The sequence below is a fragment of the Halomonas urumqiensis genome (genome assembly GCF_003028575.1).
Classification (GTDB): domain Bacteria; phylum Pseudomonadota; class Gammaproteobacteria; order Pseudomonadales; family Halomonadaceae; genus Halomonas; species Halomonas urumqiensis.
This window is the reverse complement of sequence record NZ_PYUD01000004.1, coordinates 115,344-219,244: the sequence shown is the minus strand read 5'-3', so window position 1 is coordinate 219,244 and position 103,901 is coordinate 115,344. Positions and strand designations below refer to the sequence as shown.

105 protein-coding genes, 4 tRNA genes and 1 pseudogene (1 of these 110 only partly in view) are annotated in these 103,901 nt (G+C 61.1%); 54 read left to right on the top strand and 56 right to left on the bottom strand.

Annotated elements, in window-relative coordinates:
- From C6V82_RS13210 to ltnD, 6 genes and pseudogenes are all read right to left on the bottom strand, one after another.
- Positions 1-298 (bottom strand): annotated as a pseudogene (locus C6V82_RS13210) (C4-dicarboxylate ABC transporter substrate-binding protein); the annotation flags it as partial.
- A 171-nt stretch (positions 299-469) separates the two neighbouring features.
- Entirely contained in the window at positions 470-1,432 is a 963-nt protein-coding gene (gene denD, locus C6V82_RS13205) for a D-erythronate dehydrogenase (RefSeq protein WP_102586283.1), read from the bottom strand.
- A gap of 32 nt (positions 1,433-1,464) precedes the next feature.
- Complete coding sequence (otnI, locus tag C6V82_RS13200) at positions 1,465-2,265, bottom strand: 2-oxo-tetronate isomerase (RefSeq protein WP_102586284.1); 801 nt, start codon at positions 2,263-2,265, stop codon at positions 1,465-1,467.
- 34 nt (positions 2,266-2,299) lie between these two features.
- The gene (gene otnC, locus C6V82_RS13195; RefSeq protein WP_102586285.1) at positions 2,300-2,941 is read right to left on the bottom strand and encodes a 3-oxo-tetronate 4-phosphate decarboxylase; all 642 of its coding nucleotides are present in this window, start codon (positions 2,939-2,941) and stop codon (positions 2,300-2,302) included.
- Positions 2,938-4,221: a 3-oxo-tetronate kinase gene (gene otnK / locus C6V82_RS13190; protein ID WP_102586286.1), complete on the bottom strand. Its 1,284-nt coding sequence runs from the start codon at positions 4,219-4,221 to the stop codon at positions 2,938-2,940. Before otnK ends, otnC begins: the two co-directional genes overlap by 4 nt.
- A 2-nt stretch (positions 4,222-4,223) precedes the next feature.
- Positions 4,224-5,156: an L-threonate dehydrogenase gene (gene ltnD, locus C6V82_RS13185; protein WP_102586287.1), complete on the bottom strand. Its 933-nt coding sequence runs from the start codon at positions 5,154-5,156 to the stop codon at positions 4,224-4,226.
- Between the two features lie 171 nt (positions 5,157-5,327).
- On the opposite strand from ltnD, the gene C6V82_RS13180 reads away from it, so the two are divergent.
- Positions 5,328-6,362 carry a LacI family DNA-binding transcriptional regulator gene (locus C6V82_RS13180; protein WP_102586288.1) on the top strand — a complete coding sequence of 345 codons (1,035 nt, stop codon included), beginning with the start codon at positions 5,328-5,330 and terminating at the stop codon, positions 6,360-6,362.
- 168 nt (positions 6,363-6,530) lie between these two features.
- Here C6V82_RS13180 and C6V82_RS13175 read toward each other — a convergent pair.
- Positions 6,531-6,606: transfer RNA gene (locus C6V82_RS13175), tRNA-Ala, on the bottom strand.
- A gap of 207 nt (positions 6,607-6,813) precedes the next feature.
- Here C6V82_RS13175 and C6V82_RS13170 point away from each other — a divergent pair.
- From C6V82_RS13170 to nadB, 8 genes are all read left to right on the top strand, one after another.
- Positions 6,814-7,461: a response regulator gene (locus C6V82_RS13170; protein ID WP_102586289.1), complete on the top strand. Its 648-nt coding sequence runs from the start codon at positions 6,814-6,816 to the stop codon at positions 7,459-7,461.
- A complete protein-coding gene (uvrC, locus tag C6V82_RS13165; RefSeq protein WP_102586290.1) occupies positions 7,461-9,359 on the top strand; it encodes an excinuclease ABC subunit UvrC in 1,899 nt (632 codons plus the stop codon). Before C6V82_RS13170 ends, uvrC begins: the two co-directional genes overlap by 1 nt.
- Before the next feature lie 68 nt (positions 9,360-9,427).
- A complete protein-coding gene (pgsA, locus tag C6V82_RS13160) occupies positions 9,428-9,976 on the top strand; it encodes a CDP-diacylglycerol--glycerol-3-phosphate 3-phosphatidyltransferase (protein ID WP_102586471.1) in 549 nt (182 codons plus the stop codon).
- Between the two features lie 58 nt (positions 9,977-10,034).
- Positions 10,035-10,109: transfer RNA gene (locus C6V82_RS13155), tRNA-Gly, on the top strand.
- 58 nt (positions 10,110-10,167) lie between these two features.
- Positions 10,168-10,241, top strand: a tRNA-Cys gene (locus tag C6V82_RS13150).
- 32 nt (positions 10,242-10,273) lie between these two features.
- Positions 10,274-10,360 (top strand) — tRNA-Leu (locus C6V82_RS13145).
- Positions 10,361-10,413: 53 nt separating this feature from the next.
- Positions 10,414-11,571 (top strand): FUSC family protein, encoded by a 1,158-nt coding sequence (locus C6V82_RS13140; RefSeq protein WP_102586291.1) that lies wholly within the window; start codon positions 10,414-10,416, stop codon positions 11,569-11,571.
- Complete coding sequence (gene nadB, locus C6V82_RS13135; protein WP_102586292.1) at positions 11,552-13,120, top strand: L-aspartate oxidase; 1,569 nt, start codon at positions 11,552-11,554, stop codon at positions 13,118-13,120. Before C6V82_RS13140 ends, nadB begins: the two co-directional genes overlap by 20 nt.
- Here nadB and C6V82_RS13130 read toward each other — a convergent pair.
- Together C6V82_RS13130 and C6V82_RS13125 are read right to left on the bottom strand one after the other, a co-directional pair.
- Positions 13,110-13,436 (bottom strand): hypothetical protein, encoded by a 327-nt coding sequence (locus tag C6V82_RS13130; protein WP_102586293.1) that lies wholly within the window; start codon positions 13,434-13,436, stop codon positions 13,110-13,112. The two genes, nadB and C6V82_RS13130, sit on opposite strands and share 11 nt — an antisense overlap.
- 25 nt (positions 13,437-13,461) lie before the next feature.
- On the bottom strand, positions 13,462-13,755 hold the full coding sequence (locus tag C6V82_RS13125; protein WP_102586294.1) for an FAD assembly factor SdhE: 294 nt from the start codon (positions 13,753-13,755) through the stop codon (positions 13,462-13,464).
- 186 nt (positions 13,756-13,941) lie between these two features.
- Between C6V82_RS13125 and C6V82_RS13120 the strand changes: the two genes are divergently transcribed.
- From C6V82_RS13120 to lapB, 3 genes are read left to right on the top strand one after another with little or no spacing between them, the layout of a single operon-like run.
- Positions 13,942-14,277, top strand: a complete 336-nt coding sequence (locus C6V82_RS13120; RefSeq protein WP_268248463.1) for an integration host factor subunit beta — start codon at positions 13,942-13,944, stop codon at positions 14,275-14,277.
- A gap of 44 nt (positions 14,278-14,321) precedes the next feature.
- Entirely contained in the window at positions 14,322-14,627 is a 306-nt protein-coding gene (locus tag C6V82_RS13115; protein ID WP_102586296.1) for a lipopolysaccharide assembly protein LapA domain-containing protein, read from the top strand.
- Complete coding sequence (lapB, locus tag C6V82_RS13110; RefSeq protein ID WP_102586297.1) at positions 14,628-15,809, top strand: lipopolysaccharide assembly protein LapB; 1,182 nt, start codon at positions 14,628-14,630, stop codon at positions 15,807-15,809. It begins immediately after the preceding gene.
- A gap of 14 nt (positions 15,810-15,823) precedes the next feature.
- On the opposite strand, the gene pyrF is transcribed toward lapB, so the two are convergent.
- A complete protein-coding gene (gene pyrF, locus C6V82_RS13105; protein ID WP_102586298.1) occupies positions 15,824-16,519 on the bottom strand; it encodes an orotidine-5'-phosphate decarboxylase in 696 nt (231 codons plus the stop codon).
- A gap of 282 nt (positions 16,520-16,801) precedes the next feature.
- Between pyrF and C6V82_RS13100 the strand changes: the two genes are divergently transcribed.
- Complete coding sequence (locus C6V82_RS13100; protein ID WP_102586299.1) at positions 16,802-17,083, top strand: ComEA family DNA-binding protein; 282 nt, start codon at positions 16,802-16,804, stop codon at positions 17,081-17,083.
- Between the two features lie 55 nt (positions 17,084-17,138).
- On the opposite strand, the gene C6V82_RS13095 is transcribed toward C6V82_RS13100, so the two are convergent.
- The gene (locus C6V82_RS13095) at positions 17,139-17,900 is read right to left on the bottom strand and encodes an SDR family oxidoreductase (RefSeq protein WP_102586300.1); all 762 of its coding nucleotides are present in this window, start codon (positions 17,898-17,900) and stop codon (positions 17,139-17,141) included.
- 145 nt (positions 17,901-18,045) lie between these two features.
- Between C6V82_RS13095 and C6V82_RS13090 the strand changes: the two genes are divergently transcribed.
- The 5 genes from C6V82_RS13090 to C6V82_RS13070 all read left to right on the top strand — a co-directional run bounded on the left by C6V82_RS13090 (position 18,046) and on the right by C6V82_RS13070 (position 22,796).
- Positions 18,046-18,591: an FxsA family protein gene (locus C6V82_RS13090; RefSeq protein ID WP_102586301.1), complete on the top strand. Its 546-nt coding sequence runs from the start codon at positions 18,046-18,048 to the stop codon at positions 18,589-18,591.
- 205 nt (positions 18,592-18,796) lie between these two features.
- Positions 18,797-19,090, top strand: a complete 294-nt coding sequence (locus tag C6V82_RS13085; RefSeq protein ID WP_102586302.1) for a co-chaperone GroES — start codon at positions 18,797-18,799, stop codon at positions 19,088-19,090.
- Between the two features lie 74 nt (positions 19,091-19,164).
- Positions 19,165-20,808 (top strand): chaperonin GroEL, encoded by a 1,644-nt coding sequence (groL, locus tag C6V82_RS13080; protein ID WP_102586303.1) that lies wholly within the window; start codon positions 19,165-19,167, stop codon positions 20,806-20,808.
- A gap of 393 nt (positions 20,809-21,201) precedes the next feature.
- A complete protein-coding gene (locus tag C6V82_RS13075) occupies positions 21,202-21,936 on the top strand; it encodes an RNA methyltransferase (protein WP_102586304.1) in 735 nt (244 codons plus the stop codon).
- Between the two features lie 503 nt (positions 21,937-22,439).
- Positions 22,440-22,796 carry a type 1 fimbrial protein gene (locus tag C6V82_RS13070; RefSeq protein WP_102586305.1) on the top strand — a complete coding sequence of 119 codons (357 nt, stop codon included), beginning with the start codon at positions 22,440-22,442 and terminating at the stop codon, positions 22,794-22,796.
- A gap of 281 nt (positions 22,797-23,077) precedes the next feature.
- Here the strand turns inward: C6V82_RS13070 and C6V82_RS13065 are convergent, their stop codons facing one another.
- From C6V82_RS13065 to C6V82_RS13010, 12 genes are all read right to left on the bottom strand, one after another.
- A complete protein-coding gene (locus C6V82_RS13065) occupies positions 23,078-23,902 on the bottom strand; it encodes an Lnb N-terminal periplasmic domain-containing protein (protein ID WP_229843204.1) in 825 nt (274 codons plus the stop codon).
- Between the two features lie 273 nt (positions 23,903-24,175).
- Complete coding sequence (locus C6V82_RS13060) at positions 24,176-25,150, bottom strand: branched-chain amino acid transaminase (protein WP_102586307.1); 975 nt, start codon at positions 25,148-25,150, stop codon at positions 24,176-24,178.
- A 17-nt stretch (positions 25,151-25,167) separates the two neighbouring features.
- Positions 25,168-26,292, bottom strand: coding sequence for a class II histone deacetylase (locus tag C6V82_RS13055; protein WP_102586308.1), 1,125 nt, complete (start codon positions 26,290-26,292; stop codon positions 25,168-25,170).
- Entirely contained in the window at positions 26,289-27,245 is a 957-nt protein-coding gene (gene lhpI / locus C6V82_RS13050; protein ID WP_102586309.1) for a bifunctional Delta(1)-pyrroline-2-carboxylate/Delta(1)-piperideine-2-carboxylate reductase, read from the bottom strand. The genes C6V82_RS13055 and lhpI overlap by 4 nt, the downstream gene beginning before the upstream one ends.
- A 1-nt stretch (position 27,246) precedes the next feature.
- A complete protein-coding gene (locus C6V82_RS13045; RefSeq protein ID WP_102586310.1) occupies positions 27,247-27,603 on the bottom strand; it encodes a RidA family protein in 357 nt (118 codons plus the stop codon).
- 69 nt (positions 27,604-27,672) lie between these two features.
- Positions 27,673-28,707 carry a histone deacetylase family protein gene (locus C6V82_RS13040; RefSeq protein ID WP_102586311.1) on the bottom strand — a complete coding sequence of 345 codons (1,035 nt, stop codon included), beginning with the start codon at positions 28,705-28,707 and terminating at the stop codon, positions 27,673-27,675.
- A gap of 35 nt (positions 28,708-28,742) precedes the next feature.
- The gene (locus C6V82_RS13035) at positions 28,743-30,020 is read right to left on the bottom strand and encodes a TRAP transporter large permease (protein WP_102586312.1); all 1,278 of its coding nucleotides are present in this window, start codon (positions 30,018-30,020) and stop codon (positions 28,743-28,745) included.
- Positions 30,017-30,562 (bottom strand): TRAP transporter small permease, encoded by a 546-nt coding sequence (locus C6V82_RS13030; protein WP_102586313.1) that lies wholly within the window; start codon positions 30,560-30,562, stop codon positions 30,017-30,019. Before C6V82_RS13030 ends, C6V82_RS13035 begins: the two co-directional genes overlap by 4 nt.
- Positions 30,563-30,724: 162 nt before the next feature.
- Positions 30,725-31,798 (bottom strand): TRAP transporter substrate-binding protein DctP, encoded by a 1,074-nt coding sequence (gene dctP / locus C6V82_RS13025; protein WP_102586314.1) that lies wholly within the window; start codon positions 31,796-31,798, stop codon positions 30,725-30,727.
- Between the two features lie 181 nt (positions 31,799-31,979).
- Positions 31,980-32,759, bottom strand: coding sequence for a helix-turn-helix transcriptional regulator (locus C6V82_RS13020; protein WP_102586315.1), 780 nt, complete (start codon positions 32,757-32,759; stop codon positions 31,980-31,982).
- Positions 32,760-32,868: 109 nt separating this feature from the next.
- A complete protein-coding gene (locus C6V82_RS13015) occupies positions 32,869-34,209 on the bottom strand; it encodes an ArgE/DapE family deacylase (protein ID WP_229843203.1) in 1,341 nt (446 codons plus the stop codon).
- The gene (locus C6V82_RS13010) at positions 34,199-34,954 is read right to left on the bottom strand and encodes a GntR family transcriptional regulator (RefSeq protein WP_102586317.1); all 756 of its coding nucleotides are present in this window, start codon (positions 34,952-34,954) and stop codon (positions 34,199-34,201) included. The genes C6V82_RS13015 and C6V82_RS13010 overlap by 11 nt, the downstream gene beginning before the upstream one ends.
- 233 nt (positions 34,955-35,187) lie before the next feature.
- On the opposite strand from C6V82_RS13010, the gene C6V82_RS13005 reads away from it, so the two are divergent.
- From C6V82_RS13005 to C6V82_RS12975, 7 genes are all read left to right on the top strand, one after another.
- Positions 35,188-36,744 carry an ABC transporter substrate-binding protein gene (locus C6V82_RS13005; RefSeq protein ID WP_102586318.1) on the top strand — a complete coding sequence of 519 codons (1,557 nt, stop codon included), beginning with the start codon at positions 35,188-35,190 and terminating at the stop codon, positions 36,742-36,744.
- 84 nt (positions 36,745-36,828) lie between these two features.
- Positions 36,829-37,806, top strand: a complete 978-nt coding sequence (locus tag C6V82_RS13000; protein ID WP_102586319.1) for an ABC transporter permease — start codon at positions 36,829-36,831, stop codon at positions 37,804-37,806.
- Complete coding sequence (locus C6V82_RS12995; RefSeq protein WP_102586320.1) at positions 37,803-38,639, top strand: ABC transporter permease; 837 nt, start codon at positions 37,803-37,805, stop codon at positions 38,637-38,639. Before C6V82_RS13000 ends, C6V82_RS12995 begins: the two co-directional genes overlap by 4 nt.
- A gap of 3 nt (positions 38,640-38,642) precedes the next feature.
- On the top strand, positions 38,643-40,274 hold the full coding sequence (locus tag C6V82_RS12990) for an ABC transporter ATP-binding protein (RefSeq protein ID WP_102586321.1): 1,632 nt from the start codon (positions 38,643-38,645) through the stop codon (positions 40,272-40,274).
- A 60-nt stretch (positions 40,275-40,334) separates the two neighbouring features.
- A complete protein-coding gene (locus tag C6V82_RS12985) occupies positions 40,335-41,759 on the top strand; it encodes an FAD-binding oxidoreductase (protein ID WP_229843202.1) in 1,425 nt (474 codons plus the stop codon).
- Between the two features lie 10 nt (positions 41,760-41,769).
- On the top strand, positions 41,770-42,696 hold the full coding sequence (locus C6V82_RS12980; protein ID WP_102586322.1) for a DMT family transporter: 927 nt from the start codon (positions 41,770-41,772) through the stop codon (positions 42,694-42,696).
- A 12-nt stretch (positions 42,697-42,708) separates the two neighbouring features.
- Positions 42,709-43,818, top strand: a complete 1,110-nt coding sequence (locus C6V82_RS12975; protein ID WP_102586323.1) for a pyridoxal phosphate-dependent aminotransferase — start codon at positions 42,709-42,711, stop codon at positions 43,816-43,818.
- A 75-nt stretch (positions 43,819-43,893) separates the two neighbouring features.
- On the opposite strand, the gene C6V82_RS12970 is transcribed toward C6V82_RS12975, so the two are convergent.
- Positions 43,894-44,193: a hypothetical protein gene (locus C6V82_RS12970; RefSeq protein WP_229843201.1), complete on the bottom strand. Its 300-nt coding sequence runs from the start codon at positions 44,191-44,193 to the stop codon at positions 43,894-43,896.
- A gap of 195 nt (positions 44,194-44,388) precedes the next feature.
- Positions 44,389-44,586 carry a hypothetical protein gene (locus C6V82_RS12965; RefSeq protein WP_102586325.1) on the bottom strand — a complete coding sequence of 66 codons (198 nt, stop codon included), beginning with the start codon at positions 44,584-44,586 and terminating at the stop codon, positions 44,389-44,391.
- Between the two features lie 192 nt (positions 44,587-44,778).
- On the opposite strand from C6V82_RS12965, the gene C6V82_RS12960 reads away from it, so the two are divergent.
- From C6V82_RS12960 to C6V82_RS12920, 10 genes are all read left to right on the top strand, one after another.
- Positions 44,779-45,987, top strand: coding sequence for an MFS transporter (locus C6V82_RS12960; protein WP_102586326.1), 1,209 nt, complete (start codon positions 44,779-44,781; stop codon positions 45,985-45,987).
- Entirely contained in the window at positions 45,984-46,109 is a 126-nt protein-coding gene (locus tag C6V82_RS18355; RefSeq protein WP_268248461.1) for a hypothetical protein, read from the top strand. Before C6V82_RS12960 ends, C6V82_RS18355 begins: the two co-directional genes overlap by 4 nt.
- A 186-nt stretch (positions 46,110-46,295) precedes the next feature.
- Positions 46,296-49,091 carry a monovalent cation/H+ antiporter subunit A gene (locus tag C6V82_RS12955; protein ID WP_102586327.1) on the top strand — a complete coding sequence of 932 codons (2,796 nt, stop codon included), beginning with the start codon at positions 46,296-46,298 and terminating at the stop codon, positions 49,089-49,091.
- Positions 49,091-49,429: a Na+/H+ antiporter subunit C gene (locus C6V82_RS12950; RefSeq protein WP_102586328.1), complete on the top strand. Its 339-nt coding sequence runs from the start codon at positions 49,091-49,093 to the stop codon at positions 49,427-49,429. The genes C6V82_RS12955 and C6V82_RS12950 overlap by 1 nt, the downstream gene beginning before the upstream one ends.
- Positions 49,426-50,949 (top strand): monovalent cation/H+ antiporter subunit D, encoded by a 1,524-nt coding sequence (locus C6V82_RS12945; protein WP_102586329.1) that lies wholly within the window; start codon positions 49,426-49,428, stop codon positions 50,947-50,949. Before C6V82_RS12950 ends, C6V82_RS12945 begins: the two co-directional genes overlap by 4 nt.
- Complete coding sequence (locus tag C6V82_RS12940; protein ID WP_229843199.1) at positions 50,946-51,452, top strand: Na+/H+ antiporter subunit E; 507 nt, start codon at positions 50,946-50,948, stop codon at positions 51,450-51,452. Before C6V82_RS12945 ends, C6V82_RS12940 begins: the two co-directional genes overlap by 4 nt.
- On the top strand, positions 51,449-51,718 hold the full coding sequence (locus C6V82_RS12935; RefSeq protein WP_102586330.1) for a K+/H+ antiporter subunit F: 270 nt from the start codon (positions 51,449-51,451) through the stop codon (positions 51,716-51,718). Before C6V82_RS12940 ends, C6V82_RS12935 begins: the two co-directional genes overlap by 4 nt.
- The gene (locus tag C6V82_RS12930) at positions 51,715-52,059 is read left to right on the top strand and encodes a Na+/H+ antiporter subunit G (protein WP_229843198.1); all 345 of its coding nucleotides are present in this window, start codon (positions 51,715-51,717) and stop codon (positions 52,057-52,059) included. The genes C6V82_RS12935 and C6V82_RS12930 overlap by 4 nt, the downstream gene beginning before the upstream one ends.
- Before the next feature lie 40 nt (positions 52,060-52,099).
- The gene (locus C6V82_RS12925; RefSeq protein ID WP_308430833.1) at positions 52,100-53,392 is read left to right on the top strand and encodes a glycerophosphodiester phosphodiesterase family protein; all 1,293 of its coding nucleotides are present in this window, start codon (positions 52,100-52,102) and stop codon (positions 53,390-53,392) included.
- 72 nt (positions 53,393-53,464) lie between these two features.
- On the top strand, positions 53,465-54,655 hold the full coding sequence (locus C6V82_RS12920) for an alpha/beta hydrolase family protein (RefSeq protein WP_146009651.1): 1,191 nt from the start codon (positions 53,465-53,467) through the stop codon (positions 54,653-54,655).
- Between the two features lie 99 nt (positions 54,656-54,754).
- Here C6V82_RS12920 and C6V82_RS12915 read toward each other — a convergent pair whose 3' ends face one another.
- Positions 54,755-55,684, bottom strand: a complete 930-nt coding sequence (locus C6V82_RS12915; protein ID WP_102586333.1) for a helix-turn-helix transcriptional regulator — start codon at positions 55,682-55,684, stop codon at positions 54,755-54,757.
- 130 nt (positions 55,685-55,814) lie between these two features.
- Between C6V82_RS12915 and C6V82_RS12910 the strand changes: the two genes are divergently transcribed.
- The 3 genes from C6V82_RS12910 (at position 55,815) to C6V82_RS12900 (ending at position 58,166) form a co-directional block, all read left to right on the top strand.
- Positions 55,815-56,519: an ABC transporter permease gene (locus tag C6V82_RS12910; protein ID WP_102586334.1), complete on the top strand. Its 705-nt coding sequence runs from the start codon at positions 55,815-55,817 to the stop codon at positions 56,517-56,519.
- Positions 56,516-57,247, top strand: a complete 732-nt coding sequence (locus tag C6V82_RS12905) for an ATP-binding cassette domain-containing protein (protein WP_102586335.1) — start codon at positions 56,516-56,518, stop codon at positions 57,245-57,247. The genes C6V82_RS12910 and C6V82_RS12905 overlap by 4 nt, the downstream gene beginning before the upstream one ends.
- 97 nt (positions 57,248-57,344) lie before the next feature.
- Positions 57,345-58,166 carry an ABC transporter substrate-binding protein gene (locus tag C6V82_RS12900; RefSeq protein WP_102586336.1) on the top strand — a complete coding sequence of 274 codons (822 nt, stop codon included), beginning with the start codon at positions 57,345-57,347 and terminating at the stop codon, positions 58,164-58,166.
- 22 nt (positions 58,167-58,188) lie between these two features.
- Here the strand turns inward: C6V82_RS12900 and C6V82_RS12895 are convergent, their stop codons facing one another.
- Entirely contained in the window at positions 58,189-59,154 is a 966-nt protein-coding gene (locus C6V82_RS12895) for a LysR family transcriptional regulator (protein WP_102586337.1), read from the bottom strand.
- A 126-nt stretch (positions 59,155-59,280) separates the two neighbouring features.
- Between C6V82_RS12895 and C6V82_RS12890 the strand changes: the two genes are divergently transcribed.
- From C6V82_RS12890 to C6V82_RS12865, 6 genes are all read left to right on the top strand, one after another.
- Positions 59,281-60,219, top strand: a complete 939-nt coding sequence (locus C6V82_RS12890; RefSeq protein ID WP_102586338.1) for a sodium-dependent bicarbonate transport family permease — start codon at positions 59,281-59,283, stop codon at positions 60,217-60,219.
- Between the two features lie 157 nt (positions 60,220-60,376).
- Complete coding sequence (locus C6V82_RS12885) at positions 60,377-61,546, top strand: isovaleryl-CoA dehydrogenase (RefSeq protein ID WP_102586339.1); 1,170 nt, start codon at positions 60,377-60,379, stop codon at positions 61,544-61,546.
- Positions 61,547-61,557: 11 nt separating this feature from the next.
- Positions 61,558-63,165: a carboxyl transferase domain-containing protein gene (locus C6V82_RS12880; RefSeq protein WP_102586340.1), complete on the top strand. Its 1,608-nt coding sequence runs from the start codon at positions 61,558-61,560 to the stop codon at positions 63,163-63,165.
- A 7-nt stretch (positions 63,166-63,172) separates the two neighbouring features.
- Complete coding sequence (locus C6V82_RS12875) at positions 63,173-64,000, top strand: enoyl-CoA hydratase/isomerase family protein (protein ID WP_102586341.1); 828 nt, start codon at positions 63,173-63,175, stop codon at positions 63,998-64,000.
- A complete protein-coding gene (locus tag C6V82_RS12870; protein WP_102586342.1) occupies positions 63,997-66,060 on the top strand; it encodes an acetyl/propionyl/methylcrotonyl-CoA carboxylase subunit alpha in 2,064 nt (687 codons plus the stop codon). Before C6V82_RS12875 ends, C6V82_RS12870 begins: the two co-directional genes overlap by 4 nt.
- Before the next feature lie 4 nt (positions 66,061-66,064).
- Positions 66,065-66,964, top strand: a complete 900-nt coding sequence (locus C6V82_RS12865) for a hydroxymethylglutaryl-CoA lyase (RefSeq protein WP_102586343.1) — start codon at positions 66,065-66,067, stop codon at positions 66,962-66,964.
- A 167-nt stretch (positions 66,965-67,131) separates the two neighbouring features.
- Here C6V82_RS12865 and C6V82_RS12860 read toward each other — a convergent pair whose 3' ends face one another.
- The 6 genes from C6V82_RS12860 to C6V82_RS12840 all read right to left on the bottom strand — a co-directional run bounded on the left by C6V82_RS12860 (position 67,132) and on the right by C6V82_RS12840 (position 73,572).
- On the bottom strand, positions 67,132-68,028 hold the full coding sequence (locus C6V82_RS12860; RefSeq protein ID WP_219724460.1) for a hypothetical protein: 897 nt from the start codon (positions 68,026-68,028) through the stop codon (positions 67,132-67,134).
- 480 nt (positions 68,029-68,508) lie between these two features.
- Positions 68,509-70,203 carry an ATP-dependent nuclease gene (locus C6V82_RS12855; protein ID WP_102586344.1) on the bottom strand — a complete coding sequence of 565 codons (1,695 nt, stop codon included), beginning with the start codon at positions 70,201-70,203 and terminating at the stop codon, positions 68,509-68,511.
- Positions 70,204-70,485: 282 nt separating this feature from the next.
- Entirely contained in the window at positions 70,486-71,064 is a 579-nt protein-coding gene (locus tag C6V82_RS18040) for a hypothetical protein (RefSeq protein ID WP_146009652.1), read from the bottom strand.
- Between the two features lie 103 nt (positions 71,065-71,167).
- Positions 71,168-72,022: a DUF2971 domain-containing protein gene (locus C6V82_RS12850; protein WP_102586345.1), complete on the bottom strand. Its 855-nt coding sequence runs from the start codon at positions 72,020-72,022 to the stop codon at positions 71,168-71,170.
- Between the two features lie 542 nt (positions 72,023-72,564).
- Positions 72,565-73,035, bottom strand: coding sequence for an AAC(3)-I family aminoglycoside N-acetyltransferase (locus C6V82_RS12845; RefSeq protein WP_102586346.1), 471 nt, complete (start codon positions 73,033-73,035; stop codon positions 72,565-72,567).
- A gap of 168 nt (positions 73,036-73,203) precedes the next feature.
- On the bottom strand, positions 73,204-73,572 hold the full coding sequence (locus C6V82_RS12840; protein ID WP_102586347.1) for a truncated hemoglobin: 369 nt from the start codon (positions 73,570-73,572) through the stop codon (positions 73,204-73,206).
- A 101-nt stretch (positions 73,573-73,673) separates the two neighbouring features.
- On the opposite strand from C6V82_RS12840, the gene C6V82_RS12835 reads away from it, so the two are divergent.
- Entirely contained in the window at positions 73,674-75,734 is a 2,061-nt protein-coding gene (locus tag C6V82_RS12835) for a tetratricopeptide repeat protein (RefSeq protein WP_102586348.1), read from the top strand.
- Positions 75,735-75,840: 106 nt separating this feature from the next.
- On the opposite strand, the gene C6V82_RS12830 is transcribed toward C6V82_RS12835, so the two are convergent.
- The 7 genes from C6V82_RS12830 to C6V82_RS12800 all read right to left on the bottom strand — a co-directional run bounded on the left by C6V82_RS12830 (position 75,841) and on the right by C6V82_RS12800 (position 80,486).
- The gene (locus tag C6V82_RS12830) at positions 75,841-76,599 is read right to left on the bottom strand and encodes a carbon-nitrogen hydrolase family protein (protein WP_102586349.1); all 759 of its coding nucleotides are present in this window, start codon (positions 76,597-76,599) and stop codon (positions 75,841-75,843) included.
- 111 nt (positions 76,600-76,710) lie between these two features.
- Complete coding sequence (locus C6V82_RS12825) at positions 76,711-77,052, bottom strand: cupin domain-containing protein (RefSeq protein WP_219724461.1); 342 nt, start codon at positions 77,050-77,052, stop codon at positions 76,711-76,713.
- Positions 77,049-77,528, bottom strand: a complete 480-nt coding sequence (locus C6V82_RS12820) for a cupin domain-containing protein (RefSeq protein WP_102586351.1) — start codon at positions 77,526-77,528, stop codon at positions 77,049-77,051. Before C6V82_RS12820 ends, C6V82_RS12825 begins: the two co-directional genes overlap by 4 nt.
- Before the next feature lie 180 nt (positions 77,529-77,708).
- Entirely contained in the window at positions 77,709-78,275 is a 567-nt protein-coding gene (locus C6V82_RS12815; protein ID WP_102586352.1) for a DUF1993 domain-containing protein, read from the bottom strand.
- Between the two features lie 117 nt (positions 78,276-78,392).
- On the bottom strand, positions 78,393-78,752 hold the full coding sequence (locus C6V82_RS12810) for a DUF1801 domain-containing protein (protein WP_102586353.1): 360 nt from the start codon (positions 78,750-78,752) through the stop codon (positions 78,393-78,395).
- A 159-nt stretch (positions 78,753-78,911) separates the two neighbouring features.
- The gene (locus tag C6V82_RS18350) at positions 78,912-79,526 is read right to left on the bottom strand and encodes a DUF1294 domain-containing protein (protein ID WP_102586354.1); all 615 of its coding nucleotides are present in this window, start codon (positions 79,524-79,526) and stop codon (positions 78,912-78,914) included.
- 300 nt (positions 79,527-79,826) lie between these two features.
- Positions 79,827-80,486: a TetR/AcrR family transcriptional regulator gene (locus C6V82_RS12800; protein WP_102586355.1), complete on the bottom strand. Its 660-nt coding sequence runs from the start codon at positions 80,484-80,486 to the stop codon at positions 79,827-79,829.
- A gap of 92 nt (positions 80,487-80,578) precedes the next feature.
- Between C6V82_RS12800 and fabF the strand changes: the two genes are divergently transcribed.
- The gene (gene fabF / locus C6V82_RS12795) at positions 80,579-81,844 is read left to right on the top strand and encodes a beta-ketoacyl-ACP synthase II (RefSeq protein ID WP_102586356.1); all 1,266 of its coding nucleotides are present in this window, start codon (positions 80,579-80,581) and stop codon (positions 81,842-81,844) included.
- A gap of 91 nt (positions 81,845-81,935) precedes the next feature.
- Here the strand turns inward: fabF and C6V82_RS12790 are convergent, their stop codons facing one another.
- From C6V82_RS12790 to C6V82_RS12775, 4 genes are all read right to left on the bottom strand, one after another.
- On the bottom strand, positions 81,936-82,235 hold the full coding sequence (locus C6V82_RS12790; RefSeq protein ID WP_102586357.1) for a type II toxin-antitoxin system RelE/ParE family toxin: 300 nt from the start codon (positions 82,233-82,235) through the stop codon (positions 81,936-81,938).
- Positions 82,236-82,505, bottom strand: coding sequence for a type II toxin-antitoxin system Phd/YefM family antitoxin (locus tag C6V82_RS12785; protein WP_102586358.1), 270 nt, complete (start codon positions 82,503-82,505; stop codon positions 82,236-82,238). It abuts the gene before it with no gap.
- Positions 82,506-82,577: 72 nt separating this feature from the next.
- Entirely contained in the window at positions 82,578-83,519 is a 942-nt protein-coding gene (locus C6V82_RS12780) for a LysR family transcriptional regulator (RefSeq protein ID WP_102586359.1), read from the bottom strand.
- Between the two features lie 180 nt (positions 83,520-83,699).
- On the bottom strand, positions 83,700-84,149 hold the full coding sequence (locus C6V82_RS12775) for an OsmC family protein (protein WP_102586360.1): 450 nt from the start codon (positions 84,147-84,149) through the stop codon (positions 83,700-83,702).
- Between the two features lie 213 nt (positions 84,150-84,362).
- Here C6V82_RS12775 and C6V82_RS12770 point away from each other — a divergent pair, with 213 nt between their 5' ends.
- The 5 genes from C6V82_RS12770 (at position 84,363) to purU (ending at position 88,615) form a co-directional block, all read left to right on the top strand.
- Positions 84,363-84,848, top strand: coding sequence for an Lrp/AsnC family transcriptional regulator (locus tag C6V82_RS12770; RefSeq protein WP_102586361.1), 486 nt, complete (start codon positions 84,363-84,365; stop codon positions 84,846-84,848).
- A gap of 205 nt (positions 84,849-85,053) precedes the next feature.
- On the top strand, positions 85,054-86,232 hold the full coding sequence (locus C6V82_RS12765) for a glycine cleavage T C-terminal barrel domain-containing protein (RefSeq protein ID WP_102586362.1): 1,179 nt from the start codon (positions 85,054-85,056) through the stop codon (positions 86,230-86,232).
- 21 nt (positions 86,233-86,253) lie between these two features.
- The gene (locus tag C6V82_RS12760; RefSeq protein WP_102586363.1) at positions 86,254-86,724 is read left to right on the top strand and encodes a methylenetetrahydrofolate reductase C-terminal domain-containing protein; all 471 of its coding nucleotides are present in this window, start codon (positions 86,254-86,256) and stop codon (positions 86,722-86,724) included.
- Positions 86,717-87,745, top strand: coding sequence for a methylenetetrahydrofolate reductase (locus tag C6V82_RS12755; RefSeq protein ID WP_229843196.1), 1,029 nt, complete (start codon positions 86,717-86,719; stop codon positions 87,743-87,745). The genes C6V82_RS12760 and C6V82_RS12755 overlap by 8 nt, the downstream gene beginning before the upstream one ends.
- 3 nt (positions 87,746-87,748) lie before the next feature.
- Complete coding sequence (purU, locus tag C6V82_RS12750; RefSeq protein WP_102586365.1) at positions 87,749-88,615, top strand: formyltetrahydrofolate deformylase; 867 nt, start codon at positions 87,749-87,751, stop codon at positions 88,613-88,615.
- Positions 88,616-88,723: 108 nt separating this feature from the next.
- On the opposite strand, the gene C6V82_RS12745 is transcribed toward purU, so the two are convergent.
- From C6V82_RS12745 to C6V82_RS12735, 3 genes are all read right to left on the bottom strand, one after another.
- The gene (locus tag C6V82_RS12745) at positions 88,724-88,996 is read right to left on the bottom strand and encodes a CopG family antitoxin (protein WP_102586366.1); all 273 of its coding nucleotides are present in this window, start codon (positions 88,994-88,996) and stop codon (positions 88,724-88,726) included.
- Positions 88,997-89,161: 165 nt separating this feature from the next.
- Positions 89,162-89,800: a glutathione S-transferase family protein gene (locus C6V82_RS12740; RefSeq protein ID WP_102586367.1), complete on the bottom strand. Its 639-nt coding sequence runs from the start codon at positions 89,798-89,800 to the stop codon at positions 89,162-89,164.
- A gap of 247 nt (positions 89,801-90,047) precedes the next feature.
- Positions 90,048-90,764 carry a ZIP family metal transporter gene (locus tag C6V82_RS12735; protein WP_102586368.1) on the bottom strand — a complete coding sequence of 239 codons (717 nt, stop codon included), beginning with the start codon at positions 90,762-90,764 and terminating at the stop codon, positions 90,048-90,050.
- Between the two features lie 131 nt (positions 90,765-90,895).
- Between C6V82_RS12735 and C6V82_RS12730 the strand changes: the two genes are divergently transcribed.
- Complete coding sequence (locus C6V82_RS12730) at positions 90,896-92,425, top strand: GGDEF domain-containing protein (protein WP_102586369.1); 1,530 nt, start codon at positions 90,896-90,898, stop codon at positions 92,423-92,425.
- 10 nt (positions 92,426-92,435) lie between these two features.
- On the opposite strand, the gene C6V82_RS12725 is transcribed toward C6V82_RS12730, so the two are convergent.
- The 9 genes from C6V82_RS12725 to C6V82_RS12685 all read right to left on the bottom strand — a co-directional run bounded on the left by C6V82_RS12725 (position 92,436) and on the right by C6V82_RS12685 (position 102,069).
- Positions 92,436-92,906, bottom strand: coding sequence for a GFA family protein (locus C6V82_RS12725; RefSeq protein ID WP_102586370.1), 471 nt, complete (start codon positions 92,904-92,906; stop codon positions 92,436-92,438).
- A gap of 65 nt (positions 92,907-92,971) precedes the next feature.
- Positions 92,972-93,466, bottom strand: a complete 495-nt coding sequence (locus tag C6V82_RS12720) for a GNAT family N-acetyltransferase (RefSeq protein WP_102586371.1) — start codon at positions 93,464-93,466, stop codon at positions 92,972-92,974.
- 78 nt (positions 93,467-93,544) lie between these two features.
- Positions 93,545-95,167, bottom strand: a complete 1,623-nt coding sequence (locus tag C6V82_RS12715; RefSeq protein WP_102586372.1) for a sensor histidine kinase — start codon at positions 95,165-95,167, stop codon at positions 93,545-93,547.
- Positions 95,168-95,194: 27 nt separating this feature from the next.
- Positions 95,195-95,986, bottom strand: a complete 792-nt coding sequence (locus tag C6V82_RS12710; protein WP_102586373.1) for a substrate-binding periplasmic protein — start codon at positions 95,984-95,986, stop codon at positions 95,195-95,197.
- Between the two features lie 79 nt (positions 95,987-96,065).
- Complete coding sequence (locus tag C6V82_RS12705) at positions 96,066-97,613, bottom strand: DUF3369 domain-containing protein (RefSeq protein ID WP_102586374.1); 1,548 nt, start codon at positions 97,611-97,613, stop codon at positions 96,066-96,068.
- Positions 97,614-97,949: 336 nt separating this feature from the next.
- Positions 97,950-98,456 (bottom strand): GNAT family N-acetyltransferase, encoded by a 507-nt coding sequence (locus C6V82_RS12700; RefSeq protein ID WP_102586375.1) that lies wholly within the window; start codon positions 98,454-98,456, stop codon positions 97,950-97,952.
- A gap of 14 nt (positions 98,457-98,470) precedes the next feature.
- A complete protein-coding gene (locus tag C6V82_RS12695; RefSeq protein ID WP_102586376.1) occupies positions 98,471-100,666 on the bottom strand; it encodes an OsmC domain/YcaO domain-containing protein in 2,196 nt (731 codons plus the stop codon).
- A 235-nt stretch (positions 100,667-100,901) separates the two neighbouring features.
- Complete coding sequence (locus tag C6V82_RS12690; protein WP_102586377.1) at positions 100,902-101,324, bottom strand: GFA family protein; 423 nt, start codon at positions 101,322-101,324, stop codon at positions 100,902-100,904.
- 19 nt (positions 101,325-101,343) lie between these two features.
- Positions 101,344-102,069: an aspartate/glutamate racemase family protein gene (locus C6V82_RS12685; protein ID WP_102586475.1), complete on the bottom strand. Its 726-nt coding sequence runs from the start codon at positions 102,067-102,069 to the stop codon at positions 101,344-101,346.
- A gap of 151 nt (positions 102,070-102,220) precedes the next feature.
- Between C6V82_RS12685 and C6V82_RS12680 the strand changes: the two genes are divergently transcribed.
- Positions 102,221-102,661, top strand: coding sequence for a DCC1-like thiol-disulfide oxidoreductase family protein (locus C6V82_RS12680; protein ID WP_102586378.1), 441 nt, complete (start codon positions 102,221-102,223; stop codon positions 102,659-102,661).
- 178 nt (positions 102,662-102,839) lie between these two features.
- Positions 102,840-103,901 carry the 5' portion of a BCCT family transporter gene (locus C6V82_RS12675; RefSeq protein WP_102586379.1) on the top strand. Its footprint extends 528 nt past the window's final position, so 1,062 of the gene's 1,590 nt are visible here — the first part of the coding sequence; it begins with the start codon at positions 102,840-102,842; its stop codon lies beyond the right edge, outside the window.

The following is a 103,901-nucleotide window of genomic DNA, read 5'->3' as shown; positions in this document are numbered from 1 at the left end:
TGACCATGTCGACGGTGCCGATCTGCAGGCCCTCGATCATCGCCCGCTCGCCGCCCAGCGCACCGCTGGGGTGGTCGGTGACGGTGAACTCGCCATCGGAGAGGCGCTCGAGGGTCTCCTTGAAGGCACGCGAGCCCTCGCCGTAGTGGGAGTTGCTGGAGATGGCGTAGCCGACGCTGATCTCGGTGGCGGCCTGGGCCTGCAGGGCGACGCCGGCCAGGGCCAGGGTGGCCAGGCTACCGACGGCAGTGGCCAGGGTACGGCGGGCGAAACGGGGTTGGGTGGTACGTGAACTCATGTGGCGTTCCTCGTTCTTGTCCCGATGCTTGAAGGGACGGTTGTTGTGGTGAGGGTGTAGTGGTGTGGGTGTTGAAATCGCTCTGCTATCGAACGTGCGCGGCGATGCCTGGCATCGCGGCGACCGGGGACAGACCCCGATCGATCGGCTGGCGCACAACAGCCGAATACGTCAGCGGGACTCACTGATATAGGCGTCGATGATCTCCTTGAAGTCGCGATCACCGGTGAAGCCAAGTTCGCGGGACTTCTCGGTGTCGAAGCGTGCCGGCCAGCCGGAGACGATGGCCTGGATCCGCGGATCGGCTTCGTGACGCACGCGGGCCACGGCTTCGTCACCCGCTGCCTCGCGCAATGCTTCGAGCATCTCGCTGACACTGACGGTGATGCCCGGCAACATCAGGGCACGGAAGGCTCCGATCGATTCGCCGAGCACTTCAGCGGCATGCACCAGGGCATCGATGACCTTGGCGGGGGACATCACGAACAGCTCCTGCTCCACCGGCACCGGGCAGATGGCCTGCTCACCGGCCAACGGTTCCCGCAGGATGCTCGAAGCGAAGCTCGACGCCGCTGCATTCGGGCGCCCCGGGCGAATCACGATGGTCGGCAGGCGCAGCACACGGCCATCGACCAGGCCGCGACGGCTGTAGTCGTTGATCAGCAGTTCGCACATCGCTTTCTGGGTGCCGTAGGAGTTCTGCGGATGCAGCGCGGTCATGTCGTCGAGCACCACCGGCATATCGCCGCCATAGGCGGCCACCGAGCTGGCCATCACCAGGCGTGTCCCGGAGAGTTCGCGCTGGCGACAGCCCTCGAGCAGTTCACGGGTGGCATCGAAATTGACCGCCATGCCGAGGTCCAGGTCGGCTTCCGCCGCCGAACTGACCACCGCCGCCAGGTGATAGATCACTGCCGGACGCTCGTCGAGCACCGGGTCAAGGGCACCTGGCGAGGTGATGTCGAGCGCCAGGCATTCGACCTCGACCCCTTTCACGTCGGGCTTGGGTGCCTCGACCTGATCGATCAGGGTGAGACGGGTGATGGCTTCGCCGTCGAGCTGACCCCGCGCCAGCAGTTGATTAACGAGACGCTGGCCGAGAAAGCCGGCCGCACCGGTAATGGCAATATGCATGGTGAATCAATCCTGTCGTAAAAAAGTCATTGTCAGTGGGTCGCGGCAAGGCCGTACTCGCGTCCCCAGCCGAGACCGTCACGGGTCGCCCCTGCCGGACGGTATTCGCAGCCGATCCAGCCGCCATAGCCCAGCGCTTCGAGCCGCTGGAATAGCGCCGGAAAGTGAACCTCGCCGCTATCGGGTTCATGACGCTCGGGCACTCCGGCGATCTGCACATGGCCGATGGCCGGAAACTGCCGCTCCATATGACGGATCAGATCGCCGTCCATGATCTGGCAGTGATAGAGGTCGAACTGCAGGCGCAGGTTATCGGCTCCCACCGCTTCCAGCACCGCCATGGCGTGGGCCTGGCGTGAAAGGAAGAACCCCGGCATGTCGCGGGTGTTGATCGGTTCGATCAGTACGTCGCGGCCCACCTTGGCGGCTTCAGCAGCGGCGAAGCGCAGGTTGTCAATGTAGGTGGCCTGGTGAGCGGCATGGGTCTGGGCATCGGCACCGTCCGGCAAGAGGCCCGCCATGGCATGCACCCGTGGGCAGCCAAGCACCTCGGCATAGCGCAACGCTTCCACCACCGAGTCACGAAATTCCGATTCTCGCCCGGGGAGACTTGCGATACCCCGCTCCCCCGCTTCCCAATCGCCGGGAGGCAGGTTGAACAACACTTGCTCGAGGCCAGACTCCTCAAGGGCAGCTCGCAGGGTCTCGGGGGAGTAGGCATAGGGGAACAGGTACTCCACCCCCTTGAATCCTGCTTGGCGCGCGGCAGCGAAGCGGTCTAGGAAGTCATGCTCGTTGAACAGCATGCTGAGATTGGCGGCCAGTTTTGTCATCGGATTTCCTGGGAATGGATGGTTTGACGAGCGATCAGTCGCGGGGAAAGCGAGCTTCGAGTTCGGCGACCTGTTCAGGCGTCAGAGCGCGTGGATTCTCGCCGCGCAGCAGCAGATAAAGCTTCGCGGTCTCCTCCAGTTCCTCCGTGGCGTAGACCGCGGCTTCAAGAGATTTTCCAGCAACCACCGGGCCGTGATTGGCCAGCAATACGGCGCTGTGCTTGCCGGCCAGGCCACGTACCGCATCGCCAAGGCTTGGGTCGCCGGGTATGTGATACGGCACCAGGGGCAACTTGCCGACTCGCATCACGTAATAGGCGGTCAATGGCGGAATGCAGTCGCAGGGGTCGACTTCCGGGAGGCACGACACCGCCACCGAATGCGTCGAGTGCAAATGCACGATGGCACCCGATTGAGGGCGCTCCTCGTACATGGCCGTGTGCAGGAAATGTTCCTTGGTCGGCTTGTCACCCGCCAGCAACCGCCCTTCGCGGTCGAGCCGGGAGATGCGTGCCGGATCCAGCCGCCCGAGACAGGCATTGGTGGGCGTCATCAACCAGCCACCGTCATCGAGCCGCACGCTGATATTGCCGCTCGAGCCCATCGTCAGGCCGCGGTCGAACAGCGACTTGCCAAGGATGCTGATCTGTTCGCGTAGACCGTTCTCGTCACTCACGACAGCACCTCGAAGGCACGGGTGAAGAAATCCCGACCGCCAAAGTTTCCGGATTTCAGCGCCAGCGACAGGGGCGCCTCCCGGCCTGCCAAGGTCGCCTGGGTCCACGGCACCCCAGGATCGATCTGCTCGCCGATACGCATCATCTCGATGCCAAGCGCCGACACCACGGCACCGGAGCTTTCGCCACCGGCCACCAACAGGCGGCCAACACCCTCGGATACCAGCGTAATGGCCAGCGTGCCCAGTGACGCCTCCACGAGCTGGCCGGCGCGCTCGACCCCGAGCGCCGCCTGGGCGGCCTTGACACGCTCGGGGTCGGCGGAGGCATAGACCAGCACCGGGCCGCCTTGCGCCAGTTGCTCGCGGGAAAAGGCCAGTGCCTCGGCCAGGTGACCCTCGCCTTCGGCAAGCAGCAGTGGGTCCAGGGCGAAACCGGGGTGGTGTTCGAGGAAATGATCGACCTGGCCGAGGGTCGCCCGCGAGCAGCTGCCCGACAGCACCAGGGCACTGCCCGATGAAGGTGCGAGACGGCCAGGTTCAGCAACCTTCTCGAGCCAACCCAGCCGGCGATACTGTGCCGGCAGTGCCAGGCCAAGGCCTGAGCCCCCGGTCACCAGCGGCCATTCGGCGGTGGCTTCCGCCAGGACCTCAAGATCCTGCTCGTCAAGGGTGTCGCAGATCACATGTCGCACACCCTGCTCGGCCAGCACCTGAAAATGCTGGTCTGTCGCCTCGGCGCCCTGAGTGAGCGTGGCGCGTGAAGCAAGACCGACCCTGTGTGAAGTCTGGCTCGACAACACCCTCACCAGGTCGGCATCGGTCATGGGAGTGAGCGGGTGATACTGCATGCCGCTGTCATTGAGCAGCCGGTCACCCACGAACAGGTGGCCCTGATAGACCGTACGGCCGTTGACCGGAAACGCGGGGACCATCACGGTCTGGCCAGCGCCGAGACGATCGAGCAGCGCATCGCTGACTGGGCCGATATTACCCTCGGCGGTGGAATCGAAGGTCGAGCAGTACTTGAAGAATATCTGCCTGGCGCCCTGGGCCTGCAGCCAATCCAGCGCTGCCACGGATTCCTTCACGGCTTCCTTGACCGGGCATGAGCGAGATTTCAGCGCGACAACCACGGCATCGACCTCATCCAGGGCGAGCTCCGGGTCGTCGGGCACGCCAATCACCTGGACGCAGCGCATCCCGGCACGTACCAGGTTATTGGCAAGATCGGTGGCGCCAGTGAAGTCATCGGCGATGGCGCCGAGCACAATGGTCATGATCAAGCTCCCATGTCATCGTTGGCGGCCTCGGGTAGCGAGATTCCCGACAGGCGCTGGTAGACCTTGATCACCGCGGAGTCGTCTTCGCGGCCGAAACCCGCCCCCTTGGCTGCCGTGAACTGTTGCAGGGCCGATGCCGCAACCGGTGTCGGCATGGCAAGCTCGCGACCCGTCTCGTGGACGATATTGAGATCCTTGACGAAGATGTCGACCGCCGAGAGCGGGGTATAGTCGCCCTTGAGGACATGTGGCATGCGATTCTCGAACATCCACGAATTGCCCGCCGAATGCGTTATCACTTCATAGACGGTGTCAGGGTCCAGCCCCATGCGGATGCCCAGCGCCATGGCTTCCGCGGCGGTGGCGATATGCACGCCAGCCAGCAGCTGGTTGACAAGCTTCATGCTCGAACCGACTCCCGGGGCATCGCCCAGGCGGTAGACCGTGGCCGCCATGGCGTCGAGCACCGGCTGCGCCTGGTCGAACGCTGTCGCACCACCCGAGGCCATTACCGACAGCTCGCCACTGCGTGCCTTGGCGGCACCGCCACTGATCGGCGCATCCAGCATCCTGATGCCGCTCTCACCGAGCCGCTCTCCCAGGCTTCTCGCCTGGCTTGGCGCAACCGTGGCACACTGGACAATCAGGCTGCCAGCAGACAGGTGCCCTGCCACGCCATGGTCACCAAACAACACCTGTTCGACCTGCTCGCCGTTCACAACGACCACCAGCACGATGTCACGGTCGCCAAGGGCCGATGGGAATTGCACCGCCTTGCCACCGCACTCGACAAACGCATCACATGCACCCGCGGAGATATCGCAACCCATGACATCCAGGCCCTGCTCGAGAAGTGCCGTCGCCGTACCCATGCCCATGGCCCCAAGGCCGATGACGCCTACGCGTGGCGCCTGCTTGCTGCTCTCGCTCACCTGCCGACCTCCTGGTGGTCGTGTCAACGATCACGCCGGAACGTGCATCGTGGGATATCGTATGAAACGCACTTGGGAATCACTTGCCTGTTAGCGCCAACATGTTAGCGCTAACATATGTCTATATGATTGATTTCTCGCTCGCAAGGAAAGAGGCCGGAGACTCGACCAATGTCTAGCAATGATCAGGGCGCCACACGACGCCGGCGTGGTTCGGAACAGGTCACCCTCAAGCAGGTGGCACAAGCCGCCGGGGTCTCGGCCATCACCGCATCACGCGCCCTGAACACCCCGGAGCGAGTCAACGAGACGACCCGCGCTCGCGTCCTCGATGCCGTGGAAACCCTGGGTTATGTCCCCAACCTGGTGGCCGGCAGCCTGGCATCGGCCCGCTCGCGCTTCATCGCCGTGATCGTACCTTCGCTTGCCAATGCGGTGTTCATCGAGGTGATTCGCGGCCTCCAGGAGACCTTCGAGGCACGCGGCTACCAGATTCTGCTGGGCAATACCGATTACGACCTCGATCGCGAGTACCAGTTGGTACGCACCTTCCTTGGCTGGTCATGTTCGGCGCTTGTCACAGCCGGTCTGCGCCACAACCAGGCATGCCATACCTTGCTTGCCAATTGGGACAAGCCCATTGTCGAGGTCATGGAACTCGGTGAGGCGTTGGATATCAATGTCGGCCTCGACCATCTTGACGCAGGGCGCTGCATGGCACGCCACCTGCGCTCGCGGCACTATCAGGAGATCGTCTACGTCGGGGCGAGAATGTCGCAGGATTATCGCGCCGAGATGCGCTACGCGGGGCATCGCGAGATACTGGCCGAGGACGGGCTTGATGCACCGCTGATCGAGCTCGACCAGCTAGGCAGCCTCGAGGCTGGCGCGACGGGACTGGACAACGTGCTTGCCGCCTACCCTCGCGCCGAAGCGATCCATTTTGCCAATGACGACCTCGCCGCCGGCGCCCTGTTGCACGCCCGTCGTCGCGGCCTGGCGGTTCCCGGCGATATCGCCATCGCCGGCTTCAATGGCCTGCCGCTGGGACAGCACATCACCCCGCGTCTGACCACCATCCAGTCGCCCCGTGATGCCATGGGTCGCCTGGCAGCGCGTGAGGTATTGCGCAAGCTCGATGGCGAGCCAGGCGCGTTGCAACAGCACGATGTCGGCTTCAGCCTGCTGCAGGGAGAAAGCACGTGAGCGCCGGCAATGTCCACGTCCTGTTTCCCCCTACCCACGCGGGATGTGCCAAAACATCAAGTCATGCGAGATGACAAGAAAAGCACAGTAAAAAAGAGTTTTCTAATGTTTACGGGCAAACCAAAAAGCCACATGGCATACTATGCCATGTGGCTGCGATAAAGGTTTTGGTGGAGCCTAGCGGGATCGAACCGCTGACCTCAACACTGCCAGTGTTGCGCTCTCCCAGCTGAGCTAAGGCCCCACATATTCTCGCTCGGCGAGAACGGGAAGCATGTTACGAAGATGCGCAATGGACGTCAAGCCACCTCGAAAAACATTCCGGCGCCTGATCGATGATTCCCCCCGGTGTCGAGTTATGACACTCTTTAACGATTGATCCGATGATTCAAATTGGGAAGCCCTCCCGGCACCCGTCCTTCACCACCATTGATGCTCAGGAGGCGCAGCCTTGATCCGGGTACTGATTGCCGACGATCACCACCTGGTAAGAACCAGCATCGCCCACTTGCTGAATGCCGAAGCGGATATCAGCGTGGTGGGCGAAGTGTCCTGCGGGGAAGACGCCATCGCCGAAACACGTCGACTGCAGCCGGACGTGGTGTTGATGGATATACGCATGCCAGGTATTGGTGGCCTCGAAGCCACACGCAAGATTCACCGCATCGCACTCGATACCCGAATTCTAGTGCTCAGTGCCTGGCTCGAAGATAGTCTGGCACAACGTTTCCTCGATGCCGGGGCGTACGGTTTTATCGGCAAGGGCGCCCAGCACGACGAAATGGTAGCGGCCATTCGTGGCGTATTCGGTGGCCATCGCTATGTCAGCGCCGAGATCGCTCAGCGATTGGTGCTCGCGCGCATGGACGCCCCGGAGAACCCTTTCGAACATCTCTCGCAGCGGGAAATGCAGGTAGCCATCATGATCATCAACTGCCACAAGGTGGCCGAGATCTCCGACCGCCTGTTTCTCAGCCCCAAGACCGTCAACACCTACCGCTATCGGATCTTCGAGAAACTCGGCGTTCACACCGACGTGGAACTGACCCATCTAGGCCTGCGTCATGGCCTGGTGGAAGGCTATGCCAGCATTCAGTGATGCCTGATTTCGACCACCGTCAGTTCCTTGCCAATGTCAGTGAATCGCCTGGTATCTATCGCATGTTCGATAGCCACGGCGACACGCTGTACATCGGCAAGGCGCGCCGCCTCAAACCGCGCCTGGCCAGCTACTTTCGTGGCACCCTGAACACCAAGACCCAGGCACTTGTCGGGCGCATCGCCGATATTCAGGTCACGGTCACCAACAGCGAAATCGAAGCACTGCTGCTGGAGCAGACCCTGATCAAGGAGCTGCGTCCGCCCTACAATATCCTGTTGCGTGACGACAAGTCGTACCCATTCGTATTCGTCACCGACCGCCATCCATACCCGGCACTGGAGTACAAGCGTGCGCGTGCCCGGCGTGACGACGGTCGCTACCTTGGCCCGTACCCGAGCAGTGGCGCGGTTCGCGAGAGCCTGTCGCTGATGCAGAAGATATTTCGCATTCGCAACTGCGAAGACAGCGTTTTCGCCCATCGCACTCGTCCCTGCCTGCAATATCAGATCCAGCGTTGCAGCGCACCTTGTGTCGGCTATATCAGCGAGCCGGACTATCGCCGTGATCTCGAGCATGCCGTGCAGTGCCTGGAAGGCAAGAGCGACCAGGTCACCCAGGAACTGACCCGCGACATGGAGGCCGCCAGCCAGGCACTGGCCTTCGAGGAAGCGGGACGATTGCGTGATCAGATCCAGCAACTGCGAAAGCTCCAGCAGCGCCAGTTCGTCGACACTGCCGGTGGAGATGCCGATGTATTCGCCCTGGCAAGCCAACCCGGCGCACTATGCATTTCGGTACTTACCGTGCGCCAGGGCCGACTGCTAGGCGCACGACACCATACCCCCACCAACGGGCTCGACCTGGAACCCGAAGCGCTCCTAGGCGATTTCATCAGTCAGTTCTACCTCGGCCAGTCCCGCGAGATTCCCCATGAGGTGATTACCAGCCACCCTGTGTCGGACGCCGGGCTGATAGCCGACGCACTGGCACAGCGAAGCGCCAGGCGCGTACGGATGACCAGCCAGGTACGCGGCCATCGCGCCCAGTGGCGCGAGCTTGCCCGCACCAACGCCGAGCAGCAACTGGCCGGGCAACTGGCCAACCAGAGCCAGCTTGCCAAGCGCTTCGAGGCACTGCGCGAAACGCTGGGGCTCGCTGAGACGCCCAAGCGGCTGGAATGCTTCGATATCAGCCATAGCCACGGAGAAGCCACCGTGGCCTCCTGCGTGGTATTCGACGCCAACGGGCCACGCAAGTCGGATTACCGGCGCTTCAACATCGAGGGCGTGGCCGCCGGCGACGACTACGCCGCCATGCAACAGGCACTGACCCGGCGCTTCCGTCGCCTTGCACAGGAGCAACAGACCGATACACAGGCAAAGACTCAGGGCGAAACCGCCCAACACGGCAATACCGCCAGGAGCAAAGATTCAACTCACCTAGGTGAGCGCCCGGACGTGCTGATCGTCGACGGTGGCAAGGGACAGCTGAACATGGCACGTGAGGTCCTGGAGAGACTTGGCATCACCGACATCCTCCTGCTCGGTGTGGCCAAGGGCACCACCCGCAAGGCAGGGCTCGAGACACTGTTCGTCGAAACCGTCGATCGCGCCCTGGACCTGGATGGCAACTCTCCCGCGCTGCACCTCGTCCAGCACATTCGTGACGAATCCCACCGATTCGCGATCACCGGGCACCGTACCCGACGCGACAAGACAAGACGCACCTCGACCCTCGAAGGGATCCCCGGCGTCGGCCCCCGCCGTCGCCGCGAACTGTTGCGCTTTTTCGGTGGCCTGCAGGGGGTAAAGCAAGCCAATCGTGAAGAACTGGCACGCGTTCCAGGCATCAGCGCCACCATGGCCGAGACGATTCATCGCGCCCTGCATGGATGAAGTGTCACAAGCGGGATAGAATGGATCGCCTATCGGCCCCGCCCATCAGCAAGGGACAGCTCGTCGCAATGAACATCCCCAACATCCTGACTCTGGCACGCATCGCCTTTATTCCACTGCTGGTTGTGCTGTTCTACCTGCCCTACTCATGGAGCATGCCGCTGGCTGCGACCTTTTTCGCAATGGCCTCGGTGACGGATTGGCTGGACGGTTACCTGGCCCGGCGCTGGAACCAGTCGACCCCGTTCGGCGCCTTTCTCGATCCGGTAGCCGACAAACTGATGGTAGCGGTTGCCCTGGCCCTGCTGATCGAACGCTATGAAGTGCTGTGGCTGACGCTACCGGCCCTGGTCATCATCGGTCGCGAAATCGTGATTTCGGCACTGCGCGAGTGGATGGCGGAGATGGGCAAACGAGGTCAGGTGGCGGTTTCATGGATCGGCAAGGTGAAGACCACGCTGCAGATGGTCTCGATACTGCTACTGCTGGGTTTCGCCCCAGGCAGCTCCATTGCGCTGCTGGCAGTCGCCACATTATATGTTGCCGCTGCATTGACACTGTGGTCGATGTTCCTTTACTTGCGTGCCGCCTGGCCGCACCTCAGCAGCTCCATGTGAGCGACTCAAAAGCGTTTGACAGTCACCGACTTATCCGTATAATTCGCTCTCGAGTCAGGCGGGAATAGCTCAGTGGTAGAGCACAACCTTGCCAAGGTTGGGGTCGCGAGTTCGAATCTCGTTTCCCGCTCCATTTCTGTCAGGCGATCCTCGGATAATCCCAGGTCACCGAACAGGAAAAGACTCGATGAGGCTGGATGGCAGAGTGGTTATGCAGCGGACTGCAACTCCGTGTACGCCGGTTCGATTCCGACTCCAGCCTCCATCTCCCCCGTATTTTCTGCTCTACACCGTGCCGCCCGGATGGCGAAATTGGTAGACGCAAGGGACTTAAAATCCCTCGGTGGCAACACCGTGTCGGTTCGAGTCCGACTCCGGGCACCATGCCTCCTGGACGTCGTCTGCCATACAGCCGACCATGATCGGGGCTCTGCATCATGACCCTGCCGCCCCTGCGCGACCCCTACTACACCTATCGTTACCGCCGCAGGCTGCATGTCTTTCGCGTGCTGCTGGCCCTGATGATCACCTACACCATCATCACTCTGTTCGCCATTCCGCACTCCGGGTGGGCACTCGTCAGTACCGTCATGGTCATGGGCAACCTACCGCATATCGGCGGGGTGCTCGACAAGGGGCGGCAACGCCTGCTCGGCACGTTACTGGGGGCTGGCCTGGGCCTGACGCTGATCATGCTGCCACTCGGCCTGCCGGCCCTGGTGCCACTCGGCGCACTGGCCGGCATCGGTGTCGCGACCTGGGTGACCTTCAGCGGCCGCCATGGCTACAGTGGCCTGATGTTTGCCATCAGCCTGCTGCTGGTGATCGGTGACGGCAGCCATGATCTGGCTATCGGCCTGTGGCGCGCCTTCGATGTACTGCTCGGCACACTGATCGGTATCGGTGTCACCGTGCTGGTGCTGCCACAGAAAGCCACCGACATGATGCGTTTCATGCTGGCCGACAACCTCGACCGCATGGCCCGGCTCTACCATGTCCATACCACCTCGACCTCGTCGACGGATGTCGACACCCGAGCACTTCTCAAGGCCACCAGCAGCCTGCTGATCAAGCAGCGCAACCTGGTCGATGCCATCCACCGCGAAGGACGCCTGGACCGGGATGAACTCGACGATCTGATTTCGCTGCAGCGCCGGATGCTGTCCACCATCGAGCTGCTGCTCGAGAGCCACTGGACGACCCGCGACGGCCACGATCGCATCGAAGCCATGGAAGGGCTGCGCCACGAGCAGCATCGATTGGCCCGGGAACTTGGCAGCCTGGCCTTCCAGGTGAGAACCGGGCAAACCATCGATGTCGTGGTCAGCCAGTTCGACTTGCAACGTCACGCCGAACTGGCGGGCAACGCCCGTGGCAGCGATGACCGCATGCTGTTCAGTCCAAGCGGCTACTTGTGGTTGAACCGTGAGCTGGCCCGATTGACCGGCTCGCTGGTCTCCCGTCTCGGCGGCCTGACCCGCCTTCCCAGCAAGCGGCTGCGACGCGCCTCGGGACGCAAGTGGGCCCCATCCAGCACCACGCTCGACCACCGCCCTTCACCTTCCGGGAAGCAAGATGACACAAACCCACCATGATGTATTGATCATCGGCGGCGGTGTCGCCGGCCTGGTCCTGGCGCTGGAAGTGGCCGCGCACCGCAAGGTTACCCTGCTGCGTCCGGCGAGTGACGATCATGGCGCAAGCCGCTGGGCACAGGGTGGCATCGCAGCAGTGCTTTCGCCTGCCGATGATGTCGAGGCTCACATCGCCGATACCCTGGTAGCTGGCGACGGATTGTGCGACGAGCGGGCGGTTCGCTTCACCGTGGAGCAAGGGCCAGCCGCCATCGAGTGGCTACTGTCCCTTGGCGTTCCCTTCACCCGCGACCCCAACCCCGAGGCCAGCTACCCCTACCACTTGACCCGCGAAGGTGGTCATGGCGCGCGCCGTATCATCCACGCCGCCGATGCCACCGGCCGCGCGGTGATGGACACGCTCAAGGCCCACGTCGACGCACATCCCGCCATCACCCTGTGCAGCGAGCTCACTGCCATCTCGCTGATTGGCGACACTGCCGGCCACTGCCGTGGCGCACGCTGCCTGGACCCGCAGGGGCAGTTGCATGAACTGCTGGCAGACGACACCGTACTCGCCACAGGAGGGGCCAGCGGTCTGTATCGCCACACCACCAGCCCGCAACCGGCGAGCGGCGAAGGCATGCTGATGGCGGCGGAACTGGGTGCCGAGCTGATGAACCTGGAGTTTCAGCAGTTCCACCCGACCTGTCTCTATGACCCGGGAGGCACGCCTTTCCTGATCAGCGAAGCGGTACGTGGCGAAGGCGGGCAACTGCTTAACGTGCATGGCGAACGCTTCATGCCCGCACTGGACCCGCGTGCCGAGCTTGCGCCCCGCGACATCGTCGCCCGCGCCATCGACGCCGAAATGCAACGCACGGCTAGCGACCATGTCCTGCTCGACATTCGCCATCTGGGGGTTGACGCGATCCATCACCACTTCCCCACCATCCAGGCGCATTGTGCGGGCCGTGGACTGGATATCACTTGCGAGCCGATACCGGTGGTGCCGGCGGCACACTACAGCTGTGGCGGCGTCGCCACGGACCTCGACGGTGCCACCAGCGTGCCAAGGCTATACGCCATCGGCGAAGTCGCCTGCACTGGGCTCCATGGGGCCAATCGCATGGCCAGCAATTCGCTGCTGGAATGCCTGGTATTTGCACGCAGTTGCGCAAAGCGGCTGTTACATGCGCAAAGCCCGTCAAATGCCACACTGGTGGCAACCGTGACAGGTTCGGAACCGGTACCGCCCGACCTGGTGGTGGAGCTCCGCCAATCGCTGCGTCAGGTAATGAGTTCAAGCGTGGCGATCGTGCGACATGACCGCGGCCTTGAACAGGCCGCCGCGCAACTGGCACTGTCAGAATCCAGACTCGCGCCATTCATCGCAAGATGCACGCCCACTGTCACGCTTTCAGGCCTCTGGCATGCGCTACGCCTGGCTCGGCTGACGGTGGCAAGTGCCAGGCAGCGCCGTGAATCCCGCGGTCTGCATTTCAACCCCGACTGCCCACACCATGGCGACCCGACACCGCAGCCATCGCGGTGTCATCTCACGACTTGAGCAGTCGACGCAACTGTCTGAGCGAGTCTGGATCGCTGCTGTCGGGCCACAGCCACAGTTTGCGACCATCCACTCTCAAGCCGATCAACCAGGGGCCGAGGTAATCACAGCGCAGGCTGATATCGCGCCACTCCTGCTCGGAATACTCACGCCAGCGCCATACCGGTTTACCCGAAGGTTCATGCACCACCAGCAACTCACCGCTGGGCTGCCCGTGCGCCATCAGGTAGATGGTCACGGCAAGCACCGGCAGCGAGGTGAGGCTCACCGACAATGGCGCCATGATGACAACAAGCGCAAAGATCGCAAGCGCCATCAGCAGATGGGCCAGCAGGGCCAGCCTAGATGGGACGATGCGAGAGACTATCGCTGCTCTCGGCATGTTCGATGATCTGCTTCACGATATTGCGGCGTACCGGATCCTCCGGCCACTCACGACGCATCAGCCAAAGAAACAAGTCCTGATCCTCCTCGTCGATCAATGCCCTGAACGCCGCCTGGTCATCGGCGCTCAAGGTGTCATAGCACTGTTCGAGAAAAGGCACCAGCAACAGGTCCAGCTCCCACATGCCGCGCCGGGAGTGCCAGTACAGGCGTTTGCGCTGAGCGATGTCAGCGGGCGATTGTTCGTTCAACGTAAACCTCGCCAATCAATGGAAATGAATGATCCAGTATACCCGAGCGCCCATCCCCGCGGCAGCCAGGCGGCAAGATTCCATCGCGTCTATCGGGCTTGCGATGTGCCTGTCTCCACCAAAAGGCGTAGCTCGTTGTTTTATCTCGGTTTGCACAGTATGCTTTGAAAAAACAAGAGCGCGAGCATTACCTTTCCGGTTGCGCGCAGCCTACGGAGACAGTCGATGACCAAGTCCGAGTTGATCGAGCAGATCGCGATGCGACAGCCAGAGCTGTCGATCAAGGAAGTCGAAGCGGCCGTGCGGCTGATCCTCGACGACATCACCGACACTCTCTCGGAAGGGGGACGAGTGGAGATTCGTGGCTTCGGCAGCTTCTCGCTGCATTACCGTGAACCACGCGTAGGACGAAACCCCAAGACAGGTGACCCTGTCGCGCTGGAGGGCAAGTTCGTGCCACACTTCAAACCTGGCAAGGAGCTGCGCGAGCAGGTGGACGCCAGCCGTGCCCTCGGTTACTGAGCATACTCACCACCATTACGACACTCTCAACAGGGGACACACGCATGCGTTGGCTCAAAGGCCTGATCCTGGCCATTATCCTGCTGGCCGTACTCTTGGTCGGTATCCTGTTCGCTGTGAACAACCAACAGACACTACCGCTCAACCTGATCTGGATCGAGTTGCCTGCCGCATCGCTGTCCGTCTGGCTGTTGGCTTCGCTGGCCATGGGTGTGCTGATGGGCATGCTGGCAATGAGTGGTGTCTACCTTCGCTTGCGCACCCTGCTGACACGTGCTCAGCGTCACAACCAGCAGCAACGCAAGGAGCTCGATCGACTGCGCGTCCAGGAGCTGAAGGAACTTCCGTAGATGCCCGATGCCCTGCTGCTGACACTGTTGTTGGCAGCGGTCGCCATCGGCTGGTGGCTCGGCCGTCGCGATCGCAGGACGCCTGACGATCCGGGAGCCCAGACTGAGTTGGCTCGGGATTATTTCGTCGGGCTCAACTATCTGCTGAATGACCAGCAGGACATGGCCATCGAGACCTTCGTCGCCGCCCTCGAGGTCAACAGCGAGACGATCGAGACCCATATCACCCTGGGCAACCTGTTCCGTACCCGTGGAGAGGCCGATCGTGCCGTCAAGATCCACCAGAACCTGCTTGCCCGTCCCACCCTGACGCCCCCCCAGAGCGAGCGTGTGCAGCTCGAACTGTCACGTGACTTCCTCAAGCTCGGCCTGCTCGACAGAGCCGAGCGTTTGCTGCAAGGGCTTGTGCGCGACACTCATGATGACGAAATCCGCCGATCCGCCAAGCAGCTACTGGTGGATCTGCTGGAGCGCGAGGGGGAGTGGCAAGCGGCATTCAACGTGGCGCATCCTCATCTGATACGCCAGCACGATGAAACCCGCCGGGCGGCCGCCCACTGGCTGTGCCAACTCGCCGAACAGGAACGCGGCAATGCCAGCCCCGGGCTTGCCCGCAAGCATCTACGCCAAGCCCTCAACATTGACGCAAAATGCGTGCGGGCCAATCTGCTGCTTGCCGGGCTTGAGCACGATACCGGCCACTATCGCCAGGAGATACGCCTGCTTGCCAGAGTCCCGGATCAAGACACGGCGTTTACCGCGACCATTCTCGAGCCTCTCGCCAATGCCTATCGCCTTCTCGACGACGAGGACGGCTTGATCAAGCACCTGCAGTCCCTGCTCGAGCGCACTCCGCATACCAGCCTGATCATCCTGTTCGCCGAAACCTTGCGTCAACGGGAAGGCGCATCAGCCGCCATTGCGCTTGTCAGCGACCAGCTCGACAGGGAATCGAGCCTCGGGGCGCTCGACTACCTGATCGGGCTCTACCGGCAGGATGCCAGGGGCGAGCCACAGGAACGGCTCGCCCTCTTGCAGCGTCACACCCAGACCCTCTGGCATGCCCTACCCCGACACCGCTGTCGACGCTGTGGATTCGCTGGCGAGCATCTCCATTGGCAGTGCCCGCGTTGCCGCAGTTGGGGCACTACCAAGCCGATCACCGGTATCGAAGGCGAATAGACTCAGGCGACTCGCTACGCCAACTCCGACTCGATGGCAGCAAGAGCCGCCATGGGGTCGGCAGCCTGAGTCACCGGGCGCCCGACCACCAGGTGCGTGCTTCCTGCCGCCATCGCCTTGGCTGGCGTCATGATGCGACGTTGATCGAAAGCGTCGGCAAAGCTCGGGCGAATCCCCGGCGTCACCTTCAGGAAGTCATCGCCGCAACGGGTTCGTAGTGCCGCGGCTTCCTGCGCTGAACAGACCACCCCATCCATACCGCTGTCGAAGGCAAGCTGGGCCAGGCGCTCCACCTGTTCGGCGGGAGACGCGTTCACTCCCACCTCAGCCAGATCGTCAGCCTCCATGCTGGTCAACACGGTGACCGCGATCAGGTGAGTGACCAGGCCATGGGTGTCAAGCCGCGAGCGTGCCGCCTCCATCATCCGGCGACCACCAGCGGCGTGCACATTGACCATCCACACCCCCTGCTCCGCCGCCGCTTGCACGGCACCCGCCACCGTTGCGGGAATGTCATGAAACTTGAGATCAAGAAATACCTCGAAACCGCGTCCATGCAGCGCATCAAGCACATCGGGACCACTGCGGGTGAATAGCTCCTTGCCGACCTTGAGCCTGCAGCGTGAGGGGTCCAGCCGATCGGCCATGCAAAGTGCGGCATCCAGGGAGGCGTAGTCGAGGGCGATGATCAGGGGTGAAGCGGTGGACACGGGCCGGTCTCCTGGCGGTAACGAAGGAAAGGACATCGCTGGGCATTATATCAGCCCAAGTCGACAAGCGATGTCGGCCATTGCCTCAGGAAGTATCACTGATGACGACTGGCACGAAAGCCATGGCGACGCGTGCATGTCCTGGCGTGCTGACACCATCTTCACGTCTTGGATGACGGGAACAATGGCGTTGTCCAACTAGCTTGAAAGAGCGCCTGGCAGGTCATGCTGGCCTGGATGGCGACAGCAAACGGAATCGATAAACGACTGGAGGGAATACCCATGACCAACGCAATCCAGGGGCGACTGGCCATCCTGCTGCTTGGCCTGATGCTGGGAATGGCGCCACTGACAGTTTCGGCGCAGGAGGTGGCGCCCATCAACGTCAACACCGCCGATGCCGAGCTGCTCACCGAACTTCCGGGAGTTGGCCCAAGCCGTGCCGAGGCGATCATCGAGGAACGAGAAGCCAATGGCCTTTTCGAAAGCGCCGACGACCTGACGCGAGTCAGCGGCATCGGAGAAACCACCGTCGCAGGACTTGAGGATCAGGTGACCTTCTGAGCAGGGGATCTGACCCGCCCACGGCCGATGGCAAGCGCCATCGGCCGCAGTAGGGTTACAACCTCAAGCCACCGTCACATTCGATGACTCTGCCCGTGAAGTAGTCATTCTCGAAAATGAAGGCAACGCTCCGGGCGATGTGTTCGGGTTGGCCAAGTCGGCGCAGCGGCACGCCAGCGGTCAACTTGTCCAGCATGTCCTGGCGCATCGAGGCGGTCATGTCGGTCTCGATGAACCCCGGCGCCACAGCACCCACGCGAATGCCATGACGCGCAAGCTCGCCAGCCCAGGTAGAGGTCAGCGCCACCACGGCTGCCTTCGCCGCGGAATAGTTGCTCTGTCCGATGTTTCCCGCCCGCGAGATGCTCGAGATATTAACGATCACACCGTGGTTGCCCGCCTCGATCATCTGCGCGGCGGCTTCACGACCACACAGGAAGACACCTGTCAGGTTGACGTCGATCACCTGCTGCCATTGGCTCAGCGACATGGTCTTCTCGACCTTGCCATCCCTGGCCTTGACCAGCAGGCCGTCGCGCAGGATGCCGGCATTGTTGACCAGCCCATTGACAGGCCCGATCGATGCGGCGATATCGCCAAAAGCCTGCACAACAGAGGCTTCGTCGGCCACATTCGCAACGAAGCCATGCGCCTCGATTCCCGCCTCATGCAGTTCGCTGACCGCCAGGTCAATCCCATCGGCGGAAGTATCGAGCAGTGCCAGCCTCGCACCACATTCACCCAGCAACTGGGCCATGGCCAAGCCAAGCCCTCGCGCCCCTCCGGTGATGGCGATCACCGAGTTTTCCAGCCTCATTGTCATCCTCCAGGGGAATGTTCATAGCGTTATGCCTTGGGAACATATTCGATCTGGCCTCTGCTGACGAGGCCCGGCGAGTTCAACGCTTGAATTTCCTTTGCTCGCCCCCATCCTCGGATGATCGGTCATCCATGGAGTCATCATGCCGTTTCTACTCGCATTTACCGTCTTTGCCCTGCTCGACTTCGTCGTGCTGTTTTCGGTAGGCAGCCACATTGGCCTGCTGACCACACTGTTGATGGTGCTCGCCACTGGCTTCATTGGCCTGCATCTCATCCGCCGCGAGGGGGTCGCCACCTTCGCCCGTGCCCAGGAGCGCATGGCCAAGGGCGAGATTCCCACGGGCGAGCTGTTCACCGGTGCCGCGCTGATATTCGGCGGAGCGCTGCTGATGGCGCCGGGTTTCATCTCGGACACCCTGGGCTTTCTGTGCCTGATCCCTGATGCACGACGCCTGCTCGGTAAACTATTGGCACGCCTCGGCGTGCGGGCACAAGGGATTCACGTCCATGCTCACGGCCGGACTGATGGGAAAAGGGACTGGAGCTCGACATCACAGGCCAACGGTACCGATCAAGAGTGGCAACAGGCTGATGCGCAACGCTCCGACGAGAAACATTCAGACGCACATCAACCCAATGACCCCATCGAGGGTGAGTACATCTCGGGTGATGAACGTCGACGCTGAGTCGAAAAAAATTTCATCACCACCCCTTGAAAGGCTATGCCCAGCCCCCACTTCTCGGTCAGCAACAGGCTTCGGTGCAGAGCGGGCTCTGCACCATCAACAAGGAAGGTGCCCGGCGCCTTCACCTGGAAGGATGCCTTCCGGGAAATGATGAAACCGCCGAGGCGCTTGCCCGGCACAACAGACCATCAGGAGAACGTGAGCAATGAACATCCGTCCCTTGCACGATCGCGTCGTCATCCGTCGCGTTGAGGAAGAACAGAAGACCGCAGGCGGCATCGTGCTTCCAGGCAACGCCCAGGAAAAACCGACACGTGGCGAGGTTCTCGCCGTCGGTAATGGTCGGATCCTCGAAAACGGCGATGTTCGCCCACTGGACGTCAAGGTTGGCGACAGCGTGATCTTCAAGGATGGTTTCGGCGTCGAGAAACAGAAAATCGACGGCGAAGAAGTCCTGATCATGAGCGAGTCAGACATCCTCGCGGTCGTGGAAGGCTGAAGCCTCCGCAAATTCTGACGCTCTAATACTTACGTTCAAGTCCGACGTTAACGACTGACAGGAAGATAGCGAAAATGGCAGCGAAACAAGTCAAGTTCTCCGATGATGCGCGCAAGCGCATGGCGCGTGGTGTTGATCTCCTGGCCAACGCCGTGAAGACCACCCTGGGCCCGAAGGGTCGCAACGTGGTGATCGAGAAGTCCTTCGGTGCACCTACCGTCACCAAGGACGGCGTGTCCGTAGCCAAGGAAATCGAACTGAAGGACAAGTTCGAGAACATGGGCGCCCAGATGGTCAAGGAAGTCGCTTCCAAGACCTCCGATGTCGCCGGTGACGGCACCACCACCGCCACCGTGCTGGCCCAGTCCATCGTCAATGAAGGCCTGAAGGGCGTCATTGCCGGCATGAACCCGATGGACCTCAAGCGCGGCATCGATCAGGCGGTGATTGCCGCGGTCAAGGAAATCGAAAATCTCGCCGTGCCGTGCACCGACTCCAAGGCCATCGCCCAGGTCGGCACCATCTCCGCCAACGGCGACAAGCGCATCGGTGAAATCATCGCCGAAGCCATGCAGAAGGTTGGCAAGGAAGGCGTCATCACCGTCGATGAAGGTCGTGGTTTTGAAGACGAGCTGGAAGTCGTCGAAGGCATGCAGTTCGACCGCGGCTACCTCTCGCCATACTTCGTGACCAACCAGGACACCATGCAGGTCGAACTCGAAGACCCGTATATCCTGCTGGTCGACAAGAAGATTTCCAACATCCGCGAGCTGCTCCCGGTGCTGGAAGCCGTCGCCAAGGCCGGCAAACCGCTGGCGATCATCGCCGAAGACATCGAAGGCGAAGCGCTGGCGACCCTGGTGGTCAACACCATGCGCGGTATCGTCAAGGTAGCGGCTGCCAAGGCACCTGGCTTCGGTGATCGTCGCAAGGCCATGCTGCAGGATATCGCCATCCTGACCAATGGCACCGTGATCTCCGAGGAAGTCGGCCTGACCCTCGAACAGGCCAACCTGGATCACCTGGGCACCGCCAAGCGCGTGACCATGTCCAAGGAAAACACCACGATCATCGATGGCGCCGGCAATGAAGGCGATATCGAAGCACGCGTCAGCCAGATCCGTGCGCAGATCGAGGACACCTCCTCCGATTACGACCGTGAGAAGCTCCAGGAGCGCGTCGCCAAACTCGCCGGTGGTGTGGCGGTAATTCGCGTCGGTGCCGCTACCGAAGTGGAGATGAAAGAGAAGAAGGCGCGTGTCGAAGACGCCCTGCACTCCACGCGTGCCGCCGTCGAGGAAGGCGTCGTGCCTGGCGGTGGTACCGCCCTGGTGCGTGTCCTGACCAAGATCAAGGACCTCAAGGGTGACAACGAAGACCAGACCCACGGTATCGCCATCGCCCTGCGCGCCATGGAGGCTCCGCTGCGTCAGATCGTGACCAACGCCGGTCAGGAAGCGTCCGTTATCCTCAACCAGGTCAAGGCCGGTGAGGGTAACTTCGGCTACAACGCCCAGACAGGTGAGTTCGGCGACCTGTTCGAGATGGGTGTTCTCGACCCGGCCAAGGTGACTCGCAGCGCGCTGCAGTCAGCCGGCTCCGTGGCTGGCCTGATGGTCACCACCGAGTGCATGATCGCCGATGACCCGGACGAGAAGGACTCCGCTCCGGACATGGGCGGCATGGGTGGAATGGGTGGCATGGGCGGCATGATGTGATCACCGCCTGATCCCCGGACACCTCGTCCGCGATCAACCCCTGTCGGGAAACCGGCAGGGGTTTTTGTTTTACGGGTGACGCGTGAAAAGAGAGCGCTTCGCTTGTGGGTCGTCAGTGGCGCAGGGGACAGGGCGTAGCGGACATCTTTTCCAGGGGTGAGGAGCATTGCTCCGAACGGGCTGGCCATGGATGGCCAGCACCGGTCCTGCAAGCGAAGCAGGATGCGAGAGCGAAGCAGGAAAAAGCTAGTGTCCAGGGACGGATTCACAGCGTGTCCGCTAAAGGCCTGTCGCCGACGAGCCACGGACATGATGTATCCAGCTCCGGGCTTACAGCCTTTCTTACAATCGGTACACTACGCGCTTATCTCGCAGTGAGCCGACCCGCGACCCATGCTGACCAATATCCGTATCGTCCTCGTCCAGACCTACCACCCGGGTAATATCGGTGCCTCCGCGCGTGCCATGAAGACCATGGGCATCGATGACCTGGTGCTGGTCACACCTCGTCGGTTTCCCGACCCTGAGGCAACGAGATTGGCCGCGGGCGCTCAAGATCTCGTAGAAGGCGCTCGGGTCGTGGAGTCGCTGACCGAGGCGGTGGCGGATTGCGTGATGGTTGTTGGCGCTAGCGCCCGGTTACGTAGCCTGCCACTTCCCCACTTCGATGAACCCGAGGTGATGGCGCGTGAGCTCGTGTCACACGCGGGGCATGATCGGGTCGCGCTGGTGTTCGGGCGCGAGCGGTTTGGACTCACCAATGACGAAATCCGCTGCTGCAGCCACCAGGTGAGCATCCCCGCCAACCCGGATTACGGCATCCTCAACCTGTCACAGGCGGTTCAGGTGCTTGCCTACGAGACGTTCAAGGCATGGCGCCAGCGACCTCAGAGCGGAGACAGCCCCATCTCGCCAGCCGCTGAGCGAATGCCGACTCGTCAACAAATCGATCATTTCCATGCCCACCTTGGCCGCGTGATGCGCCAAAGTGGGTTTCTCACCCAACCACACGCTCGCACTGAAGCACACCTGCACGCGTTGTTCGCCCGCGCTCAACCCAGCAGACGTGAGCTATCGCTGCTGCGCGGCCTACTGGCGTCACTGGAGCGCGATTCAACCGCACAGTGATCGCACAGCAAGTCACAGCATCCCGGAAATGATTAGCCACCAGCCATGACACGTGGCGGCCGATCGATGCCAGCTCAATCCCCACCACCCGATTGCCAGGCCATGCTGTTCACACTGTGCCGGTGACACTCTGCCGCGCATATCCAGTCGTTTTCGCTCAGGTGTTAATGCTCAGGTGTTAACGCTCGGCCACGGACGCACGACGTCAATGGCCATGTTCCCATCGCTCTACGCTGCTCTAGCACAATTCATCGGTCTATTGTGCCCAAGCGGCTTCCCATGACGAATTTCCGGTCTTTATCTCTGCACTGAAACTCTCGTCGTCTACAGTAATGTTAAAAATCATGTCATGTTAAATTTCATGACATATGAACTCCATGAAATATGAACAAAGGTGTCACAATCACTCACTCAAACGGGGGGCTGCTTATGCATGAGACCAATCATCAACTGCCCTGCCATCTCGGTAGTGGCATGCAATTTCTGAACAGGGAGGGTCCGTCATGAGGATCACCCAAAAAGCAGCGCTGTGCAGTATCGCCCTTATGGCAAGCGCCCTGACAGCGGCGTATAGCCAGGCCAACGGGGGCACGATCCGCTTCCAGGGTGGTGTCGCCAACCCGACCTGCGAACTGTCGGTCAGCAGCACGTCGGCAACCCAAATTCAGCGTCATGGCTGTCCCGACGTGGCGGAGACCAGCGCTCGGTCAGCGGAAAGCCTACAGAGAACCACGCATGACGGCTTTCACCCCAACGGGGTCTGGCTGAGAACCGATGGTTCAATCATCCATGGCGGGCAGCGTGAGCTTCAGGCCCACCTGACAACCCAACCGGCCATCTACAAGATCGACTACCGTTGAGGCTGGCCGCGTCGTGACACCCAGTCGTGACATCCAGTCTTGACACCCAGTCTTGACACCCAGTCGCCATCAGAGCGACATCACTTCGTCATCCACGACAAGCAATAATGCCGGGAGCTCGCATGAGCACCGCAATGGACACTGCTCCTACCCGCCAGGGACGCGACCTCACAGGACGTGAGGCAAGGAGGGCATCAAGCCCGGCAACCGGACGTTGCCCAGGGAGGATCTCACCCAGCCACGACGCAGTGCGTCGTGGCTTTTTCGTATTCTTCAACGTGTCAAACGTGGGGTCGGGACGTCCAGCCCGGCACACCACGGCGAATGCACCGGGAGAAGTCGTCGATCGAATGGGCTGCCTGGGCCCGTGAGGTGATATCACCATGGCGCTTGAGCTCGGCCAATGTCACGCCAGGCACCAGTCCACCATGGTCACGCACATACTCCGGTAGATGGGCGGTCAACAGCAGGCGATGATCCACGGAAAGCCCTTCGATGATCCGTCGCATCATCGAGAACACGATGGTCGAGCAGTTGGCGGTGATGGTGTGGTAAAAGCGCGGCGTGCTGTCAAGATCATTTGCTTCATCGACGAGCGCCACCAGCAACTCACGTCGATCCTTGGCACTCAGCATGACCCGATACAGCGTGACTTTCTCGCCACGCACATTGCTGCGAAGCCGCACTGCATCACGCTCATCGGCGGCAATCACCGCCAGTTCATACTGCTTGAAGAACCCCCCAAGTTCCGAGAAACGCTCATGCTTCTCACGGCGAACCTCCACCGAAATGGCGACGAATTCCGTGTCGTCCAATTCAGCGCCGGCACGGGGTGAAAAGCCGAACGAAAGGAGCACATGGGCAATACCGGGACGCCCCCAACCCGACACGAACATGTCCAGCGAGCTGAGTTGCGAGAGCGAGTAATGGCGAGTTTCCCAGGCCACATCGGCCTCGTCACGAGTTCGCCAGCCAAAGCAGCGCACGTGATCGAGGGTCAAGCGATCCCCATCCACCCGTCCGGTGGCCAGATGTGCCACATCCGGTGCCCAGTCGAGGTCGGCCGCCGGTTGCAACTGTCGCCACCAGATCAGCAATATCGACATTTGCAGCGCCATACCAGCGACCGGCGCGAGGCGCGCACCAACCCACAGCATGCCTAACCATAACGCGGTGGCGAGAAGCCACGTCCCAACCAACAGACGCCTTCTCATCGCCTGCCCTTTACAGCGCCAAGCCAGTGCCATGGCACCCCATGACGCAGGCACAACGATCCCTATCAGCAAGGTGACAAGCAGTACGTCGTCCATCGAATCCTCAGCCCGCGACACAACCGCAGGCTAGCACGCCGATGCAGCCAGAGAATCAACGCGGATCTTCTAGCCGGTCGAAGGGGTCAGCCAGGCCCGATAGCGTTCGAGCTCGCCGTCCAGGTCACCGCGAGTCACACGATGGTAAAGCTGCTGGAGTTGCGCGGTAACCGAGGTCGAGCTGATCGGCTGACCTGGCGCGGGCGCCCCGGCGCGGGCACCGATGTGGCGACCATCGAGCTCACGCAGCGGCAGAATCTCGGCGGCGGTACCAGTGACGAAGGCCTCGTCGGCGGTGTAGAGCTCATCGCGGGTGATACGACGTTCTCGGACCTCGACGCCGAGCACGTCGCGCGCCAGGGCGATCACGCTGTCACGAGTGATGCCTTGCAGGCAGGAGGTGACTTCCGGAGTATGCAGCACGCCATCACGGATCAGAAAGACATTGGCAGCCGAGGCCTCGGCGACATAGCCCTCCGGGTCGAGCATGATGGCTTCGTCAAAGCCTGCCTTCACCGCGGTATTGAGTGCCAGCATTGAATTGACGTAATGACCGTTGGTCTTGGCACGGCACAAGCTGATATTGACGTGATGGCGCGCCCAGGAAGAGGTCAGCGCTCGCAAGCCGATGGCCCGAGCTTCGGCTGAGATATAGTCGCCTAGATCCCAGGCCGCGATCATGACATGCGTGGTAAGCCCCTTGGCGCGCAGGCCAAGCCCTTCGGCACCCAGGAAAATCGTGGGCTTGAGATAGGCATTGGACAGCGAATTCTTGACCAGGCACTGGCGCTGCGCTTCGATCAGATCGTGCTCGCTGAACGGCAAATCGATGTCCAGCGCGTGGGCGCTGTCGGCCAGGCGGCGGGTGTGCTCGGCAACCCGAAACAGGTTGGCCGCCGCCGCTCCCGCATAAGCGCGCACGCCTTCGAAGCAGCCCATGCCGTAGTGCAGGGTATGGGTCAGCACATGCACCTGGGCGTCGCGCCAGGGAATCCATTCACCATCGTGCCAGATCCAACCATCGCGATCATGCAGTGGAATCATGCGGTACTCCTTGGTGATTATCGAGCGACCCCTGGCCAGGCCTCGCGCCAACCATCGATCAGCTGGCGCTGGTGCGGCTGCAGATCCTGGTAGGCCCAGGCAGCGATTTCGTCATTCTGAGGGTCGGGTACGGCAAGTGCGCTTCCGGCAAGGGTCTGGATCACGGCATGACCACACAGCGGCACATAGCCTTCCGAGTATCCACCCTCATGCACCATCACCAGTCGCCCTTGGCAGGTTCGCTGCGCCACCTCCATCAGTTCGCGCGTCATCCGCGCGAAGGCCGAGCTGTTGAGCAGCATCTTGCCGAGCGGGTCCTTGGCACAGGCGTCATAGCCGCAGGCCACCACGATCAATTCCGGCGCGAAGGCCTCGATGGCCGGCAATACCAGCTCGGTCATGGCGTAATCGTAGGCGCCCAGGCCGCAACCGGGGGGTAGCGGTAGATTGAGATCCACGCCCTGCCCCGCACCTGTGCCCTGTTCTTCGAAGAAGCCGGTATCCAACGGGTAGTTGCCTGCCTGGTGCAACGAGACGGTCAACACCTCGGGGTCTTCCTCGAACGCCACTTGCTGACCATTACCGTGGTGGACATCCCAGTCGAGAATCGCCACCCGGCCCACCAGCCCTAGCGCCCGTGCGCGCATCACCGCCACCGGAATATTGCCCAGCAGGCAGAACCCTCGTCCTCGATCCGGTTCGGCATGGTGGCCAGGCGGGCGACACAATGCATAAGCATTGGTCAACTCGCCCCTGGCTACGGCCTCGACGGCGGCAATGGCAAGCCCCGCCGAGTGGCGTGCCGCCAAGAGGCTGCCCGGGAGGTAGGGCGCGCAATCTCCGCCATCGCCACCGCGTGTGCGATCACCCTCCTCCAGGGCATCGAGGTAGCGTGGCGTGTGGAAGCGCTCGAGATCCTCGCGACTGGCCGGTGCCGGCTTGTAAACCGCCAGTTCGTCGATCAGCCCGGAGACCTCGAGCAGGTTCTTCAACCGCCGCTTGCTTTCTGGGCTTTCAGAGGCGGGTTGCGGCTGCAGGAATTCACCACGAGAAGAGAACACGCCGATGGCACCGGGGTCGTGCCAGAAACAGCGCTCATGCCAGAAGAGCCCGGTATCGCGAGGCGCTTGGCTTGCGCTCATTCACGCGTTCCTTCGCCACTCGGGGGCTGACGCTCCCACACCTCAATGGCCGCGGCAAGATCTTCGAGCGACGCCCCCACCGATTTGAACAGGGTGATCGCCTCATCGCTGCTGCGTCCCGGCTTTTCGCCCTTGAGCAACTCGGCAAGGTCGGCACGGATCGCGTCGAACGCGAAGGCGCCCTCATCGATCGCCTGAAGGATATCACCCGCTTCGCCCTGTGCGCCGGCGTAGGTATCGACGAACACCTCGCTGCGCGAAAGGCAGCTGGCGTCGGTCTCGCGCATCGATGGACGAAAGGCACCGATCAGATCGAGATGGCTCCCAGGGCTCAGCCATTCGCCACGTATCAAGGGCTCGGTGGAAAGCGTCACGCAACTGATCACGTCCGCCTCACGAGTGGCTGCCTCAAGCTCGCTTACCGCCGAGGTATCGAAACGCTCGGCATATTGCTCGGCGAGCGCACTGGCCTTGTCGTGATTGCGCCCCCATATGCGTACACGCTTGATCGGGCGTACCGCGGCATGGGCCTCGATGACCATCGGCGCAAGCTTGCCGGTTCCCACCACCAGCAGGGTCTCGGCATCGGCCCTTGCCAGTTCGCGGGCCGCCAGCGCCGACGCCGCCGCCGTGCGCCTGCGCGTCAACTCGCTGCCGTCGATACAGGCCAGTGGTCGACCGTGGTCGCCTTCGCTGAGCAAATAGACGCCGGCAATCGCGGGCAGGCCATGATCGGCATTTTGTGGAAAGACATTGACCATCTTTACGCCGATATAGCCACTCTCTTCCCAGGCCGGCATCAGCAGCATGGTGGCCTCGCCATCGGGGCGATGCATCGCATGGTGATGGCGCGGCGGTGACTCCACACCCTCGCGAAAGGTCGTCGCCAGACGCTCGACCAGTGGTGACCAGGCAAGTGTCGAGGCAACCTCCTGCGCTGTGATGATGCGCATGTCAGGCCTCCGGTAGCGCCGCGGTGACCATGATCTCGACCTTCCATTCAGGTTTGGCGAGCTTGGCCTCGACAGCCGCGCGCACCGGCGGACGGCCGGGCACTACCCAGGCGTCCCAGGCAGCGTTCATCTGATCGAACTCGGCCATGCTGGTTACCCATATCTGTGCTGACACCAGGTGCTGCTTAGTGGTACCGGCCTTGGCCAGCAACTCGTCGATACGTGCCAATACCTGCTCGGTCTGGCCGCGCATGTCGGCGGTGGCATCGCTTGGCACCTGACCGGACAGGAATACCGTGCCGTTATGCACGGTAATCTGGCTCATGCGGGCGTTGCTGTCGAAATAGGTCACGCTCATGGTATGTCTCCTCTGAAGGTTCAACGCTTGAACCCGTTGTTAAATCCATTCTTGAACTCAATGCTGCGATCAGGCAGCGCTATAACCGCTCATGAAAGCGGCGAGATTATCGCCCAGATGCTCGGTGGGGTACCCCCCTTCCTGCACGAGCACCGTGGGCAAGTCGATGGCCGCAAGCCTTCGACCGATCGCCGTGAAGTCCTCGGTCTCAAGGGTCAAGCCCGCCAGCGGATCGTCCTTGTGAGCATCCAGGCCCAGTGCCACCACCAGGGCATCGGGCTTGAAGGATTCCAGCCGCTCGATCAGTCGCTCCAGGGTCTCGATGAAAAGCGCTCCACCACTCCCCAGGGGCAGCGGGAAGTTGACGTTGGCGCCACTGCCCTCACCTTCGCCGTGCTCGTCGGCCCCGCCCCAGAAGAAAGGATAGAAATCCGCGGTATCGGCATGCAGCGAACCCGTCCACACATCACCGCGGTCGTAGAAGATATCCTGGGTCCCGTTGCCGTGGTGCAGGTCGACATCGAGAATCGCCACCTTCGAGAAGCGCTCCCGCAACACGCTGGCGGCAAGTCCAGAATTGTTCAGGAAGCAGAAGCCTCCCGCGCGCTCCTGCCCGGCGTGGTGGCCAGGCGGTCGACACAGTGCATAGGCCGATGATTCACCGTTCAAGACCACATCCGCCGCGGCTTCGGCACTGGCGGCACTGGCGAGGATGCCAGTGAAGCTCGTCGCGGTCATCGGGCAGGCCATGTCATGCATATGCCAGCCGACCTGTCCCACCGGATGCCGGGGATAGTGATGCCCGCCACCACAGGGATGAACATTGGGTGCGACGATATCGGCGGCATTGGGTAGGGCCCGCCAGCGAGCATGAATGGTTTCCAGGAATTCCAGGTAGCGTTGGGTGTGAATACACGCCAGGCGCTTTCTGAGAAGCTCGCTGTCGGTCAGCGTGGGCGCCGTCAGCGACAGACCGATGGAGGCAAGTCCCGCCGACAGCAGCTCGGCACGCACCGGCCCTTCCGGCGAGTCCACCGGCCGCCCGCGAAGCAGGAAAGTCGGGGGGGCATGATGCTCCTGATCGGGGTGGTAGAAGAGCTTCATCGAAAAGGTTCCTCGTGAGGTTGTTCGCCTGGTTGCTACCCCAGCAACGAGGGAATCCATGTGGAAAGCGCCGGTATCGCGGCCAGCAAAACGATCACCACGATATAGGCGGTGTAGAACGGCAACGATGCGATGATCGCCCGTTCATAGGGTACCTCGGCAATTCGCGCCGCCGTCATCAATGTCATCCCCACGGGTGGCGTGACGTTGGAGATATTGAGCACCACGATCATCAGAATGGCGAAGTGCAGAGGATCAAAGCCCAGCTGAATCATCGCCGGCACCAGCACCGGGGCCACCACCACCAGCGCCGGCAACACATCCATCACCGTACCAATCAGCAGCAGCAGCACGCACACCATCATCAGCTGCAAGAACGCCGAATCACTGAGCGTGGTGATGATGCTGGCGGCGTCCCGGGCAATCCCCGAACGCGTCACGAACCAGCCAAGCACCGCCGAGGTGGCAAGCAGGAAGAACACCACCCCGGAGAAGCGCACGGTCACCACCAGCGAATGCCAGATCTTGCGCCAAGTCAGATTGCGGTAGAAAACCACGCCGATAGCGATGGCATATACCGCGGCAAAGCCTGATGCTTCGGTGATGGTAGTAAGGCCCGAGAGAATACCCCCAAGAATGATCAGCGGCACGACCATTGCCGGAAGAGCGACCAGAAAGGACTTGACGGCCATCTTGAAAGGCGTGGGGGCTTGCTTGGGATAACCGCGCTTCCAGGCCAGGAAGAAGCTGACGCCCAACAGTGCCAGTGCCATCAGAAGCCCGGGGATGATGCCGCCAGCAAACAAATCGATCACCGAAATATCACGCAGTAGTGTCGCGTAGACCACCATCACCACGCTTGGCGGGATGATCGGCCCGATGATCGACGAACAGGCCGTGATGGCCGCCGCATATTCGGCATCGTAGCCTTGGCGCTTCATCTCCGGAATCATGATCTTGCCGATGGCCACGGTATCGGTGATCGCAGCCCCGGTCAGCCCGGCGAAAAACACCGAGACCGAGATATTGACGTGCGACAGCGCCCCACGCACGCGTCCAAACAGCGCGTTGTTGAAGGCGATCAACTTGTGGGTCAATCCTCCCTGGTTCATCAACTCGGCGGTGAAGATGAAGTACGGCACGGCGATCAGCAGGAAACCCGAGACACCGGAAAACATGCGGTCGGCGATGATCCCGAGCATGCGTTCGCCACCCAGCGCAAAGCCACCCGCCAGGCCCGACATGGCCATCACCACGGCGACCGGCGCCCCGATCAGCAACAGCACGACAAATGCAATGATCGCAGGGGTCATGAGCGGTTCTCCGCGTCGTTGGATTCGATGAGCTCGCCGATCATCGAATCATCATCGATGAAATGTTCGAGCAGCGAAAAACCATGCACCAGATGCAGCAGGATGATCACGCCGCTGAGCGGTACCACGATGGCCGTGAACTTGCTGGGAATCTGGATCTGGGCGGACACCATGTAGACCTGGGTAGCGCCCTGGAAATAGCCCCAGCCATACCACACCAGCATCGCCGCAAACAGCGCCAACACACCAAGGCACAAGCCTGCCGCGATTTTGATCATGACTCTTGGCAGGCTGCGCACGAACAGTGTCATCGCCACATGCTCGCCGTAGCGCAGCGAGATGGTCATCGACAGGAAGCCGATCCAGGGCAGAAACAATCGGGCCAGTGAATAGGTCCAGCTCAAGGAGCTGCCAGTGATCAGCTTGTAGAGAAAGGCGGTGAAGGAGATGCCCAGCATGGCAAGGATGCAGCCCACGCTGAGCACGATCGCCACCTGATTGACGGCGTCGCTCAGGCGGCGCAGTGGCACGAGGAGATTCATGTTCACGACTCCGGGGACGTTCGGGTCGAAAGCGGGGCACCGGCCATATGCCAGCACCCCGCCCTACCTATCCATGGTGCTATGGGCTTGGCCATCCTTGGACGAAGGATGGCCTTGCCGGCCGTGTCAACGACAGTGTTCACAACGGCCGTGGGCCATCAGTTACTGGCCATAGATGCGGAAGTCCTCATCGGCGACCTCGTTACCGACCCGCTCGACCTCTTCCAGCAGCCCCTCGACACGCGCCTGGTCCATGCCGAAGTCGTCGACGATCCACTCCTGCCATGCGGGACGCGCGATCTCGGCCATGCGCTGACGCTCTTCCTCGGGCATCAGGTAGCACTCCTCGAAACGCTCGCAGGACTCGACCCAACTGGCGGTCGACAGCGCACCGGACATGCCGTGGCTGATCTCGATGGCCTCGCGAGCCGAGGTGATCACGACCTGCTGATACTCCTCGGGCAATTCCTGATACCAGCTCTCGCTGACCACCCAGGGGGCGCTGTTGTACACGTGACCGGTCAACGTGGTGTAGTCGGTCACCGCATCGAAATTGAAGGTAGTGTTGAGCACCGGTGCGTTGAACTGGCCATCTGCCAGGCCAGTTTCAAGCGCGGTGATCAGCTCGCCCCACGGCAACGGCGTGGCTGAAGCTCCCAGGGATTGCATGATCGCCACATGCGCCGGGTTCTCCTCGGTGCGAATATTGAGGCCTTCGAGATCCTCGACCGTACGTATCAAACGCTGGTTGTTGGTAAAGGCCACGAAGCCGCCGCCATCGTCGAAAGTGCCCAGGTAACGCATGCTGGCGGCGTCGATGGTGCCGGACATGAAGTCGGCGAACCACTCGCCATCGAAGAATGCCCAGGCCTGGCGCCAGTTGGTAAACAAAAACGGCGCGGTCACCATCTGATAGTCCTCGTAGAAGGAGGACATGGCACCGGCGGACATGATGGTAGATTGCAGCGTACGACCACCCTGCACTTCCGAGCCATTCTCGACCTCGGAACCCAACTGGCCGCCGCCAAAGATATTCACGGCCAGGTCGCCGTCGGTACGCGCCTCGACCAGATTCTTGAAATGCACCAGCGCCGGGTAGATCTCGTTGTTGCTCATGTCTTCCGGCAACTGGGTGGCGATGACCATTTCGTAGGACTGGGCCTGAACATTGGTACTGGCAATCGCCAGCGGCAGGGCGGCAAGGGCCACCAGGCGGGGAAGCATCGTGTTGTTCATCATCCATTCCTCTTGGCTTGTGATTGTTGGTCTTGTCATCAAGGTCGCCGAGCACGGCATGATCAACGTGACCACGGGCCACTGAAAATCGACGAGTCACTATGAGCCTAGAACGCTGTCTCAAGGGATGCTTGCCCGAGGATGGGGAATTCTTGCCCCGAACTGCGGCAACCGCTTCTTTTCAGGCGTCGCGACGCGCTACGGAAGGGGCCGCATCGAAACGCCGGCGATAGGCACGGGAGAAGCTTCCCTGGTCGCGGAACCCCACCAATGAGGCGATATGCCCTAGGCTCAGGTCGCTGTGGCACACCAGGGTGCGGGCATGATCGAGGCGTCGCTGCTGAACATAGGCCTGGGGCGTGACGCCCATCACCTGGCGAAAGCGGCTATGGAAATGCCCCACGCTGAGTGCGCATAGCGCAGCGAGCTGTTCGACGCGAATCTCGTCGGCAAGATGGCGGTCGATCCAGGTATCGAGCCGAGCCAGATCGAGCCGTTCGCAAGGCCGGTGTGCCAGGGGGTAGTCCAGATCGGCGGCCAGCGGCTCGCTCTCGAAGTGCAGGTAGATGGCGCGCAACAACAACGCGGCGATCTCGCTGTGCAGTGCCGGGCACTGCTCCAGTTGCAGCATCAGGCTACCCGCCAACTGGTGAAGCTGAGGCGGAATGGTGAAGAAACGCGGGCGCTCGAACATACGCGCGATGCTGTCGGCATTGCGCAGCGAGGAAAGGCTCTGCAGCGGAATATCCAGCACCAGCGTGCGATTGCGGCCATCGCCTTCGTACTCATGCCGGCTCGCCGTGGGGATCAGACAACCTCGACTGGCCGTCACCCGCTCCTCGCGTCCCTCAACGGCGAGCTCGGTCACACCACAGGTCGCAAGGATCAGCTGATGAAAGTCATGAGCATGAGCGACATGGACTTGATCGAGTGTGGTGGCTCGCAGATCGAGGTATGCCATGGCACTGTCTTCACCAGGGTCAACAGGGACTTTCAACATGCCTTCGCGCGCGATTGAGCGCAAGCCGGGGGGCTTGACACTCGGCTGTATCGGCACACTCGCAGTGGCTTCATTCCGTGGGCGACTTATCATGCCACTCTTCATGCCACACTTTATGCCACTCTGGCGATTGCTCGCCCCAGCGGCAAAGGAACAACGCATAGGCCTTGAGGGTATGGCGAATCGACGCGATATCGACGCGCTCATCGACCCCGTGGATACGCTCGGCCACTGGCCCGTAGCATGAGCCCGACACCCCCGCGACATTGAAGGCACACAGGTCGGTGGTACAGGTCAGCGGGGCGGCGGTGATCGGCTCGTCGAGCAGCGCCTGGTGGCAATCCCCCAGCAAACGGATGCCAGGGTGGTGAAGATCCACACGATGACCATTGGAGCGAAAGCCATGAAACTCGATGCGCAGGTTCGATACGCCTTCACCGAGGGATTCACGTGCCCCCTCGATGCACGTCTGAACCCAACGCATGGCCTCCTCCACCGGCATCCCGGGCGGAAACCCCATGCGGCCCTCGAGCACCGCATGGGACGGGACACTAGAGGCCCAGTTGCCGCCGTCGAGACGCCCGATACTCAGGTTGAACGGGTGATCCAGGGTGTCGTAGGGCGCCTCTCGAGGTAGTGCATTGACCTGTGCCTCCAGCGCTTTCAATGCCGGCAGCAGCCGGGTCATCGCTTCGATGGCATTGCTGCCGGCACCAGTGTCGAGCACATGGGCAGGCACGCCATCAAGCTGGACCCGAAACCACAGCACGCCGACCTGACCACTGGTCAGCGTCGCACCGAACGGCTCGGGAATCAGTACGAAGTCACCGCCCATGCCCTGCTGGATACACGCCAGGGCTCCGTTGCCGGTGCACTCCTCCTCGATCACCGTTTGCAGGGTCAGCGGGAAGGTGATCGGCACTCCAGCACGCTGAACGGCCACAACCGCAGTCACCATTGCGGCAATCCCCGCCTTCATGTCGCCGGCTCCACGGCCATACAACCAGCCATACGCCCGCCAGGGTTCCCAGGGTGGGCGGGTCCACATCCCCACAGGTTCGGCGGGCACCACATCCAGATGGCCGTTGAACACGAGGTGCGGGCCGTCGGCATCGGGGTTCAATCTCGCCACGACGTTGTCACGGCCATCGCGATCCTGTGACACGTCGGGAGCACTGGCAGCAAGCGGCACACGCTCAGCCGCCAGACCCAACCGCTGATACCAGCCTTCCATCACCGCTACCACACCCTGCTCGTGGCCCAGCACGCTGTATTCGCGCACCAGGTCCTCGGCAAGGGACAGGGTGTCGTCGAAGATCGCATCACACGCCTCGAGAACTCGCTGTTCACGCGCCGTCATTCGCGTGTTGGCACTCGGGACGTCGCCGATTCCAGGCCGTTCAATCGACACGCAGCACTTCTCCCTCGGGTGACACGCCAGGCGCGGCACCGCTGATGGCAGCACCGTTTTTGTCAAGACTGCTGTTGTCAAGACTGCGGACCACATAATCGCGTGCCACGCCGATGTGATAATCGATGGCCTCCCGGCACTGACCAACGTCTCCACTTGCCAGCGCATCGAGAAGCAGGCGGTGACTTCCGGCGATGCTTTCCGGCGACTCATGGGTCTTGGCGATCAATGCAATGCACAGGCGCAGTTCGTGGGTCAGGTCATTGAAGGCCTTGAGCAGCCGTCGGTTACCGCCCAGCGTGATCATCAAGCGATGAAACTTGAGATCCTCCTCGATACGCCGACTGCCGCCGGCGTCGTCGGCAAGCGAACAGAGCACCTCTACCTGATGCTCGAGCGCTGCACGGTCCGCCTCGCCGTAATTCAGCGCCAGGCGCTCGATGGCGTGGCGCTCCAGGCACAGACGCAGGTCGAAGACATCTTCCAGCTCGGCGGCATCCAGCGCGCGCACGAAAAAACCCCTCCGCGGCTGGGAGACCACCAGGCCACGGCTTTCAAGCAGCCTGGCGGCTTCGCGTACCGGGGCTCGACTGACCCCCAGCGAGCGTGCCAGGGCCATCTCGGAAAGCCGCTCACCCGGCTGGTAATGACCGGCGATGATCGCCTCAGTGAGGTGGTCGGCCACCTGTTCCACCAGGTTGGTCGAGCGTATCGCCCTGACATCCTCACTGTTCGACTGAGACATCCAACGGCTCCAAGAAAACAGGATCATCCGATGAATCAGTATGGACAAGCCAAGCCGTTTGTCGACTGTCGATTGCCGACTGTCGACAGTTTATGGGGCCGCTGCTACGTTCAATAGGCAGGTTTGGTTCTATCTCACCAACAACAATTCGCCAACAACAAGCCCGCACTGTCATGTGCAGCAAACTGGCATGGTCTACAACCTGTCATGAACAACAAAGAGGGAACAACACCATGAAGACACCACTGGCGGCGGCCATTGCCGCGGCGGCAATGTTCGGCACCACGGCGGTTATCGCCGAGGAACCCAAGAGCGGCGGCACCATCGACACCATCATTCAGCCAGAGCCCCCTGGCCTGGTGCTCGGCATGATCCAGAATGCCCCGACGCGTACGGTGGCGGGCAATATCTACGAGGGGCTTCTACGCTATACCACCGAGTTGGAACCTCAACCACAGTTGGCCGAGTCCTGGGACGTCAGCGATGACGGCCGCACCTGGACCTTCCACCTGCGCGAAGGCGTCACCTGGCACGATGGCGAGCCGTTCACCGCCGAGGACGTGGTGTTTTCGGCCGATGTCTTCCACCGCGAGCTCAACCCAAGCGCCCGTGCGGTACTGCAACACATCGAGTCCATCGAGGCGGTCGACGAGCACACCGTCGAGTTCACCCTTTCCGAACCCTTCGGTCCGTTCCTGATCTCCTTCGAGGCAGGCACCTTCACCATGGTGCCCAAGCACATCTACGAAGGTACCGATTTCCGCGACAACGAAGCCAACAACCATCCCATCGGCACCGGCCCGTTCAAGTTCGACAACTGGGACCGCGGCACCGTCATCCAACTGGTCAAGAACGAAGACTACTACGAGGAAGGTCTGCCCTATCTCGATGGCATCAACTGGCACATCATCCCGGATGGCGCATCGCGCGCCGTGGCCTATGAAAACGGCACCATGGACGTGCTGCCCTACGGCACTGTCGAGAACTTCGACATTCCGCGCCTCACCGAGATGGACAATACCTGTGTGACCGAAGCGGGCCACGAGTATTTCAGCCCGTTCGCCATGCTGTGGATGAACAACCGCGAAGGCCCCACCGCCGACAAGCGCTTCCGCCAGGCGGTGATGTACGCCATGGATCGCGAGTTCGCGCGTGACGTGCTGTGGAATGGACTCGGCAACGTGCCGCTGTCGGCGTTCGGCTCCAACGCCCGCTTTCAGAACGACGATCTCGAGCCCTACGACCACGACCCGGAGCGTGCCCGGGAACTGCTCGACGAGATGGGCTACGACGACGAGGAAGTGCGCCTGCTGCCACTTCCCTATGGCGAGACCTGGACTCGCTGGGCCGAGGCGGTGCAGCAGAACCTGCGCGAAGTGGGCATCAACGTCACCACCGAAGCCACTGACGTGGGCGGTTGGAACCAGCGCCTCGGCGACTGGGACTACGACATGGCGTTCACCTACCTGTACCAGTACGGGGATCCGGCGCTTGGCATATCGCGCACCTATCTTTCAAGTAACATCGAGCGTGGCTCGCCCTGGAACAACGTCGAGGGCTACGAGAACGAGCGCGTCGACGAGCTCTTCAACGAAGCGGCCACCGCCTTCCCGGACGAGGAGCGCGAAGCGCTCTATCGCGAGGTCCAGGAAATCCTGCACGAGGATGTGCCGGTGGGGTGGCTACTGGAACTCGGCTTCCCGACCATCTACCGCTGCGACGTCAAGGACCTGGTGACCTCCGGGGTCGGCGTCAACGATGGCTTCAAGGACGCCTGGCTCGACCGCTGAGCCCACTGTGGCCGGTCATGAGGTTGCCAACCTGGCTCTCGCCAGGCACTGACCGGCCACGCCACCGCCCGCCGAGGGACACCCATGCTCTACGCCAGATTGATCACGATGCGGCTTTTCAAGGCCGTGATCGTGCTATTCATGATCGTGATCTTCAATTTCTGCCTGATCCAGCTCGCACCGGGAGACCCCGCCGCGATCCTGGCCGGCGAGGCCGGGGCCACCGACGAGGAATTCCTGCGCCAGCTGCGTGAACGCTTCGGCCTCGATCAACCCGTCTACGTGCAGCTGTGGCGGTACATCTCAGGCATCGCCACGTTGGATTTCGGCTACTCCTACCGCCAGCAGGTCCCGGTACTCGACCTGATCATGGCACGCATGCCGGCTACCCTGTTGCTCACCGGTACCGCCTTTGTGCTGTCGCTTGCCCTGGGCATCGTCGCCGGCGCCATGGCCGCAGCCAGGGTCAAGAAGCCTTCCGGCTCGCTGATAATGGCACTCGCGCTGGTGTTCTATGCCACGCCGCTGTTCTGGGTCGCGCTGATGGCCGTGGTGCTGTTCTCGGTCACGCTTGGCTGGCTACCGGCCTACGGCATGTACACGGTGGGCGCCGGCCACACCGGCCTGGCGCTGGCCCTCGATGTGGGCAAGCACCTGGTACTGCCCGCTACCACCCTGGCGCTGTTCTTCATGGCCATCTACACCCGCATGACGCGGGCCTCGATGCTCGAGGCCAGCCAGCAGGATTACGTGAAGACCGCGCGTGCCAAGGGCTTGGCACCCCGGGTCATCCAGCGACGCCACATCCTGCGCAACGCCCTGTTGCCGATCATCACCCTGGCCGGCCTGCAGGCCGGGCAGATGGTCGGCGGCGCCATCCTCACCGAGACAGTGTTCGCCTGGCCCGGCATCGGCCGCCTGATGTACGAAGCCCTCCAGCAGCGAGACTACAACCTGCTGCTTGGCATCTTCTTCTTCTCGGCCGCCCTGGTCATCGTCTTCAATATCATTACCGACCTGGTCTATCGGCTGGCCGACCCGCGCATCAAGGAGGGCTCATGAGCTTCTTCGCCCGCTTTGCCCAGAACCGTGGCGCCCTGGTGGGGTTGATCATCCTGCTTGCCATCATCCTGATGGCGATACTGGCGCCACTGGTGTTTCCCGAATCGCCATGGCGCATGGTGCAGCGCCCCTTCCTGTCGCCCATGGAGGTCGATGGCTTCTGGCTCGGCACCGACACCATGGGCCGCAATGTCGCCGCTGGGCTGATGCACGGCGCCTGGGTCTCGCTGTTGATCGGCCTCGTCTCCACGGTGGTCGCGCTGGCCATCGGCGTGCCACTCGGCGCCATCGCCGGCTACTATGGCGGCCTTGTCGACGACGCCTTGATGCGTTTCACCGAGTTCTTCCAGACCATCCCCAACTTCGCCCTGGCCATCGTGCTGGTGGCGATCATGCAGCCCAGCGTGACCTCCATCGTGCTGGCCATCGCCATCGTCAGCTGGCCACCGGTGGCACGCCTGGTGCGCGCCGAGTTCATGTCGCTGCGCCACCGGGAATATGTCGAGGCAGCGCGCCTGGTCGGCCAGAGCAACACCACCATCATCCTCAAGCAGATCCTGCCCAATACCCTGTCACCGATCATCGTGCTCGCCTCGTTGATGGTGGCCACCGCCATCCTGCTGGAATCCGCGCTCTCGTTCCTGGGGCTTGGTGATCCCAACGTGATGTCCTGGGGCTACATGATCGGCGCCGCGCGCACGGTCATTCGCCAGGCCTGGTGGCTGAGCTTCTTCCCCGGGGTCGCCATCCTGCTGACGGTGCTGGCCTTGAACCTGGTGGGCGAAGGGCTCGATGACGCCCTCAACCCCAAACTCGCCCGCGAGCGTTCGTGAGAGATGACCATGACAAGCACAACCGATGACCCGGTACTGAGCATTCGCGGATTGACCATCGCCCTGCCCAAGGGCGCCGATCGCGACTTCGCCGTCGAGGATGTCAGCTACGACGTGGCGCGCGGCGAGATCATGTGCGTGGTCGGCGAATCCGGCTCCGGCAAGTCGATGGCCGCCAACGCCATCATGGGCCTGCTGCCAAAGGGCGTACGCGCGGTGGCGGGCGAGGTAATGTTCGACGGCCAGGACCTGCTGACCCTCACCGAAAAGCAGCACCGCAAGCTGCGTGGCCTGCGCATCGGCATGATCTTCCAGGAGCCGATGACCGCGTTGAACCCGTTGATGCGGGTGGGCGCCCAGATCAGCGAGGTGTTCGAGGCCCATGGCCAGTTCACGCCACGCGAGCGCCAGGAAAAGGCCCTGGCGCTGCTCGAGGAGGTTGGCATCCCCCAGCCGGAAAAGGCCATTCGTGCTTATCCCTTTCAGCTCTCCGGTGGCCAACGACAGCGCGTGATGATCGCCATGGCGCTGGCCCTGGCACCGGAAGTGCTGATCGCCGACGAACCCACCACGGCACTCGATGTGACCACCCAGGCGCAGATCCTCGAGCTGATCCGTGACCTGCAGCAGCGCCGGGGCATGTCGGTGATGTTCATCACCCACGACTTCGGGGTGGTGGCCGAGATCGCCAACCGGGTCTGCGTGATGCGCCATGGGCGCATCGTCGAGCTGGGCGAAGCCGAACACGTGCTCAAGCACCCCCAGGACCCCTATACCCGTGCGCTGATCGAGGCAATCCCCAGCGACGTGATTCCCGAAGCCCGGGGTGCAGAAACCGATACCCCGCTGCTCGAAGTCGCCCATCTCGACAAGGTGTTCCGCTCGCGGGGCGGCCTTTTCAAGCCATCCCGCGAGGTACGAGCACTGGACGATGTCAGCTTTGTGTTGCTCAAGGGCGAGACGGTCGGCATCGTCGGCGAATCCGGCTCCGGCAAGTCGACCCTGGGGCGCTGCGTGGTGCGTCTGGAGCGCCCGGATCACGGCACACTGAGCCTCTCGGGCATTGATTTCTCGGCGCTCAAGGGCGAAACATTGCGCCGACAGCGTCATCGCGTGCAGATGATCTTCCAGGACCCCTACGCCTCGTTGAACCCGCGTACCCGCGTCGGCATGGCCATTGCCCAGGGGCCGATCGCCAACGATGTACCACGTGAAAAAGCACTCGCACAGGCCGACGAACTACTCGAGCTGGTGGGCCTTGGCGGCACCGCTGATCGCTTTCCGCATGAGTTCTCCGGTGGCCAGCGCCAGCGCATCGGCATCGCCCGTGCCCTGGCGCTGAATCCCGAGCTGATCGTTGCCGATGAGGCGGTCTCGGCGCTTGATGTGTCGATCCAGGCACAAATCCTCGAGCTGCTGGAGGACCTCAAGCAGAAGCTCTCGCTGGCGCTTTTGTTCATTACCCACGACCTGCGCGTGGCCGCGCAGATCTGTGACCGCATCATCGTCATGCAGCATGGCCGAATCGTCGAACAGGGACCGGCGCGAGATGTCTTCCTGACGCCCAGGGAAGCCTACACGCGCGAGCTGCTCGAGGCGATTCCCGGCCGCGAGCATGAGCTGGCCGAAGCGTGACCTCAAAATGGCGTGTTCACTAAATGGGTGATCACTGAATAACCAGGAGGGCCGCAGTCAATGGATGGCTTGTTGAAGGATGACGTGTCGAAGGATGGCTTGTTGATGCAGATCGCCGCGATCGTCGGTGGTGGCAACGTGCTCACCGGCGACGACGTCAGCGCACGCAGTGTCGACTGGCTGAGCGCTGCTGGGTGCCGTGCCGGTGCCATCGTACGCCCGGCCAGTACCGATGAGCTCGCCGCTGTGATGCGTGCCTGCCACGGCGCCCATCAACCGGTGGTCACCCATGGCGGCCTGACGGGGCTGGTGCATGGCGCCGAGGCAGAACCAAGCGAAGTGGTCATCTCGCTGGAGCGCATGACCACCATCGAGGACATCGACCCGATCGGCAACACCCTGACCGTGCAGGCTGGTGCCCCGTTGCAGAAGGTGCAGGAAGCCGCCGAAGGCGCCGGGCGGCAATTCGCCCTGGACCTGGGGGCCCGCGGAAGTTGTACCATCGGTGGCAATATCGCCACCAACGCCGGCGGTATCCGCGTGATTCGCTACGGCATGATGCGCCAGCAGGTACTCGGGCTAGAGGCGGTGCTCGCCGATGGCACGGTGGTCAGCTCGATGAACCGCATGCTCAAGAACAACGCCGGCTTCGACCTGAAGCAGCTGTTCATTGGCAGTGAAGGCACGCTGGGCATCGTCACGCGCGCCGTGCTCCAGCTCCGGCCACCCACCAGCGACGTGCAGACCGCACTTGTGGCCTGCCCGAGCTTCGAGGCCGTGACCGGGCTGCTCGCCCACATGGGCCAGGCGCTGGGGGGTAACCTGGCCGCCTTCGAGGCCATGTGGCAAAGCCACTACCGGCTGCTCACCGAGCAGAGCGGGCGCCACACGCCGCCACTTGCCACCGACGCGCCCTTCTACGTGATTCTCGAATCGCTGGGCACCGATGCCGAGAGCCATGCCGCGCTGTTCTCGAAGGCCCTCGAAGCGGCGCTGGAACAGCAACTGATCGAGGACGCGGTGGTCGCCCACTCGGCCAGCCAGCGCCAAGGCATCTGGGACATCCGCGAGGACATCGAGGGACTCATTCAAACGCTGGCCCCGCTGTTCACCTTCGATGTCAGCCTGCCGATTGCCGAGATGGAGCGCTACGTGGCCAAGGTGGAGGCCGCTATCACCCATGACTGGCCGGATGGCCGCATGGTGACCTTCGGTCATCTCGGCGACGGCAACCTGCACCTGTCGGTCAGCGTCGGCAGCCACGCGGACGAGACCCGCCACGCGGTGGAAGCGCATGTCTATTCGCCACTCGCCGAGCTTGGCGGCTCGGTCTCCGCTGAGCACGGCATCGGGCTCGAGAAGCGGGCTTACCTTTCAATCTCGCGCACGCCCGAAGAAATCGCCCTGATGCACACGCTCAAGCAGGCCATGGATCCGTTGGGGCTGCTCAATCGCCACAAGGTGCTGGCCCCAGCGGCCGGCTGAGAGCTCTCGAATGCGCCTGTTCGCCCAACGGCTGCGTCTGGCCGCCGATTCCCGCCCCCTGCTCGGCTCGCTCGTGTTGATCGCCGCCATCGGGCTGCTCTGGGGCGGCAACTGGCCGGCGGTGCGCTTCATCCTGATGGACCTGCCCCCGCTGACCCTGCGCGCCATCGGCTTCACCACCGGTGCCGTGGTGCTGCTTGGCTGGGCGCGCATTCGCGGCATGCCGCTTCGCGTATCGCGTGGCGAGTGGCCTTGGCTTGCCATCACCGGCGTGTTCACCATCCTCGTCTTCAACCTGGGTACGGCCTTCGCCCAGTTGCGCATGCCCACGTCCCAGGCGGCGATCATCGCCTTCACCATGCCCTGCTGGGCAGTGCTGCTGGCCTGGTGGATGCTCGGCGAGCGCATCACCCCGCGCCAGTGGCTGGGGCTGGCCTGTGGCCAGTTGGGGCTCGCCGTACTGTTCGGCCCGGCCGCCCTGGCCGCGGGTGCCGCCGGGCTCGGCGGGCCGCTGCTGGTGCTTGGGGCGGCACTCTCCTGGGCGCTGGGCACGGTGCTGATCAAGATGCGTGGCGCCTGGCAGAGCCCGACGGTGGTAATCACCGGCTGGCAGTTCGCCCTCTGCGCGGTGCCGATGGTGGTAATGACGATGGTGCTGGAAACGCCGCCACCACCCGATCAATGGCGCCCCAGCACCTGGCTGGCGCTGGGCTACCACCTGGTGTTCTCGATCTGCATTGCCCAGATGCTGTGGTTCCTGAACATCAACCGCCTGAGCATCGGCCAGGCCACCATCAGCACGCTGATCATCCCGGTAGTGGGCGTGGCCGGCGCCATCGTCCTGCTTGGCGAGCCGCTATCGCTCAAGGTGATCATCGCGCTTGCCTTGATACTCGGTGCGATCGCCATCGTCATGCTCAACCGTCCTGCTACTTGACTGGAGTCCATCATGTCCCGTTTTCCCGCTCACCTCACCGGCGACGGCCCCCACAACCCCTTCCCCGGCGTGCGTGTCCTGGAGCGCCGCCTCGGCCGCAAGATTCCCGACCAGCTGGGCTCGAACGAAGGCCTGGACATGCCCCACCGGGCGCTGCGCGAGCACTTCGGCGATGCCATGGCACAGCATGTCTACAGCTACGGCGACGCCGAAGCGCTAGGCATCCGCCAACGCCTGACCGAACGCCATGGCATTCCGCTGGATGCCATGCTGGTGGATGCCGGTGCCGACAGCCTGATCGCCCTGGCCCTGCGTGCCACCGCCGAGCCGGGGGCCTGCGTGGTCGGCACCGCCGGCACCTACCCCACCTTCGGCTATTTCGCCCGCGGGCAGGGCTGCCAGCTGGTAGAAGTGCCCTACGACGAAGGCCCGGGCCGCCTGGCGCCAGACCTCGAGGCACTGCTGCGCGCGGCCCACGACAACACCGCGCGGCTGGTCTACCTGGCCAACCCCGACAACCCCAGTGGCCACCTGCACGACGACGACGCCATCCTGGCCCTGCGGCGCGACCTGCCCGACGACTGCTGGCTGCTGCTCGACGAGGCCTACCATGACTTTCGCGACGACGCCGACGACGAGTTCGGACGCCGCGTGCTGCCCGGTGTGATTCGCCTTCGCACCCTCTCCAAGGCCCATGGCCTGGCCGGCCTGCGCGTCGGCTATGCCATCGCCGAGCCGGACACTCTGGCGGTGATGATGAAGGTGCGCATTCATTACGCCGTCTCGACACTGACCCAGGCCGCCGCCGAAGTGGTGCTCGACGCGCCTGACGAGACCCGCGCCCATGTGGCGGCGGTGCGCGAGCGTCGTGCCCGGCTTGCCCAGCACTTCAAGGCCATGGGGGCCGATGTGCTGCCCAGTGCCACCAACTTCATCGGCCTGCGGCTGCCCGATGCCGAGCTCGCCGCGCAAGTGCATCGTGAGCTGCTGGCACAGGGCAAGCTGATCGCCCGGCCCGCCGACCCGGCGCTCGGCCACGTGCTGCGGATCACCGCGGTGGAGAACGCCCTGGTACCGGGGCAACTGGCGATTCTGGAAGACGCGCTCAAGGCTGGCCGCTAGGTCCTGGGCGCCACCCCTGGCCCATGAACGAGACTGCCCGCTCATGGCGGGCAGTCTCGTACACGATCACCGCGATCAGCAGCGGCCCTGCATCCTCAGTCCTGGCGGACAGAACCGGCCACCGCGATGGCCACGGCGGCCATCGCGATAATCGTAATCGCGGCCGCCTCGATAGTCGTGATGACGCGCCTTGCGGTGATGCCGATAACGATCACGGTGATGGCGGTCATCGTCGCGGTAGTAGCGGTGGCTGCTGTAACCGTCGATTTCCAGGAGCGGCTGGGTCTGCAGGCGTGCGGGGCTATAGCTGCACCCCGCCAGCATCAGGGTCGACACCACCAGGGAAAGCAACAACAGGCGCATGGGGGTCCTCATGGCGATTACCTCGCAGGGCGAACAATGGAAGAGTTCCCTGGCTGGGGTCACCTTTATCCACATGCATGATGGGATGCGCCTCTAGGGGGCATGGCGACTCGAACACTGTTTCTTCAACTTACTCGCTGTGGCCAGGCAATGGCCAGCCAACAGCGAGGAAAGATCGTGCAAGCGAATCGCGCAGCCGTGGCTTTCTCAGCAACGCCCCTTCTTGGCCTGACCCGGTGGGCAGAAATCGCCGCCGCGAGAGTGTCCGGAACGCGAATGGCCACCGCGTTCGTCATCGATCACGATCAGTGGCTCGGAATTGACCCGCGCGGGTGTGTAGCTGCACCCGGCGAACATCACCGTGGCAAGCAACAGCAATACAACGAGGCTCGAACGTCTGGTCATGGAATTTCCTCAGGGCAGATTCAAATATCACGATGTATGGATACGTGACCATTCTAGACTAGCGAGCTCAGGCGTCACCTGTGGCGAAACACCGACACAAGCGTCTGCAAGTTGCGACAGTAGCCAGCGTCACAAGAACACGCGATAGTGCCATCATTCCGACTTTAAAGTTAGCCTGCAAACGGGAACACCATGGACAGCCTACGCCGCCACTCCCTACTCATCATCGTGCTCAGTGGCCTGGTGGTCACCCTGGCCATGGGCCTGCGTCATGGCTTCGGGTTGTTCATGGAACCCTTGAGCAGTGACCTGGGCTGGGGGCGCGGCGTGTTTGCCTTCGCACTGGCCATTCAGAACCTGCTGTGGGGCCTTGCCCAGCCGTTCACCGGCGCCCTGGCCGACCGCTTCGGTGCCGCCAGGGTGGTGGTCACCGGTGGCGCGCTCTATGCGCTTGGGCTGCTGTTCATGGGTATCTCCGAGACCCCGCTAGGCATGACGATGTCAGCCGGGGTGCTGATCGGACTCGGGTTGTCGTGTTGCACCTTCTCGGTGGTGCTGGGTGCGGTGGGGCGTGCGGTGACACCCGAGAAACGCAGCATGGCCATGGGCATCGTCAGCGCTGCGGGTTCCTTTGGCCAGTTCGCCATGCTGCCCGGCACGCTGGGCCTTCTGGAATGGCTCGGCTGGTCGGCGGCACTGCTGGTGATGGGCGGCATCGCCGCACTGATACTGCCGCTCGGGGCGATGCTGCGCGACCGCCCTTCCCCGCGCACCGGCAGCGATATCTCGCTGCGTGCCGCGCTGGACGAAGCCGCCGGCCATCGGGGTTTCTGGTTGCTCTGCCTGGGCTTCTTCGTGTGTGGCTTCCAGGTCGTGTTCATCGGCGTGCATCTGCCGGGGTATCTGTTCGACAACGGCGTGGCCGTGCAGGTCGGTAGCACCGTGCTGGCGCTGGTGGGGCTGTTCAACATCTTCGGCACCTATGCCGCCGGCTGGCTGGGCGGCATCTATTCCAAGCCGCGCCTGCTCAGCTGGCTCTACCTGGTGCGTGGCGTGGTGATCACCCTGTTCATCGTCTTCCCGCTGAGCCCGGCCAGCTGCTATCTGTTCGGGATCGCCATCGGTCTGTTGTGGCTTTCCACCGTGCCGCTGACCAATGGCATCGTCGCCTCGGTATTCGGCGTGCGGCACCTGTCGATGCTCGGCGGCATCGTGTTCCTGTTTCACCAGCTTGGCTCGTTCATGGGCGTATGGCTGGGGGGCTACCTCTACGACCTCACCGGCAACTATGATGTGGTATGGAAACTCGCCATCCTGCTCTCGGTGGTGGCCGCCGCCCTTCACTGGTTCATCAATGAACGCCCCATCGAGCGCCCCACCCAACGGGAGGCCAGCGCATGACCCGACGCACGTGGATGCCATTGACCGCGACGCTGCTCGCCGCCGTCGTGCTGGCCCTGGCCTGGTGGGGCTGGCAGTCCGCTGACGCCAGCCTCCTGCTGCTCGGCAGCAGGCTCTGCTGAGTGGCGCTATACGCCGCGACACAGGTAATCTCTTGATACCATCTCGACAAGTGGACAACGACGTCATCCCCGTGTGATGTCAATCATGTTTTTCCTCGCCACCCCGATAGGAAAAGCAGGTAACCTCAAGCACTAACTTCAAGCACTGACCTCAAGCACTCGATGCTGGACAGGGAGATATGTCCCATGCCGCTTGCGCTGATCATCCTTCTACCGCTCACGGGCGCCTGCTTGCCTGCCTTGATGCGGGGTCGATCTTCGCTTCTGCTGGCCTCGGTCTCGGCGATTCCCGCCCTCTTGAGCCTCCTTCTACTGCTGAGCTGGTTGCCACACGTCATGCACGGCGGCGAGGCCATAGTGCAGCAGCTGACCTGGTTGCCGTCGCTGGGCCTCAATGTGTCCTTTCGTCTCGATGGACTGGGGCTGCTGTTCGCCTTGTTGATCACCGGTATCGGCTGTTTGATCCTGCTGTATGCGCGCTACTACTTCGAGGGCAACGACGCCTCCGCGCGGTTCTTCACTCTGATGCTGCTGTTCATGTCGGCCATGCTGGGCATCGTGCTCTCCGAGAACTTGCTGTTCCTGCTGGTATTCTGGGAACTGACCAGCCTGATCTCCTTCCTGCTGATCGGCTTCAATACCGACCGCCATGCGGCAAGGCTTGGCGCACGAATGTCCCTGGTGATCACCGGCGGTGGAGGGCTGGCACTGCTCGGCGGCGTGGTGCTGCTTGGCCAGGCGGCCGGCAGCTATGAGCTCTCGGCGGTGCTGGCGGCGGGCGATCGAATCCGCGCTCACGAGCACTATGGGCTGATGCTCAACCTGATCCTGCTGGGCGCCTTCACCAAGTCGGCGCAGTTCCCCTTTCACCTCTGGCTACCCCATGCCATGTCGGCGCCGACCCCGGTCTCCGCCTATCTGCACAGCGCCACCATGGTCAAGGCGGGACTGTTTCTGCTCGCCCGGCTGCACCCAGCGCTGGGCGATACCTCGGCGTGGTTCCACCTGGTGACCCTGACCGGCATGCTGACGCTGATGCTGGGCGCCTTCGTGGCCATGTTCATGCATGACATGAAGGGGCTGCTGGCCTACTCCACGGTCTCCCACCTGGGGCTTGTCATGCTACTGATTGGCCTGGGCACCCCCATGGCACTGGCAGCGGCGCTCTTCCACCTGGTGTGCCATGCGCTGTTCAAGGCCCCGCTGTTCATGATGGCGGGCTTCGTGGATCGCGCCACCGGCACCCGCGACATGCGCCGGATCAACGGCATGTGGCGCTTCATGCCGGCAATGATGGTGCTGTCCGGTATCTGCGCCGCCGCCATGGCCGGCCTGCCGCTGATGAGCGGCTACCTGAGCAAGAAGATGCTGTTCACCGAAAGCCTGCTGGTAACGGCACCCGACTGGGCGGTCGTGGTAATTCCCGCCTGGGTGACCCTTGCCGCGCTGTTCTCGGTGGCCTATTCGATCCGTATCTTCCACAACGTCTTCTTCAACGGCCGGCCCATCAACCTGCCCATCTGGCCCCCTCGGGGCCCACGCCCGGCAGCCCTGTCGCCCATCGCGCTGCTGGCCCTGGCCACGCTACTGGTGGGGCTGGCGCCGGCACCCGTCTATTCCGCCCTGGTCCAGCCAGCCTTCGTCGCCGCGCATCAGGCGCTTGTCGATTCCTACGATTTCTCGACGTTGGGTGGCGGCGTGCCCATGGCCATGAGCATTGTCGCCCTGATCGGCGGCGCGCTCTTCTACCACATGCGCGACCCGCTGTTTCGTCTGCACGCTCGCCTGCCGGAAGTGGACGCCAAGGAGATCTTCGACTGGATCATGCGTAGCGCTATCGCCCTGTCCCAGCGTCGTGTCTTCCAGCTGGAGAACGGCTCGCTGCAGCGCTACCTGGCGTTCATCCTGCTCACCGTCCTGGTGCTGGTCGGCCTGGAACTGATGGGCGTGGACCATTGGGACGGGGGCGTGGCGCTGGCGCCACTTGATCCCTTGACCGTGATGGCCGCCATTCTGCTCTGCCTGGCGGCGATCGGCGTGGCGATCTACCACCATCATCGTCTGCCGGCCCTGCTGCTGCTCGGCGTGACCGGACTCTTCGTCACCGTCACCTTTGCCCGCTTCTCGGCGCCGGACCTCGCCCTGACCCAGCTGATGGTGGAGGTGATGGCGGTGGTGATCATGATGCTGGCGCTCTCCTTCCTGCCCCAGAAATCGCCCAAGGAATCATCCCGATCCCGGTTCTATCGCGACCTCACCATCGCCGTGCTGATGGGCATCGGGGTCACCGCCTTCAGCTTCGCCATCCTCACCCGCCCGCAGGAGACAATCTCCGACTTCTTTCTCGCCAACAGCGTGCCCGGCGGCGGCGGCACCAACGTGGTCAACGTCATCCTGGTGGATTTCCGCGGCTTCGATACCCTGGGCGAGATCACCGTACTGGGCATTGCCGCCGTGGCGGTGTTCGCCTTCACCCGTGACCTGCATCTCAAGGAGCGGGTAGTCGACACCATTCCCGGTCACTGGGTCGCCGAGCCACATCCGATCATGCTCAGCACCGTGGCCCGTCTGGTACTGCCGATCGCCCTGATGGTCTCGGCCTACATCTTCCTGCGCGGCCACAACCTGCCCGGCGGCGGCTTCATCGCCGGGCTGATCACCGCGGTTGCGCTGACCCTGCAGTACATGGCGGGTGGGTTGGTCTGGGCCCAGGAACGCATGCTGACGCCCTTCCGGCCGCTGATCGGCGCCGGCATTCTGATCGCGGTATTCACGGGCCTTGGCAGTTGGCTGTTCGGCTACCCCTTCCTCACCTCGGCCCACGGTCATGTGCGGCTTCCGTTGATCGGTGAGTTCGAACTGGCCACCGCCATGCTTTTTGATCTCGGGGTCTATGCCACCGTCGTCGGCGCCACGCTGCTGGTACTGGCCAACCTCGGCAAGCTGATGACCGTGGCCGGCCCCGGCAAGGAGATCGGTTGATGGAACTGCTGTATGCGATCACGCTCGGCGTGCTGACCACCTGCGGCATCTACCTGCTGCTGCGGGCACGCACCTTTACGGTCATCCTGGGGCTCACCCTGCTCTCCCATGCGGTGAATCTCTACCTGTTCGCCTCGGGACGCCTGGTCGCCGGGGGGCCGGCCATCATCGGCCTCACCGAGCGCTCGGCGGACCCGCTGCCCCAGGCTCTGGTACTTACCGCCATCGTCATCGGCTTCGCGATGACCGCCTTCGTCGTGGTGCTGGCCCTCAAGGCCGCGGTAGAGCTGCGCAACGACCACGTGGATGGTGAAAACCCCGACGAGGATCGCGCATGAATCACGCCCTGATCCTGCCGATATTGCTGCCGCTGGTCACTGGCGCCGGGCAGTTGCTGTTTTACCAGGCACCCTTCGCCCTGCAACGCCTGCTGGGCTTTGCCAGCACCTTCTGGCTGTTGCTGCTGGGGATCTGGTGCCTGCAGATCGCCGGTACCGGCGAGCATATTCTCTACCACGCCGGCGACTGGCCGGCGCCGTTCGGTATCGTACTGGTCCTCGATCGGCTCTCGGCCATCATGCTGGCGCTGACCGCCGTGCTGGGTGTCTGCTGCCTGCTCTACGCCAGCAACGGCAGCGACAAACGGGGAGCTCACTTTCATGCGCTCTTCCAGTTCCAGCTGGCCGGCCTCAACGGCGCCTTCCTCACCGGCGACCTGTTCAACCTCTTCGTGTTCTTCGAGATCCTGCTGATCGCCTCCTATGCCTTGCTGCTGCACGGGGGTGGCCGCGCCCGCAGCCGTGCCGGGCTGCACTACGTGATCATCAACCTGACGGGCTCCGCACTGTTTCTTATCGCCCTGGGCACCCTCTATGGCCTCACCGGCACCCTCAACATGGCCGACCTCGCCTTGAGGGTGGCGGATGCACCACCGCAAGATGTGCCGCTGCTCGCCGCCGCCAGCCTGATTCTGCTGGTGGTGTTCGGCATCAAGGCCGCCATCCTGCCGCTGCTTTTCTGGCTACCGCGCGCCTACTCGGCCGCCAGCGCCCCCATCGCCGCACTCTTCGCCATCATGACCAAGGTCGGCATCTACGCCATCCTGCGAGTCTTCCTGCTGGTCTTCGCGCTGGGCGAGGAACCGATCGGCGAGACCGCCTGGGGCTGGCTATGGCCGCTGGCACTGCTGACCCTGGCGCTGGGTGGTGTCGGCGTGCTGGGCTCGGACAGTCTGCGCACCCTGACCGCCTACCTGGTGATTCTCTCGGTCGGTACCCTGTTGGCCACCATCAGCTTCGCCACCGAGGCAAGTCTCGGCGCCGCCCTCTTCTACCTGATCCACAGCACCGGCATGGCCGCCGTCTTCTTCCTGCTGGCCGACCTGCTCGGCCAGCAGCGCGAGGAGGGCTACGACCGCTTCTCGGCGACCGGCCCCATCGGGCATCGCTGGTTGTTGGGTAGCCTGTTCTTCATCGCCGCCATCGCCATGATCGGCCTGCCCCCCTTCAGCGGTTTCGTCAGCAAGGCGTGGATCCTGCAGGCGAGCGCGCAGGAACCCCAGGGACTCTGGCTATGGGGCGTGCTGCTGGCCGCCGCGCTGCTGACCCTTATCGCCGTCAGCCGCACCGGCAGCAGTTGGTTCTGGCGCCCCGGTGACATGGCCAACCCCTACCCGCTCGAGCGCGGCCCGCTGACGCTGGTGGCCATCATGGTCGGCCTCAACGGGCTCCTGGCCGTGTTCGGCGACCCGGTGGTGGGCTACCTCGAGTTGACCGCACAGCAGTTGCTCGACCCGCACGCCTACATCGCCGCCGTGCTGCCAGACGCCAGCGCGGCTGCCCAGGAGATATCACCATGACGTCGTCGTTGCTCTCCCGGAAGTTCTGGTTGCCGCGTCCGCTGTTCTCGCTGTTCCTGGCTTTGCTCTGGTTGCTTCTGGTCAACGACTTCAGCGTGGCTCATACCCTGTTGGGGCTGGCCTTGGGCGTGGCCATTCCCGCCGTGACCCACGCCTTCTGGCCTGAGGAGGCAAGGATCAAGCGCCCCCTTCCGCTGCTGCGCTACGTGCTGGTGCTGCTGGTGGATATACTGCGCTCCAACCTGGTGGTGGCCCTGCGCATCCTGCGCCCCGCCCGACACCTGCAGCCGGGCTTCTTCCTGTACCCACTGACGCTGGACGACGACTTCGCCATCACCATCCTCGCCAGCACCATCTCGCTGACACCCGGCACCGTTTCGCTCCACTACGATGCGAAGGCCCAAACCCTGCTGGTGCACGCCCTGCACCTGGAGGATGAGGCAGACACCATCGCCACCATTCGTGAGCGCTACGAGCAGCCTCTCAAGGAGATCTTCCGATGATTGCCGTCGTCATACCGATCGCCATGGCGCTGTTTACCGCCGCCGCCCTGCTCAACCTCTACCGCCTGGCCATCGGCCCGGATATCGTCGACCGGATCCTGGCGCTGGACACCCTGATGATCAACAGCATCGCGCTGATCGTACTCTCGAACATCTGGATGGGACTCAGCGTGCTGTTCGAGCTGGCCCTGCTGATCGCCCTGATGGGCTTCGTCAGCACCGTGGCCATGAGCAAATACCTGCTGCGGGGGGACGTCATCGAATGAACAGCATCGACATGCCATGGTTCCTGCAACTCATCGTCGTCGCCTTCCTGCTGTTTGGCGCGCTGGTAGCGCTGATCGGTTCATGGGGCCTGGCCAAGCTGCCCGACTTCTACATGCGCCTTCACGGCCCCACCAAGGCCAGCACCCTGGGCGTCGGCTGCACGCTGATCGGCTCGCTGCTCTACTTCAGCCTCCAGCAGGACGGCGTCTCGGTTCAGGAGGCTCTGGTGACGATGTTCCTGTTCGCCACCGCCCCGGTCAGTGCTCACATGATGGGCAAGGCGGCCCTGCGCCGGCGTCTCAAGGGCGTGCCGCGAACCCGCAACATGCCTGACCGGTAGCGGCGCTTCCTATCCACTCAATAAGAAAAGCGAGGCCCACGTGAAGACTTCCTCCTCGATGCTCACGCTCGTCGGCCTGACGATGCTGCTGATCACCCCCGCCACCGTCAGCGCGCAGGACGAGATCGCTGCCGCCAGTCACGTCACCCTCGGCCCCCGTCCGCTCTTCCTGGTTCAGGACATGGACGAGGAGACCCAGCGATCACGCGAGCTCAAGGCCGAGCTGATGCGCTGCGCAGCCAGCACTAATGACTGGCAGCGCAGCGACTTCACCATCAGCCACCGCGGCGCGCCCATGCAGTTCCCGGAGCACACCCGCGAGTCCTACCTGGCCGGCGCCCAGATGGGTGCCGGTATCCTCGAGTGCGACGTCACCTTCACCGCCGACCAGGAACTCGTCTGCCGCCACTCGCAGTGCGATCTCCACTCCACCACCAACATCGTCGCCACCGAGCTGGCACAGAAATGCAGCGTGCCACCGGCCTTCAACGAGGCGGGCAAGCTGACCAATGCCGCGGACGTCCAGTGCTGCACCAGCGACATCAGCCTGGCGGAATATCGTACGCTGCAGGGCAAGATGGAAGGTGCCAACACCGAGGCCAGCAGCATCGAGGAGTACCTCGCCGCTACCCCCGGCTGGCGCACGGTTCTCTACAACTCGCGTGGCACGCTGATGACCCACGCCGAAAGCATCGAACTGTTCAAGTCGCTGGGCGTCAAGATGACCCCGGAGCTCAAGGCGCCGAGCGTCGAGATGCCCTTCGAGGGCATGAGCCAGGAAGACTATGCCCAGAAGATGATCGACGCGTACAAGGCCGCCGATGTACCGGCGAGCGACGTCTACGCCCAGTCGTTCAACCTGGATGACGTGCGCTACTGGATCGACAACGAACCCGAGTTCGGTAACCAGGCCGTCTACCTAGACAACCGCTACAGCCTCGACGACTTCGACCACACCGACCCGGCCACCTGGTCACCGACCATGGAGGAGCTGGTCGAGATGGACGTGAGGATCCTCGCCCCGCCGATGTGGATGCTGCTGGCGTCCAATCCCGACGGGGGAGACGACGAGAGCCGCATCGTGCCCTCCGTGTACGCCGAGCGCGCCAAGCAGGCCGGGCTCGATCTCATCGCCTGGACCTTCGAACGCTCCGGCCCACTGGCCAACGACGGAGAGTGGTATCACAGCACCACGGATGACGTGATCGACAACGACGGCGACAAGCTGCTCACCCTCGACGTGCTGGCCCGCGACGTCGGCATCATCGGCCTGTTCAGCGACTGGCCCGCCACCGTCACCTTCTACGACAACTGCATCAACGCCAAAAGCTGAGTCTCCCACCGGCCCCCAAAAAAACAGCACGCCGCCGATGGTCGATGACTCACTGTCAGGCGAGAGAGGAGGATGCGTTTGCGTACGGGCAATGAAAAGCGTTCCCGATGCCGCGGGACAGGACCGACCCGGCGGCGCGGGATACTCCTGCTGCTCCCGTGCCTGTTGTTCGGCCTGCTGCTGTCGGGCTGCAGCTCTCTGGAACGACGGCACGACGCCCTGCTGGTGCTTGGCGACCTGGCCGCCGGCGAGGCGCCGAGCCGACTGAAGCATCGGACCCAAACGCCCGAACGCGAGGGACTCGCCTACGCGGTGGAGGATCGCGACTATGTGGCGGACGTCTACCACCCGTCGGTGTCTCGTCGCGGAGCGTTGATCCTGGTCCATGGCCTCACCGAGGCGGGCCGGCGCGATCCGCGCCTGGTCGACTTCGCCCGCACCCTGGCGCGTGCAGGCTTCACGGTGATGGTGCCGGAGTTGGAGGGCTTGCGAGACTTCTCGGTCGGTACCCGCGAGGTGCAAGGCATCGCTGATGCCATTCGCCACGCCACGGCCGAGTTACCGGCGGCCGACAAGGGCACCGGGCTTGCCGCCATCAGCTTCGCGACCGGACCGGCGTTGCTTGCCGCCATGCAACCGGATACCGCGCACCGGGTCCGTTTCGTGGTCGCCGTGGGCGGCTATTACGACCTGACCGACATGCTGCGCTACGTCACCACCGGGGAAGATCGCGGGGGTGCCGGGCGGCAGGCCCGCCCACCGCGGCGCGAGGTACGCTGGGTATTGTTGCGAAGCCAGCTGCACCGCCTGGACGATGCCGAGGATCGGGAACGACTGGACGCCATCGCTCGACGCCGCCTGGCGGGCGACGAAGGGCCAGACCCTCGGATCTCGCGCCTGGGGCCACAGGGAAGCGCGCTCTACACGTTGGTGACCAACCGGGATCCCGCCCGGGTGGAGCCGCTGCTCGAGGCCCTGCCACCGCCGCTGCTCACCCAGTTCGAGGCCCTGGATCTCGCGTCTCGCCATCTCGATGCGCTCGAGGCCCGGCTGGTACTGGTTCACGGCCCGGACGACCGGGTGATCCCGATCAGTCACTCGCGGCGGCTGCGTGACGCGCTACCGTCCGGCCAGGCTCGCCTGTTCGAAGCCGCCGGGCTCGGCCACGTGGAAGTCTCCATGGACTGGCGAGACGGCTGGACACTGTGGCGGGCGATCGATCATGTGCTGCGGCTGGGAGAAACCGAGGAGACGCCCCGATGACAAGGGCTTCGCGTGCCTTGGAGCGCCTAGCTTGCGCTTGTCGAATCGCGGCCAAAGGCCACTGGCGCAATCGACACCAGGCGCTGACGAAGCAAGCCCTCAGGCGTTATGCAAGACCCGCCCCAGTTCATCCAGGCCATAGCCACCCAGGGCCTGGGCCCGTTCGGCAAAGCGCGGTTGCCGGGTGAAAGCCAGCAGCCGCTGCAGGGGCGGTTCGAAATAGCTGCGGCGCCGCATGGCCAGGTCGAAACACTCCTCGTGCAGCGGCAGGAAGGTCAGGTCCTGGCGGTGCGCCGCCGCTTCCACCCCGAGCCCGACATCCGCCTCGCCCTGCCGGATGGAGAGCGCCAGATCGTCCTCGCTGAGCGACGGATGGGCGGTGAACTCGAGACTGTCGGCATCGACTCCCGCCCGGGCCAGTAGCCACAGCAGCAGCCGATGGGCGCCGGCATCGGCCTGGCGATGGGCGACCCTCACCGGCGCGCGCGCCAGGTCGACGAGGGAGTCGATACCCAGCGGATTGCCGGGTGCCAACAGCAACCCCTGGCGCCGGGTCGCCCAGCGCACGATCACCAGATCGCGCATGCCGGAAAGCCCCAGTGCATCGGGCCGGTTGTAGCCACCCCGCTCTTCGTCCAGCAGGTGCAGCCCAGCCAGCATCGCCTCCCCCGAAAGCAAGCGCCGCACGCCATCGCCGCTACCGTGGCAGAGCAGCGCCAGGCCCGAGCCGCTCTCGCGCACCGCCCACTCCAGCAGCGGGTCCTGGCTGCCCACCAGTACGCAGGGCACGGGCTGCCGGCTGGCGCGGTCACCCTCCAGATGGTTCATCAACCACAAGTCGATGCTCTGGCGCGGAAACAGCAGCTTGCCGGTAACCCGCACGCAGGGAATCTCGCCCTGGCGGACCAGGTCGTACACCTTGCGCTCCTTCAGGCGCAGGTACTCCGCCACTTCGGCGGTGGTCAGGTACGTCCTGGCCAGATAGGCGTCACCCTTCGCCACACCAGCATCCCCCCTTGCAACCGTCATCGATTCCGCTCCCCGGGATAGCCCGCTCGCCTTCCTCAGCATAATGCTGTTTCAAGCTGCATGAATTCCAGCGTTGGATGCAGTGTGCGCTTCCAACGCACATGATGCATGGAAACGACGGGAGGCAAGCATGACCGGCGACCCCAATGCCTTTCACATCGCCCTGGCCCTGGTGCTCAACCTGGATGCGGCGCTGTTCGACATCGTCGGGCTGTCGCTGCGCGTGTCATTGACCGCGGTGACCCTTGCCGCACTGATCGGGCTGCCCATGGGGGCAGCGCTGGTACTGTGGGCCTTCCCCGGGCGCGGGGGTGTCATCGTGTTGCTCAATGCATTGATGGGCCTGCCGCCGGTGGTCGCCGGGCTTGGCGTTTACCTGCTGCTGTCGCGTGCCGGCCCGCTCGGCCAGTTCGGCCTGCTGTTCACCCCCTCGGCCATGGTGGTGGCGCAGATGCTGCTGATTCTGCCGATCATCGCGGCCCTCACCCGCCAACAGGTCGAGGAGCTGCACGGCGAATATCGCGACCAGTTGCAATCGCTCGGCGTCAGCCGGCTGCGGATGATGCCGACCCTGCTGTGGGATGCCCGCTTCGGGCTGATCACCGTCCTGCTGGCGGGCTTCGGCAGGGCCAGTGCCGAAGTGGGCGCGGTGATGATCGTCGGCGGCAACATCGAGGGCGTGACCCGGGTGATGACCACCGCCATCGTGCTCGAGACCAGCAAGGGCAACCTGCCCCTGGCGCTCGGTCTCGGCCTGGTGCTGCTTGGCCTGGTCACGCTGATCAATGCCGGCGCCTACCTGGTGGGCGAATTCGCGCGCAGGAGGCTGGGATGAATCAACCTTGCCCGTTGCCCACCACCGCACGCGACATCGCGCCGCTGGCCCTGGTGTCGGTGAGTGTCGAGCACCGTGGCCAGCGCCTGCTCAGCGACCTGACCCTGCGCATCGAAGGCTGCCAACGCACCGTGGTGATGGGCCCCAACGGCGCGGGCAAGAGCCTGCTGATGCGGCTCGCCCACGGCCTGCTCGCCCCCAGCAGCGGCAGCGTCGCCTGGCTGGGCGCCACGCCGCGCCAGGCCATGGTCTTCCAGCGGCCCGTACTGCTGCGCCGCTCGGCGCTGGACAACCTCACCTATGCGCTGGCGGTCAAGGGCACGCCAAGGCACCGGCGCCGTGGGCTGGCCTTGGCCGCGCTCGACCACTTCGGCCTGGCCAACCTGGCGAAGCGCCCGGCCAGGGTGCTCTCGGGTGGCGAGCAACAACGCCTGGCGTTGGCCCGGGCCTGGCTGCTGGAACCCGAGGTGCTGTTTCTCGACGAGCCCACCTCGGCCCTCGACCCGGCCGCCATCAAGGCGGTCGAGGAAGCGGTGATCGACTTCCATCGCCGCGGCACCCGCATCGTGATGACCAGCCACGACCTCCACCAGGCGCGGCGCCTGGCCGACGACGTGGTGCTGTTGAATGCTGGACGGCTGATCGAACACACCGCAGCCAAAACCTTCTTCCAGGCACCGCGCACTGCCGAGGCGCGCGCCTTCCTGAAGGGGGAGCGGGTCTGGTGAGGCCGCCCACCGGCAACGACCTTTGACCTGCAACGATCCGCCACCCGCAGCGATCGTTCGTCAGGCATCGACCATCCCCATCACGAGGAGCATCGCCATGCACGCCCGCGTCAGACCGTTCGCCCCCCTGCCCGCCCTGTGCCTGCTGAGCCTGGCACTGCCCCCCCTGGCGGCCGCCGATGACAGCATCACCCTGGCCTCGACCACCTCCACCGAGAATTCGGGGCTGTTCGGCGAGCTGCTGCCGGCCTTCAAGGCAGCCACCGGCATCCAGGTCAACGTGGTGGCGGTGGGCACCGGGCAGGCCTTCGAGCTCGCCCGGCGTGGCGACGCCGACAGCCTGCTGGTCCACGACACCGCCGGTGAAGAGGCCTTCGTGGCCGAGGGCTACGGCACCGAACGGGCGGATGTGATGACCAACGACTTCGTGATCATCGGCCCCGGCACCGACCCCGCTCGCATCCGCGACGCCGGGACGGTGGCCGATGCCCTGTCGCGAATCGCCGAGGCCGAGGCGCCATTCGCCTCTCGCGGGGATGACAGCGGCACCCACCGCGCCGAGCAGCGGCTATGGGAAAGCGCCGGCGTCATGCCGGGGGGCGAATGGTATCGCGAGCTCGGCAGCGGCATGGGCCCGACACTGAACACCGCCGCCGCCATGGACGCCTACACCCTGGCCGACCGCGCCACCTGGGTGGCCTTCGAGAACCCCCAGAACCTCGAGTTGCTGTTCGAAGGCGACGAGGCGCTGTTCAACCAGTACGGCAGCATTCTGATCTCCGCCGAGCGCCACCCGCATCTCCAGCATGACCTCGCCGAACAGTGGCACGCCTGGCTGATCTCCGAAGCGGGCCAGCAAGCCATCGCCGATTACACGGTGAACGGCCAACAACTGTTCTTTCCCAACGCGGCAGAGTAGACGACGATGTTGAACGTCGTGGTCACGAGTTGGCGGCCACCCCCACCCCTTCCAACAACCCTGCCAGTTCGTTGCACAGGAAGTGAGGCTCCACACACTCGTGAAGGTGCGCCTCGGCGAAGCGCAGCAACCCCAGCGACGCATGCGAAAGCCGCCGGTCACGGCGCACGATGAACTGCCAGTGGCTCTCGATCGGCAGCCCCGCCACCGGCAGGATCACCAGATCCGGGTGCTCGGGTGGCAGCACATGTTCGGAAAGCACGGCAAGCCCCAGCCCCGAGGCGACCCCGACCCGGATCGCCTCGTTGCTGGCCATCTGCAGGGTCGGCCCGAGCGTCAGGCCCTGCTCCTGTAGCCAGCTCTCGAACAGCATGCGGGTGGCCGACCCCGGCTCACGCAGCAGAAACCGCTCGGCCAGCAGCTCGCTCATCGCCACCTGTCGGCGTCCCGCCAGCGGGTGGCCCCGGGGCGCCACGGCCACCAGGGGGTTGCGCAGAAAGCGACCGGCGCGGGCATGGGCAAGCGAAGGCGGATGACTGAACACATAGAGGTCGTCATCCTGGCGCTCGAAGCGGGTCAGCACCTGACGACGGTTACCGATATGCAGGGTGACATCCACCTCGGGAAAGGCCCGGCTGTATGGGCCGAGCAGGCGCGGCAGCACGTACTGGGCAGTATTGACCAGGGCGATGGAGCAGCGTCCGCGCGCCCCGCCGCGCAGCGAAGCCAGGTAGTCCTCGAAGTCATCGAAACGCCCCAGCACCTCACGGCTGGCGCGGTAGAGCTCGCCACCCGCTTCGGTGGGCACCAGCCGCCCGTGCCGGCTCTCGAGCAGCGGTTCGCCCACCGTCTCGGCCAGGCGTTTGAGCTGCTGGGAGACCGTGGGCTGGGTGAGGTGCAGCCGGCGCGCGGCCTCGCTTACCGAGCCCGCATGGACCACGACGGCATAGACCTGCAGCAGACGAAAGGTGAGATGTCGGATGTTCATTGCCGGAGTGCCTCGGCCTCATATAGATAGTTATCTATAGTGCAATGCCGAAGACTTTATTGGAATCAATGTGCTGAACTTCGCAGAATGCGTGGCGTTTTTCCCTAGCCACCAGAGACCCCTTCCATGCCCGATATCGTAGTGATGTTCTTCCTGCTCGGCCTGCTGGCCGGGCTGGTGAAATCCGACCTGGCCATCCCCAAGGCCGCCTACGACACCCTGAGCCTGCTGCTTATGCTGACCATCGGCCTCAAGGGCGGCATGGCGCTTTACGGCAACCTGGGCTGGTCGCTGGTGCCGGAACTGCTGGCCGTGGCCGCACTCGGCGCACTGATCCCGCTGGTGCTGATGCCAGTGCTGCGCCGGCTGGTGCGCCTCTCGCCCGCCGACAGCGCCAGCCTCGCCGCTCACTACGGCTCGGTGAGCGCTGGCACCTTCGCCGTGGCCCTGGCCTTCGCCGATGGGCGCGACCTGCCCATCGGCGCCGAGGTCACCCTCTACCTGGTGATGATGGAACTGCCGGCGATCATGGTGGCCATCGCCCTCTATCGCCGCTACAAGGGCAGCGACTCCGGCGAGGCCTTGCAGGGCATCTGGCACGAGACCCTGACCAACCGCGGGGTGATCCTGCTGGCGGGCGGCGCGGTGATCGGCGCCATGTACGGCCCCATGGAAGGCGCCAACGTCACCGACCTGCTCACCGCCGCCTTTCATGCCGTGCTCGCGCTCTTCCTGCTGCAGATGGGGTTGACCGCCGCCGAGACCCTGCGACCCATCCCCTGGTACCACTGGCGTCTGCTCACTTTCGCCCTGATCACCCCATTGGTGCTGTCGCTGGCCGGCTTGACCGTGGGCCTGGTCCTGGGGCTGCCGACCGGGTCGCTGCTGATCCTCACTGCACTCGCCGCCAGTGCCTCGTACATTGCCGCGCCGGCCGCCATGCGCACCGCCATCCCGGAGGCCAACATCGGGCTGGCCATGCTCGCCGCGCTGGGCGTCACCTTCCCGCTCAACGTGATGCTTGGCATCCCCCTCTACCACTGGCTGATCACCGGACTTGCCTGACCCCCTTCGACATTCGTCGAAGCCGCTAAAAGCTGCACTTTACGTTAACGTCAACCTCGCCTAGTCTTGTCCCATCTGCCATTTTGATGACATCTGTTTGCCTGTGGCGCCGCCGCCCATGCGTTCGGCGCTTCACCTGACAAGACGGGAGCACGCCATGCACACGCCCTACCAGCCCCTCGATTTCGGCCTCGCCGACGAGCTGAACATGCTGCGCGATCATGTCAGCGCCTTCGCGCGCGACGAGATCGCTCCACGCGCCGCCGAGATCGACGAGAAGAACGAGTTCCCCAACGACCTGTGGCAGAAGTTCGGCGACATGGGCCTGCTGGGCATTACTGTCTCCGAAGAGGACGGCGGCAGCGGCATGGGCTACCTGGCGCACTGCATCGCCATGGAAGAGATCTCCCGGGCCAGCGCCTCGGTGGGCCTCTCCTACGGCGCGCACTCCAACCTGTGCGTGAACCAGTTGAAGATCAACGCCAATGCCGAACAGAAGGCCAAGTACCTGCCCAAGCTGATCAGCGGCGAGCACGTCGGCGCACTGGCGATGTCCGAGCCGGGCGCCGGTTCCGACGTGGTCTCCATGAAGCTGCGCGCGCGTCACGAAGGCGACCACTACGTGCTCAACGGCAACAAGATGTGGATCACCAACGGCCCCGACGCCGACGTGCTGGTGGTGTACGCCAAGACCGACCCGGAAGCCGGCTCCAAGGGCATCACCGCCTTCATCATCGAGAAGGACATGCCCGGCTTCTCCACCGCCCAGAAGCTCGACAAGCTCGGCATGCGCGGCTCCAACACCTGCGAGCTGGTGTTCCAGGACTGCGAAGTGCCCATCGAGAACGTGCTCGGCGAAGAGGGCCGTGGCGCCAAGGTGCTGATGAGCGGGCTGGATTACGAACGCACCGTGCTGGCGGCGGGCCCCATCGGCATCATGCAGGCGGCCATGGATGTGGTGGTGCCTTACATCCACGAGCGCAAGCAGTTCAACCAGTCGATCGGCGAATTCCAGCTGGTGCAGGGCAAGATCGCCGACATGTACACCACCCTGAACGCCTGCCGCGCCTACCTCTACGCGGTGGCCGCCGGTTGCGACCGTGGCCAGACCTCGCGCAAGGACGCCGCCGGCGTGATCCTCTACTGCGCCGAGAAGGCCACCCAGGTGGCCCTGGACGCCATCCAACTGCTCGGCGGCAACGGCTACATCAACGAATACCCGACCGGGCGCCTGCTGCGCGACGCCAAGCTCTACGAAATCGGCGCCGGCACCAGCGAGATCCGCCGGATGCTGATCGGTCGTGAACTCTTCAACGAGTCCAAGTAAGGGAGCCGGCAATGGCGATTCTGAACACCCAAGTCAATCCGCGCAGCGAGGGCTTCCAGGCCAACGAGGCGTCCATGCGCCGCGAGGTCGACAAGCTGCGCGAGCTGACCGCCGCCATTCGCCAGGGCGGCGGCGAGAAGGCCCGTGTGCGCCACGAATCTCGCGGCAAGCTGTTCGTGCGCGACCGCATCGACCACCTGATCGACGAGGGCTCGCCGTTCCTCGAGTTCTCGCCGCTGGCCGCCCATGAGGTCTACGACAGCGACGTGCCCGCCGCCGGCGTGGTCACCGGCATCGGCCGTGTCTCGGGCGTGGAGTGCGTGATCGTCGCCAACGACGCCACGGTCAAGGGCGGCACCTACTACCCGCTCACCGTTAAGAAGCACCTGCGCGCCCAGGAGATCGCCCGCAAGCATCGCCTGCCGTGCATCTACCTGGTCGATTCGGGCGGCGCCTTCCTGCCCCGCCAGGACGAGGTGTTCCCGGACCGCGACCACTTCGGGCGCATCTTCTACAACCAGGCCACCCTCTCCGCCGAGGGCATCCCGCAGATCGCCGTGGTGATGGGCTCGTGCACCGCCGGCGGCGCCTACGTGCCGGCCATGGCCGATGAATCGATCATCGTGCGCGAACAGGGCACCATCTTCCTGGGCGGCCCGCCGCTGGTGAAGGCCGCCACCGGCGAGACCATCAGCGCCGAGGACCTGGGCGGCGCCGAGGTGCACGCCAAGAAGAGCGGCGTGGCCGACCACTACGCCGAGAACGACGCCCACGCCCTGCAACTGGCCCGCGCCTGCGTGTCGCGACTCAACTGGCAGAAGCGCGGCCAGCTTGCCATGCAGGCGCCCAAGCCGCCGCGGCTCGACCCCAGCGAGCTCTACGGCATCGTCGGCACCGACCTCAAGAAGCCCTACGACGTGCGCGAGGTGATCGGGCGCATCGTCGACGACTCCGATTTCGACGAGTTCAAGCGCTACTATGGCGACACCCTGGTGACCGGCTTCGCGCACATCCACGGCTACCCGGTCGGCATCGTCGCCAACAACGGCGTGCTGTTCTCGGAATCCGCCGTCAAGGGCGCGCACTTCATCGAGCTGTGCGCCCAGCGCAAGATTCCGCTGGTGTTTTTGCAGAACATCACCGGCTTCATGGTGGGCTCGAAGTACGAGCACGAAGGCATCGCCAAGCACGGCGCCAAGCTGGTGACCGCCGTGGCCTGCGCCCGGGTGCCCAAGTTCACCGTGCTGATCGGCGGCAGTTTCGGCGCCGGCAACTACGGCATGTGCGGCCGCGCCTTCGAGCCCAACCTGATGTTCATGTGGCCCAACGCCCGCATCTCGGTGATGGGCGGCGAACAGGCCGCCGGCGTGCTGGCCCAGGTCAAGCGCGAGCAGCACGAGCGCGAAGGCCGCGAATGGTCGAAGGAGGAGGAAGAGGCCTTCAAGCAGCCGACCCGCGAACAGTACGAGCACCAGGGCCACCCCAACTACGCCAGCGCCCGGCTGTGGGACGACGGCGTGATCGACCCCGCCCAGACCCGAGACGTGCTGGGCCTGTCGCTCGCCGCCGCCATGAATGCCGAGGTTCAGGAAACGAAATTCGGCGTGTTCCGGATGTGAGGTCGTGATGACACAGACATATTCCCAGCTGACCATCGACGAGCGCGGGGTCGCCTGGCTGACGCTGGAGCGCCCCGAGGTCCACAACGCCTTCGACGACAGCCTGATCGCCGAGCTCAACACCCACCTGGAACGCCTGCACGTGGCCGCCGAACGGGGCGAGATTCGCCTGGTGGTGCTGGGCTCCGAGGGCAAGAGCTTCTCCGCCGGGGCGGATCTGGGCTGGATGCAGCGCATGGTCGAATACGATTTCCAGGGCAACCTGGCGGATTCGCGCAAGCTCTCGGCCCTGATGCATGGCCTGGACACCCTGCCCTGCCCCACCGTGTGCCGCGTTCAGGGCGCGGCCTTCGGTGGCGCCGTGGGCCTGGCCGCCTGCTGCGATATCGTGATTGCTTCCGAGAAGGCGCGGTTCTGCCTCTCGGAGGTCAAGATCGGCCTCTCGCCGGCGGTGATCAGCCCCTATGTGCAGCGGGCCCTGGGGGCGCGGCAGATGCGCCGCTATGCGCTCTCCGCCGAGGTCATCGATGCTCCCACCGCGCTGTCACTAGGCCTGGTGCACCAGGTGGTCGCACCCGAGGCCCTCGATGACGCCGTGGCCGCCATGCTCGAGACCCTGCTTGCCGGCTCGCCCCAGGCCCAGCGCGCCACCAAGGCGCTGCTCTTCGAGGTGGCCCGCGAGCCCGACAGCAAGGCCACCCGCGAACGCACCTGCCAGGTGATCGCTGAGCTGCGGGTAAGCGCCGAAGGCCAGGAGGGCCTGGCCAGCTTCTTCGAGAAGCGCCGCCCGAACTGGACACCGACTGACAAGACCGCCACGGAGCGAGACGCATGAGCCTCTCCCCAGTTTCACCCCGCCCCACGTTCGATACCCTGCTGGTCGCCAACCGTGGCGAAATTGCCTGCCGGGTGATGCGCACGGCGCGCGCCATGGGCCTGCGCACCATCGCCGTCTACTCCGACGCCGATGCCAACGCCCGCCATGTGCGCGAAGCCGATGAGGCCGTGCGCCTCGGCCCCGCCGCCGCCCGCGAAAGTTACCTCAAGGTCGAGGCCGTGGTGGAAGCCGCCCTGCGCGTTGGCGCCGGCGCCATTCACCCCGGCTACGGCTTTCTCTCCGAGAACGGCGCCTTCGTCGAAGCGCTGGACGAGGCCGGCATCACCTTCGTCGGCCCGCCCGCCTCGGCGATTGCCGCCATGGGCGACAAGTCCGCCGCCAAGGCGCGCATGGCCAACGCCGGCGTGCCGCTGGTGCCCGGCTACCACGGCGACGACCAGGACGACGCCCTGCTGCGCGCCGAAGCCGGCAAGATCGGCTACCCGGTGCTGCTCAAGGCCAGCGCCGGGGGCGGCGGCAAGGGCATGCGCGTGGTGGAGTCCGACGCCGGCTTCCAGGCCGCGCTGGATGGCTGCCGCCGCGAATCCCGCGCCGCCTTCGGCGACGACCGCATGCTCATCGAAAAGTACCTGACCCAGCCGCGCCATGTGGAAGTCCAGGTGTTTTGCGACACCCACGGCAACGGGGTCTACCTGTTCGAGCGCGACTGCTCCGTGCAGCGCCGCCACCAGAAGGTGCTCGAAGAAGCCCCCGCCCCGGGCATGACCGACGCCCTGCGCCGCGAGATGGGCGAGGCCGCCGTGCGCGCCGCCAAGGAGATCGGCTACGTGGGCGCCGGCACCGTCGAGTTCCTGCTGGACGCCGACGGTTCGTTCTTCTTCATGGAGATGAACACCCGCCTGCAGGTGGAGCACCCGGTCACCGAGATGATCACCGGCCAGGACCTGGTCGAATGGCAGTTGCGCGTGGCCATGGGCGAGCCGCTGCCGCTGGCCCAGCACGAACTGACCATCACCGGCCACAGCTTCGAGGCGCGGCTCTACGCCGAAGACCCCGAGCAGGACTTCCTGCCCGCCACCGGCACCCTGACCCGCTTCGCCATGGACCTGGAAGGCGCGTGCCTCGATCCGGCCAAGGTACGCCTGGACAGCGGCGTGGAAACCGGCGATGTGGTCTCGATGCACTACGACCCGATGCTCGCCAAGCTGATCGTGCATGGCGGCGACCGTGTGCAGGCGCTGGCCACCCTCAACCGCGCGCTGGCCGCGCTGGACGTGCAGGGCGTGGTCACCAACCGCGCCTTCCTGCAGCGCCTGGCCACCCACCCGGCCTTCAAGGCGTGCGAGCTCGACACGCGCTTCATCGAACGCCACGAAGACACCCTGTTCGCCCCCGCCGAGGTCGACCTGGCCGCCTACGCCGGTGCCGCGCTGATCGGCTTGAACCAGCTCTCCCGCGAGTGCGAAAGCGACTCCCCCTGGGACCGCCACGACGGCTTCCGGCTCAACGCACCGCACACCATCCGCATCGCCCTGTGCCCCACCGGCCACAACCTGGCCAACGCCCAGGCGCCGGATGCCGACGGCGTGCTGGTCGTGGAAGGCACCCGCGAGACCGACGACGACCCCTGGCACCTGACCATTCGCGGCGAAACCCTCACCGCCCGCCTGCAGCACCTGGAAGGCGACGCCGTGGCGGTGACGCTCAACGGCCACCGCCGCCGCCTGCAGGCCCGCCTGGAAGACAGCGGCCTGGTGGTGATGGCCGACCCGCGCGGCGAAACCCGGCTGTTCTGGCGGCGCATCGACGCCATCGACCACGGCCAGCACGAAACCGAAGCGACCCTCACCGCGCCGATGAACGGCACCGTGGTGGCGCTGCTGGTGGAACCCGGCCAGCGGGTCGAGAAAGGCATCCCGCTGATGGTCATGGAAGCCATGAAGATGGAGCACACCATGGCCGCCCCCGCCGACGGCCACGTGGCCAGCTTCCACTTCAACGCCGGCGACACCGTCAACCAGGGCGATGTGCTGCTCGAGTTCGCCCCGGAGGAATGAGCCCATGACATTTCCCAAGCAGGTGCGTCTGGTGGAGGTCGGCCCCCGCGACGGGCTGCAGAACGAAGCCGAGCCCATCGACACGGCCACCAAGCTCGAACTGATCGACCGGCTTGGCGCCGCCGGCATCCGCACCATCGAAGCGGCCAGCTTCGTCTCACCCAAGTGGGTGCCGCAGATGGCCGACCACCGGGAGGTGATGACCGGCCTCGCCCGCCGCGACGGCGTCACCTACACCGCGCTCACCCCCAACCTCAAGGGGCTGGAGGCCGCGCTGGAGTGCGGCGTGGAGGAAGTCGCGGTATTCGGCGCGGCCAGTGAGGCCTTCTCGCAGAAGAACATCAACTGCTCGGTGGCGGAATCGCTCACCCGCTTCGAGCCGGTGCTGGCACGCGCCCGTGACGCCGGCGTGCGTGTGCGCGGCTATGTCTCCTGCGTGCTGGGCTGCCCCTACGAAGGCGAGATCGCCCCGGTCAAGGTGGCCGATGTCTCCCGGGCGCTGTACGAGATGGGCTGCTACGAAATCTCGCTCGGCGACACCATCGGCACCGGCACCCCGCTCAAGGCCAAGCGCATGATCGACGCCGTGGCCCGCGACATCCCCATGGTCAAGCTTGCCGCCCACTTCCACGACACCTACGGCCAGGCGCTGGCCAACCTGTACGCCGTACTGGAGCAAGGCATCGGCGTGGTCGACAGCTCCGTGGCGGGCCTGGGCGGCTGCCCCTACGCCAAGGGCGCCTCCGGCAACGTCGCCAGCGAAGATGTCGTCTACCTGCTCAACGGCCTGGGCATCGACACCGGCATCGACCTCGACGCCCTCGCCGCCACCGGCACCTGGATCACCCAGACCATCGGCCGGCCCAACCGATCCAAGGTCGGCGTGGCGCTCGCGGCCAAATAACCCAACGGCCAGAACGACAAAGCCCCAAACCATGGTGAATGGCTTGGGGCTTTGGGTGGATCGTTGAGCTAGAGTTTAAGGTGGGCAGTTAACATGGTGCGAAGCGGGCCCTTGTATTGGGGCGGAGCAGCAATGGAAAAGACGTCGTCATGCATACGACTGTTATGTTACTGATTGAAAAGATCGTAATTTTCGCCCCCTTTTATTTCTTCCAGATCACGAAAAATCAGCTTAGGCCTCCTTGCGTTAAGCTGCCCCTTTTCATCCAAACGACTTACTCGCCCATAAAGCCGACATTCAGAAAATATAAGATGTTTATACTGAACAATACTGCCAATTTCAGGATAGGAGGTTAGAATATGATTATTATATTTGAAGCCCATCGAGTTTGAGGTCTTGTTCTCCCTCGTTATTTCACCTTCAAGAACAACCTCAGCACCATGCTCAAGCTCAGGAAAAAGAATTTCGTCTTCCTCCTCTTTATCATCCTGGCAGAATATGTGCTTTTCACTACTATCTATCGTAACTTCATCCAGAGCATCTTCTACAAAAGAGCCAATAACTAAACACCTACCATCGGCAATATTAGCTGCAATATTTTCTAGAATAGTGGTGGGACATTGACTATAAATTTCTAACACGTGCTTCGGCACGTACAGAACCTCTCCCTGAGAATTCACTATGCCTATCAAGCTACTGGAACTATCAAACTCGACGTCAGAAAATTTACGAATCGAAACATCACCCATGTGTTTACCAATACGGGCGAACCATTTTATTCCATCAATAGATGCGCGAAAAACATCTTTAAATCCGAATTCGGAAAAATCCTTTTCGGCCATCTTCTGCGCTGCTTTGGTTAAGTAGGCTGTTGCAACAACACCTAGGCCTGCCTGTGCCCAACCGGCTACTGTTTCAGGTATCAAGGCTTCCCAAGAGCCCTTCTTAATACGTACTGGTATCTCAAAGTCCAAGCTTTGGAGCTCTGGTGCCAGCTTACCAATAAAGTAACGGAGGGCGGAATCAAACCCCACTAATGCTTGGGCCTGTTTTCGCCCATCCATCAACCCATCTTAGACAAGAGGGCCATCATACTTGATGTAACCCAAATATTTTTCTTCTTCCATGGTGCCCTCGTATTAGATAAGACTTAACGGTAAGCTGAGCTGGGGACTTGGAGCGTAAAGCCCGTCCGGCGCGGGCTCGGTAGGCCCAGAGCGAACTCGAGCGACTTGTTGGGCATTTTTACCATCGATATGGTCACGGTGTGGACTTTAATTTTGGGACACCAAAATCTGCGAAGCCTGATCAATCTGTTCCAATTGAGGTCTGTCCGCGATTTCCTCTCTTCCCAGCGTAAAGTAACTCACTGGAAACAATTGGCGTTTGTCTCGAATTTATTACCACAACTTTCGTATTTATATTATGACCCTGCTAGCAGTTCCGTCATTCATGGTACTTGATGTATATTCCTCGACGTCTAAAACCTTGCTCACCGGTCAATTAGGAGCATAGCGAGTAACTGATCCGTGTGCAGTAAACTGTTAGCTTTCAACCATTCTCTCCAGACTTCTAACCACTGCATCTATAGAGCTTCGCTTGTGGCTATTCAACGAATTTTCTGGGTCGCTTTTGACACAATTTGCAACAACATGCTTTACTCTCGCCTCAACTACAGTACTCCAGGGCTTTCCTTGCGAAAGAAAGGCCTGCTTAACTCTGTCGCTCCATTTTTTATTACTTCTAAATTCCGCACAATCCAAGTCGACGCCATATTCATCATAAACTCGACCGTTATAGAGATCAGAATTCAAACAGTCTTCAAACTCCGAGTTCGGAGACCCATTGCAGTTTATGAATGTATTTGACTTTATATCTATAAGACCTTCTCTTTCGGAATCATTATAAGACTTTCTTCCAGCCTCATCGTTATCAAGCATGGTATGGAACACGCAAAGAGAATTCTTTAACAACGTTAGTTTATAGGGTAGATTTCCTGCTCCACCAATGGACTCAACAATAAGCATATGACTGTCAATCATCTGCCTCAACTTTGTGCTTAAGTGCCTAAGCAATGCTTTCATAGACAGCACATCATCTTCGCCCTCAACAACAAGGACAAAGCCAGCATTCGTTAGATTATCTGAGGCTTTAATGCCTAAAAGGTCACGTATTTGCTTTACATTCTTTGCTGGTGATGCCGAGCCACTATCAATGATAACGTTCGTCTTAATTTCGTGACGATCGACGAATAAGGGGTTATGAGTTGACAAGATAACCTGATTTTCTTCAGATAATTTGTTTATAACCTCCAAGAGTTGGTGAATAGCAGCAGGATGTAAGTGTAACTCTGGCTCTTCGATCGCAATTATTGAAGCGCCATATGAACTTAAACGATCTTTTAGAAGACTTAAAGCAGCCAAGCTCTTAACTCCGTCACCCTTGAAAGCAAGGCTGGTTGGGGTGCCATCATCCACAATGATTTCAAAATCTCGACGAAGCGAGCTTCTTCTTGTATCATTTGGTATTTCAATACTCACCCCTTTTATGCCGGGCAGAAACTGCTCTAACGGTTCCTTAATTCTGTCGCTCAAAGAGTCAAGTATTGGCTGCTGTAGATCTCTAATCGTTTGCAACGCCTTAATATAATTATCATCATCCTCAAGCACTCTCAACCTTTGAGACAACATTCTTCCAACAACTTCGATTGCCTCCTGATCAGTCCTAACAGCTGGTATATAGTTGAATATTATCTTATCTGCAACAAACTTCGCTATCTGACCGGATTTATCGTTTAAAGCCTTTGACCCTTTTCCACTCTTAGAAACCTCAATACTTGGCACGCTATCTTTCCCGATTTTAATAACAATCGGCAACGCCCCGTTCAAGTTTGACTTGATTGTTTCTTTAAACTCAGCAATTTCACCTTCATCAAGTTGAAATTCTATCCTAATTATTGTTTGGGTTCCTGACTTTCTTCCTTGGAGATTTATAGGAAAATCACGCTCCCAAAAATATGTTCGCTCATCCCTTCGCGATATAGGTCTCGCAGTTCTTCTTCCAAACCTATGGTCTATTGCGTGTCTCTGAAGTGATGTCATTGCAACGTCTAGAGCTCTTAAGAGGTTTGATTTTCCTTCATTATTACGTCCTATCAATACAGTAGTATATGACACTGATACCTTGTGAGCTTTTGTGATGCTTCTGTAGTTTGTTACAGAAAAATTTACCAATTCCATAAAGTTCCCACACGTGTACTCATAGAGTTAACAGTTAAGCAATGTTACCTAGCTTGCTTTCTTCACTGTAAACCATTGTTGTTTATTAAGGATAATAATAATCAGGCAGCTTATGCAGAATTCGCGCTCTTGCGTTTATTGTAGGGGGCCAATAATACGGGATGCATATCTAACAGAGCAGGTAGCGCAGGATATGAACGAGTGATCTGACTGCCAAAGCAGATGGTTCGCCGTCAAAACAAATTACGGTCAAGAACAAATTCGGGGCTGTACCCGATTTCTCTATTCCACGTTGTCTGCCGGAAATATCTCTATCATAATTGAATTATCAGGAGCGTTTGAAACGCTGAACTTCCTACCAGCCACACCAAAAGTCTGCAAGGTACATACCTCTATTTTGTTGAAGCCCATACGCTTCAGGACGGGATAAAGTTGCTTTGCCAAGTTCGTTGTCTCTTTGCATCCAGGATAGCCTAGCGTAATGTGAGATCGGTTAATTCTGCCCGCATATCTTTTTGAGAATTCCTCAATCTCTTGAGTCAGATACTGAACATCTTCTTGTGTAACTTCACGTTGCTTGAGTCCAGTGTATTTGTCGCCAATCTCTCCATAGTTTTGTCCCGTATTGACATTCTTACCAGTGATACTAGGTTGAGGAGCTTCTTGTTTTTCTATAGCCGACTGAGGTGGAGGCACAGCATTAACCTCAAACCATAGGAACTTAGCGTGTCGTCCTTTAGCCCTATCGATATTGTATTGAACAAACAAAATCAAAAGCATAGTTGCAGCTAGCAACAACACACCAAGCACTGCCCATTGAAGAGCTTGGTTGGTTAGCAGTAATTCGATAACTCTATCCATATTTCTCTCTATCTGACTGCCAAGCAACTAACGCCACGCATAACGGGCCGATTTGTGGAGCGACCAGCGGAACAAAGCGGTCCCGTTGATGCGCTTGTTAACTCTAGCGGACTTTGCCTGAAAGATTGCTGGCTTCTGTTTTAGCTGATGGGTTGTATTTATCCACTAGCGAACTAACTATCATTTTCTCAGCTTCATCCATCTTTGGGCCCAGCACTATTTCCATTTTTGAAAAGGCGTCATCAGAAATATCTAGATAGAAATACTCCCTTGACACGCCCTCCCCAATACTTCTTAGCCTATTTATCATCAATTCGTAGTACTCCTCTTCAGACATTTTGCCCGCCAAGCTTCGAGGAGCCGCATTAAAACAGTTAATCCGGAACCGCCATTCTTTTTGAAACGACCATACCGTGCTCTTGTACTTTGCAATCTCATTAGTGGAAATCTTGGTGTTATTGCTTTCCTTATCATACTCTAGATATGCGCGGCTCAATACACTTTCATCATCAGTATAGATAACCGAAAAAGGCCAAACATCTTCATTAAAAGAAGTCGGCATTACAAAATAGTCCTCCCCATGAAGTTCTTCATAAGGCAGATAGCAGTAGAGCTTGATTTTTGCACCTGCAGGCGCTGAACCTGTATCTGCTAGCTCTAAAAAAGAGGGAACATCCTCTTTACTGAAAGAGTGTTTTTTGAACATTTCGGTTGGCAATTTTATTCTTACGCCGCACATCTCTTTAGTGTACATATGCCACAAAGGTATTGATTCCTTCGGGTCAGACGTCCAGCAACTGACAAAATAGTACTTCCTCCAATCAACCGGATCGGTGGAGCTCCCTTCTGTCATATCATCTAATAGATCCAACCTCGAGAACCGGATCTTTCTCGATGACAAGATGTGAGTAAGTCCCTCTAGGCTCGTGTAGTGATATAGTGCTTCAGGTTTATCCATATTTCTCTTTTGAGTTAACAGGTATTAGATAGCACGCTCGTTCATTATCTAGCCCGCCCTTCTCACTGTAACCCATTGATATTTCTTGAGCCTAAGAATAGATGGGCAACCTATGCAGAATCCACGCTTTTACGCGTTTTGTCCGAGTCAATAATCCAGGGTGCATATACGGCAAAAGAGGTGGTGCAGGATATGGACGAGTGATGAGAGTACCAAAGCAGATGGTTCGCCGTCATACGGAAAAGCGCTGGAGCCCACGAACCCAGAAAACCTAAGCTCTCGGCACGCTACCGCCCCTACCTAGGCATGTGGCGATGACCTGTTGCCATCCATGCGGCAGTCCCTGTGTACGTCTTGGTCACGTAAGCCATCTTTGCAGCCTTTTGCTTACCGTAACCAACCGTTGCACAGGGGGCAACGCCAACTAAAGAATGAGTCGGATATTGGCTTGGGGATGGAGTTCGTCTACGTTGCGTTGCGAGATCGCCTCGGCATGGCTGAGGGAGGATTTCTCTTCGATGGGGGTTGGCGATGAGCGCCGCTCAGCCTGGGTTCACGGGGATGTCGAAATGCAGGACTTCCTCCTTGATGCCCAGCTTCGAATACAGGGCGATGGCGGCCTCGTCTTCCGGCGCCGTATCGGCCTGGACGATGATGACGTAAGCCCCGCGGCTTGCGGCAATCTTCTTCAGCGCATCAATCAAGGCAGTGGCAATGCCCTGCCGTCTGTATTCGTCTGCCACCGCCAGGTCGTAGAGATAGACCTCACTACGCGCCTGCTCGAACTTTCTCAGTTCGTACGCTGCCAGGCCGGCCACTACGGTTTCGTCCCGAAGTGCGACGAGGGCAATGAAGTCGTCACGGGAAAGCAGCCGCCTCATGTAATCCGCCGAGGGCCGGTTGCCGGTATAGGTTGCCATGTCACCGAAGACCCGCCCAAACTGCTCCAGCAGGGCATCCATGCGGCCCAGGTCGTGACTGCCAAGTCGTTGTATGTCTCGTTCAAGGTTCATCGGAAGGATTGTCCTCGCGTTCCCTTAACTGGCACTCATTGCGATGTGGGTAGACCGATATCGACCTGCGGCAAGCGGGCCGATACCGGTTGTGTGAGTATTGGACACCCGGCCCGGCGGCCGGCGCCATCGGCCGCGGGCGGGCATGACCAAACGGCATGACCTCGCTCATCGGTGGATGATTTCCCCCTTGAGCGAATAGGCAATGCCCAGCACTTCGTCGCAGACCGGTCGTGGATACTCCATTTCATCCATGGCTTGCATGATGTCGTCGACCACGGCCACGTATTCGGCCGCGCTGACGTTCATCCCGGTGTGGGTTTCGATCATCGAGCGCCCGGTGTACTCCACCGGCCCGCCGGAACCGGCCCCGATGAACTCCTTGACCTTGGTGCGGGCCCGATCCAGCGCTTCCTGGTCGAGGGCTTGGTAGCGTGGGCCGGCGACGTTGTTCTGCAGGTGGAGATCGACGATCCGGTCGCAGAGCTTGTCAATACCGTCGTGACCACCGAGTCTGTCATAGAGAGTGTCGTTCATGTCGAGATGCTCCTTTCCGAAATTCGGTTCCAAGTAGGTGCCTGGGCACCTACCTAAAGGGCGTAACAATCCTTGTTACAACCGCAACAAAGGCAACTGAGATGACGGAAGTGGACCTATCGTCGATTCGTACCGCCCTCGAGGAAGGCGACTTCGCCCATGCCCAGCAACTGCTCGACGGGCTGTCGATGCCGCCTTCAGCTGAGCTGTGGGCCTTGCGGGCCCAGGCGGCTTACGGCACGGGCGACCTAGAAGGCACGCTGGCCGCCTATGGCGAGCTCTACCACCTGCACCTGGAAGCGGGCTGCCTCCATGAGGCTGCCTTTGCCGCTGTCATGGTCGGCATGTACCTGATGATGGATACGGGCCTGATGGCCACCGTACGCGCATGGCTGTCGCGGGCGGAGCGCCTGGTGGAGGATGCCCCTGACAGCCCCGTCTGGGCGTGGCTTGCCGCCGTGCGTACCTATGAGCGCCTGATGTGCGGTGACATGCCGGGCACGGGGCAATGGGCGCAAAGGGCCATGGACGGCGGCCAACGGCACGGCCTGGCCGCGCCATCGATCATCGGTCAGGTGGCCATGGCGCGGGTCCGCATCCATGACGGCGACCTCGAACAGGGGCTGAGTGCGCTGGACGACGTGGCGGTGGAGCTGAGCTCCGGCCATCTCGATCCCCTCACCACGGGGCAGATGTGGTGCGAGGTGATCTGCGCCATGCAGTGGATCGGCCAGCACGATCGCGCCGAGGAGTGGACCGAGGCGATGGAACGCTGGCGACATGGGGCGGCGTTCGGTGGGCTGAATGGCCGCTGCCGGGTGCACCGTGCGGAGATCATGCGCCTGCGCGGGCCTTGCGACGCCGCCGAGCAAGAGGCATTGCTGGCCTGCGAAGAGCTGCGCCCATGGATGCGGCGGGAGTACGGCTGGCCGTTGACCGAGCTCGGCAACGCACGGCTGCGCAAGGGCGACTTCACCGGTGCCGAGGAGGCGTTTCTGGCCGCGCATGAGAACGCCTGGCTGCCCCAACCGGGCCTCGCGCTGCTGCGATTGGCCCAGGGCCGAGTCGAGGAAGCGCTTTCCATGATCACCACCTCGCTCGATCATCCGTTCGATATCCCCTCGAAGGAGCGCCCGCCTTCGGGGGGCCTGCAGCGGGCCCCCTTGCGCGATGCTCAGGTCCTCATCGCGCTGGCGGCCAGAGACGGTGACACGGCCCGCGTCGCCGCAGACGATCTCGCGGAGATTGCCCGGAAGTACCAGAGCCGCACACTGCAGAACTCGGCGCTCGCCGCGCAGGGGCGCCTGGCGCTGTTCGACGGTCAGGTGAGCGATGCGATACGGCTGCTGAGCCAGGCCGTGATGGAATGGGTTGCGCTACGAATGCCGTTCGAGGCGGCGCAACTGCGCGTCGAGCTCGCGAAAGCGCACCGTGCGGCGGGTGACGACAAGACGGCAGACATGGAACTCGAGGCGGCGTGTCGCGCGTTCGAGTCGCTCCACGCCCTGCCCTGGGCGGAACTGGCACGCGAACACCTACCGGTCACCCCCTCGCGGCAGGCGGCTGAACCCGAGCAGTGCGTCTTCCATTGCGAGGGAGACATGCGCACGGTGGCTTTCGACGGCATCACCCTCCACCTGAAGGATCTGAAGGGCATGCACTTCCTGGAACGCCTGCTGACAGAGCCCGGTCGGGAGTTCCATGTGCTCGACCTGGTGGCGGTGGAGCGTGGCGCACTCCCTTTCGGTGACGCTTCCGATGGAACCGGGCGCGATGCCCATACCGGATTGGGCCAGCCGGGGTTGGAAGTGTTCGACTCGAAGGCCCGCGAGGCTTACCGGCAGCGGCTCGCCGAGACCGAAGAAGACATCGAGGAGGCCGAGGCCAACAATGACTTCCACCGCTCTGAGCTTGCACGCGCCGACCGCCAGTTTCTGATCGACGAGCTTCGCCGCGGCGTCGGCCTGAACGATCGGGCCCGAACCGTGGGTGACGGCCTGGAACGCGCCCGCACCAGTGCCACCCGTTCACTGCGCTACGCCCTCAAGCGCATCCGGCAGCATCATCCGAGCCTGGCCGAGCACCTGGAGCGCACGATTCGCACCGGCTCCTATTTCGCCTACGAGCCCGACCCTCGCGCACCGGTGCACTGGAAGACCTGACAGCTCCCGACGACCAGAACGACAAAGCCCCAAGCCATGGTGAGTGGCTTGGGGCTGGTGGGTGAGGCGGGGGTTGGTGTTTCTAAGAAAGACGTTAACGCCGCCATCACGCCCCTGTCGCGTGCATTGCTTGGTTATCAAGCTTCTTCACACTAGCACTTCCGCTATGGGTGTCTAGAACAACCACACCCTCAGACTCTGCATCTATCTGAGCAAGAAGCTCCCCTCGAATGTTCCAGGCTGCCGACTGACCGACGCTAATAAAGTCATCGCTCGGCCCGACACAGTTAGCCATTATTACAAAAATATTGTGACTTCGAGCAACAATGGGATAGTGCTTCATTGCTTTGGCTACACCTCCAACAGATTTTGCGACACTGGCAAGATACATATCAGAAAACAAGGCGGCTGCTTCGTTAGCATGATCCATCTTAAGTGACTCATAACAGATGGCAGGCGTTAATTTGAAACCCTGTCTCTCTAGCAGAAGCTGCTCACGCCCCGGAACGAAGTAGGGATGTTCATCAGGGTGCAGTTGTTGTTTAGCGTATAGGCGTCGAGCCTCACCAGGCGCAAACCATACCATTCCGATATACACATCAGAATCAGCAATGATCGGCATGCCGACACCTATAATTAGGTTGTGTTTATCGCTGTACTTTTGAAAAGGATCAAGTCGGTGGTCGCTAACTTCGATTGCAAGGGAGTCAGCCAGTCGTGGTTCGAAACCTGTGAGCGAAAGTTCCGGGAAGAACAACACATCTGCTCCTTGGGTAACGGCCAGCTCAATAAGCTCAAGATGCTTAGCACGGTTAGTTTCGAAATCGCCTGCTATTGGTCGAAATTGAGCGGCACACACCTTCATGATCGAGCTCCTATCCAATCTGGCTCTGTTTCAAAGACTTCCTGATGCCCGCTTTTGCGGCTGCTTTGTAGCGCAGCGGAAAACCAGTCAGACAACATACGATTGTTATACCTAGGACTCGCCACCTTCAGGGCCGTAAAAAACCACCCAAACCGAAAACCCTACAGTGAAGTTCAGGAATCGATATTCTGTGCCTGCAGGCACAAATATGAAAGAGCCTTCTTTAATTTCCAAAGTCTCTTGGCCATCAAAGAACTGCCCTGATCCCTTTGCGACGATATAAATTTCATCTCGCGAATGAGGCGTCTGTGGATCGCTTCCTTCTGGGGTATAAAGCTCCGTAACCATAGTGCCATGACTAAATATGGGAATAGCCAAATTACCAGGAGGTGCTGGACCCAAATTGATTGCGTCCTCCAGTGTTGAATGCACAGCCCTCTTTGCCATATTCATTTCCCTCCCGCAGTTGGTGTTTCTATCTGACTGATGTCCACCAAGTTCCAGGCCATTCCCTTATTTCGATAAATTCTTTTATTGAGCTTTGGGTAATCTCCGACATCATGATCCAACCGTTGTCCGACAACTATGCACTTCAAAACTGTTGCGCCATTGTTATAGATCATGTGAGCTTCGCCACCAGCGCGGTAATCTAAAAAGTCCCCTGCCTTCACCTCGAATTTCTGATCACCAACAAGAGCTTCCGCTGTACCTTCAAGGATATAGACGCACTCATCTTCATGATAGTGTTTATGAAACTCAGTTGATTCGTGGCCAGGCTGTATCTCAATCAGATGAAAGCCAAACCCCGTTAACCCTGTCAAATCACCTAGAGATTTATTATCTCGCCTGGCATTATCATTAAGAAAATGAACTTTTGACGTGCCTTCAAATCCTTCTATTTCTTCTCTGGTTATAAGGTATTTATCCAATGTCTGATCCTCCAGAGATAACGCCAGCGCATAACGGCACCCTTGTAATGGAGGCGCAACCGCAATGAAAAAGGCGTCCGGCGGCTATCTGCCGCGCGGTGAGAAATCGGGGTTGAGAAATCGGGGTCAGACCCCAATTTTCCAATTTTCACCGAACGTCCCTGCGCCATAACTAAGCTGTTAAACTTTTGGTATCGTTTCAGGACGGATATATGAAAACATATGCGCTACGTAGTCAGCTTTTCCAAGTTCTATCTTCTCGCTACGCAATATTGAATAAGCGGTCATGAGATGGAAGTAAAACTGGGGTAGTGTCCAATCGCGGGCATATTGCTCAGCGGTAAAATCGAGAATCATACCGTTCGGAAGTTCGTGCACGAGTGGCTTATCCGCGTTTGAATCCAGGGCGCCTGGGGCAAGGCCGTCTAGTAACGTGATAGTTTCATCAATCCGGGTTTGAGCATCCGCGAGAGAACCGGGTCGCTCGCCTGCATTTCGCCCTTCTTCTAGCAGTTCATCGATAGATTTTGGGAAAGGCTCTCCTTTAAGCCGGAATATTGCCTCCTGAGCCTGCACGCAAGCAAATCGAATCTGCGTCGATAGAGGAAACATATCCGGCGCTAGACGTGCTGATAACAGCGCTTCCGCATCTGTTTTCGGTATTTGTTCCTGTGCTTTCTTCAGCCAACCTGAGAGCGTTCGAAGCATTTGCGTATACGTTGGGACGAGTAGACTCGTTATTGACATTAATGTCCTTCCTTATAAATTGATGGCTGTATATTATCCGCTATGAGTGAGCACACGAAATTAATATATTAATTGGAAACTAAATTCGAATTCTAGCCCGCCCCCTCCGCCCCCTTGCTACGCTTTGCTAACCGCAGAGTAAGCTGCACCGAGATAGATATGCACATATTTTTCCTCGATGTCAGAAACCGATTTCAATTTTATGTGGCGGCGATATTTTCCGCCACCTTCTAACACCCCGTAAGGGTCAGGCAAACGTGCCCCTTCACTCAGTTCAAGTGAGACATGTCGAGCATAGGAAAACACTCCGCAGAATGGTGAACCCAAAGAGAATAGAATGCCGCCATATTTGACCTCCTCAGATACATTCGAGCCAGCTGATAAAGCCAGCTCCCTCAGTTTCTGGATAATGTTGTAACGCTCCTCACTCAGATCGCGAATATCCGCCAGAAGGTTATCGACGCGTGTCATCTTCATATCCACTTCCTTATCGCTATGAGCAAACATGGCACTCGCTGCAGCCTAACGCTGCGCGCCTCGGCTAATTGTAGGGTCCCGGATTCTCCAAAACGGACCTCAAAAGCCGATGCACTGGGAGGTAACAAGGCGTGTTAATTGCTACATCCTGGGTAACTGTTAACCGATCCCTAAACTAGCCCAGACGATCGCAGCCTCTCCTGTATAAAGAAGCCACCCAAGCACCGCACAGTTCACCAACACCCCACACCAAAATATCGCCTGAAACGGCTGTTTCCTGGTTTTGTGCCGAAATACCCGCTGTGCTATCAGGGCACCTGGCCAGCCACCTACCAAGCCTGCAAACAGAAGCGTAGCTTCTGGTGTGCGCCTTCTGCCCTTCCCCGCTGCGGCTTTGTCGATGCCATACATGATGAAGGTGATCACGCTCAGCAGCGCGTATGCTGCTACGAGCTGCAATGGGATGTGATCTGCAACGCTCAAGACTGATAGGAGTGCGAAGAACGCAGCGGCGACACTGAATACCACCATCAGCCCTCTGGAGCGTGGAGAAACGTGGCGTGCGGCTTTCGGGTAACTCGCCTCCTGCGCCCTAGGCCTGTTCTGGCTGTCTTGTGTCAGATGATAGGTAATCGGCTCATTGACTGTTGGCCGGCGCCCATCGCGGGGAAATGCGCTGATGTGGACGAATACACGCGGACCACCTGCTGTCGGTGAGATGAAGCCGAAGCCCTTGTCGTCATTCCACTGAGTGAGCTTACCTTCTTGCCGCATCGGGTTCTCTCAGGCTAAGCAGTGGTTTAACTGACCGTCTACACGACCGAGTCAACCTCAGGTTTTATATCGCTAGGGTTTGTAGGTAAGGCTGGCTTTTCCGGCGGGGGAAATTGGGAGTCGGGGCACGCTACCGCCACTACCTGGGCATGTGGCGATGACCTGTTGCCATCCATGCGGAAGTCCCTGTGCAGTTCCTGGTCACGCAAGCCATCTTCGGTTCCCTTTTGGATACCGTAACCAACCGTTGCACAGGGGGCAACGCCAACTGAATAAGTCGGATAGTGGCTTGGGGCTGGATCATGCGGGGTTTGGCTGCCCGGCTTCGCCCAGCATGCCGTCCAGCTCGCTTTCGTCGACGCCGAGCATTAGCAGGATATTGCGCTGGGCGGCGTTGAGAATGTTCTGGCGCTCCTGCTCGCCGGGCAGGCTCTTGGCGATGGCCACGGCGCCCACCAGGGAGGCGAGAATGACGCGGGATTTATCGGCAATGACTTCTCGGTCAGGTTCGAAGGGCAGCTTCTTGAGGCGGCTCAGCGCGATAAGGCGGGTTTCCAGCATTTTCTTCATGCGCAGGTACGAGGCTTCGAACAATGTGCGGATCTCGGCGTTTTCGTTGCCGATCTCGTTGAACAGCACCGTTTCCGGGCCCGGCTTGCGCTTGCGTTCGAGCTCCTGGAGGTTCCAGCAATTAGCGACCAGCTCGGTCAGGTGCTTCACTGACAAGGGTCCCTTGACCAGCCTGGCTGCGCGGCTGCTCTCCAGGGTTTCGCGCACCGACGCGTAATAGAGCGCTTCCTTCGAGGTGAAGTGCGCGTAGAAGGCGCCGTGGGTCAGCTTGGCCAGCTTCATGATCTGGCCGATGGAGACCTTCTCGAAGCCTTTGCGGCTGAACAGCTCGATCGCGGAATTGAGGATACGCTCCCGCGATTGGGTCTTGTGGTTCGTCGAGTACGGCATGGCGACTTCACCCTTCCACGCAGAATATTATCTTGATCATATCAAGCCCGGTGCTAGCGTGGCCCAACACACCCGCTGTTCAGGACACCATCATGCAATCACCGCTCGTCATTACCGGCATGGGCATGGTCAGCCCACTTGGTTGCGGCGTCAAGGCAGGCTGGGAGCGCCTTCTGGCCGGCCGGTCCGGCATCTCTTCGATCTCCCGCTTCGATACCGGCGTGCTGCCGATCAAGGTCGCGGGTTCGGTGCCCGGTATCGCCGATGACACGCGAGCCGGCTTCGACCCGGACCGCGTGGCCGACCCCAAGGAACGCCGCAAAATGGAGCTGTTCAGCCTCTACGCCATGGCCGCCGCCGAAGAGGCGCTGACCCAGGCCAACTGGTTCCCCGAAAGCGATGCCGAGCGGCTGGCCACGGCGACCATCGTGGGCTCCGGCATCGGCGGCTTCCCTACCATCACCCAGGCGCAGAACACCCTGACCACACGCGGCTACCGCCGGCTCTCCCCTTTCACCGTGCCGGCCTTCCTGGCCAATCTGGCGGCGGGTAACGTGACCATTCGCTATGGCTTCCGGGGGCCGCTAGGTTGCCCGGTCACCGCCTGCGCGGCCGGCGTGCAAGCGATTGGCGATGGCATGCGCATGATACGCAGCGGCGAGGCCGATGTGGCCCTGGTGGGCGGTGCCGAAGCCTGTATCGACCCGCTCTCGCTGGCGAGCTTCCACGCCATGAAGGCACTTTCCACCGAGCAGGACGCCCCCGCCAGGGCATCGCGCCCCTTCGACCAGGCACGCAACGGCTTCGTCATGGGCGAAGGCGCGGGGCTGCTGGTGATCGAAACCCTGGCCCACGCCGAGGCACGCGGGGCAACGCCCCTGGCCGTGCTGAGCGGCTATGGCACCAGCGCCGATGCCTACCACATCACCGCTGGGCCGGAGGATGGCGCCGGGGCCGCGGCGGCCATTCGCGCCGCGCTGAGAATGGCGGGCCTGGCGCCCGAAGCGATCGACCATATCAATGCCCATGCCACCTCGACACCGGTTGGCGACCGGGCCGAGATCGCTTCGCTGCGCAACGCCTTCGGCGATGCCCTTGCCGGCATTCCGATCTCCGCCACCAAATCGGCCACCGGCCATCTGCTGGGTGCCGCTGGCGGTGTGGAGAGCATCTTCTCCGCCCTGGCGGTGATGCACGAGCGCCTGCCCCCTACCCTGAACCTGGAGCACGCCGACGACGACATGCAGGATCTCGATTTCGTCTCGGGCACGGCACGCGAGCATCGCAGCCAGCACGTGCTGTGCAACGGTTTCGGGTTCGGCGGGGTGAATGCGGCGCTGATCGTCAGCAAGATGTAGGAGCGGGAATCAATTGGGGTCTGTCCCCGAATTCTCCGGGGGTCTGTCCCCGAATTCTGCCGAACTCTGGGGCATCCGGTGCATGGCCTGGTTATGTTTCGCTTTCCGGTAATTCGAGCTGCCTCTCACTCCGCCAGACTCGTATGAGTACAACCTCTTTAGCCTGCCTGAGGTAGACAACCCGGAATGGCGCGTGAATCAATTCGCGAATATGATCCAGGTTGAATTCAGGAACAATTCGGCCTGCATCAGGGTGGACTTGAAGCATTCCGCAATGCTCCAAGATAGCAGCCACGAAATCATCACCGATGAGTGGCACATTCTGCTCTCTGTAATACTCCTGAATAGCCTGTAAGTCCTCAAGAGCGGACTGTGCAATGCGTAATTCCATTTACTTGATGCCCAACGCTTTCTTGGTGTCCTCCAATGATATGGTGTTGCCCTCGCGAACATCCATAAGCCCCTGCGCCACCGCCTTTACAAACCGCAACTCCTCTGCGGTTCTCTCATAATCCTCTAGCCCCTGAACAACAGCTACGCCACGGCCACGACTGGTAAGCAGGATTGGGCGATGCGTATCCTGCGCTCGACCAACCACCTTGCCGGGATTGATCTTCAGGTCTGATAGAGGAATGACATCCTCGGAAAATTTCACTTGCATAGTGATTACCTAGACTCCAATCTGGTGCCATCAATAGCACCAGTTAACAGGTGCGGTCAAGAAAAAATAGAATCAACTGGGGTCTGTTCGCGAATTCCCGGCTTCGTCCAGCAGCCATTCGCGGAACTGCCGAGCGATGGGGCGTTCCAGGCCCGTGCCGGCGCTGACGACGTAATAGGCTTGCTCGCAGTGAAGCGGACGCTCGGTTGCGACCACGAGCTTGCCGGCGCTCAATTCCGCCTGGTGGAGGTCTCTGCTGCCGAGCAGTATGCCCTGGCCGGCGAGAGCCGCTTCCAGGGCGAGCAGTCCGTTGCCGAATCGCAGTTCGCGCAGCGTTACGGCTTCACGCCCCTGCTGCCGGAACCACGCCTTCCACCCGCAGGGCTCGTCGAAACGCGTGTGGGTGCTGTCGCACAGCAGTGGCTGCCGGGAAATGTGGTCGACAACGTCCGCTTTGGCGGCTAGCGACTCCGTGCCGATGGGCACCAATTCCAGCCCCATGAGCCGCTGCGGTTCGATATCGGTGTAGTGGCCGTAGCCGAGGCGCACGGAGACATCGACGCCGGCACGTTTGAGCTCGGCGACGCCGAAATTGTCCTGGCGGCTACGGTCTACCGTGTTCAGGCTCGCCTGAAGCCGCACTTCGGCCTCCGGGCAACGCGCGTAGAAACGGTGCAGGCGCGGCACGATCCACTTGGTGGCGAAAAGCGGCTCGGCACACACGGTCACGATCAGGCGCTCTTCGCCGTAGGCGCGGATCTTGTCCACCGCGCGCCCTAGTGTCTCGAACCCTTCCTGCAGTTCCGGAAGGGCCATGCGTGCGGCTGGGGTCAGGCTGACCCGGCGGTGGTGGCGGACGAACAGGTCGACGCCGAGATATTCTTCCAGCGCCTTGACCTGATGACTGATGGCCGCCGGCGTGACGTTCAGCTCCTTGGCCGCCACGGCGAAGCTCTTGGTTCGGGCGGCGACTTCGAAGTAGGAGAGTGCGATCAGCGGTGGGCGTCGTGACATGACCAATACTCACAGGGATGGCGGTGGCGCCAGGCGATCCAGCGACATACTCGACGGCCACTATAGTCGCTGGTCATGTAAAAGGAAGACCGACCTTGAAGTGGTAGATGGCATGCATGGTCAACCCCCTGTGGTTGTCATCGTTGTTTGTCATGCTGGCTGATGTCCCGCGATGACCGGTTACAAGTGATTGATGGTCACCTCGGCAGTGATCGAATTGCGGATGAAACAGTTCTTGTGAGCGTTGGCGTGAATTCGTGATATCGCCTTCTGATCGGGCTGCTTTTCGCCACTAAAGGTGATGCGCGGAGACAGCACGATCCGGGTGATCTCCATCCCCTTGCGTTCGTTGCTCTCGAGATGGCCGACCGGGTCGTCCTCATAACATTCGACCTGATACCCCTGATATTCGGCGATCGCCAGGAAGAACAGCATATGACAGCTGGATACCGCACTGACCAGCATCTGCTCCGGGTCGGCACAGTGCGGATCGCCCTTGAATTCGACCGATGCGGACACGTCGACCCGCTGGCCACCATTAAGGGTGACGCCGTGATTGCGCGAATAGGTGTTGGCCTCGGTTTCGTGCGGATGGTGTTGCCAACGGATGGCGGATTCATGGACGGACATAGACAGCCTCCTCGGTTGAGGCTTCGAGAGTATGAATCCCCGAACAGGCTGTAAAACGACAATGGCTAACCCATGGGGTTAGTTTTCTTCATTCGAGCCACCATCGACACCTTGGCACGAGCGCCGCACAATGCTCTCACGGTAGGCTCAGGGCGCATTCCCCCATAGGAGGCCTATCTGCCTATCCCACCAGCCAGGGAGGGTAGTGAAACCATGCCAAAAACCAAGGTGGATGCCACGGATATCCGTATCCTGCGCGCCGTGCAGCAGCATGGCCAAGTCAGCAAGTCGCGGCTTTCGGAGTTGGTCAACCTGTCGCCGACCCCGTGCTGGATCCGCTTTACGCGGCTCAAGAAGGCGGGATTGATTCGGGGTTACCACGCTGACATTGCCCTCGACAGAATCCTGGACGTCACCAAAGTGGTCGTTATGGTATCGCTGAAAGAGCATCAAAAACGAGACTTCGAGCGGTTCGAGGCCTTTGTCGAGAGTATCGATGAGATTGTCGAGTGCATGGCCACAGGGGGTGGAATGGACTACGTCATCCGGGTCGTGACCCGAAGCCTCCCCGATTTCCAGAATGTCATGGAGAAACTCCTGGCCGCCAACCTCGGCATCGATCGCTATACCACCTATATCGGCACCCGTGAAACGAAGACATCCCAGGTCAACATCGCCCGGTTGTTGATGGAGGAATGAGGGGTCTATCAGGGTCGGTGCCCCCTCTCATATCAGGCACTTGCGGAAACTGGTCCAATTGGGCTGCGAACACGACATAAAAAAGCCCATCCATGCCAAATTCACCGGTTATTTAGGCCCAGCATTCGCGGAGGTCGGCGCTATAGTGAGCGCGTCACAAGCGATACCCACACTATTACAAGCGTAAAGCGCCAAGGTGGTTTCGATGAGCAACGTCACCTCACTCCAGAGTGCCTCCGGCCAGGCTGTCCACGACTCCTTCGGTTTCGGCACCCAGATTCGCAAGTCACCCTACTTCGCCGCCACCGTGCGTTGGGGCGCCACGGCTTTCTCCGTCTACAACCACATGTATATCCCGCGCGAGTTCACCGGCCCGGAAGACAACTTCTGGAACCTGGTGAATACCGCCATTCTCTGTGACGTCGCGGCCGAGCGTCAGGTGGAGGTCACCGGCCCCGATGCGGCGACGTTCGTCCAGTACCTCACCCCGCGTGACCTCTCGCAAATGGCCGTGGGTCAATGCAAGTACATTCTGATCACCGCCGAAGATGGCGGCATCCTCAATGACCCCATCCTTCTCAAGCTGGCGGAGAATCACTTCTGGATCTCCCTGGCCGACAGCGACATTCTGCTGTGGGCCAAGGGCGTGGCCATCCACTCGGGTCTGGATGTCGACCTCCGCGAACCGGACGTCTCGCCCCTCCAGCTCCAGGGGCCGCAGTCTGGCGAAATCATGCAGGCGCTCTTCGGCGAGACCATCAAGGACCTGCGTTACTACTGGTGGCGTGAGCTGGAGCTCAATGGCATCCCGCTGATCGTCTCGCGCACGGGGTGGTCCAGCGAACTGGGTTATGAGCTCTATCTGCGCGATGGCGCGCGTGGGGATGAGCTCTGGGAGACCATCATGGCCGCGGGCCTGCCCTTCGGATTGCAGCCCGGCCATACCTCCACGATTCGCCGCATCGAGGGCGGCATGCTCTCCTATCATGCCGACGCCGACATGCACACCAATCCCTTTCAGTTGGGCATGGATCGTCTGGTCAACCCGGACATGGAGGCCGACTTCATCGGCAAGAGCGCTTTGCAGCGCATCCGCCAGGAAGGTGTGCACCGCAAGCAGGTGGGGCTGGAAATCGAAGGCCCTGCCCTGACGGGTCCGAACACCTCCTTCTGGTCGCTCACCTACGGCAGCACCAATGTTGGCAAGGTCACCTCGGCGGTCTACTCCCCCAGGCTCGAGAAGAATATCGCCCTGGCCATGGTCATCACGCCCTGCAGCGACATCGGCACCCAGTTCGACGTCCACACACCGGATGGCGTGGCCCTGGCGACCGTGGTCGAAAAGCCCTTTTTCGACCCGCGCAAGCAACTCGCCACCCGCTGATCCCGCCCAGGAGAAACGCTCATGTATTCCGTTCGACTATGGGCTGCGAAACATGCGCGCTTGTTCGAGGTGGCGTACAACGCCTTTCACCCGGTACTGACCGGGTTGCAGCCGGTCTGGAAGGCGCTGGGAGATGAGCGCTCTGAAAGGGTCGTCGGTACGGTCGAAAGGCTGAGCAAGGAGTGGCTCTTCGACTGTCGGATGTGCGGCCAGTGCATTCTGAGCTCGACCGGCATGTCATGCCCGATGAATTGCCCGAAAAGCATGCGCAATGGCCCCTGCGGCGGCGTGATGCAGGACGGTCATTGCGAGGTGAAACCCGACATGCGATGCGTGTGGGTCGAAGCCTGGGAAGGCAGTCGGAAAATGCGGCACGGCGACCTGATCGGGGTGGTACAAGCCCCTGTCGACCATCGCTTGAAGGGGGCGTCCTCCTGGCTGAGGGAGGCAAGTCGCACCACACGGGACCAGGAGCAAGACCGCCATGACTAGCATGACTCAGCAGACTCAAAAAGGGTGCGACCAGCAGGCCAGGGGCTTCGCCGCCAAGGACCCGAGTGGCCGGCTGGAACAAGTGCTCAGGGCGGGCAACTTCGCCATCACCACCGAAATCGCCCCACCCGACTCGGCCAACCCGCAGGATGTCTTCGACCGGGCCGCGGTCTTCAGGGGCTTCGTCGACAGCATGAACGCCACGGATGGCTCAGGCGCCAACTGCCACATGTCCAGCTCCGCCATGTGCGCCCTGCTCAGCCGAGCCGGCTTTGAAACCGTCATGCAGATCTCCTGCCGGGACCGCAACCGCATTGCCATTCAGGGAGATGTGCTTGGCGCATCGGCACTCGGCATCAACAATATCCTGTGCCTGACCGGCGATGGTGTGCAGGCCGGGGATCACCCTCAAGCCAAGCCGGTCTTCGACCTGGACTCGATGTCGCTGCTGGAGACCATCATCAGCCTGCGCGACAAGCACCAATTCCTCAGCGGGCGCCGTATCAGCGATGCCCCGAACGTTTTCCTGGGCGCCGCCGAGAACCCCTTCGCTCCCCCCTTCGGCATGAGGGCGATGAGGCTGGCCAAGAAGGTGGCCGCCGGTGCGCAGTTCATTCAGACCCAGTACTGCTTCGACCTGCCGCGCATGCGCACCTTCATGCACCAGTGCCGTGACCTGGGCCTGCTAGAGAAGTGCTTCATCCTGCCCGGCGTGGGGCCTCTGGCCTCGGCGCGGGCAGCCAGATGGATGCGCCAGAATGTGCCCGGAGTACACATTCCCGATGCCATCATCGAGCGACTCGAAGGCGCCCTCGACCAACAGGCCGAGGGGCGTAATATCTGCATCGAGATGATACAGGCGCTACAGGAGATCGAAGGGGTCAGCGGTGTGCACATCATGGCGCATCGACAGGAGTCGAGTGTGCCGTCGATTGTGCAGGCCTCGGGGGCGCTGCGGGGCCGTACTCCCTGGACACCGGCGCTGAACCCTCTGGACCAGACGCAAACAGCCGAGGCCTGAACCATGGACACGTCCGACAACCAGTACGTCCTGAAAGTCAGTTGCAGAACCGGCACCGGCATCGTGGCGGGCATCACCAGTTATTTGTCGGAACGTGGATGCAACATCACGGAACTGGCCCAGTTCGATGACAATATCTCGGGGCAGTTCTTCATGCGTTGTGTACTCAGCATGCTGGACGATAGCGAGCACACTCTGGAGAGCCTTCATGCCGGCTTTGCGCATGTGGCCGAACGGTTCGACCTCGAGTGGAGCGCGCACGACCTGCAATCTCCGCCCCGGGTGCTGATCATGGTCTCACGCTTCGACCACTGCCTTGTGGACCTGCTGTATCGCCACTATAAGGGCGAGCTGAACATCGAGATTACCGCCGTGGTGTCCAACCACCCGGATCTGCAGCAGATTGTCGAGCGCGAAGGCATTTCGTTCATTCACCTTCCCGTCAGCGCGGACACCAAGCCAGAGCAGGAGGCGAGACTGCTCGACATCATCGAGGAAACGCGGTCGGAGCTGGTGGTGCTGGCCCGCTACATGCAGGTGCTCTCGGATGACCTCTGCCGGACACTACACGGTCGAGCGATCAATATTCATCACTCCTTCCTGCCGGGATTCAAGGGCGCCAAGCCCTATCACCAGGCGTTCGAGCGAGGCGTCAAGATCATCGGCGCCACGGCCCACTATGTCACGGCCGACCTGGACGAGGGCCCGATCATCGAGCAGTCCGTCCAGCCAGTGAATCATGCCTACTACCCCGATGAACTGGTAGCGCTTGGGCGCAATACCGAGACCATGGCCTTGGCAAGAGCGGTGAAACTGCATACCGAGCACCGCATCTTTCTGTCGGGCAACAAGACCATCATCTTTCATTGACACGACAGGCTGCGGTTGTTCTTCATCGAACACTTCCTAATCACTTCCATGATTAGAGTGAATTTTAGTGATTCGTCCCTGATTGATAGCCAATGCATACCTGGACCGCTACCGATCCTCATGCAAGCGTCCTTCCACGTACTTATGGAGAATACTGGCCACAAGCGTTTGGTAGGGAATACCTTCAGCGAGAGCTTTCTTCTGAAGCCCTCGAAGATCCTTGGAGGAAAGCCTGATGTTGATACGGGCATCTTTTTTGAACATGGCTTCCGCGTACTGCTGATGCCGTGCTTTCCGATCGTCAACATCTGGTGCTCTCTGCAACTCTCCAGCATCAAATGCATCCAGAATCTCTTGCTCTTCTTTATCCGACCTGCTCATTTCGGACCTCTCAAATACAACTTTGTCGCTTTTCGACTCGGAATGATCGTTTTAAGAAAAACTTCATCTTCCGATTCTATAAAGGGTACCAGGTAAGCGTACCCCTCTATATCAATCACGTGGGGGCATACGGTGCTAATCGCAAGGAGCCGTGGCGAGCACCGATCAGTCCGCCGCGGCGAAGTGTGCCATCTGATCGGCGTGGGCCTTCACGAAGGACGGGCGAGCCGTGGCCCGCGCAATGTAGTCGCGGCATGCCGGATGCTCCGTCAGCCCATCGAACCTGTCCACCAGGCGCAGTGCATCCGCCATGGCGATGTCGGCGATGGAAAAGCTCCCCGCCAGCCATTCACGCTCGGCCAGGATGGGCGCCAGGTGCTGAAGCCGGGACGCCAGGAAGCTGTCCAGCGTTTGCCTGCCTGGGGTGGCTTCGGTGTCGCCGCTGAATTTGAACAGCGCCCAGGGAAGGACCGCCATCTCGACGGAGTTGAGTGCCGCGAACAGCCATGCAATGGCGTCGCTGCGCCTGCGCGGCTCGGCCGGCATCAGCGCGTCACTGCGCTCGCCCAGGTGCAGCAGGATGGCGCCTGTCTCGAAAATCGAGAGGTCGCCATCGGTCAACCACGGCACCTGGCCGAAAGGTTGGTGCCGGAAATGCTCGGCACCGCGTGATTGAAACGGCACGCTTTCCACGCGATAGGTAAACCCGGCCTCTTCCAACGCCCAGCGCACACGCAGGTCGCGCACGAAGCCCCGGGGCATCTCGGGCACCCAATCGAAGGTGGTGAGAATCAGCTCGTTCATTCAGGCACTCCTCTTGAGGACGATATGCGTCACCGTTGCGCAAGCCACGCGTAGTTGACTCATGATGATCTCCACAGGTCACAGGGAATATTCAGGAGTCGGTCAGGCGCCCGGGATTTCGACACGCAGTAGATGAAAAATATGCGCACCTGCACATGCAGCTCAGCGATGTGGGCTTAGGCAGGGTCAATCTGGTTCGGCGAGCACGGGGCCTATTGAAGCTGGCTAAGGTCATTCAAGACGTTCGCTATGCGCCCGTCGCGACATGGCCCATTACCCCCAGCAAGAAACCACCAACAGCACCCAGCGGGGGCGCCCAATGTTTCTTCAATTTGGCCTGAGGAGCAATGTCCTGGAAAATCAGGTAAAGAATACCGCCCGCGGCAAATAGCATGATACCGCCCACCGCTTGCGGATATCCCGAGAGCACGAAGTAACCGAAGAACCCCGCCACCGGCCCCAACAAGGCCATCAGAACGAAGGCCCCAATGATCTTTTGTGGCCGGTAATCTGTCGATGATTTGAGTTCCCTGAAGGCATTGAAGCCTTCCGGCAGATTCTGCAGAGCAATGATGCCTGCCAGTAGTAGCCCGGCACTTTTAGAGAAGGCGAAGGTCGCACCCAGCGCCAACGCCTCCGGCACGAAGTCCGCAAGCATGGCAACTAACTGGCTAATAGGCGTATCGTTGGCGGCTAAACGCCTGTCGAGCATCATGAACACGACTCCCCCACCGGCGAAGCAGGCAGCGATCATCGGCGGGGAGAGACTTCGTACCCCTTCCGGCACAAGAACCAGCGCAACCGCTGCCAGCAGCGCACCACCCCCAAAGGCGATGACGCTGTGGCGAAATTCGTTTTCCAGCCAACGCGGATGGATATTCTCGACCGCGGCCATCGAGGCCCCGATTGGCATTGCCAGGCCCGCCATTAACGTCAGGGCAACAATTTGAAATAACTCACTCATAATGATTCACAAAAACGCTTTAAAGTAGAAATTAGTTTAGCTGCTTACATTCTAGAGGCACGATACGGCTGACGCACCGGGTGAACCAACGTCTCCTTGCCCAATGGGCACAAACAGGAGACCCTGGCGTCATGAGCGTTACCAAGCCATCTCCAATTCGGGCGGGGCGTCCGTTCAAGCGCCCCCACCGTCTCGCCCTGGCAACGCTGCCTCCGCGGGCCTTCGCCTTCTGCCATACCTTCGGGCTTACGGTGTGGATCGCGATGCTGGAGGGCAGCGGTTGGTCGCTGGTTCTGCCCGCGCTGCTGTTGCTGGTATGGCCAGCGGTGGCTTACGCCCATGCCGCCCTGGCGCAGGACTCCAAGCGCGCCGAGTTCAGGAACCTGTATTTCGATAGCCTGTTGTTTGGTGTCTGGTGCGGGGTACTGGAGTATTACTTCTGGGCCACGATGTTCATCGGCCTTGCCTGCTTGATGAACAACATGGTCGTCGGTGGCGTGCGCCGCATGGCGGGTTCGATGGCGCTGTTCCTCGGTGGTGCGTTGGGCTGGGGCGCGTTGACGGGATTCGAATTTCGCCCGTACGTAAGCGTCGAGGTCGACATCTATCAGGTAGCCGGCGCCGTGGTGTATTTCCTGGCGATTGCCAATGTGATGTTCGGCCAGAATCGCAAGATCGGGCGCAGCATCACCGAAATCGCATACAAGAACCGGGTCTTTCACGCCCTTCTCGACCTCGGTGTGGTGGCCAACCGTGCCCCTGACATCAACACCCTGCTCGATGACTCCTTGATGCATCTGCGCGCCGACTTCCCGCAGTACGGGTTCGCCGTGTTCCTCCAGGAGCGGCAACGCCCCGAGGTGACGCGCTATGCAGCGGTCGCAGGCCTTCGCATCAATGATGAGCATGGTCTGGGGCGCAGGTTGGCAGCGCTGCATGATCAGGATGCCGGCACCATCAAGCTGAGCGATAGCATGGACGGCGAGCAACTCTATGCCACCTCCATGGGAGGGAGGCTCAGCATGTACGATGGCTGGCTGGTGATACGCGCGCCCGGGCTAGATCCGGCCCTGGAGCGTGTGCTGACGCTGTTCGTCGATCAACTTGCGGCGGCTACCGAGAACAAGTTGCTGCATCTTGCGCTGAAGAAGGCGGCGGAACGCGATGGATTGACTGGCCTGTACAATCGCGGCTACCTCGAGTTGGCGCTACAACAGAGCATCAAGGGCAAGTTACAGCCACCCGGGTTGGATTTCGCCGTACTGATGATGGATGTCGACGGGCTCAAGGAGGTCAACGACCGGCACGGCCACGTGGTCGGCGACCAGTTCATCGCCATCGTCGCTGAACACCTGATGACACACTGCCGGGAGGGAGATACCCTCGCGCGCTATGGAGGGGACGAATTCGTCATCCTGTTTCCTTCCGCGGATCTGTCGGCAGCGGAACGTATCGCTGCCTTGATAAGGACACACATGGAAGGCAAGCGCTGCATGCTCATCGCCACCCAGGGCGAGCAGGTCGAGGTGACGCTTCGTCTGAGCCTGGGAAGCGCAAGCTCCAGGGAAGCGCCCGCGCAGGAAGTGCTTACCCTGGCGGACACCCGCATGTACGAAGACAAGTCCCGGCGCCGCAAACGCTCGGTACTGGGCCAAGAGTGATCGCCAAGGGTCACGCCTCCAGGCCCAGCCTTTGATGCCATTCGGCAATGCTCTCCTCCGGGTACCCGGCGAAGCACTTGTCCTGCTTCCGAGCCTCGACTTCCACCCAGTTAGCCTTGCTATCCAGCAGCAGGTGAACCCGCTCGGGCGGGATCGGCAACTCGCTGTCGATGGCCGAGGCGAAGGGGTGCACCAGCTCGGGCCAGCGCGGGTCGAACACCCAGAGCGCCGAGGCGCAGCGCCGGCAGAAGTGGCGCTCGCCGGGACTGGTTTCGCCATCGATCACCGCCTGGTAGACACCCTTGTGTTCGGCGCCTTCGATCTCGAGGGTCTCGGCATGCCCGCTCAGGTTGATGGCGTAGCCGCCGCCTCCGGCCGTCTTGCGACAGATGGAGCAGTAGCAGCGCTGGTAGGGATAGGGATGCGGGGAGTCCACGCGGAAGTACACCGCGCCGCAGTGGCAAGAGCCTTCGAGTCGCATGATCGTCTCTCCTGTTGCACACGTGTGCCTTCCAGTCTAGCGGCGAATCGGTGGCAATTTTTGAACTACCCCGCTGGTGTATTCGGTATCGCGAATTCCCGGCACATGATGGTCACTGCCTCGCCGCGATAGACGCGCTCTTCCAAGTCGCGCCAGCCCAGTCGCCGGTAGAGGGGCTGCTGATCCGGCGTGTAGAGATAGAAATGGCCGTGCCCCTGGGTGCGTGCTTCTTCTTCCACCCGCTGAACCAGCCGCGAGGCAATGCCCCTGCCGCGCCACGCCGGCAGCACGAACACCGACGCCAGCCAGGGAGTCAGGTCGAGGCGGTCGCTCATGTCGTCGGACACCAGGCTCGCCGTCCCCACTGGAGTGTTACCCGCAAGGGCGGCGAACACCGAGGGCACCCCGGCCGGGCCGCACTCCCCCCGAAGCAACTCGATGGCGGTCTCCACGTCCCTGCCGGGATGCAGATGCCCCCAGGCGTCGTGGGTCCATGCGGCCAGCGTGGCCACATGGGGCGAGTCGCCTGTCATGCGAACGATGCGAATCCTTTCTTCCATCGGATAATTGTTCCTCATTCTCTTCTAAGCTTGAAAGACATCGGGCGGATGAGCGTGCGCGAGGGGATCAGGTGTGCCCTATTTGGAGACCGGTTCATAGGGAATGGACTGAGGTAGCTTCAATATAAAGTCGACTCCACTGCCGGGCTCTGAATGAAACTCCAGACTTCCAAGAAGCTTCCCAGTGACGAGATTGTAAACGATGTTCAGGCCCAACCCGGAACCGCCATCACCACGCTTGGTGGTGAAAAAGGGTTCGAAAATCCTGCTTTGATGCTCTGTCGGGATGCCGTTGCCATTGTCTCGGTAATGAAGCATCACGGTGCCATCCTGCTCTTCGATGCGGATATGAATGCATGGAGAGTCGATATCTGAAAAGGCATGGCGAAGGCTGTTGAGTGTCAGGTTGGTGATGACTTGCGTGAGCACCCCTGGGAGACTCTTCATGGTGAGGTCTGCGGGGCAATCGATGGTCGGCTCCACGCCTTGCTTCGATGTCTCCGGGTGAAGGCTGGCCATGAGAGACTCCATCACCTCGCGTACGCGAAACTCTTCGCGTGCTTCCGACACCTGGTCCACAGCCGTGCGTTTGAAATCCTTGATGAGCCGAGCCGCCCTGTCCAGGTTTTTCACGATGAGCGTCTGACCGTCGTCCAGTGTGTCCAATAGCTCTTCCAGGCGCTCGCTTGTCAACGTGCGGTTCCTGAACTCCGTATTCAAATCAGCCAGGGTTTCCGTCATCAGCGATGCTGTGGTTACCGCAATTCCCAGCGGCGTATTCACCTCGTGTGACACCCCGGCGACAAGCCCACCGAGTGCGGCAAGCTTTTCTGATTCAATCAGCTGATTCTGTGCAGACTTCAATCGTTCCAGGCTCTCTGTGAGATCCTGAGTTCTTTCTGCGACGATTTTCTCTAGATTCTCGGAATAATCCTTCAGCTCTTCTTCAGCCCGCTTGATTTTGTGAAAGTTCTTGTCGATAGTGTCAAGATGATCATTCGTCACCTCGACCAACAGGCCGATTTCATCGTTCGAATGACCGACAAGACCTTTTATGCGCAACTCTTCAGGGGAATTGACATCGAACCGCAAAATTGAATTGATAACCGTGTTCAATGGATGAATGACCTTGGCCAACACCAGGCCAAGCAAACCCAGACAAATAAGCAGAGCGTAGACCAGCGTAGAAAATACCGCGGTAATCGAGCGACGCAGGAATGTCTTTCCATATTGTTGGGGATTCAGGTTAATATCCAGCTCTCCCAAAGACTCAACGCCAATGGAAAGTTCCGTTGTCAATTCCCATGAATAACGCTTGTTAGTATCGAAGAGCAAGTCGAGCAATAAATTGCCATCCTCAGCGCTTACCGGGCTTTCACTATGGGCAAGTACCTCGCCGTTCGGCAACAAAATTTGGGCTTCGATGACAGCAGGATGTTGCAACGCCCCGCCTACAAGCTCCTGGGCAGTCGAAGGATCCAGGTTAAATGCCACTTTGGTGGCAGGATCTCTGAGTAGCCCGATGAGCGTTCTGGCATCTTCATCGGGCAATTCGCGCGTTTCGAAATAGTCTATCGAAATCTGAATGGCGCTGATGACGATGCCCATGCAAAGGGCGACGAGAGATACCGCGCGCGTGAGCTTCCAGGACAGGCTTCGATCAACGGTGCGACCCGCCGCTTCCGGTTTGGCATTGATCATGATGCCACTGGCTCCCTTGCAATCACGCTATGGCGCTCCGGTTGCGTAGCCTATTTCTTCATAAAACTTTTCCAATAGCGCCTGGTATCCGCCATTATTCTCAAACTCCTGAAGACCGCTTTCGAACAGTTCCGCAAGTCTCTGGCCATCGGAGTTCTCCCTGGAAAAAGCCAACCAGAACCCGTCCAGACTTATTTGACCAACTCGATGGATATTACCTCTCATTTCCTCATCGGCATTTATCCTCAGATAAGCTGGCATGGTATTGACAATTGCATAGTCCAACCGGTCGATGAGCAGCAACTTCAGTTGCTGCTCATCAGAGTTGACGGGGAGGTGTTGTATATCGCTATCTTCCATGAGCGCGGTCGGGTAGGTATATCCAATGGTGGTTCCCACCACAGATCCTTTGAGATCCTCGGCTGATACGTCATCCTTGCGGCGGTCACTCAATGCGAAAATGGCCAGCTCTTCGTTGAACATCGGGCTGTTGTGCCAATAGTAATCGTCACGGTTGCCTTCGGTGATGGTGGCATTGAAGCAAGCATCCGTGCGACCGGTCTTGGCATAATGCAAACATCTGGAAAAAGGCACGGTAATAAACTCGACATCGATGCCTTTTAACGCGAAGCTGGCCTCGACAATTTGTGGAGACAGACCTGAAAGCTTCCCCTCATCGTCCACCCAAGAGTACGGAGCCCAGTCATTCTCCGCGGCAATCAGCAGCGACTCCGCCCAGGTAACTCGTGGACACACCATCAGCATGATGGCGCTCAGTACAGGAATGTTTCTCTTGCAGATCCCTATGGAATCGAGCATGATCAGGCTCCTTCGAATTATTCTTTGTTACCTGCATGTTCTTTGTTACCTGCATGATACTTACGTTATATTTCGTTCGTTATATTTCGTTCACGTTGTCAGGATGCTTATCACGGACCGCGAAGAATTCCTTGTGATGCTCCAAGAAAAGATCCACTAGAGTAGGATCGAAATGCTTGCCTCGCTCTGACTTGAGGAGCTCAAGGATTTTCTCTTCGGGCCACGGCTCCTTGTAAGAGCGCTTCGACCCCAAGGCATCCACCACATCCGCCACTGCAGTGATCCGCCCTTCTATTGGAATTTCCTCGCCGGCGATACCATTCGGATATCCGCTGCCATCCCACTTCTCATGATGATAGCCGGCGATCAACGCCCCCATTCTCATGACTTCACGAGAAGACTTTTTAAGAATATCAACGCCATACTCCACATGCTTTTCCATTAAGGTCCATTCTTCAGCGGTCAGCTTTCCGGGTTTGTGAAGTATTGAATCCGGTATCGCCACCTTACCGATGTCATGCAGCGGTGACGCCAGTTTCATCAACATGCATTGCCTTTCCGGAAGCCCATACAGCTGCGCCAGCCGTTCGCTCACCAATGCCACTCGAATGACGTGTGCTCCTGTTTCTCGGCTACGCGCTTCAACAGCATTGGCTAACGTATAGACCAGTTCGCTTGAGGTTTCCTGAAAACTCTCGAACAGGCTGATGCTTTCAAATGTAATCGCCACATTGCTGACATAGAGCTCAAGTAACTGCAAATCCAGATCATTGAGTGGTTGATTGTATGTCAGGTAAAGCAGGTTGTGGGTACCCCGCTTGCCGTGCGAGTAAAACAGATAAGCATCGTCATAGAGCTGACTTTGCCGCGTGCTGCTGGCATCGGTTATTCGCTCGATGACCTTCTGCGGAAGACTCTTAAGTTCCCGTAATGTTTTGCATTCCACGAAATCCCCGGTAGAGGCCAGAATGTGCAGTTCTCCTTCCACCTGGTCACCATCGGGAAGTTCCACACAGTAGATGGCCGATTCACCAAGGTTCAACAGGTTCATCAACTGGGCAAGTACCGCCGTCGCGAACTGGTTGAACGTGGTGCTACTTTGCACCGATGAGCAGGATTCGATCACACGCTTCAATCCGTCGCGCTGCGCTTCGATCACGCATATGTCCCGGTAGGCGCGTAGTGTCGAATAGAGCAAGGTGCGTAATTTCTGGGTGGTAAGCTCGGTCTTTTCCTTGTAGTCATCGATCTCGTAGTCCCGGATCACCTGGTCTTCCGGTGCCTGGCCTGCCTGCCCGGTGCGCAGTATCAACCGGGATTTGCGATTCTTGAGACGTTCCCTAACCTCGCGTATCAAGTCCAGGCCGGCATGCTCGGTTTCCATCACCACGTCGATCATCGCCAGCGCGATATCGTCGTGCTGCTCGAAAATCTCCAGGGCTTCCCGCGCCGACATCGCGGAGAGCAGCTCCAAACGCTCACCTTGAAACCGGAAGCTGCGCAGCGCGAGCTTGGTAACCGTGTGAACTTCCGGCTCATCGTCTACGATCAGAACCTTCCAGACACGCTCATCCTCCGTAGCGTGCAAGACGCCAGCCTCGGACGATGACGTGCGAAGAAAGTCCATAGAAACTCCTCATGCCACAATGGGCACAATATGTAGATTCGATATCCTCTGATGTAATGGTCCCCAGGCGCCCGTGCGGGAGCTTCTGAGCCAGGAGGGGAGCACGCCTATGCCATCTTCCAATTAGCATGTGACTATGAACTTATGCGACACAACCCGTAAATGCAAATCACAGTTTTACATTGTGCCGTAACACGCAACTTGTGCTCTTTAACATGAATTTTTTGTCGATATTCATCCCAAATATCATGACGTCAGTGCCTTCCAATTGTCATGAGTACGTGACATGTATCACGGCTTTCGTGATGATCGTTCGCTTTGGACTTGTTCATTTCGTCATGCCTTCACGACGAAAGCCTGATGATAAGTGACCTCTCCCTTGGGATACTCGCCACTCAATGACAACGACTGAAAATACTCCGCCGGAACACCGGGATAGACCAGACCCGGAACGACCCTGAAGCCAAAGCGGGAGTAATAGCCAGGATATCCCAACACGACACAGCCCGCGGCTCCCAGCCCCTGGAGCTCGTCAAGCGCACGCGTCATCAGTTGCGAACCCACACCCTGTCGCTGGTGGTCGGGGTACACGGAGATTGGCCCAAGCCCGTACCATCCCGCTGCCCCATCCGACACGCTGACGGGAGAAATGGCCACATGGCCAATCACTTCCCCCTGCGACTCGGCGACCAGCGATACGGCCAGCACCCCGCTGCGTCGCAGCACGTCGACGATGAATGGCTCGGTATGGTCGGTATGCGGTGCATCGCGAAAGGCCAGTTCGGTGACGCGATGGATGCTTTCCACGTCATCCGGGCGCTCTTGGCGAATATGACTGGCCATGCTCTGCCTCGGGTTCACGAAATGGCGATGCCTGCCTTGGTGGCACGCGCCGCGTGCAGCTTCTTGTAGCTCTCGATCAAGCGCTGGTGCTTCTCGAGGCCTTCGAGTTGCATGTTGGTGGGGGTCAGGCCATGGAAGCGAACCTCGCCGTTCACCGAGCCCACCACCGCGTTCATGGTCTCTGCGCCAAACATGCGGTTGAGATTCGGCAGGTAATCCTCCAACGCCAGGTCGTCGTCCAGAGTGATCTCCAGCACTGCATTCACCGCACGATAGAACAGTTCGCGCTCCACGGTGTTGTCGTTGAACTGCATGAAAATCTCGACCCGCTCCAGCGCCTCTTCATGCTGCCCCAGCGCCAGATTGATCAAGAGCTTCAGCTCGAGGATGGTGAGCTGGCCCCACACGGTATTCTCGTCGAACTCGACGCCGATCAGCGTGATGATGTCCATGTGGTCGTCGAGCTGGCTCTCCTCCAACCGCTCCAGCAACTCGGCCAGGCGATCGTCGCTCAGGCGGTGAAGTTCCAGGATGTCTTCGCGGTAATCCAGCGACTTGTTGGTGTTATCCCAGATCAGGTCATCCACCGGATAGACCTCGGAATAACCGGGCACCAGAATGCGGCACGCCGCAGCACCCAGCTCTTCGTAAACGGCCACGTACGCTTCCTTGCCCATGTCCTCGAGAATCTTGAACAGACAGGCCGCTTCTTGCTTGTTGGTGCCCGAAAAATCCCATTCGTGGAACGGATAGTCATGCTTTTCGCTGAAAAAGCGCCAGGAGACCACGCCGGTGGAATCGATGAAGTGCTCGACGAAGTTGTTGGGTTCCGAGACCGTCAGGCCATTGAAGGTGGGAGGCGGCACATCGTTCAAGCCTTCGAAGCTACGCCCCTGCAGCAACTCGGTAAGGCTTCGCTCCAGTGCCACTTCAAAGCTCGGATGTGCACCGAACGATGCGAAGACACCGCCCGTTCGAGGGTTCATCAGAGTGACACAGGCCACGGGGAACCGCCCACCCAGCGAGGCATCCTTGGCCAGCACCGGAAAGCCTTGGGCTTCCAGCGCCCGTATGCCTTCGAGAATACCGGGGTACTTCTCCAGCACATGCAACGGCACGTCGGGCAGGGCTAGTTCCTCTTCGATGATCTGCTTTTTAACGGCCCGCTCGAAGATTTCCGACAGGCACTGCACTTCGGTCTCGACCAGGGTATTGCCGGCACTCATGCCATTGCTGAGAAACAGGTTTTCGATCAGGTTCGACGGGAAGTACACCACTTCGCCATCGGACTTGCGCACGAAGGGCAGCGAGACAATGCCACGCTCCACCTTGCCAGAGTTGGTATCGATCAGGTGCGAGCCGCACAGTTCATCGTCTGGGTCGTATATCGCCCGGGTATGATCATCGAGTATGCCATCGGGGAGTTCGTCGTTCGGCCCCGGTTGAAACCACTTCTCGTTGGGGTAGTGGACGAACTCGCTGTTGGCGATCTCTTCACCGAAGAACTGGTCGTTATAGAAGAAGTTGCAGCTCAGCCGCTCAATGAACTCGCCCAGTGCCGAGCACAAGGCGCTCTCCTTTGTGGCGCCCTTGCCGTTGGTGAAGCACATCGGCGAGGCGGCGTCGCGAATATGCAGCGACCACACGTGGGGCACGATATTGCGCCAGGAGGCGATCTCGATCTTCATGCCGAGGTCCGCCAGGATCGCCGTCATGTTGGCGATGGTGTCCTCCAGCGGAAGATCCTTGCCCTCGATCCAGGTACTGCCCTCGCCTTCGGATTTGGCCATCAGCAGGGCCTGGGCATCCTCGTCGATGTTTTCCACGGTGTCGATCTGAAACTCGGGGCCGGTCTGTACCACCTTCTTGACCGTACACCGCTCTATGGATCTCAGGATGCCTTCACGGTGCTTGGCGGGAAGATCCTCCGGCAACTCGACCTGGATCTTGAAGATCTGGTTGTAGCGATTCTCGGGGTCGACGATGTTGTTCTGCGACAGCCGGATATTCTCCGTGGGAATATCGCGCGCCAGGCAGTAGACCCGAACGAAATACGCCGCGCACAGCGCCGAAGACGCCAGGAAGTAGTCGAATGGGCTGGGGGCTGAGCCATCGCCCTTGTAGCGGATCGGCTGGTCGGTGATGACGGTGAAATCGTCGAACTTGGCTTCAAGTCTGAGATTTTCGAGAAAGTTGACCTTGATTTCCATTGACAGACACCAGATTCGTTGCGAAGGCGTATAGCGCTATATAGACACCATTATCCAGTTTTCAGAGCCATTCGTCTTGGAACTCGGCGAAATCGGCGACACATTAGCCGAGGGCGTTGCAACACCCGATACGCTTCGTCATTTGCCGTATTCACGCTCCACTCTGGCGATTTCTGACATCGCATGCTCTCGTGTGATGGCCGGCATGCTCCCGGTTATTCATTCGCCCGAGCATTCATTCGCCCGTGTACTGGGCGAATACCTCTTCCCCGGTGAGATTTCGCGTGTTGTCGGCGAAAGCGTAGTACGACGGCTTCTGGTCGATGAATATCTGTTCGGCGAAACGCCACGGGCGATGGTCATCGAGCAGCCCGACCGGAATCGCGACATGTCCACCCTCTTTCAGGCGATAGAACAGATGGGTACCGCACTGCTTGCAGAAGCCGCGCTCGGCCCATTCCGATGACCCGAAGGTGGCGACATTCTCCGCTCCCTCGAGTTGCATGTCGGCTTCGCACTCCACCGCAAACAGTGGGCCGCCTCCCCATTTTCGGCACATCGAGCAGTGGCAGGCGCCGAACTTGTCGCTCTTGGGTGACGCGGCGATACGAACGGCGCCACAAAGACACGCGCCATGATGGGTGTTGTCAGCTGTCATGTTGCACTCCTTGAGTTCATCACGTTGATGACTGGCTGCAGGAGGACGAACCGTGATCCTCTAGCGCCACCTTCACGGCCTCGCCGGCATGCAGCTCGGTGGTATCGTAAATCGGTGTGGAGGTATCGGCTTGTTGAATCAGCAGGCCGATTTCGGTGCATCCCAGGATCACGCCCTGGGCGCCTCGAGCCGCGAGCCCTGCGATGATGGCGTGATAGTCACGCCGCGAATCCGCATCGATGTGGCCAAGGCAGAGCTCTTCGTAGATCACCCGGTGCACCCGCTCTCGGGCCGGATCGTCCGGTATCAGCACCTCGATGCCTTGCGCCTCCAACCGCTCGCGATAGAAGGCTTGCTCCATGGTGAAGCGGGTACCCAGGAGCCCCACGCGGGTGATGCCATCGCGCTCGAGGGTGGCGGCAGTGGCATCGGCGATATGCAGCAGAGGGATGTCCACGGCGCTCGAGACTTGGTCGGCCACCTTATGCATGGTGTTGGTGCAGATGATCAAAAAATCCGCGCCTGCCGCTTCCAGGGCCTGGGCGGCACTGGCGAGTATTCGCGCCGTGGCCTCCCAGTCGCCCTGGTGCTGCAGGCGCTCGATCTCGGCGAAATCCACGCTGTAGAGCACGACCCGGGCGGAGTGCAGGCCACCCAGCGCCTGTTTCACCTGCTGATTGATCAGCCGGTAGTAGGTCTGGGTGGATTCCCAGCTCATGCCGCCGATCATGCCGATGGTCTTCATGGTCACCTCCGTGTTGACGATTGTCTCGATCCGCATGGGCCTGTCGCGATGCCATGACCGCACTGATGGCAATCCCCACTGGTCACTGGCAAGCCTAGTAGGTAACGCGCATGCTGGGTGTGACATCCGCCATCGCCTGCCGGGGAACCCCATGCCACACCAGAACCCGCGCCCGGACACCTCGGACACGACCGATCCGCAAGGTGCCTCCCCACGGCTGCGCCTTGTCTACGACGGCGAATGCCCGATGTGCCGGCGCTATGTGCGCCTGCAGCGCATCCGACGCGATGTCGGCGAGCTGGAACTCATCGATGGGCGGGCGCCAGGCCAGGCACGCGACGAGCTCACGGCGCAGGGTATCGACCTCGACGAGGGGTTCGCCCTGCAGGTCGGTGAACGCTGGTACCACGGTAGCGATGCCCTGCACCGCATGACCTTGCTGGGCACCCGCAGCGGCGTATTCAACCGCTTGATGTACCGCCTGTTCGCCGACCAGGCGCGCACGGCCCAGCTTTACCCATGGCTGCGCGGCTGTCGCAACGGACTGCTGCGCTTGTTGGGCAAGCCGCCCATGGACAATCTGCGGCGCTAGTCCTCCGCCGCATCATGCAGCACGGTCCCCGCGGCCCTGAATGTGCAGCCCCGCCAACGAATTACCCGCAAACAGCCCAGGCAGTTAGACATTAGTCGCATGACTGTTATCATGCTGTCGCTCTAGTCGGCGCCATGCCCGCATGGCCCGGTCATTCTCTTCCGCTAGAGCCTACTCCATGCCTTCGAACGACACGCCTCCCGGCCCCCGGGCCAACCGCCTTTCGCACTTCGGCGACCCGCTGGTCATGCTTCTCAGCATCGGCTTCATTCTCGCCTTCGTGGCGCTTTCACTCTACGACATCACCCTGGTGGCGGACACCATCAGCGCGGGCTTCGCTTGGACAGCCGAGACCCTTGGCACCTACTTCCAGCTCCTGCTGCTGCTGACCTTCCTGATCGCCATCGGCGTTGCCATCTCGCCAGCCGCCGGGGCAAGAGTAGGCAACCTTACCTCGCCACAGCTGAGCACCTTCAAGTGGCTGTCGATGATCATGTGCACCCTGCTGGCCGGAGGCGGCGTGTTCTTCGCCGCCGGCGAGCCGATCTACCACTTCGTGGTCACGCCACCGGCCTTCGATACGCAAGCGGGCACCGCCGAGGCGGTGGCCGGTGCACTGGCGCAGTCGTTCATGCACTGGGGCTTTCTGGCCTGGGCGGTACTGGGTTCGCTATCCGCCATCGTGCTGGCCCATGCCCACTATGTGAAGGGGCAACCGCTCAAGCCACGTACCCTGCTCTATCCGGTGTTAGGCGAGCGCGTGATGAAGGGCGTCACGGGAAGCGTGGTGGACGCCTGCTGCGTGATCGCGGTGGTTGCGGGCACCGTGGGGCCGATCGGGTTTCTCGCGACCCAGGTGAGCTTCGGCCTGCATGAGCTGTTCGGTGTCGGCCAGGGCTTCGCCACGCAACTGGCCATTCTGGTGGCATTGGCTCTGGTGTACGTCACTTCCGCCATGACCGGCATTCACAAGGGTATTCAGGTGCTGTCACGCTTCAATGTCTTCCTGGCACTGGCCATTGCCGCGGTGATCCTGGTCTTCGGCCCGACCCTGTTTCTGGTCAACGCCTTCAGTCAGGGCTTCGGTGAATACCTGAACTCCTTCTTCCGCATGGCGACCATGAGCGCCGAGACGGCCCCCGCCTGGTGGATGCAGTGGTGGACGGTGTTCTTCTTCGCCTGGTTCATCGGTTACGCACCGCTGATGGCGATCTTCGTAGCGCGTATCTCGCGAGGCCGC

Bases quoted from the DNA above. Each gene is read 5' to 3' on its own strand.
- C6V82_RS12995 (WP_102586320.1), top strand. From the start codon at position 37,803: ATGAGCTTCTTCGCCCGCTTTGCCCAGAACCGTGGCGCCCTGGTGGGG.
- C6V82_RS12780 (WP_102586359.1), bottom strand. From the start codon at position 83,519: ATGTCACGACGCCCACCGCTGATCGCACTCTCCTACTTCGAAGTCGCC.
- C6V82_RS12765 (WP_102586362.1), top strand. From the start codon at position 85,054: ATGAGCAACGTCACCTCACTCCAGAGTGCCTCCGGCCAGGCTGTCCAC.
- pgsA (WP_102586471.1), top strand. From the start codon at position 9,428: ATGAACATCCCCAACATCCTGACTCTGGCACGCATCGCCTTTATTCCA.
- C6V82_RS12705 (WP_102586374.1), bottom strand. From the start codon at position 97,613: ATGGACTTTCTTCGCACGTCATCGTCCGAGGCTGGCGTCTTGCACGCT.
- C6V82_RS12725 (WP_102586370.1), bottom strand. From the start codon at position 92,906: ATGCGACTCGAAGGCTCTTGCCACTGCGGCGCGGTGTACTTCCGCGTG.
- C6V82_RS12720 (WP_102586371.1), bottom strand. From the start codon at position 93,466: ATGGAAGAAAGGATTCGCATCGTTCGCATGACAGGCGACTCGCCCCAT.
- C6V82_RS13000 (WP_102586319.1), top strand. From the start codon at position 36,829: ATGCTCTACGCCAGATTGATCACGATGCGGCTTTTCAAGGCCGTGATC.
- C6V82_RS12735 (WP_102586368.1), bottom strand. From the start codon at position 90,764: ATGAGTGAGTTATTTCAAATTGTTGCCCTGACGTTAATGGCGGGCCTG.
- lapB (WP_102586297.1), top strand. From the start codon at position 14,628: ATGCCCGATGCCCTGCTGCTGACACTGTTGTTGGCAGCGGTCGCCATC.
- C6V82_RS12695 (WP_102586376.1), bottom strand. From the start codon at position 100,666: ATGGAAATCAAGGTCAACTTTCTCGAAAATCTCAGACTTGAAGCCAAG.
- C6V82_RS12875 (WP_102586341.1), top strand. From the start codon at position 63,173: ATGACACAGACATATTCCCAGCTGACCATCGACGAGCGCGGGGTCGCC.
- C6V82_RS12955 (WP_102586327.1), top strand. From the start codon at position 46,296: ATGCCGCTTGCGCTGATCATCCTTCTACCGCTCACGGGCGCCTGCTTG.
- C6V82_RS18355 (WP_268248461.1), top strand. From the start codon at position 45,984: ATGACCCGACGCACGTGGATGCCATTGACCGCGACGCTGCTCGCCGCC.
- C6V82_RS13060 (WP_102586307.1), bottom strand. From the start codon at position 25,150: ATGATTCCACTGCATGATCGCGATGGTTGGATCTGGCACGATGGTGAA.
- C6V82_RS12730 (WP_102586369.1), top strand. From the start codon at position 90,896: ATGAGCGTTACCAAGCCATCTCCAATTCGGGCGGGGCGTCCGTTCAAG.
- groL (WP_102586303.1), top strand. From the start codon at position 19,165: ATGGCAGCGAAACAAGTCAAGTTCTCCGATGATGCGCGCAAGCGCATG.
- C6V82_RS13045 (WP_102586310.1), bottom strand. From the start codon at position 27,603: ATGAGCGTGACCTATTTCGACAGCAACGCCCGCATGAGCCAGATTACC.
- C6V82_RS13030 (WP_102586313.1), bottom strand. From the start codon at position 30,562: ATGAATCTCCTCGTGCCACTGCGCCGCCTGAGCGACGCCGTCAATCAG.
- C6V82_RS12815 (WP_102586352.1), bottom strand. From the start codon at position 78,275: ATGTCAATAACGAGTCTACTCGTCCCAACGTATACGCAAATGCTTCGA.
- C6V82_RS12775 (WP_102586360.1), bottom strand. From the start codon at position 84,149: ATGTCCGTCCATGAATCCGCCATCCGTTGGCAACACCATCCGCACGAA.
- C6V82_RS12745 (WP_102586366.1), bottom strand. From the start codon at position 88,996: ATGAGCAGGTCGGATAAAGAAGAGCAAGAGATTCTGGATGCATTTGAT.
- C6V82_RS12905 (WP_102586335.1), top strand. From the start codon at position 56,516: ATGAATCAACCTTGCCCGTTGCCCACCACCGCACGCGACATCGCGCCG.
- otnK (WP_102586286.1), bottom strand. From the start codon at position 4,221: ATGACCATTGTGCTCGGCGCCATCGCCGATGACTTCACTGGCGCCACC.
- C6V82_RS12910 (WP_102586334.1), top strand. From the start codon at position 55,815: ATGACCGGCGACCCCAATGCCTTTCACATCGCCCTGGCCCTGGTGCTC.
- C6V82_RS18350 (WP_102586354.1), bottom strand. From the start codon at position 79,526: ATGCGGCAAGAAGGTAAGCTCACTCAGTGGAATGACGACAAGGGCTTC.
- C6V82_RS12890 (WP_102586338.1), top strand. From the start codon at position 59,281: ATGCCCGATATCGTAGTGATGTTCTTCCTGCTCGGCCTGCTGGCCGGG.
- C6V82_RS12830 (WP_102586349.1), bottom strand. From the start codon at position 76,599: ATGAAGGTGTGTGCCGCTCAATTTCGACCAATAGCAGGCGATTTCGAA.
- C6V82_RS12800 (WP_102586355.1), bottom strand. From the start codon at position 80,486: ATGCCGTACTCGACGAACCACAAGACCCAATCGCGGGAGCGTATCCTC.
- C6V82_RS12895 (WP_102586337.1), bottom strand. From the start codon at position 59,154: ATGAACATCCGACATCTCACCTTTCGTCTGCTGCAGGTCTATGCCGTC.
- C6V82_RS12860 (WP_219724460.1), bottom strand. From the start codon at position 68,028: ATGGATGGGCGAAAACAGGCCCAAGCATTAGTGGGGTTTGATTCCGCC.
- C6V82_RS13035 (WP_102586312.1), bottom strand. From the start codon at position 30,020: ATGACCCCTGCGATCATTGCATTTGTCGTGCTGTTGCTGATCGGGGCG.
- C6V82_RS12740 (WP_102586367.1), bottom strand. From the start codon at position 89,800: ATGAACGAGCTGATTCTCACCACCTTCGATTGGGTGCCCGAGATGCCC.
- C6V82_RS12980 (WP_102586322.1), top strand. From the start codon at position 41,770: ATGCGCCTGTTCGCCCAACGGCTGCGTCTGGCCGCCGATTCCCGCCCC.
- C6V82_RS12885 (WP_102586339.1), top strand. From the start codon at position 60,377: ATGCACACGCCCTACCAGCCCCTCGATTTCGGCCTCGCCGACGAGCTG.
- C6V82_RS12770 (WP_102586361.1), top strand. From the start codon at position 84,363: ATGCCAAAAACCAAGGTGGATGCCACGGATATCCGTATCCTGCGCGCC.
- C6V82_RS12865 (WP_102586343.1), top strand. From the start codon at position 66,065: ATGACATTTCCCAAGCAGGTGCGTCTGGTGGAGGTCGGCCCCCGCGAC.
- C6V82_RS13100 (WP_102586299.1), top strand. From the start codon at position 16,802: ATGACCAACGCAATCCAGGGGCGACTGGCCATCCTGCTGCTTGGCCTG.
- C6V82_RS12840 (WP_102586347.1), bottom strand. From the start codon at position 73,572: ATGAACGACACTCTCTATGACAGACTCGGTGGTCACGACGGTATTGAC.
- C6V82_RS12690 (WP_102586377.1), bottom strand. From the start codon at position 101,324: ATGACAGCTGACAACACCCATCATGGCGCGTGTCTTTGTGGCGCCGTT.
- purU (WP_102586365.1), top strand. From the start codon at position 87,749: ATGGACACGTCCGACAACCAGTACGTCCTGAAAGTCAGTTGCAGAACC.
- C6V82_RS12965 (WP_102586325.1), bottom strand. From the start codon at position 44,586: ATGACCAGACGTTCGAGCCTCGTTGTATTGCTGTTGCTTGCCACGGTG.
- C6V82_RS12985 (WP_229843202.1), top strand. From the start codon at position 40,335: ATGGATGGCTTGTTGAAGGATGACGTGTCGAAGGATGGCTTGTTGATG.
- C6V82_RS12960 (WP_102586326.1), top strand. From the start codon at position 44,779: ATGGACAGCCTACGCCGCCACTCCCTACTCATCATCGTGCTCAGTGGC.
- C6V82_RS13130 (WP_102586293.1), bottom strand. From the start codon at position 13,436: ATGGCGCTTGCGATCTTTGCGCTTGTTGTCATCATGGCGCCATTGTCG.
- C6V82_RS12930 (WP_229843198.1), top strand. From the start codon at position 51,715: ATGAACAGCATCGACATGCCATGGTTCCTGCAACTCATCGTCGTCGCC.
- C6V82_RS12945 (WP_102586329.1), top strand. From the start codon at position 49,426: ATGAATCACGCCCTGATCCTGCCGATATTGCTGCCGCTGGTCACTGGC.
- C6V82_RS12950 (WP_102586328.1), top strand. From the start codon at position 49,091: ATGGAACTGCTGTATGCGATCACGCTCGGCGTGCTGACCACCTGCGGC.
- C6V82_RS13085 (WP_102586302.1), top strand. From the start codon at position 18,797: ATGAACATCCGTCCCTTGCACGATCGCGTCGTCATCCGTCGCGTTGAG.
- C6V82_RS12680 (WP_102586378.1), top strand. From the start codon at position 102,221: ATGCCACACCAGAACCCGCGCCCGGACACCTCGGACACGACCGATCCG.
- C6V82_RS12755 (WP_229843196.1), top strand. From the start codon at position 86,717: ATGACTAGCATGACTCAGCAGACTCAAAAAGGGTGCGACCAGCAGGCC.
- C6V82_RS12700 (WP_102586375.1), bottom strand. From the start codon at position 98,456: ATGGCCAGTCATATTCGCCAAGAGCGCCCGGATGACGTGGAAAGCATC.
- C6V82_RS12710 (WP_102586373.1), bottom strand. From the start codon at position 95,986: ATGCTCGATTCCATAGGGATCTGCAAGAGAAACATTCCTGTACTGAGC.
- C6V82_RS12845 (WP_102586346.1), bottom strand. From the start codon at position 73,035: ATGAACCTTGAACGAGACATACAACGACTTGGCAGTCACGACCTGGGC.
- C6V82_RS12900 (WP_102586336.1), top strand. From the start codon at position 57,345: ATGCACGCCCGCGTCAGACCGTTCGCCCCCCTGCCCGCCCTGTGCCTG.
- C6V82_RS13010 (WP_102586317.1), bottom strand. From the start codon at position 34,954: ATGTCTCAGTCGAACAGTGAGGATGTCAGGGCGATACGCTCGACCAAC.
- dctP (WP_102586314.1), bottom strand. From the start codon at position 31,798: ATGAACAACACGATGCTTCCCCGCCTGGTGGCCCTTGCCGCCCTGCCG.
- C6V82_RS12940 (WP_229843199.1), top strand. From the start codon at position 50,946: ATGACGTCGTCGTTGCTCTCCCGGAAGTTCTGGTTGCCGCGTCCGCTG.
- C6V82_RS13115 (WP_102586296.1), top strand. From the start codon at position 14,322: ATGCGTTGGCTCAAAGGCCTGATCCTGGCCATTATCCTGCTGGCCGTA.
- C6V82_RS12715 (WP_102586372.1), bottom strand. From the start codon at position 95,167: ATGATCAATGCCAAACCGGAAGCGGCGGGTCGCACCGTTGATCGAAGC.
- C6V82_RS12855 (WP_102586344.1), bottom strand. From the start codon at position 70,203: ATGGAATTGGTAAATTTTTCTGTAACAAACTACAGAAGCATCACAAAA.
- C6V82_RS12920 (WP_146009651.1), top strand. From the start codon at position 53,465: ATGCGTTTGCGTACGGGCAATGAAAAGCGTTCCCGATGCCGCGGGACA.
- C6V82_RS13055 (WP_102586308.1), bottom strand. From the start codon at position 26,292: ATGAGCGCAAGCCAAGCGCCTCGCGATACCGGGCTCTTCTGGCATGAG.
- C6V82_RS12685 (WP_102586475.1), bottom strand. From the start codon at position 102,069: ATGAAGACCATCGGCATGATCGGCGGCATGAGCTGGGAATCCACCCAG.
- C6V82_RS13020 (WP_102586315.1), bottom strand. From the start codon at position 32,759: ATGGCATACCTCGATCTGCGAGCCACCACACTCGATCAAGTCCATGTC.
- C6V82_RS18040 (WP_146009652.1), bottom strand. From the start codon at position 71,064: ATGGATAGAGTTATCGAATTACTGCTAACCAACCAAGCTCTTCAATGG.
- C6V82_RS12970 (WP_229843201.1), bottom strand. From the start codon at position 44,193: ATGAGGACCCCCATGCGCCTGTTGTTGCTTTCCCTGGTGGTGTCGACC.
- C6V82_RS12880 (WP_102586340.1), top strand. From the start codon at position 61,558: ATGGCGATTCTGAACACCCAAGTCAATCCGCGCAGCGAGGGCTTCCAG.
- denD (WP_102586283.1), bottom strand. From the start codon at position 1,432: ATGCATATTGCCATTACCGGTGCGGCCGGCTTTCTCGGCCAGCGTCTC.
- C6V82_RS13140 (WP_102586291.1), top strand. From the start codon at position 10,414: ATGACCCTGCCGCCCCTGCGCGACCCCTACTACACCTATCGTTACCGC.
- C6V82_RS12810 (WP_102586353.1), bottom strand. From the start codon at position 78,752: ATGAAGATGACACGCGTCGATAACCTTCTGGCGGATATTCGCGATCTG.
- C6V82_RS13070 (WP_102586305.1), top strand. From the start codon at position 22,440: ATGAGGATCACCCAAAAAGCAGCGCTGTGCAGTATCGCCCTTATGGCA.
- otnI (WP_102586284.1), bottom strand. From the start codon at position 2,265: ATGACAAAACTGGCCGCCAATCTCAGCATGCTGTTCAACGAGCATGAC.
- C6V82_RS12785 (WP_102586358.1), bottom strand. From the start codon at position 82,505: ATGCAAGTGAAATTTTCCGAGGATGTCATTCCTCTATCAGACCTGAAG.
- C6V82_RS13040 (WP_102586311.1), bottom strand. From the start codon at position 28,707: ATGAAGCTCTTCTACCACCCCGATCAGGAGCATCATGCCCCCCCGACT.
- C6V82_RS13005 (WP_102586318.1), top strand. From the start codon at position 35,188: ATGAAGACACCACTGGCGGCGGCCATTGCCGCGGCGGCAATGTTCGGC.
- C6V82_RS12760 (WP_102586363.1), top strand. From the start codon at position 86,254: ATGTATTCCGTTCGACTATGGGCTGCGAAACATGCGCGCTTGTTCGAG.
- C6V82_RS12825 (WP_219724461.1), bottom strand. From the start codon at position 77,052: ATGAATATGGCAAAGAGGGCTGTGCATTCAACACTGGAGGACGCAATC.
- C6V82_RS12870 (WP_102586342.1), top strand. From the start codon at position 63,997: ATGAGCCTCTCCCCAGTTTCACCCCGCCCCACGTTCGATACCCTGCTG.
- lhpI (WP_102586309.1), bottom strand. From the start codon at position 27,245: ATGCGCATCATCACAGCGCAGGAGGTTGCCTCGACACTTGCCTGGTCA.
- C6V82_RS13180 (WP_102586288.1), top strand. From the start codon at position 5,328: ATGTCTAGCAATGATCAGGGCGCCACACGACGCCGGCGTGGTTCGGAA.
- C6V82_RS13065 (WP_229843204.1), bottom strand. From the start codon at position 23,902: ATGTCGATATTGCTGATCTGGTGGCGACAGTTGCAACCGGCGGCCGAC.
- uvrC (WP_102586290.1), top strand. From the start codon at position 7,461: ATGCCTGATTTCGACCACCGTCAGTTCCTTGCCAATGTCAGTGAATCG.
- C6V82_RS13075 (WP_102586304.1), top strand. From the start codon at position 21,202: ATGCTGACCAATATCCGTATCGTCCTCGTCCAGACCTACCACCCGGGT.
- fabF (WP_102586356.1), top strand. From the start codon at position 80,579: ATGCAATCACCGCTCGTCATTACCGGCATGGGCATGGTCAGCCCACTT.
- C6V82_RS12850 (WP_102586345.1), bottom strand. From the start codon at position 72,022: ATGGATAAACCTGAAGCACTATATCACTACACGAGCCTAGAGGGACTT.
- C6V82_RS13090 (WP_102586301.1), top strand. From the start codon at position 18,046: ATGCCGTTTCTACTCGCATTTACCGTCTTTGCCCTGCTCGACTTCGTC.
- C6V82_RS12975 (WP_102586323.1), top strand. From the start codon at position 42,709: ATGTCCCGTTTTCCCGCTCACCTCACCGGCGACGGCCCCCACAACCCC.
- C6V82_RS12835 (WP_102586348.1), top strand. From the start codon at position 73,674: ATGACGGAAGTGGACCTATCGTCGATTCGTACCGCCCTCGAGGAAGGC.
- C6V82_RS12790 (WP_102586357.1), bottom strand. From the start codon at position 82,235: ATGGAATTACGCATTGCACAGTCCGCTCTTGAGGACTTACAGGCTATT.
- C6V82_RS12915 (WP_102586333.1), bottom strand. From the start codon at position 55,684: ATGACGGTTGCAAGGGGGGATGCTGGTGTGGCGAAGGGTGACGCCTAT.
- nadB (WP_102586292.1), top strand. From the start codon at position 11,552: ATGACACAAACCCACCATGATGTATTGATCATCGGCGGCGGTGTCGCC.
- C6V82_RS12935 (WP_102586330.1), top strand. From the start codon at position 51,449: ATGATTGCCGTCGTCATACCGATCGCCATGGCGCTGTTTACCGCCGCC.
- C6V82_RS13095 (WP_102586300.1), bottom strand. From the start codon at position 17,900: ATGAGGCTGGAAAACTCGGTGATCGCCATCACCGGAGGGGCGCGAGGG.
- C6V82_RS12990 (WP_102586321.1), top strand. From the start codon at position 38,643: ATGACCATGACAAGCACAACCGATGACCCGGTACTGAGCATTCGCGGA.